This is a genomic window from Hymenobacter plasmatis (genome assembly GCF_020711255.1).
GTDB lineage: Bacteria > Bacteroidota > Bacteroidia > Cytophagales > Hymenobacteraceae > Hymenobacter.
This window is the reverse complement of sequence record NZ_JAJFAW010000011.1, coordinates 55,241-159,780: the sequence shown is the minus strand read 5'-3', so window position 1 is coordinate 159,780 and position 104,540 is coordinate 55,241. Positions and strand designations below refer to the sequence as shown.

The 104,540-nt window shown below is 60.8% G+C and carries 88 protein-coding genes (1 of these 88 cut by a window edge); 57 read left to right on the top strand and 31 right to left on the bottom strand.

Features of this window, described 5'->3' with window-relative positions:
* Positions 1-198 (top strand): S8 family serine peptidase (locus LJ738_RS10310; protein ID WP_227786234.1); only part of this gene is annotated, 198 nt, incomplete at its 5' end.
* Between the two features lie 87 nt (positions 199-285).
* On the opposite strand, the gene LJ738_RS10305 is transcribed toward LJ738_RS10310, so the two are convergent.
* The 5 genes from LJ738_RS10305 to LJ738_RS10285 all read right to left on the bottom strand — a co-directional run bounded on the left by LJ738_RS10305 (position 286) and on the right by LJ738_RS10285 (position 8,099).
* The gene (locus LJ738_RS10305; protein WP_227786233.1) at positions 286-1,371 is read right to left on the bottom strand and encodes a proline iminopeptidase-family hydrolase; all 1,086 of its coding nucleotides are present in this window, start codon (positions 1,369-1,371) and stop codon (positions 286-288) included.
* Positions 1,372-1,397: 26 nt separating this feature from the next.
* Positions 1,398-3,572, bottom strand: coding sequence for a S9 family peptidase (locus LJ738_RS10300; protein ID WP_227786232.1), 2,175 nt, complete (start codon positions 3,570-3,572; stop codon positions 1,398-1,400).
* Positions 3,573-3,783: 211 nt separating this feature from the next.
* Positions 3,784-5,064, bottom strand: a complete 1,281-nt coding sequence (locus LJ738_RS10295; RefSeq protein ID WP_227786231.1) for a dipeptidase — start codon at positions 5,062-5,064, stop codon at positions 3,784-3,786.
* Between the two features lie 41 nt (positions 5,065-5,105).
* Entirely contained in the window at positions 5,106-7,376 is a 2,271-nt protein-coding gene (locus LJ738_RS10290) for a transferrin receptor-like dimerization domain-containing protein (protein WP_227786230.1), read from the bottom strand.
* A 342-nt stretch (positions 7,377-7,718) separates the two neighbouring features.
* Complete coding sequence (locus LJ738_RS10285) at positions 7,719-8,099, bottom strand: dodecin family protein (protein WP_071885820.1); 381 nt, start codon at positions 8,097-8,099, stop codon at positions 7,719-7,721.
* A 212-nt stretch (positions 8,100-8,311) separates the two neighbouring features.
* Between LJ738_RS10285 and fumC the strand changes: the two genes are divergently transcribed.
* From fumC to LJ738_RS10255, 6 genes are all read left to right on the top strand, one after another.
* A complete protein-coding gene (gene fumC, locus LJ738_RS10280; protein WP_227786229.1) occupies positions 8,312-9,706 on the top strand; it encodes a class II fumarate hydratase in 1,395 nt (464 codons plus the stop codon).
* Between the two features lie 203 nt (positions 9,707-9,909).
* Positions 9,910-10,503 carry a GNAT family N-acetyltransferase gene (locus tag LJ738_RS10275; RefSeq protein ID WP_227786228.1) on the top strand — a complete coding sequence of 198 codons (594 nt, stop codon included), beginning with the start codon at positions 9,910-9,912 and terminating at the stop codon, positions 10,501-10,503.
* Positions 10,496-10,903: a diacylglycerol kinase family protein gene (locus LJ738_RS10270; RefSeq protein ID WP_227786227.1), complete on the top strand. Its 408-nt coding sequence runs from the start codon at positions 10,496-10,498 to the stop codon at positions 10,901-10,903. Before LJ738_RS10275 ends, LJ738_RS10270 begins: the two co-directional genes overlap by 8 nt.
* Before the next feature lie 94 nt (positions 10,904-10,997).
* Positions 10,998-11,456, top strand: a complete 459-nt coding sequence (locus LJ738_RS10265) for a DUF6970 domain-containing protein (protein ID WP_227786226.1) — start codon at positions 10,998-11,000, stop codon at positions 11,454-11,456.
* A 103-nt stretch (positions 11,457-11,559) separates the two neighbouring features.
* A complete protein-coding gene (locus LJ738_RS10260; protein WP_227786225.1) occupies positions 11,560-12,057 on the top strand; it encodes a DinB family protein in 498 nt (165 codons plus the stop codon).
* A gap of 85 nt (positions 12,058-12,142) precedes the next feature.
* Positions 12,143-12,763, top strand: a complete 621-nt coding sequence (locus LJ738_RS10255) for a thioredoxin family protein (RefSeq protein WP_227786224.1) — start codon at positions 12,143-12,145, stop codon at positions 12,761-12,763.
* Between the two features lie 89 nt (positions 12,764-12,852).
* On the opposite strand, the gene LJ738_RS10250 is transcribed toward LJ738_RS10255, so the two are convergent.
* Positions 12,853-13,692 carry a DUF4382 domain-containing protein gene (locus LJ738_RS10250; protein ID WP_227786223.1) on the bottom strand — a complete coding sequence of 280 codons (840 nt, stop codon included), beginning with the start codon at positions 13,690-13,692 and terminating at the stop codon, positions 12,853-12,855.
* Positions 13,693-13,801: 109 nt separating this feature from the next.
* Positions 13,802-16,861, bottom strand: coding sequence for an AsmA family protein (locus LJ738_RS10245; protein WP_227786222.1), 3,060 nt, complete (start codon positions 16,859-16,861; stop codon positions 13,802-13,804).
* Between the two features lie 401 nt (positions 16,862-17,262).
* Between LJ738_RS10245 and LJ738_RS10240 the strand changes: the two genes are divergently transcribed.
* Both LJ738_RS10240 and gldJ read left to right on the top strand, forming a co-directional pair.
* Positions 17,263-18,288: a PorP/SprF family type IX secretion system membrane protein gene (locus tag LJ738_RS10240; protein ID WP_227786221.1), complete on the top strand. Its 1,026-nt coding sequence runs from the start codon at positions 17,263-17,265 to the stop codon at positions 18,286-18,288.
* 69 nt (positions 18,289-18,357) lie between these two features.
* Positions 18,358-19,617 carry a gliding motility lipoprotein GldJ gene (gene gldJ / locus LJ738_RS10235; RefSeq protein WP_227786220.1) on the top strand — a complete coding sequence of 420 codons (1,260 nt, stop codon included), beginning with the start codon at positions 18,358-18,360 and terminating at the stop codon, positions 19,615-19,617.
* Positions 19,618-19,702: 85 nt separating this feature from the next.
* Here the strand turns inward: gldJ and LJ738_RS10230 are convergent, their stop codons facing one another.
* Positions 19,703-20,404, bottom strand: a complete 702-nt coding sequence (locus LJ738_RS10230) for a ComF family protein (protein ID WP_227786219.1) — start codon at positions 20,402-20,404, stop codon at positions 19,703-19,705.
* Between the two features lie 182 nt (positions 20,405-20,586).
* On the opposite strand from LJ738_RS10230, the gene LJ738_RS10225 reads away from it, so the two are divergent.
* From LJ738_RS10225 to LJ738_RS10170, 12 genes are all read left to right on the top strand, one after another.
* Entirely contained in the window at positions 20,587-20,967 is a 381-nt protein-coding gene (locus LJ738_RS10225) for a carboxymuconolactone decarboxylase family protein (RefSeq protein WP_227786218.1), read from the top strand.
* Positions 20,964-21,347, top strand: coding sequence for a hypothetical protein (locus tag LJ738_RS10220; protein ID WP_068190493.1), 384 nt, complete (start codon positions 20,964-20,966; stop codon positions 21,345-21,347). Before LJ738_RS10225 ends, LJ738_RS10220 begins: the two co-directional genes overlap by 4 nt.
* Before the next feature lie 124 nt (positions 21,348-21,471).
* A complete protein-coding gene (locus LJ738_RS10215; RefSeq protein ID WP_227786217.1) occupies positions 21,472-22,239 on the top strand; it encodes an exodeoxyribonuclease III in 768 nt (255 codons plus the stop codon).
* A gap of 136 nt (positions 22,240-22,375) precedes the next feature.
* Positions 22,376-25,894, top strand: a complete 3,519-nt coding sequence (locus tag LJ738_RS10210; RefSeq protein ID WP_227786216.1) for a DUF4175 family protein — start codon at positions 22,376-22,378, stop codon at positions 25,892-25,894.
* 158 nt (positions 25,895-26,052) lie between these two features.
* Positions 26,053-26,499 (top strand): ATP-binding protein, encoded by a 447-nt coding sequence (locus tag LJ738_RS10205; RefSeq protein WP_068190488.1) that lies wholly within the window; start codon positions 26,053-26,055, stop codon positions 26,497-26,499.
* A gap of 6 nt (positions 26,500-26,505) precedes the next feature.
* Positions 26,506-27,003, top strand: a complete 498-nt coding sequence (gene ybeY, locus LJ738_RS10200) for an rRNA maturation RNase YbeY (RefSeq protein ID WP_227786215.1) — start codon at positions 26,506-26,508, stop codon at positions 27,001-27,003.
* Positions 27,004-27,112: 109 nt separating this feature from the next.
* Positions 27,113-27,859: an arginine-tRNA-protein transferase gene (locus tag LJ738_RS10195; RefSeq protein WP_227786214.1), complete on the top strand. Its 747-nt coding sequence runs from the start codon at positions 27,113-27,115 to the stop codon at positions 27,857-27,859.
* Between the two features lie 219 nt (positions 27,860-28,078).
* Positions 28,079-29,947 (top strand): tRNA uridine-5-carboxymethylaminomethyl(34) synthesis enzyme MnmG, encoded by a 1,869-nt coding sequence (gene mnmG / locus LJ738_RS10190; protein WP_227786213.1) that lies wholly within the window; start codon positions 28,079-28,081, stop codon positions 29,945-29,947.
* 286 nt (positions 29,948-30,233) lie between these two features.
* On the top strand, positions 30,234-31,139 hold the full coding sequence (locus tag LJ738_RS10185) for a methyltransferase domain-containing protein (RefSeq protein ID WP_227786212.1): 906 nt from the start codon (positions 30,234-30,236) through the stop codon (positions 31,137-31,139).
* Between the two features lie 264 nt (positions 31,140-31,403).
* On the top strand, positions 31,404-33,038 hold the full coding sequence (locus LJ738_RS10180) for an Ig-like domain-containing protein (protein WP_227786211.1): 1,635 nt from the start codon (positions 31,404-31,406) through the stop codon (positions 33,036-33,038).
* Positions 33,039-34,152: 1,114 nt separating this feature from the next.
* Positions 34,153-34,647 carry a DUF4385 domain-containing protein gene (locus LJ738_RS10175; protein WP_227786210.1) on the top strand — a complete coding sequence of 165 codons (495 nt, stop codon included), beginning with the start codon at positions 34,153-34,155 and terminating at the stop codon, positions 34,645-34,647.
* A gap of 101 nt (positions 34,648-34,748) precedes the next feature.
* Positions 34,749-35,261: a hypothetical protein gene (locus LJ738_RS10170; protein ID WP_227786209.1), complete on the top strand. Its 513-nt coding sequence runs from the start codon at positions 34,749-34,751 to the stop codon at positions 35,259-35,261.
* Between the two features lie 185 nt (positions 35,262-35,446).
* On the opposite strand, the gene LJ738_RS10165 is transcribed toward LJ738_RS10170, so the two are convergent.
* Positions 35,447-36,850, bottom strand: coding sequence for an inorganic phosphate transporter (locus LJ738_RS10165; protein WP_227786208.1), 1,404 nt, complete (start codon positions 36,848-36,850; stop codon positions 35,447-35,449).
* A gap of 174 nt (positions 36,851-37,024) precedes the next feature.
* Here LJ738_RS10165 and LJ738_RS10160 point away from each other — a divergent pair, with 174 nt between their 5' ends.
* The 11 genes from LJ738_RS10160 to LJ738_RS10110 all read left to right on the top strand — a co-directional run bounded on the left by LJ738_RS10160 (position 37,025) and on the right by LJ738_RS10110 (position 54,860).
* Positions 37,025-38,527, top strand: coding sequence for a glycine--tRNA ligase (locus tag LJ738_RS10160; RefSeq protein ID WP_227786207.1), 1,503 nt, complete (start codon positions 37,025-37,027; stop codon positions 38,525-38,527).
* A gap of 11 nt (positions 38,528-38,538) precedes the next feature.
* Complete coding sequence (locus LJ738_RS10155) at positions 38,539-39,966, top strand: PQQ-like beta-propeller repeat protein (protein WP_227786206.1); 1,428 nt, start codon at positions 38,539-38,541, stop codon at positions 39,964-39,966.
* A 328-nt stretch (positions 39,967-40,294) separates the two neighbouring features.
* Positions 40,295-42,730, top strand: a complete 2,436-nt coding sequence (locus tag LJ738_RS10150; protein WP_227786205.1) for an efflux RND transporter permease subunit — start codon at positions 40,295-40,297, stop codon at positions 42,728-42,730.
* 158 nt (positions 42,731-42,888) lie between these two features.
* Positions 42,889-46,287 carry an isoleucine--tRNA ligase gene (gene ileS / locus LJ738_RS10145; protein ID WP_227786204.1) on the top strand — a complete coding sequence of 1,133 codons (3,399 nt, stop codon included), beginning with the start codon at positions 42,889-42,891 and terminating at the stop codon, positions 46,285-46,287.
* A gap of 167 nt (positions 46,288-46,454) precedes the next feature.
* Positions 46,455-47,126, top strand: coding sequence for a lipoprotein signal peptidase (locus tag LJ738_RS10140; RefSeq protein WP_227786203.1), 672 nt, complete (start codon positions 46,455-46,457; stop codon positions 47,124-47,126).
* 481 nt (positions 47,127-47,607) lie between these two features.
* Positions 47,608-47,919 (top strand): GIY-YIG nuclease family protein, encoded by a 312-nt coding sequence (locus LJ738_RS10135; RefSeq protein ID WP_317206796.1) that lies wholly within the window; start codon positions 47,608-47,610, stop codon positions 47,917-47,919.
* Positions 47,920-48,008: 89 nt separating this feature from the next.
* Positions 48,009-49,913: an ABC transporter ATP-binding protein gene (locus tag LJ738_RS10130; RefSeq protein ID WP_227786202.1), complete on the top strand. Its 1,905-nt coding sequence runs from the start codon at positions 48,009-48,011 to the stop codon at positions 49,911-49,913.
* 240 nt (positions 49,914-50,153) lie between these two features.
* A complete protein-coding gene (rnr, locus tag LJ738_RS10125; RefSeq protein ID WP_227786201.1) occupies positions 50,154-52,628 on the top strand; it encodes a ribonuclease R in 2,475 nt (824 codons plus the stop codon).
* A gap of 212 nt (positions 52,629-52,840) precedes the next feature.
* Entirely contained in the window at positions 52,841-53,812 is a 972-nt protein-coding gene (locus LJ738_RS10120; RefSeq protein WP_227786200.1) for a polyprenyl synthetase family protein, read from the top strand.
* A gap of 6 nt (positions 53,813-53,818) precedes the next feature.
* Entirely contained in the window at positions 53,819-54,469 is a 651-nt protein-coding gene (locus LJ738_RS10115; RefSeq protein WP_227786199.1) for a rhomboid family intramembrane serine protease, read from the top strand.
* Between the two features lie 100 nt (positions 54,470-54,569).
* Positions 54,570-54,860, top strand: a complete 291-nt coding sequence (locus LJ738_RS10110) for a PLD nuclease N-terminal domain-containing protein (RefSeq protein ID WP_227786198.1) — start codon at positions 54,570-54,572, stop codon at positions 54,858-54,860.
* 96 nt (positions 54,861-54,956) lie between these two features.
* On the opposite strand, the gene LJ738_RS10105 is transcribed toward LJ738_RS10110, so the two are convergent.
* Complete coding sequence (locus tag LJ738_RS10105) at positions 54,957-55,580, bottom strand: hypothetical protein (RefSeq protein ID WP_227786197.1); 624 nt, start codon at positions 55,578-55,580, stop codon at positions 54,957-54,959.
* 104 nt (positions 55,581-55,684) lie between these two features.
* Here LJ738_RS10105 and LJ738_RS10100 point away from each other — a divergent pair, with 104 nt between their 5' ends.
* Both LJ738_RS10100 and LJ738_RS10095 read left to right on the top strand, forming a co-directional pair.
* Positions 55,685-56,620, top strand: a complete 936-nt coding sequence (locus tag LJ738_RS10100; RefSeq protein ID WP_317206795.1) for a glycerophosphodiester phosphodiesterase family protein — start codon at positions 55,685-55,687, stop codon at positions 56,618-56,620.
* Between the two features lie 265 nt (positions 56,621-56,885).
* Positions 56,886-57,272: a helix-turn-helix domain-containing protein gene (locus tag LJ738_RS10095; RefSeq protein WP_227786195.1), complete on the top strand. Its 387-nt coding sequence runs from the start codon at positions 56,886-56,888 to the stop codon at positions 57,270-57,272.
* Between the two features lie 366 nt (positions 57,273-57,638).
* Here the strand turns inward: LJ738_RS10095 and LJ738_RS10090 are convergent, their stop codons facing one another.
* Both LJ738_RS10090 and recF read right to left on the bottom strand, forming a co-directional pair.
* A complete protein-coding gene (locus LJ738_RS10090; RefSeq protein ID WP_227786194.1) occupies positions 57,639-57,947 on the bottom strand; it encodes a DciA family protein in 309 nt (102 codons plus the stop codon).
* A gap of 74 nt (positions 57,948-58,021) precedes the next feature.
* Complete coding sequence (gene recF, locus LJ738_RS10085) at positions 58,022-59,137, bottom strand: DNA replication/repair protein RecF (protein ID WP_227786193.1); 1,116 nt, start codon at positions 59,135-59,137, stop codon at positions 58,022-58,024.
* 203 nt (positions 59,138-59,340) lie between these two features.
* Here recF and pdhA point away from each other — a divergent pair, with 203 nt between their 5' ends.
* The 12 genes from pdhA (at position 59,341) to recJ (ending at position 74,196) form a co-directional block, all read left to right on the top strand.
* Positions 59,341-60,372, top strand: coding sequence for a pyruvate dehydrogenase (acetyl-transferring) E1 component subunit alpha (gene pdhA, locus LJ738_RS10080; RefSeq protein ID WP_227786237.1), 1,032 nt, complete (start codon positions 59,341-59,343; stop codon positions 60,370-60,372).
* 63 nt (positions 60,373-60,435) lie between these two features.
* Positions 60,436-61,203, top strand: coding sequence for a tetratricopeptide repeat protein (locus LJ738_RS10075; protein WP_227786192.1), 768 nt, complete (start codon positions 60,436-60,438; stop codon positions 61,201-61,203).
* A gap of 164 nt (positions 61,204-61,367) precedes the next feature.
* Positions 61,368-61,844 carry a 6,7-dimethyl-8-ribityllumazine synthase gene (ribH, locus tag LJ738_RS10070; protein ID WP_068190439.1) on the top strand — a complete coding sequence of 159 codons (477 nt, stop codon included), beginning with the start codon at positions 61,368-61,370 and terminating at the stop codon, positions 61,842-61,844.
* A gap of 188 nt (positions 61,845-62,032) precedes the next feature.
* Positions 62,033-62,416, top strand: coding sequence for a TraR/DksA family transcriptional regulator (locus tag LJ738_RS10065; RefSeq protein WP_068190433.1), 384 nt, complete (start codon positions 62,033-62,035; stop codon positions 62,414-62,416).
* A gap of 193 nt (positions 62,417-62,609) precedes the next feature.
* Positions 62,610-64,622: a pseudouridine synthase gene (locus tag LJ738_RS10060; RefSeq protein ID WP_227786191.1), complete on the top strand. Its 2,013-nt coding sequence runs from the start codon at positions 62,610-62,612 to the stop codon at positions 64,620-64,622.
* A gap of 150 nt (positions 64,623-64,772) precedes the next feature.
* Positions 64,773-65,513 (top strand): type III pantothenate kinase, encoded by a 741-nt coding sequence (locus tag LJ738_RS10055; protein ID WP_227786190.1) that lies wholly within the window; start codon positions 64,773-64,775, stop codon positions 65,511-65,513.
* Positions 65,500-66,837 (top strand): BamG family beta-barrel-assembly machinery protein, encoded by a 1,338-nt coding sequence (bamG, locus tag LJ738_RS10050; protein WP_227786189.1) that lies wholly within the window; start codon positions 65,500-65,502, stop codon positions 66,835-66,837. Before LJ738_RS10055 ends, bamG begins: the two co-directional genes overlap by 14 nt.
* A 63-nt stretch (positions 66,838-66,900) precedes the next feature.
* Positions 66,901-67,470 (top strand): LPS export ABC transporter periplasmic protein LptC, encoded by a 570-nt coding sequence (gene lptC, locus LJ738_RS10045; RefSeq protein WP_227786188.1) that lies wholly within the window; start codon positions 66,901-66,903, stop codon positions 67,468-67,470.
* A gap of 69 nt (positions 67,471-67,539) precedes the next feature.
* A complete protein-coding gene (locus tag LJ738_RS10040) occupies positions 67,540-67,803 on the top strand; it encodes a hypothetical protein (protein WP_068190423.1) in 264 nt (87 codons plus the stop codon).
* A gap of 177 nt (positions 67,804-67,980) precedes the next feature.
* Complete coding sequence (locus tag LJ738_RS10035) at positions 67,981-70,107, top strand: peptidylprolyl isomerase (protein WP_227786187.1); 2,127 nt, start codon at positions 67,981-67,983, stop codon at positions 70,105-70,107.
* Positions 70,108-70,283: 176 nt separating this feature from the next.
* Positions 70,284-72,110, top strand: coding sequence for a tetratricopeptide repeat protein (locus LJ738_RS10030; protein WP_227786186.1), 1,827 nt, complete (start codon positions 70,284-70,286; stop codon positions 72,108-72,110).
* Positions 72,111-72,456: 346 nt separating this feature from the next.
* Positions 72,457-74,196, top strand: coding sequence for a single-stranded-DNA-specific exonuclease RecJ (gene recJ, locus LJ738_RS10025; protein ID WP_227786185.1), 1,740 nt, complete (start codon positions 72,457-72,459; stop codon positions 74,194-74,196).
* Positions 74,197-74,216: 20 nt separating this feature from the next.
* Here the strand turns inward: recJ and LJ738_RS10020 are convergent, their stop codons facing one another.
* Both LJ738_RS10020 and LJ738_RS10015 read right to left on the bottom strand, forming a co-directional pair.
* Positions 74,217-74,825: a hypothetical protein gene (locus tag LJ738_RS10020; RefSeq protein ID WP_227786184.1), complete on the bottom strand. Its 609-nt coding sequence runs from the start codon at positions 74,823-74,825 to the stop codon at positions 74,217-74,219.
* A gap of 45 nt (positions 74,826-74,870) precedes the next feature.
* The gene (locus tag LJ738_RS10015; protein WP_227786183.1) at positions 74,871-75,233 is read right to left on the bottom strand and encodes a DoxX family protein; all 363 of its coding nucleotides are present in this window, start codon (positions 75,231-75,233) and stop codon (positions 74,871-74,873) included.
* A 220-nt stretch (positions 75,234-75,453) separates the two neighbouring features.
* Between LJ738_RS10015 and LJ738_RS10010 the strand changes: the two genes are divergently transcribed.
* A complete protein-coding gene (locus LJ738_RS10010) occupies positions 75,454-76,614 on the top strand; it encodes an acyl-CoA dehydrogenase (protein WP_227786182.1) in 1,161 nt (386 codons plus the stop codon).
* 159 nt (positions 76,615-76,773) lie between these two features.
* Entirely contained in the window at positions 76,774-77,700 is a 927-nt protein-coding gene (locus tag LJ738_RS10005; RefSeq protein ID WP_068190402.1) for a helix-turn-helix domain-containing protein, read from the top strand.
* An 81-nt stretch (positions 77,701-77,781) separates the two neighbouring features.
* Here LJ738_RS10005 and LJ738_RS10000 read toward each other — a convergent pair whose 3' ends face one another.
* Both LJ738_RS10000 and LJ738_RS09995 read right to left on the bottom strand, forming a co-directional pair.
* A complete protein-coding gene (locus LJ738_RS10000; RefSeq protein WP_227786181.1) occupies positions 77,782-78,675 on the bottom strand; it encodes a hypothetical protein in 894 nt (297 codons plus the stop codon).
* A gap of 368 nt (positions 78,676-79,043) precedes the next feature.
* Positions 79,044-79,406, bottom strand: coding sequence for an eCIS core domain-containing protein (locus LJ738_RS09995; protein ID WP_227786180.1), 363 nt, complete (start codon positions 79,404-79,406; stop codon positions 79,044-79,046).
* Between the two features lie 335 nt (positions 79,407-79,741).
* Between LJ738_RS09995 and LJ738_RS09990 the strand changes: the two genes are divergently transcribed.
* The 4 genes from LJ738_RS09990 (at position 79,742) to LJ738_RS09975 (ending at position 84,526) form a co-directional block, all read left to right on the top strand.
* Positions 79,742-80,437 (top strand): C40 family peptidase, encoded by a 696-nt coding sequence (locus tag LJ738_RS09990; protein ID WP_227786179.1) that lies wholly within the window; start codon positions 79,742-79,744, stop codon positions 80,435-80,437.
* Between the two features lie 217 nt (positions 80,438-80,654).
* The gene (locus tag LJ738_RS09985) at positions 80,655-82,391 is read left to right on the top strand and encodes a DUF1800 domain-containing protein (protein ID WP_227786178.1); all 1,737 of its coding nucleotides are present in this window, start codon (positions 80,655-80,657) and stop codon (positions 82,389-82,391) included.
* Between the two features lie 103 nt (positions 82,392-82,494).
* Entirely contained in the window at positions 82,495-84,069 is a 1,575-nt protein-coding gene (locus LJ738_RS09980) for a DUF1501 domain-containing protein (protein ID WP_227786177.1), read from the top strand.
* 121 nt (positions 84,070-84,190) lie between these two features.
* Positions 84,191-84,526, top strand: coding sequence for a hypothetical protein (locus LJ738_RS09975; RefSeq protein ID WP_227786176.1), 336 nt, complete (start codon positions 84,191-84,193; stop codon positions 84,524-84,526).
* 106 nt (positions 84,527-84,632) lie between these two features.
* Here LJ738_RS09975 and LJ738_RS09970 read toward each other — a convergent pair whose 3' ends face one another.
* The 3 genes from LJ738_RS09970 to LJ738_RS09960 all read right to left on the bottom strand — a co-directional run bounded on the left by LJ738_RS09970 (position 84,633) and on the right by LJ738_RS09960 (position 88,644).
* Entirely contained in the window at positions 84,633-85,109 is a 477-nt protein-coding gene (locus LJ738_RS09970; RefSeq protein ID WP_227786175.1) for an energy transducer TonB, read from the bottom strand.
* A gap of 112 nt (positions 85,110-85,221) precedes the next feature.
* Positions 85,222-87,666 (bottom strand): penicillin acylase family protein, encoded by a 2,445-nt coding sequence (locus tag LJ738_RS09965; RefSeq protein WP_227786174.1) that lies wholly within the window; start codon positions 87,664-87,666, stop codon positions 85,222-85,224.
* A gap of 168 nt (positions 87,667-87,834) precedes the next feature.
* A complete protein-coding gene (locus LJ738_RS09960) occupies positions 87,835-88,644 on the bottom strand; it encodes a septal ring lytic transglycosylase RlpA family protein (protein WP_227786173.1) in 810 nt (269 codons plus the stop codon).
* A gap of 406 nt (positions 88,645-89,050) precedes the next feature.
* Here LJ738_RS09960 and LJ738_RS09955 point away from each other — a divergent pair, with 406 nt between their 5' ends.
* The gene (locus tag LJ738_RS09955; protein ID WP_227786172.1) at positions 89,051-89,971 is read left to right on the top strand and encodes a DUF72 domain-containing protein; all 921 of its coding nucleotides are present in this window, start codon (positions 89,051-89,053) and stop codon (positions 89,969-89,971) included.
* Positions 89,972-89,987: 16 nt separating this feature from the next.
* On the opposite strand, the gene LJ738_RS09950 is transcribed toward LJ738_RS09955, so the two are convergent.
* From LJ738_RS09950 to LJ738_RS09935, 4 genes are all read right to left on the bottom strand, one after another.
* A complete protein-coding gene (locus tag LJ738_RS09950) occupies positions 89,988-90,578 on the bottom strand; it encodes an arylesterase (protein WP_227786171.1) in 591 nt (196 codons plus the stop codon).
* 61 nt (positions 90,579-90,639) lie between these two features.
* Positions 90,640-90,942, bottom strand: coding sequence for a DUF4286 family protein (locus LJ738_RS09945; protein ID WP_227786170.1), 303 nt, complete (start codon positions 90,940-90,942; stop codon positions 90,640-90,642).
* Between the two features lie 98 nt (positions 90,943-91,040).
* Complete coding sequence (locus LJ738_RS09940; protein WP_227786169.1) at positions 91,041-91,487, bottom strand: DUF6526 family protein; 447 nt, start codon at positions 91,485-91,487, stop codon at positions 91,041-91,043.
* 171 nt (positions 91,488-91,658) lie between these two features.
* A complete protein-coding gene (locus LJ738_RS09935; protein WP_227786168.1) occupies positions 91,659-92,084 on the bottom strand; it encodes a hypothetical protein in 426 nt (141 codons plus the stop codon).
* 138 nt (positions 92,085-92,222) lie between these two features.
* On the opposite strand from LJ738_RS09935, the gene LJ738_RS09930 reads away from it, so the two are divergent.
* Entirely contained in the window at positions 92,223-92,684 is a 462-nt protein-coding gene (locus tag LJ738_RS09930) for a GNAT family N-acetyltransferase (protein ID WP_227786167.1), read from the top strand.
* Between the two features lie 24 nt (positions 92,685-92,708).
* Here LJ738_RS09930 and LJ738_RS09925 read toward each other — a convergent pair whose 3' ends face one another.
* From LJ738_RS09925 to LJ738_RS09895, 7 genes are all read right to left on the bottom strand, one after another.
* Complete coding sequence (locus LJ738_RS09925; protein WP_227786166.1) at positions 92,709-93,947, bottom strand: MFS transporter; 1,239 nt, start codon at positions 93,945-93,947, stop codon at positions 92,709-92,711.
* Between the two features lie 46 nt (positions 93,948-93,993).
* A complete protein-coding gene (locus LJ738_RS09920) occupies positions 93,994-94,968 on the bottom strand; it encodes a cation diffusion facilitator family transporter (RefSeq protein WP_227786165.1) in 975 nt (324 codons plus the stop codon).
* Between the two features lie 81 nt (positions 94,969-95,049).
* Positions 95,050-95,748, bottom strand: a complete 699-nt coding sequence (locus tag LJ738_RS09915; RefSeq protein WP_262907641.1) for a ClpP family protease — start codon at positions 95,746-95,748, stop codon at positions 95,050-95,052.
* Between the two features lie 99 nt (positions 95,749-95,847).
* Positions 95,848-96,153 (bottom strand): hypothetical protein, encoded by a 306-nt coding sequence (locus tag LJ738_RS09910; RefSeq protein ID WP_227786164.1) that lies wholly within the window; start codon positions 96,151-96,153, stop codon positions 95,848-95,850.
* A gap of 3 nt (positions 96,154-96,156) precedes the next feature.
* Positions 96,157-96,753: an RNA polymerase sigma factor gene (locus LJ738_RS09905; RefSeq protein ID WP_227786163.1), complete on the bottom strand. Its 597-nt coding sequence runs from the start codon at positions 96,751-96,753 to the stop codon at positions 96,157-96,159.
* A gap of 108 nt (positions 96,754-96,861) precedes the next feature.
* The gene (locus tag LJ738_RS09900; RefSeq protein ID WP_227786162.1) at positions 96,862-99,345 is read right to left on the bottom strand and encodes a TonB-dependent receptor; all 2,484 of its coding nucleotides are present in this window, start codon (positions 99,343-99,345) and stop codon (positions 96,862-96,864) included.
* Positions 99,346-99,446: 101 nt separating this feature from the next.
* Positions 99,447-99,794: a hypothetical protein gene (locus tag LJ738_RS09895; protein ID WP_227786161.1), complete on the bottom strand. Its 348-nt coding sequence runs from the start codon at positions 99,792-99,794 to the stop codon at positions 99,447-99,449.
* 139 nt (positions 99,795-99,933) lie between these two features.
* On the opposite strand from LJ738_RS09895, the gene LJ738_RS09890 reads away from it, so the two are divergent.
* The 3 genes from LJ738_RS09890 (at position 99,934) to LJ738_RS09880 (ending at position 104,170) form a co-directional block, all read left to right on the top strand.
* On the top strand, positions 99,934-100,443 hold the full coding sequence (locus tag LJ738_RS09890; RefSeq protein WP_227786160.1) for a hypothetical protein: 510 nt from the start codon (positions 99,934-99,936) through the stop codon (positions 100,441-100,443).
* A gap of 136 nt (positions 100,444-100,579) precedes the next feature.
* Positions 100,580-102,403 (top strand): molecular chaperone HtpG, encoded by a 1,824-nt coding sequence (htpG, locus tag LJ738_RS09885; protein ID WP_227786159.1) that lies wholly within the window; start codon positions 100,580-100,582, stop codon positions 102,401-102,403.
* Positions 102,404-102,571: 168 nt separating this feature from the next.
* On the top strand, positions 102,572-104,170 hold the full coding sequence (locus LJ738_RS09880) for a carboxylesterase/lipase family protein (RefSeq protein WP_227786158.1): 1,599 nt from the start codon (positions 102,572-102,574) through the stop codon (positions 104,168-104,170).
* Positions 104,171-104,186: 16 nt separating this feature from the next.
* On the opposite strand, the gene LJ738_RS09875 is transcribed toward LJ738_RS09880, so the two are convergent.
* Positions 104,187-104,540, bottom strand: the final stretch of a protein-coding gene (locus LJ738_RS09875) for a class I SAM-dependent methyltransferase (protein WP_227786157.1). Its footprint extends 561 nt past the window's final position; the window shows 354 of its 915 coding nt (coding positions 562-915); its start codon lies beyond the right edge, outside the window — the gene reads right to left on this strand; it ends in the stop codon at positions 104,187-104,189.

Below are 104,540 nucleotides of genomic sequence, written 5' to 3'. Positions count from 1 at the left end.
TCGTCGGTTGACGTGTGCATGCCCGGCGTGTTCATCAACTCGACCTACCTCGGCGGTGGCTACACCACGATGAGCGGCACCTCGATGGCCACGCCCCACATGGCCGGTGTGCTGCTGATGCGCGGCACGGCGTTCCGAATCAGCGGTGCTGTGAAGAACGACCCGGACGGCAACGCCGACCCGATTGCGCACCTCTAAGCCGCTTCGGCTCTATTGCTAACAATGAAAAAGGCAGCCCCAACGGGCTGCCTTTTTTTGTGCGTCCTGTTTGGCAGGGCGGCTAGGCTAGAGCGTGGCGCCGGGCTTCAAGGAGCCATCGTCCACGGCCTTCAGAAACTTGATGAGGCCGGCGAAATAGGTTTGCTGGTCGTCGTAGAGGCTCATGTGGCTGCCGTTGGGGCAGATAAGGGCATTGCCGTTCTTCACCTGCGTCGCAATCCAGGCCATGTGCTTGGGGTCCATGGTGTCGTACTTGCCGCCGATGGAGAGCACCGGCACCGTGAGCTTGGGCAGGTCCTTGGTGCGGTCCCAGTTCACGAGCTTACCGGCTACGCCGAACTCGCTGGGCCCCTGCATGGTGACGTAAAGCGACTGGTTCATTTTGCTGAACGAGCGGTTCACGGGCTCGGGCCACTGGTCGAGCGGGATGCGGCAGATGTGCTCGCGGTAGAAATTGGGCATGAGCAGCTCCATGTAGCGCGGGTTGGCAAAGTCTTTCTTGGCTTCAATCTGCCGCACTTCGGCCAGCACTTCGGGCTTCATCTGCTTGGCCAGCACCTCCTGGGCGTAACGGCCGTAGGCGGGGCAGCTCATCATCATGTTGGAAATGATGAGGCCCTTGAGGTTCTGCTGGTACTTGAAGGCATATTCGGCGGCCAAGATGCCGCCCCAGGAATGGCCCAGCAGGTAGAAGTTGTCCTTGCCCAAGTTCAGGGCCTGCCGCACCTGCTCCACTTCTTCCACGTAGCGCGGCAGGCTCCACATGGACGTGTCCTTGGGGTTGTCGGAATTGCCGCAGCCCAGCTGGTCGTAGTAGATAAACTCGATGCCTTCCCGGGGTAGAAAGTTCTCAAAGCATTCGAAGTATTCGTGCGTAGCACCCGGCCCGCCGTTGAGTAGCAGCACCTTCACCTTGGGGTTGTTGCCGTATTGCTTGGTCCAGACGTTGAACTTGCCCTTGGGCGTGCTGATGGAAACCATGCGCACGTTGCCGTCCTGCACGCCGGTTTCGGGGTTCTCAAAATAAGAGGCCGGCACGGCGGCCGGGGAGGTGGCCGTGTCGGCGGCGGCATTGGGCTGGTTGCATGCCGGGAGCAGCGCCGCGCCGAGCAGCAGGGCCGCGGCCAGCCGCAGCGAGAAGATTTTTTTCATGAATAAACGAAAAAGGAGATGGGGCCTTAGTTGGGCAGGCTTTTGGTGTTGAGGTAGCGTTCGAAAAACTCGAAGGTGCGCAGCATCTGGTCGATGCGCTGGCGGTTGTCGCCGGAGCGGGTAAGCTCGTGGGTGCCGCCTGGGTGGCGCACGTACTCCACGGGGCGGCCCAGCACCTTGAGGCTGCGGTACATCATTTCGCCCTGCACGAAGCCAGTGCGCCGGTCGTTTTCGCCGTGAAACAGGATGTAGGGCGTGGTGATTTTATCGACGTAGCTGATGGGCGACTCGCGGGTGAGCACCGCCTTCACGGCCGGCTCCCAGGGGTAGCCGCCGAAGTAGTTGGGCACCAGCCGCCAGGCGTTGCCCTCGCCGAAAAAGGTGGCCAAATCGTACACGCCGCGCTGCGAGCAGGCGGCCTTGAAGCGCTGGTCGTGGCTGATTATCCAGGCCACGAGGTAGCCGGCGTAGGAGCCGCCCGTCACGGTGAGCTTGGCGGGGTCGGCCCAGCCTTCGGCCACGGTTTTATCGAGGGCGGTGAGCACGTCGCTGCTCGGGCCCGTGCCCCAGTCGTTGATGTTGGCGCGCAGGAAGTCCTGGCCGTAGCCGCCCGAGCCGCGCGGGTTGCTGTACACCACGCCGTAGCCCTGGGCGGCGAAGTACTGGAACTCGTGCCACATGCTGGCCTCGCCCGGGCCCCACATGGCCGTGGGCCCGCCGTGGATTTCGAGCACCACCGGGTACTTGCGGCCGGCCTGGTAGGCGGTGGGCTTCATCACCCAGTATTCCACCATCTGGCCTTTGTCGTTGACAAAGCTGTGCTTTTCCGGTAGCGAGAGCCGCTTGGTTTTCACCCAATCGTTGAAGGAGCCGGCGTGTTGCACCTTCTTCAAGCCGGCGTCGCCCACAAACAAGTCTGAAGGGTTGAGCACGCCGGTTTGGGCGTACACCAGCTTGTTTTTGGCGATGCCGTAGCTCAGAATGCCGGTGTCGGCGGCCGAGAGCTTTTCCACTTTGCGGGTCTTCACATTGGCCCGGTAGAGCGGGGCGCCGCCGTTGCTCTGGGCCGTGAAGTAGACGTATTTATCGTCGTCGCTCCAAGCCAGATTGCCCTTGCTGCGGTCGAAGGGAATGGTGATGAGGTCCTTTTCGGTGCCGTTGAGCGGCATTACGGCCAGCACGGGCACGTCCACGCCCATGGTGGGCGACATCTGGAACGCCAGCCACTTGCCCGAGGGCGATACCGTGGGGTTGGAGTAAGCCATGTTCTCCTTGCCCAGCAGCAGGCGCGGGTGGCGGCCGGCGCGGTCGGCCAGGTAGATTTCGTTTTCCAGCGAGCGGTCGGGGTGCTGCAGCGAGTCGATGTCGGCCGAGAGTAGCAGGTGCTGACCGTCGGGCGTAAACTCGGCTTGGTTGAAGCGGTAGAAGCCGCTGGTGACGGCCACCGGCTTGGCATCGGGCGCCACGGCATCAATCAGGAAAAACTGCGAAAAGCTTTGCTCGGCCGACACCTCGCGTTCGTCCTGAAAGTTGAGCTTGGTGAGGACCTTGGCCTTTTTGTCGGTTTCGTTTTTGTCGAGGTACGCCCGGATTTCGACCAGGCTACCGTCGGCGTCGGGCTTGGCCGAGCTGGCGGCCAGCTGGCCGTTTTTGTCGAAGCCGGGCTTTTCGAAGGGCCAGCGCGGCAGGGTCTTGGCCGCGTTCAGCAGCGAATCTTTCAGCAGCTCATGCAGCGGAATGGCCGACGAAAACAGCACCTGCCGGCCATCGGGCGACCATTTGGGGGCACTGGCGCCGTGCTTGTAGCGGGTGAGTTGCCGGGCCTCGCCGCCGTCGGTGGGCATCACAAACACCTGGGGCTTGTCGTCGACGGGCCGCACGAAGGCCAGCTGGCGGCCGTCGGGGCTCCAGGCGGGCTGCGTGGCGCCTTCTTTCGTGGAAGTGAGCTGCCGCGGCGTGGCCCCCGCCTCGGTGCCAAGGGAGTAGAGCTGGCTCACGTTTTTGTAGTCGGCTTTGTTCTTCTCATCCGGCTCAATGCTGAGTACGGTGAAGGCGGCTTTGCGCCCGTCGCGGGTGAGGGTAATGCTGCCAATCTGCTTGATTTTAAGCAGGTCGGTAACTTTCATCGGCTCGGGGCCTTGTTGGGCACTAGCCGAGCCGACGGCCAGGCAGCCCAGCAGGCCAAGGAGTATGGATTTCATCAAGAAAAAAGGGTCGTTAGTAAATGTCGGAATAGCGCGTGAGCGGTGATGAAGTCAGGGAAATCAGCAGCCTTTTGCAGTGAGTTGGACTTGGGCGAAGGCTAGCAGCAACAGGTAGCGACAAGGCTTTATCGTGCAGTAGGAGTGGGGGTAAGTTGAGCTATAAAGAGCGGGAGCAGCTGCATCAGCGCCACTGTTTACCGTTGCGAAGCTAGGGCTTGCCTTTGCCGCGTTCCACGGCGCGCATCACCCGAAACAGGTTGCCGCTCCAGATTTTGTTGAGGTCGCGGGCGGAGTAGCCCCGGCGCACCAGCTCCAGGGTCAGGTTGGGAAAGTCGCCCACGTTGGCCAGGCCGGTGAGGATGGTGCCGCCGTCGAAGTCGGAGCCGATGCCCACGTGGTCGATGCCGGCCACCTGCACGAGGTGGTCAAGCTGGTTGGCAGCATCCTGCACGGTGGCCGGCGGCACGGGGTACTGCTGCTGCAGCTGCGCGTATTCGGCCAGCGCCTGTTGCTTTTCAGCGGGCAGCAGGGCGTGCATGTTCAGCGAAGTCTTGATGTGATATTTGGCAAAAAGAGCTTGCTCAGCGGCCAGCCGTTCCGGCGATTTGGCTTCCGTTTTCACGTAGGGGCTGAACAAGTTGAGCTGAACCACGCCGCCCTGGCGGGCCAGCGCCCGGACCATGTCGTCGGTCAGGTTGCGGGGCATGTCTCCCAGGACCCGGCTTGCCGAGTGCGAGGCAATGACCGGCACGCGGGAAAGCCGCAGCACGTCGTAGAAAGTAGAATCCGACGTGTGCGACACGTCGACCATGATGCCCAGCCGGTTCATTTCCTGCACCGCCTGCCGGCCCAGCTGGCTCAACCCCTGGTACTCGGGCCCGGTGGGGTCGGTAGATGAGTCGCACAGGTCGTTATTAGAAGAGTGGCACAGCGTGAGGTAGCGGGCGCCCTGGTTGTAATAAGTCTGCAGCAATCCCAGGTCCTGGCCGATGGTGTAGCCATTTTCGATGCCGATAAAAACGGCCCGCTGGCCCGCTTTGCGCACGCGCTGCGCCTCGGCCGGCGTAGTAGCCAGGGCCAACTCCGTGGGGTACCTCCGGATGGTGGCTGCGATGGCATCGAACTGTGCCTGGGCTTCCTGCCGCACGGCCGCGTACCCGGCTGGTGTGCGCGGGCCCTGCCCCACGTACACTACCCAGAAGGCGGCATCCAGGCCGCCGCGCTTCATTTTGGGCAGGTCTACCTGGCTTCCCTCAGTGGCCGTGTGGTCTTTCGCCAGGTCAAACCCAGGCTTGACGAGGCTCTCGCTGGGCGTATCCTCGTGCGAATCGACCACAAAAGCCCGCTCGTGAATGGCGCGGGCTTTGGCTTGCAGCTTGGCCTCCGATTGTTGAGCGGCCGCAGGGTGCCCGGCCAGCGCGAGCACCACGCCCAGCCCGGCAGGCAGCGGAAAGGCCGTGGCCCCGCGAAAAGAAGCAAGCAATTTCATTGGCAAGCGGAAGAAGATTAAAGAATTCAGCTCACCCCAGCTTACTGAGCCGGGGGCGGGCTGGCTACCGCCGCCGCCCGATTCACTTGGGCTGAAAACCGCTCCACGGCCGCTGCGGTGCGCTTAATCTGCTCGTCGGCCTCAGCCCACTTGCGCTCTTCCACGGCTTCGCGGATGCCGGGCAGCGTTTTCACGCCGTAGCCGGTGTAGAAACCGGGCGCGTAAATCTGGTGCCGGTACCAGGGGCGGCGGGGGAGGCCCTCGGCGCTCAGGAGCTGCTGCTCGGCCTGATAAAGGAGTTGGTCGAGCTCCTTTTTACGGTCGTTGGACAGGGTGGTGTTGGCTTTGCGGGCCTGGGCGTAGGCCTGGGCGCTTTGCTCCAGTTTGACGAGGGCATTGTCCAGGGGCGCGAAGTTCAGGTAGGGCACCGCCTCGTGGGCTTTGGGCGGGAGCAGGGTTTCGGTGGGGTCGGCCACGGCTTCGTAGCGCTTCTCGGCCAGGAGCTTGGCTTGCTTGTCGGTTTCGGTGCGCATGTTGTCGGCCAGCTGCTTCACCTCGGTGCCGTACTTGGCCACGGTGTTGGAGAAGTTCTGGAACTCGAAGGGCAGCACGTCGGCATTGGCCAGGCGCAGGGCGGCGCGGCCCATGGTTTGGGCCAGCACGATGCCGTAAGCAAAGTTGGGGTCCTTGAAGCGGGTGAAATGGTCGAAGGAATCGTAGATGGAGTGGTATTCGCCACCCTCGCCTTCGCCGCCAAAGCCCACGTTCATCGACGGAATGCCCAGGTGCTGGATGTAGGGCGAGTAGTCGGAGCCGGCGCCCAGCGCGGCAATGCGCAGGTCGGCGCGGTCGCGGGCGTCTTTCTGGGCTTCGGGGCTGCCGCTCACCAAATCAAGGGCCCGGCGGCGCTCGTTGATGGACATATTTTTCTCAGGGTCCATCACGTCGCGGCCCACTTGGTTGAAGAACTTCTCCAGGGTGTGCGAGCCGGCCGCGTACAGGAAGCCGCGCTCGCTGTTGTCGGTATTCAGGTAGGCCACCACGTTCTTTTGCAGCTGCTTGGCGTTGGTCTCGGCCCATTCGGTGGAGCCCAACAGGCCGGGCTCTTCGCCGTCCCAGGCGCAATACATGAGGGTGCGTTTGGGTCGCCAGCCGGTTTTGTACAGCTCGCTCACGGCCTGGGCTTCGGCCAGCTCGGCCACCATGCCGCTGAGCGGGTCGCTGGCGCCGTTCACCCAGGCGTCGTGGTGGTTGCCGCGCATCACCCACTGGTCGGGGTACTGGCTACCTTTCAGCGTGGCAATCACGTTGTACACCGGCTCGGTTTTCCAGTTGAAGGCCAGCTGCAAGTGCACCTTGGCCGGCCCGGGCCCAAGGTGGTAGGGGATGGGCAGCGCGCCGCGCCAGGCATCGGGCGCCATGGGCCCAGCCAGCGCCGCCAGCAGCGGTTGGGCATCGCCATAGGAGATGGGCAGCACCGGGATTTGCGTCAGCGTGGGGGCTTTTTTGTAGTCGAGGCGCTTGGCATTCTTCGTTGAGCCGTAGCCGGGCGTGAGCGGGTCGCCGGGGTAGGTGGGCATGTCGAGCACCGAGCCGCGCTGAGCGCCGGTTTCGGGCTTGAAGGCGCCTTTGGGGTACACGTCGCCCTGGCCGTAGCCATCGTCTTTGGGGTCGGAGTAAATCAGACAGCCGATGGCGCCTTTTTCGGCGGCCACTTTGGGCTTGATGCCGCGCCAGGAGCCGCCGTATTTGGCAATGACGATTTTGCCCTTCACGCTGATGCCGCGGCGCTCCAGCTCGTCGTAGTCCTTGGGCACGCCGTAGTTCACAAACACCAGCTCGGCGGTCACGTCGCCGTCTTTCGAGAAGGCGTTGTAGATGGGCAGCTGCTCGCCGGTTTGGCCGGAGGTCGCGTCTTCGGTCAACGGCTTTTCCGTGAGCAGGGCCTTGTATGGAGTGGGCGCCACCAGCTCCAGCGCCCGCAGCTTGGGCGTGGGAAACAGCACGTACGACACGTCGATGCGCGTGTCGTAGCCCCAGGACTTGAACAGGCCGGCCATGAATTCGGCGTTGTCCTTGTCGTAGGGCGAGCCCACGTGGTGGGGGTGGGCGGCGAGGCGTTTCATCCAGTCGCGCAGCTTGTCGGCCTTGAGCTGGGCGTCGAACTTGGTTTCGAGCTGGTACTCGGTGGCGGCGGTGCCGGCATCAAACCCCAACAGCGGCTTGGGCTCGGCGGGGGCGGTTTGGGCCGAGGCCGGGATGCTGGCAAGCAGCCCGCCGGCCAGCAAAAGAGCGTAGCGTTTCAGCATCATGTTCTTTGCAGAATAATGGGGCCAGGCCATTCCGCCCAAGCGCCCGTGAAGTCCGCGAAAGGTAGCGCTAATCAGAGGGTTCCGGCAAGGGTCATGCTGCATCATTACGGGAACCGCACGCCGTGGAACCTCACCCCCGGCCCCTCTCCATAAGAGAGGGGAGCCACGGCACAAGTTTTAGCTCAATTCCTGAAAACAGTAAAGACCCAGCTCAATATTGAGCTGGGTCTTTTTCATTTAATTACCGTTCGGCTTCCCTCGCTTTTGGAGAGGGCCGGGGGTGAGGTTCCGCAGGGGTGAGGTTCCCCGAATCGCGCATGCATGCGAGCCAGTGAAGTTGCTCTAGCCGCTGTAGCCGCCGCCGCTGGCGGGCTCCGTGGCGCTGCCGCCGGGCTCCACTTCGCGGGGCAATTCGGGTTCGGTTTTCAGGTGGACGTGGCTGTAGTCGGGGGCGCCGTTGCCGGCCGGAATGGGGGCTTCTTCCAGGGTGCGGTCGATGTCGGTGAGGTCCAGCGGCTCGGTGGGCGAGCCGAAGCTGACCTTGGCCGTGATGCGGTATTCCACAATGCGGTTGTCGCGCACTTTGCAGCTCTGGTCTTTGATGTAGATGGAAGAAATATTGGGTACCGTCGAGCTCAGCTGCTCGACGGCGCGCTGCAGCGCATCTTCAAAGCTTTTCTCGGAAGACGCCAGGATTTCAATAACTTGTTTAATGGAACTCATGGGTTAAAAGGGTAGGGGAGTTGAGTTGAGCTAAGAAAATGAAGCCGCGTAGAGTGGCACCTCTTGCGCAGTTTATCTACTGTACGCAGCAAGCCAGGTGGCAGCTATTTTGGTTAGGGTAAAAGCTGCCGTGCGGCGCGGTGTACTTTTGCGCACGGCTTCGGCTATATCAGCTCATCCCTACGCTTCTACATCAACTTATCATCCCCCGCATGGATTTCCGCACCGAAAAGGACACCATGGGCACCGTGCAGGTGCCTGCCACCGCGTACTGGGGCGCCCAAACGCAGCGCTCCATCGAAAATTTCCCAATTGCCCAGGACATCAACAAGATGCCCAAGGAAATTATCGCCGCCTTCGCGTACCTGAAAAAAGCCGCCGCCCTTACCAACCGCGACGCCGGCGTGCTGCCTGCCGAAAAAGCCGAGCTGATTGGCAAGGTGTGCGACGAAATCCTGGCCGGCCAGCTCGCCGACTCTTTCCCGCTGGTGGTGTGGCAAACGGGCTCGGGCACGCAGAGCAACATGAACGTGAACGAGGTGATTGCCTACCGCGGCCACGTGCTGCAGGGCGGCCAGCTCGCTGACGAAAAGAAGGTGCTGGCGCCCAACGACGACGTGAACAAGAGCCAGAGCTCGAACGACACCTTCCCCACGGCCATGCACATCGCGGCCTACAAAATTCTGAAGGAAACCACCATCCCCGGCATCGAGAAGCTGCGCGACGCGCTGAAAAAGAAGTCGGAAGACTTCATGCATATCGTGAAAATCGGCCGCACCCACTTCATGGATGCCACGCCGCTCACCCTGGGCCAGGAGTTTTCGGGCTACGTTTCGCAGCTCGACCACGGCCTGCGCGCCATCAAGAACACGCTGGCCCACCTGAGCGAGCTGGCGCTGGGCGGCACCGCCGTGGGCACGGGCATCAACACCCCGCCGAACTACTCGGTGAACGTGGCCAAGCACATTGCCGACCTCACCGGCCTGCCCTTCGTGACGGCCGAAAACAAGTTTGAGGCCCTGGCCGCGCACGACGCCATCGTGGAAGCCCACGGCGCCCTCAAGACGTTGGCCGTGAGTTTGATGAAAATCGCCAACGACATCCGCATGCTCAGCTCGGGCCCGCGCGCCGGCATCGGCGAAATCGACATCCCGGACAACGAGCCCGGCTCGAGCATCATGCCCGGCAAGGTGAACCCCACGCAATGCGAAGCCATGACCATGGTGGCCGCCCAGGTAATGGGCAACGACGTGGCCATCAGCGTCGGTGGCTCGATGGGCCATTTTGAGCTGAACGTGTTCAAGCCGATGATGATTTACAACTTCCTGCACTCGGCCCGCCTTATCGGCGACGTGTGCGTGAGCTTCACCGACAAGTGCGCCGTGGGCATCGAGCCCATCAAGGCCAACATCAAAAAGCACGTCGATAGCAGCCTGATGCTCGTGACGGCCCTCAACCCGCACATCGGCTACTACAAAGCGGCCGAGATTGCCCAGACCGCTCACAAAAACGGCTCAACGCTGAAGGAAACCGCCCTGAAATTGGGCTACGTGACCGAAGCCGAGTTTGATGAGTGGTTGAAGCCCGAGGAAATGGTGGGCATGTAAGCTCGCCCTGCTTCACTGGCATGTCATTGTAGTCAATAGAACGTCATGCTGAGCGTAGCCGAAGCATCTCGCGTGCAGTAGTAAACCATCCGATTGAGTTACTACCCCACGCGAGATGCTTCGGCTGCGCTCAGCATGACGTTTTAATTAGTCAAATGGTCTGCAACGGGCGGCTTTTCTTTTTTCCCAGCATCTTTGCGGCCATGGATTTCTCTGCTCCTATCGTTCTCGAAAATAACCGCGTGCGCCTGCGGCCGCTGGAAATTAGCGATTTCGAAGCCCTCAAAGCCGTGGCCTTCGACGAAGAGCTGTGGCGCTACACCCTCACCCGCGGCGATGACGCCGTGAGCTTGGCCGCCTACGTGCGCCAGGCCCTGGAAGCCCGCGAGCAAGGCCTGCGCTACCCCTTCGCCATCGTGGACCGGCACACCGGCGCCCTTGCCGGCAGCACCAGCTACTACAACGTGAGCGAGGCCGACCAGCGCATCAGCATCGGCTACACCTGGGTGGGCCGCGAGCACCAGCGCACCGGCCTGAACCGGGGGGCCAAGCACCTGCTGCTCAGCCACGCCTTCGGCCAGTTGGGCTGCGAGCGGGTGGAGCTGGAAACCGACTCGCGCAACAGCAAGTCGCGCGAGGCCATGGCCCGCATGGGCGCTACCGAAGAAGGCACTTTGCGCAGCCACCGCATCACGCAGGGCGGCATCCGGCGCGACACGGTCATTTTCAGCATCATCAAGCCGGAATGGTCGGAGCTGCGCCTGTCGGTTTTTCAGGAATTTGAAGCCCGTGGCTGAGCCCGCACCCCCTGCTTCCGAACGGCTGCGGCCGCCCGACCGGCTCTGGCGCCGGCGCGTGGCCAGTTTCGGGCATGCCTTCCGGGGCGTGTGGGCGGCGCTGCGCTCCGAGGTGCACCTGCAGTTCCATGCCCTGGCCACGGTGGTGGTGATTGGGCTGGGCTTTTACTACGCCCTCACGCGGCTGGAATGGGCCTTGGTAACGCTGGCCATTGCGGGTGTGTGGGCGGCCGAGCTGGTAAACACGGCCATCGAAGCCCTCACGGATTTGGCCTCGCCCGACTACCACCCGCTGGCGGGCAAGGCCAAGGACGTGGCCGCCGGCGCCGTGCTCCTTGCGGCGCTGGGGGCCGTAATAGTGGGGGCGCTGGTGTTTGGGCCGAAGATTTTTAAGCCCTAATGCCGAGCTTAACCTGAACCATTGCCTGCTGCGGGCGTACCCATAACCGGCCCGCTGGCTCGCGGCGGTCTTTTCCCTTACTTATCTGGTATCCATGCGCCTGCTCTCTTTCGCTATTCCTTTGCTGCTCGCCACGGCCTGCGCCCCCAAGCAGGTAAGCGTGACCAACCCCACCACGCCGCCCAGTACCGGCCAGGTAAGCGGCCCGGCGACGCCGGCTCCCACCAGCGCCAACACCGTGGACCCCGTGCCGGCGCGCGTGCCCGAATCCGACACCACGGCCCGCCCGCAGTGGCTCAAGCAGCGCATTGCTGAAGTGCTGGCGGAGCGCAAGCGCAACCCCATCACGCGCATCCTGCGCTATACCTACGGCGGGCAGACGGTCTATTACATCTCAGCCCCGTGCTGCGACCAATATTCCAACGTCTTCGACACCAAGGGCAAGCTGATTTGCCAACCCGACGGCGGCATTACGGGCAAAGGCGACGGCAAGTGCCCCGATTTTGACAAAAACAAAACCAACGAAAAGCTGGTCTGGCAAGACCCCCGATAAGGGAATTATGAGTTTTGAGTCATGAATTATGAGTTGTCTTTATACCATACCAGTTCATACTTCTTAACTCTTAATTCATAACCCAAAACTCATAATTATCACTATGAATACTCTAGAAAAACTCGGCGCTTTCAACGTGTGGGCCAATACCACCGTGCTCAACCGCCTCGACGAAATCGCGGCCACCGGCCAGGAACTGCCGCCGGTGGTGCTGCGCTTGTTCAGCCACGTGCTCAATGCCCAGGCCATCTGGATTTCGCGCATCACCGGCACCACCAGCCCAGTGAAGGTGTGGCAGGAGCACGACCTGGCCGGCTGCCACGCCCTGCACGAACGCACCTCCGAGCCCCTGCACCAGCTGATGGTGAACGCCGACGAAACCGAGCTGCAGCGGCTTATTTCCTACACCAACTCCCTCGGCGACAGCTACGAGAGCCTAGTGCACGACATCCTGACCCACGCCGTGGTGCACGCCAGCTACCACCGCGCGCAAGTGGCCACCCGCCTGCGCGACCATGGCTTCGAGCCCGTCAATTCCGACTTCATTACCTACTGCCGCGAACTGTCGGCCGCGGCCCGCAAGGCCGTGCCCAGCCTGTAATTCAGCTCAATTTTTAGCTCAAGAAAACCCTTCCGGCACCGGAAGGGTTTTTTAATGCCTTTTCTCATGAAGGCCGCTATCCCTTATGTCCGAAATCACTTCCTCGGCGCCGGTGCTGGACGCCGACCGCCTACACAGCGCCTATACCTACGCCAGCTACCGCCACCTGCTCGACCACCTGATGGCGCACCACCGCACCACTGGCACGAACCATACCGAGCAGATTATTCAATACGCCCGGCTCAACATCCAGCGCATGCAGCGCCTGGACAAGACCATCCAGCTGCTGCCCGAGCTGCAGGCCGCTCTCCAGCAGCTCAATCAGCCCTATAAATTGCTGGTCATCACGGAAGGCTGGTGCGGCGACGCGGCCCAGATTGTGCCCGTGATTGAAGCGGTGGCCCAGGCCAGCCACGGCAAGCTCACCACGCGCTATGTGCTGCGCGACGAAAACCTCGACCTGATGGACCGCTACCTCACCAACGGCGGTCGCTCCATCCCCAAACTCGTGGTGCTGCACGCCGACACGCTTGCCGAAGTCGCCACCTGGGGCCCGCGCCCAGCGCCCGCCCAGGAGCTATTCGAGCGCCTCAAGCAGGAAGCCGTGCCTTACGAGGACTTCGTGACCCAGCTCCACGGCTGGTACGCCAAGGACCGCACCGTAAGCACGCAGCGCGAGCTGCTGGCGCTGCTGCAGAGCTTATAGCCCTGCGTCGGCAAGCCGATTATTGCCCATGAAAAAGCCCCAACCTCTCTCAAGGTTGGGGCTTTGTGATTTGACTGCTTGGAGGCCGCTTAGTTGAGCGGGGTGGTGCCCAGGTCCGTCACCTGGTCGTTGGTTACCACGATGCCGGTGCGCACTACGTTGCGGTATGCGTTCTGGCCGGTAGGGGCCGTGGTGCTCGGGAAGAACTCCACGCGGTACGTGCCGGACGGCAGGGCACCCAGCTGGAAGGCGCCGGAAGCATCAGCCGAGGTGCTCACCGTATCGGGGCCGAGGATGGTGCTGCGGATGGCCAACACCTGGGGCAGGGCCGCGGCGGGCGTCACGGTGCCGCGCAGGCCGCCGCGCAGGTCCTGGGCCACTACCCGAATCACGGGCTTGAGCAGGTAGCGCTCTTTCTTGTCGTTGCCGGGCTTCCAGTTGCCGCGCTCCACGATGGACTTGGCCACGTCGAAGTCCAGCAGCAGCTGGAAGGTTTCGCGCTGGCGCAGGCTGGCTTTGTCGAGCTTCAGCTTCACGCCCGAGGTCTGGCCGCTGGGGGTTTTGAGGTCGTAGCGCTGCTCGTCGCGGCCGATTACGTAGCTGTCGGGGCCCAGAATCAGGCGGATTTCCTTGATGTCGCCGGGGGCGAAGTCCTCCTTCACCAGCAGCGCCGATTTCCCATTCACATAATTCAGGATGTCGATGGCCTGGGGCGTAAAGCCCAGCGTCTTCCAGCCATCGGCCTCTTTTTCGTCCTTGAGGTGCACTTCAATCTGCCGCACGTCGAGCACCACGCGGTGGAAGTCGCCGGGGGCGTCGGTCATGCGAACTTCGAGCTGGGCCGAATCGGCGTTCTCGGTGTCTTTGGAGCAGCCGGCGAGGGTGAAGGCGGCCGCGCACGCCAAGGGGAATAGACGGGTAACGTTCATATGGAAATGGATGAGTGGGATAATTTGGTCGTGAAACGGCCCGGCTAACTGTTGAGTTGCCGGGCCGTCGCCTCTACCAAAAATACTGCCAAGCTTATATTGGCTTGTCCTACTTTCCTTTTTTAGCGGTGTCGGCCGGCGCCGTGTCCTCGGGCTGCGGCTCCACGGGCTTGGGCTTGGCTTTGGGCTTGCCAAACAGCGAGTTCAGGCCCTGGCCCACTTGGTTGCGCAGGCGGGCCTGGGCTTCCAGCTTGGCCTTCTCGGTGGCGAGGCGAGCCTTTTCTTCGGCTGTTTGGTCGGCGGCGGCATCGGTGCGCTTGGTGCTGTCTTGCTGGGCCTGCTTCTTCTGGGTCAGGCCGATGAGGGCGTCGGTGAGCTTGGTTTTCACCACATTGGCCACAATAGCCTTGCCCTGGTCTTTCACGCTGCCGCTGGTGAGCTTCACCACCGGGCTGGCCACGGTGCCGCCAATGTTCAGGCCCAGCGTCACGCGCTCGGTGCCCTGAATGTTTTTCACGCCGGTGAGCTGCGTGAGCTTGCTATTGAGGGCCGAGCCCAAGCGGCCGGTAGGCACGTTCAGGGCCGTGACGTAGGCCAAGGCGCCGGCCAGGCTGTTGGAGCCGCCAAAGGTCATCTTCACGTCGCCCACCGTCAGCTCGAAGGGCTGCACCACCAGGTTGCCGTTCACGATGTTGGCCTGGATTTTTTTGTCGACCACCACCAGGGTCTTTAGCTCCGGCAGGGTGGTCAGGCTCGCAATCTTGCTCATTACTTCCGACTGGTTGATGGCCGCCTTCACCACGTCCACCACGCCCTTGCCGGTGAGGGTGGCCAAGTTGGGCAGCATGTCGGCCCCCATCTCGCCGCTCACGCTGAAATTGGTGCCGAACACGCCCTCTACCTGCCCGGCCAGCGGCACCAGCTTCTTGAGGGTGGTAAACGCCGAGAAGGCATTCTGAATATTGAGGTCGTTGATGTTCAGCCCAAAGTCGAATTTGGGGTGGGCCAGGTTCTTGCTGCTATAGCTGCCGGTGGTGCCAAAGGTGGCGCCCAGCGAGTTGAAGGTCATGTTTTTGAGCGTGGCCGTCTGGTCACGCACCGTCACGGCGCCCTGGGCGTTGGTCAGCTTCAGGTTGTCGTAGGTCACGTTGTCGACGTGGCTGTTCAGTACCAGGTCAAAGTATTTGGGAATCTGCAGCACGCCCTGGGCCTTGGCCGGGGGCCGGCCTCCGGTGGCCACGGGCTTGGCCGATACCTCGTCCACCATCCACTCGTTCACGTTGAAGTTGCGTGAGTTCACTGTCAGGTTGCCGCGCAGGGGCTGGCCCGGCGTGAAGAGGTAGCCCAGGTAGTTGCTGATGGTGCCGGAGGCGGTAAAGTCGGAACTGCCGGCCATGCCGTTCACGCCTTGCAGCGCAATCTGGTTGTTGTTGAAGGTGGCCGTGCCGCTGCTGATTTTCACGCCCTGGGGCAGGTCTTTACTCTTGTAGGTTACGTTATTGGCGCGCACCGTGCCGCTGGCCACCACGTTCTGGTAACGGCCGGCTTCCACGTCGGCCATGTTGCCCTTGGCGGCGATGTTGCCGGCCACGCGGCCGGTCACGGTCATGCCCTGCAGTGGGAAAATCTTGGTGATTTTGGTCAGGTCCACCGTCCCGCGCACGTTGGTGTCGAACACCGGCTTGTCAATGTTGTGGGCCGTGAGGCGGCCTTCCAGCGGCTCGCCCTCCAGCACCATCTTAAACTGCGGCAGGTTGATTTGCGTGTCGTTGACCTGGCCCGTGGTGTTCACCACGGTGCCGCTCAGGTTGATGTTCTCAATCGGGGCCGGGAACTTGGCCGACTTCACAAAGCCGTTGGTGAGCCGGATGGCCGCGTTCACCACCGGCATCTGGGTTTTGGAGTAAATGCCCCGGGCCGTGCCGTCCACGTACAGCTGCCCGCGCATGGCCAAGTCCTTCACCGGGTACACCTTCAGGGCTTCGGCCAGGTTCACGTTGGCCTTCACGCGGCCGTCCACCCGCATCGGTGCCAGCCCGTCGATGGTCACGTTGCCGTCCACGGGGTTGGGCCCCAGGTCCAGGTGAAACTGCGGCACGTTCACTTTCACGTTGTTGGTGAAGCCCGAGGGGTTGTCGACCTGCATTTTCAGGTTAATGTTTCGGGCGGCCTGGGGTAGGTCGGGGTACTTGAACTGCCCGTTGATCACGGCCAGGTTCACGCCGTAGCCGGGCATGTGCAGGTCGTTTTGGGTGCCCTTGTAGTAGCCATCGAAGGCCACCTTGCCGCTGGTTTCGATGTTCTTGAATTTGTCGGTGTACGCGCCCGGCACCAGGCTCAGCAAGGTTTTGAAATCCGTTTCCAGCGCCTTGAAGGTCAGGTCGTAGGTAATATCCTTGTTGTTGGGCAGCCCAATGGCGCCGGCAAAGCTGAATGGGAAGTCGTTGAGCTTGATTTTGTTGTCCTTGAACGTGTAGAGGTTTTTGTTCAAGTCCATGTTCATCGTCACATCGGCGTTGAGCTGCTTGTCGGTCACGTAGGCCACGCCGTTGTAGGTCATGTCGAGGTCGGTGGCCGTGGTCTGCGACTTCATGTCGAACACGTTGCTCGCAAAATCGCCGCTGCCGCTGTGGTTCACGCCCCGGGCCTGCATCGAGAAGGGCAGGCCGAGGTCTTCGTAGCGCAGACGCCCGTCAGTCACCGCCCAGCCTTTAATAGCCAGGTGCACTTGGCTGGTATCCTGGCCCTTGGCCGCGGCGGCCGAATCCGAAATAATGACGTCCCAGTTGGCCAGGCCGCTTTTCAGGCGGCGTAAGCTCAGGTCGGGCCGGTCCATTTCAATGGATTTGATGTCGACCTGGCCGCCGCGCACCACGCTCATCACGTCGAGGCCCACGCGCAGGTTGGGCAGGTAGGCCAGGGTGTCGCGGCTGAACGAATCCAGCCCAATTACCCGCAAGTCGCGGATATTGACCGTCATGTCCGGGAACGAATGGAGCAGGGTCACGTCGATGTTGGCGGGGTCGTACTGCACGTTGGCCCGCACACGCTGGGCAATTTGCTTGTCGGCCAGCGCCCGCAGTTTGCCCTTAAAGAGCACCGGCGCCAGGGCCGCCGCGGCCACCAGCACCACCAGAAACACAGCAATACCTATCAGAATCTTCCGCATAGCAGGGGGTAATAAGATAATCGAAACAAAGTAAACCGACCGGGCAGCCGCGTTTGTCTAGCATCCCGGTCAAAATCAGGCCAAAAACCATTCTCCCAAAACCAATGCCCTGGGAGTTCAGCCCAAGTAAACGCGGGCAGCACGGTACAGATTATGGCATATATGCAATATTACGCTGCCCCAGCGCCCGGGGCAGTGGCCAGCTACGGTTCCGGTAATGCACCCACCACTCCAGCGGTGGGCTCGCTTATGAACCGCGGCCGGCACCCGAAGGTGCTGGAAACCCAAGGAACTGTTTGTCTTAGCCTCGTTGTATGTGGCCGTACATTCGCGTGCCCGGCCGTACCAATCCGCGAATCGGCCGCGTTATGCCGCTCACTATGCCAGCGTTTTACTTCCCGTTGCTCCTGAGAATTCGGCTCGGCCTCGCGGCTGCGGTCCTGCTCGGCGCCGCGGGTGGGGTACGGGGGCAAGACGTTTTTTTCTCGCAGTCGTTCGCCACGCGCCTGCACACCAATCCGGCATTCACGGGCCTGGTCGACGACTACAGCGTCACATTAAGCTACCGCAATCAGTTCCCCACGCTGGCCGGCTCCTTTGTGAGTGCCCAGGCAGGGGCCGATTGGCGCCTCGACACGCCCGGCCAGCACCACGCGCTGGGCCTGCTCATAAACCAGGACCGCACCGGTTCGGTGGGCTACACCCGCCTGGAAATCGGCGGGCTCTACGCCTACCACACCCGGCTCAACGAGCACCTGGCCCTCAGCGGCGGGGTGCGGGCCAGCTACGGCCGCCAGCGCGTCGGATATGACAATTTCGTGTTCGGCGACCAGATTACGGAAGATGGCACGGTAGTAGGGCCCTCGGCCGAAGCGTTGAATTTTTTCCCCGTCAACTACCTGAGCCTGGGCACCGGAGCGGTGCTGTATACCGAGCAGGGCTGGCTCAGCTTGGCCGGCCAGCACCTCAATCAGCCCAACCTGGGTTTCCAGAAGCAAAGCCAGCTCCCCATCCTGCTCAGCGTTTCGGGCGGGTATAAATTCTTCATCGTCAAGCCGGCTACCGGCGTGGCCGTGCGCGAAGTGAGCTACACGCCCGTGGCCGCCTACAGCCGGCAGGGCGGGTCGCAGCGCACCGAAACCGGCGTGTACCTCACTGCTTCGCCCGTGACACTGGGGGCGGTGTACCGCAATATTTTTTCAGCTAGCAACGTTGGTACTCAGCACGTCCTCGCCATTGTCGCAGGCATCCAAGCGGGAGAGCTGCGCGTGGGCTACAGCTACGACGTGGGACTGAGCCGGCTGAGCGCCGATTTGGGCGGCGCCCACGAAATAACGGTGGCCTTGCGGGCGTTTGACCGACTAGAAAACGCGCATCGTCGCCTAAAAAGACGCGTTTACCCGATAGCCCCTTGCCCCGCATTCTAATTTTTTGTACTATTGTGTCCTAATTGCCCTTGCTAAACCTTCCTCCCTCATACCCATTTTAACTTTGTTATGAAATTAACCAATTATCTACGCTTGGCCGTAGTGGGCCTTGTGACCTTAGCCAGCTGTGGCAAAGGTGGGCCGCCCACTGCCTCAAAGCCAGGTAAATATTCCTCTACTACGGGTATTGAATACAACACCGAGAAGGGAATGGCGGTGGCCAACTTCAAGAAAATTCCCGAAGGTCCGGGCCTAATTTTTATCGAAGGGGGTCGTACGGTGCTGGGCTCGCAGTCGGAAGACGTGACCATGACGCACGACAACATCGAGCGCACGGTGACCATTGCTTCGTTCTACATGGACGAAGCCGAGGTGGCCAACATTCACTGGCTTGAATATTTGCACTTCATCCGCACCGACTCAGCGGAAGAGTTTTATCGTTCGGCCCTGCCCGATACCACCGTGTGGGCCCGGGACCTGTCATTCAACGACCCCTACGTAACCTACTACCTGCGTTACCCCGGCTTCCGCTACTTCCCCGTGGTGGGCGTGAGCTGGCTGCAGGCCGACGACTACTGCACCTGGCGCACGGCCCAGGTAAACCAGCGCCTGGCTGGTGAAGGCGACGACGGCAAGCCCGCCAAGAAAAAAGGTGGTTTGTTCAGCCGCAAGAAGGACAAGGCTGCCGAAGGTGCTGAAGGCACCGCCGGCGCTACGGCCACCAACAACGTATCCATCGAGAAAGGCAACGTATTGCCCAACTACCGCCTCCCCACCGAGGCCGAGTGGGAGTACGCCGCTCAGGCCCTCATCGGCACCCAGGAAACTGGCAACGAAAACCAGGAGGAGAAGCGCATTTACCCCTGGGATGGCAAAACCACCCGCAACGCTTACGGCAAGAAGATGGGCCAGTTTCTGGCTAACTTCAAGCGGGGCCGCGGCGACTACGCCGGCATCGCCGGCAGCCTGAACGACGGCGCCATGATTACCGAGTACATCTACTCGTACCCGCCCAACGACTACGGCCTCTACAACATGGCCGGCAACGTGAACGAGTGGGTGCAGGACGTGTACCGCCCCCTCTCGTACCAGGACGTGGAAGACCTGAACCCCTTCCGCCGCAACGGCGTGGCTGACCCCGCCGACAAGTACGACAAGAAAGGCTACCAGTCGCTGATTGACGACCACGTGCGTGTCTACAAAGGCGGTTCGTGGCGCGATGTAGCCTACTGGCTCTCGCCCGGCACCCGTCGCTTCATGGCCGAAGATTCGGCCACGGCAACTATCGGTTTCCGTTGCGCAATGATTAACGCCGGCTCGAACAAGTAATTCGACGAGCTCAATTCAAAAAAAAGCCGTTCCTGAATTAGGAACGGCTTTTTTTGTGGCTCTTCGTTACTGTGCTTCGATGCGGCTACCGGTCGGCGTAGGCAATGGTGGCAACGCTGACATCGGCGGCTCCGGCCGCCAGTAGCGCCGCCCCGCAGGCTTCGAGCGTAGCCCCGGTGGTCAGCACATCGTCGACGACCAGGACGCGCTGCCCTACGATAGCCAACGGGCTTTCGACCTCGAAAACGGTGGCCACGTTTTCCCAGCGCTCGGCACGATTCTTTCGGGTCTGGGTGCTGGTGTGGGTGGTGCGGCGCAGGGCCGTGGCGCTCCAAGGTAGTTGCAGACCCTCCGAGAGGCCGCTGGCAAACGCCGCGGCTTGGTTATAGCCGCGCTTGGCCAGCTTGCGCGGGTGCAGCGGCACGGGCACGATGAGGTCGAAGTCGGCCGCAAGACCGGCATCGTGCAGTTCGGCGCCGTAGAGCTGGCCCAAGGCGGTGCCCACGTCGCGCTGGCCTTGGTACTTGAGCTCGTGCAGCAGGCTTTGGACCCGGCCGTGGCGCACGAAGCGCAGGTAGCTCAACGCATGGCGCACGGGCAGCTTGCCCCAGAACCGCCGCCCAATCGGGTTTTGCTCCGGGGGCAGCAGGTGGAAATCGGTGTAGGGCAACTCCGCCCGGCAGCCAGTGCAGAGGTGGTTTTCACCGGACACCAAGGGCTCACGGCAGGCCAGGCAGAGGCGCGGGAAAATGAGCCCGACAAAATCGCCCCAGAAGGAATGCAGCATGGTAGAAGGGAAGGGCGAAGTTTTGGGAAGTAATTTTGAAGGAGCAATGTAACCAAAAGCGCTTGTCATGCTGAGCGCAGCCGAAGCATCTCGCTCGCTTCGTTGAGCTAGTTTTATTAGTTATGCACGCGAGATGCTTCGGCTGCGCTCAGCATGGCGCTCTGCTTTACCTACTTCAATCCATGTCCCAAGTAACCGAATTCAACGAATACCGCCAGCGGATGAACGAAACCATCATGGCGGCCGATAACAAGGTCATCAAGCGGTTTTTCAACCTCGACACCAACACCTACGCGCCCGGCGCCATCGACGTTAAAACCAAGGAAATGCTGGGCCTGGCCTGCTCTATGGTACTGCGCTGCGACGACTGCATCAAGTACCACCTCGGCAAGTGCTTCGAGGAAAAACTCACCGACGAGGAGATTTACGAGGTATTCGCCATTGCCAACATCATCGGCGGCAGCATCGTGATTCCGCACTTCCGCCGCGCGGTGGAGTACTGGGAAATCCTGAAAACGGAGGCTGTGATGCCAGCGCCACCCCACGCCGAGCACGCCGCATGAGCGAGGACCTGAACCCCGCCGAACACCCCGAAGCCGAAGCCGATTTTGAGGCGCGCTGGGAAACCCTGATGCACGAAATGGAGGCCCGCTTCGGCAAGCGGCCCGACCTGAACGCCCTACTGCTGCTCATCGGCATCCAGGAGCTGAACCAGGGCATCACCACGTTCACCAAAGAGCAAAAGCAGGACCTGATGCACATCGCCACCTGCCGGCTCTTCAGCCTGAGCGGCCACTACGAGCTCGAGCGCGTGGACGAGGACGGCTGGCCCCACTACAAGCTGCTGCGCCCGGTGCCCTTCGCTAACCTGAAGGAGCAGGAACGCATGCTGAAGTGGCACGTGCTGGAGTATTTCATGCTGGACCCCGGCGATAGTCTGTGAGGCAATTAGGCCGTCATGCTGAGCTTGTCGAAGCATCTCTACCGCGCTACTAATTAAGTATAGTAGCGCGGTAGAGATGCTTCGACAAGCTCAGCATGACGTTCTTTTTTAGAATAACCAACCCATGAAAGTTATTTCTTACAACGTCAATGGCCTGCGCTCGGCCCTGAGCAAGGGCTTGCTGGACTGGGTAGCCGATGCCGCACCCGACGTGCTGTGCCTGCAGGAAATAAAGGCCGGCCGCGAGCCCATGGACGTCTCAGGTTTCGAAGCATTGGGCTACCGCGCCTACTTGCACCCGGCCCAAAAGCCCGGCTACAGCGGCGTGGCCACGTTCACGAAAATTGAGCCAACCGCCGTGGTGCACGGCTGCGGCCAAAGCTGCTACGACGACGAAGGCCGCGTGCTGCGGCTGGACTTCGGCAATGTGTCGGTGCTGAACACCTACATGCCATCGGGCACCAGCGGGCCGGAGCGGCAGGCCTTTAAGGTGGAGTGGCTGCATTTCTTTCGAAAGTATGTGGAAGGATTGCGTGCTGAACAGGTGCCGCCGCTGCTCATTGGCGGCGACTTCAACTGCTGTCAGACGGCCATCGACCTGCACAACCCCAAGGCCAACCAGAACAGCCCCGGCTACACGCCCGAGGAGCGGCAGTGGTTCAAGGATTTCCTGGCCGACGGGTATGTGGATACCTTCCGGCACCACCACGGCGAGGCCGTGGGCCACTACTCCTGGTGGAGCTACCGGGCCGGCTCGCGCCAGCGCAACGTGGGCTGGCGCCTCGACCACTGGCTGGCCGACGGCGCCCTGCAACCCCGCCTGACCGGCGCGGGTCTGTTGCCCGACGTGGTGCATTCCGACCACTGTCCAGCTTGGGTGGAAGTGGAGTAGCGTGGACTTTGTAGTCCGCGTCCCTGACTGACGCCTGAACGGCACAGGACGCGGACTACAAAGTCCGCGCTACTTCGCGCAGCCACAGAACCAAGCACCCCATCTTGATGTATCTTTCCTGAATAAGACCTTATTTATGGCGATGCTGATGGAGCGCGGCGCTGTAGCGGCCGAGTACCCCGCCCTGGCGCGGGTGCGAACGGAGCTGGAAGCTTTCAAGCGCAAGTTTTACCTCAACCTGCTGGTGCGCGGCCTGCTGGTGGCCGGTGGGCTGCTGCTCACGCTGTTTGTCGTATTCAACGTGCTCGAATACTTCCTCTACCTGCCCACGGTGGTGCGGGCGGGGCTGCTGTTCGGATTCCTGGCTTTGGTGGGCTACAGCTTCGTGCGCTGGATATGGCAGCCGCTGGCGGCCCTCACCCACCTGCGCCGGATGCTAAGCGACGAGCAAGCCGCCCGCAGGGTAGGGGAGCTGTTCCCGGAGGTGCAGGACCGGCTGCTAAATGCGCTACAGCTGCAGGGCCAGGCCCGCGACAATGCCCTGATTGCGGCCAGCCTCGAGCAGCGGGCGGCGCAGCTGGGCCAGTTTTCCTTTGCCGAAGGCATCGACATCAAGCAACAGACCCGGTCGCTGTGGAAGTACGCCGCCGTGCCGGTAGCGGTACTGCTGGCGCTGCTGGCTTTTTACCCCAGCTTTTTGGTGCAGAGCACGGAGCGCATCTGGCACTACAAGCGGGCATATTCGCCGCCGGCGCCGTTTCAGTTTGTGATTAAAAATCCCAAGCTGACGGCTTTTCGGGGCGAAGATTTTACGCTGGACGTGGGCGTGGCGGGCGCCGCCCTGCCGGCCGAGGTGAGCATTAACTACAACGATGGCGAGCGGCGCCTGAGCAAGGTAGCCGGCCACAGTGACCAGTTCCGCTACACGTTTGAGCAGCCGCAGGGCGACGTTACGTTTCAGCTCAAGGGAGCTGGCTTCAACTCGCCCGAATACCAGCTTACGGTACTGGAACGGCCCAACCTGCGCGATTTCAAGGTCAACATCACGTACCCAGACTACACCGGCAAAGCGCCCGAAACCATCGAGAATGGCGGCAACCTGACGGTGCCCGAGGGCAGCACGGTGCGCTGGGAATTTGCCACGGCCGCTACCGATGAGCTGGCCCTGATATTCCAAAACCCGGACGAAACGCTGATGGCCAGCGGCGACGATGGCACCTTCGTAGCCACCCGGCGGGTACTGCGCTCGCAGCCTTACTTGCTGCGCCTGAAAAATCCGGCCAGCCTCAACCGCGACCCCATTTCTTACCAGCTCACGGCCGTGCCCGACCAAGCGCCCACGCTCACGCTGGAGGCCTTTCCCGACACCGTGACGCGCCGCTACCTGGCGCTGGGCGGCACCGTGCGCGACGACTATGGCCTGACGCGGCTGGAGCTGCACTACCGGCTGCTGCGCGGGGGCAATGCCCGGGCAGCCGGCACCTACGCCTCGCGCCCGCTGAGCCTGCCCACCGGCAGCGCCGGCACCTACACCTACACCTGGAACCTGAATCCGCTGAACCTGCAGCCCGGCGACCGCCTCGAATACTACGTGGAAGCCTGGGACAACGACGGCGTGCACGGCCCCAAGGCCACGCGCACCCGCCCGGCCGAGTTCCGCCTGCCGGGCCGGCGCGAAATGCGCCAGGAGCTCACCGCCCAGGCCCAATCGGTGGCCAGCCAAATGAGCCAGGCTGCCAAGCAGAGCGAGAAGCTGGAGCGCGAGCTGGCCAAAGCCCAGGACAAGCTCAAGACCAAGCGCGACATGAGCTTCCAGGACCGCAAGCAGCTGGAAAACATGCTCGACCAGAAGCAGCAGATGAACCAGCAGATGGAGCAGATGCAGAAGATGTTTGACCAGTTGCAGCAGAAGCAGGACCAGCTCAACCCCAAGAGCGAGGAGCTGGCCAAGAAGGCCGAGGAGCTGAAAAAGCTGATGGCCGACCTGCTCGACCCCGAAACCAAGAAGCTCTACGACCAGCTCAAGAAGCTACTCGAGCAGCAAAAGCAGCCCGACGCCGAGATGCAAAAGCTGCTGCAGCAGCTCGAAAACAAGGAAGACACCCTGCAGAAAGAGCTGGACCGCGCCCTCGAGATGTTCAAGCAGATGCAGCTGGAGCAGAAGGCCGAGGAAACCGCCAACAAGCTGGACGAGCTGGCCAAGCAGGAAGAAAAGCTGGCCGAAAAAACCCAGCAGAACGACAAGGACAACCCCGACAACAAAGCCTCGACCCAGGAGCAAAAGGCCAAGCAGGAACAGCTCAAGCAGGAGCAGGCCCAGAACCAGCAGGAGTTTGAAGACCTGAAAAAGGAACTGCAGGAGCTCAAGCAGATGGACAAGGAGCTCGGCGACCAGAACGGCATGGACGAGCAGAAGCCCGAGCAGGAGCAGACAGACCAGGACATGCAGGAAAGCCAGCAGCAGCTCGGCAAAAACCAGAACCAGAAGGCCGCCGCCAAGCAGAAAAGCGCCGCCCAGCGCATGAAGCAGATGGCCAAAAAGATGCGCGACCAGATGAGCGAGGAAGAGAGCGACCAGGCCCAGCAGAACATCGACGACCTGCGCGACATCCTCGAAAACCTGCTCACGCTGAGCTTCGACCAGGAAAACCTGATGAAGGACTTCCGCAAGGTGGACCAGAGCGACCCGCGCTTTGTGCAGCTCGGCCAGACCCAGCGCAAGCTGCGCGACGACGCCAAGGTTATCCAGGACTCCCTTTATGCGCTGGCCAAGAAAGAGCCCAAGATTCAGAGCTTCGTGACCCGTGAGGTGGGCGAGATGAACGGCCGCATGGACGAGTCGCTCACACATATTCAGCAGCGCGACCCCGCCCGCGCCACCGCCACCCAGCAGCAGGCCATGACCAGCATGAACAACCTGGCCCTGATGCTGCAAGGCTCCCTCGACCAGATGCAGCAGGAGCAGCAGGCCGGCAAAGGCCAGCCCCAGGACGGCCAGGGCAAGCCCGGCAAGAAAAAGGGCAAGGGCAAAGGGCAGGGCCAGGGCAGCAAGCCCGGCCCCGGCAGCATGGGCAAAATGCAGCAGCAGCTCAACGAGCAGATTCAGAAGCTCTCGCAGAGCGGCAAGAGCGGCCGGCAGATGTCGGAAGAGCTGGCCAAGCTAGCCGGGCAGCAGCAGATGCTGCGCCAGGCCATGCAGCAGCTCGATAAGATGCAGCAGGGCGGCAAGCCCGGCGGCTCGCAAGCCGGCGAAGGCAAAGACGGCAAAGAGGGCGGCAAGGAGGGAAAAGAAGGCGGTGCCAATGGCAAAGACGGCAAGGGCGACCAGGGCGGAGGCGGCACCGGCGACATCAAGAAAATGATGGAGCAAACCGAAACCGACCTCGTAAACAAGCGCCTGACCGAAGAAACCATCATGCGCCAGCAGCAAATCCTGACCCGCCTGCTCGAAGTCGAGAAATCGGCCCGCGAGCGCGACCAGGATACCAAGCGCGAAGCCCAAGCCGCACAGGCCAAGCCGCCGGTTTTTCCACCGGCCTTCGACAAATACAAGGCGAATAAGGAACGCCAAACCGAATTGCTACGTAGTACTCCTCCGAACCTCACTCCGTATTACCAACGCGAGGTGGGCGAGTATTTTCAGAAAATCAAATAATGGTGGCTCCTAGCAAGCCGATGGTCGTTTCGTTAACCAGTTGGTGTTCTGCCGAAACTGAGCTTCGGCCGGCGATATAAATTGTTGTGGCGCTTTGCCGTTAAAAGACTATTTTTGCCGCCCCGAACTCGCTGCCGCTCTTCCTATCAAACCGCCTTATGAAGCAGGTAAAAATTCAGATTCCGTCGCTCGTCGAAAACATCCGCGTGGTGGAGAGTTTTATCGATAATTCCAAGGATACCTTTCAGATTGAGGACGATATCTACGGCAACATCATGGTGGCCGTGACCGAAGCGGTGAATAACGCCATCCGCCACGGCAACAAATTCGATAAAGACAAAAACGTCTATTTATCGCTGTTTGTAGAGCCCCAGCTGCTCAAATTCGAAATCGAAGACGAGGGCGCCGGCTTTAATTACGACAACCTCGACGACCCCACCGCCCCCGAAAACCTGGAAAACCCAGGTGGCCGCGGCATCTTCCTCATCCGCCACCTGGCCGATGAAGTGGAGTTTAGCAAAGAAGGGCGCCGCGTGCAGCTCACGTTTCAGCTCACGTCGGCGCCCGTCGACGAAACCCCCACTGCCGACCATCTCGCCGCCTAAAACCGCATGATGAGCACCCCGCCGGTGGGCCCGCCCCACCACGAAAACTTCCCGCCCGGCGAGCTGCACCACGAAGCCCCGGGCATCGAATTCATGGTGGAAGACGTGCCTGAGTTTGAACTCTCGGACGCCGAAAGCCTCGTGGAGTGGATTGAGCGCGTGGCGGCTGTGCACGAGCACCGCATCGTGCAGCTCACCTACATCTTCTGCTCCGACGACTACCTGCATCAGCTCAACGTTGAGTACCTGGACCACGACACCCTCACCGACGTCATCACGTTCGACAACTCCGACGATGCCGACATCATTGAGGGCGACATCTTCATCAGTGTAGAGCGGGTGCGCGAAAATGCCCAGGACCTGGGCGTGAGCTTCCGCGACGAGCTGCACCGCGTGATGATTCACGGCGTGCTGCACCTGCTCGGCTACCACGACAAAGACCTGCTGAGCCAAACGGCCATGCGGGCCAAGGAAGACCACTGCTTGTCGTTGCGAACTTTCTAGGTCCTGCTCTGCTTATTCTGAAACTACTCGACGCCCGCTTTTAGTGGGCGTTGGCATATCCAGGCCCGGCTGGCCGCGGTACCTGCTTCCCCGTTTTTCGCCCCGTTTTATGTCCGCCTCTTCTTCTGGTTTGCCCGTCATTCGGGGCGAAGCCTTGGATTATTACCTAGGCCTGGGCTACTACCGCATGCAGCAGGACTTGTTTACCTGCCAGTTTGTGCCTTTTAATGGGCGCATCTACACCGCCCACTGGCTGCGGGTGGTGCTGCCCCGCGTGGAGTGGGGCGCCGAGCCACGCCGGCTGATTCGGCGCAATGCCCGGTTTGCGGCCAGTATCCAGCCGTTTCGGCTCACCGCGGAGCACGAAGAACTGTACGCCCGCTACCGCAGCGCCATCACCTTCGATGCCTCGTCCACCGTGGAGGCCGTGCTGCTGGGTGGGGCCGAGCACAACGTGTTCAACACGTACATTATTGAGCTGCGCGACGGCCACCGTCTCGTGGCCGCCGGCATCTTCGACCGCGGCGACCGCAGCGTGGCCGGCATCCTGAATTTCTACGACCCCGCGTATCGGCAGCACAGCCTGGGCAAGTACCTGCTTCTGCTAAAAACCGACTATGCCCGCCGCCTGGACCTGGACTATTATTACCCCGGCTACGTGGTGCACGACTACCCGAAATTCGACTACAAGCTGTCGCTGAGCGCGGCGGCCACCGAAGTATTCGACAGCGTCAGGGGCCGGTGGCAAACGTACTCCCGCGCAGCCGTAACTGCCCACTCAGTTGAGCTGCTGGCCGACTGGCTCCCCGAGGGCTTGCGCGAACTCGCCGAAAAGCTAACGGGCCTGACCGAGTAACTACGGCTGTGCTTTAACCCGAATTTTTGAACCCGCAACTCGTTTCACGTGAAACTGGCTGCGGGTTTTTGATTTCGTAATTTTGCAACTCGCAACGCCGGGCTGGCTTTTTTCGCGCTAAGCTCCGCAAAGTTGCAATCAAGTTGCGCAAAGCTTGGTTACAGCCTTTATCGCCTTGGCGAGCCTTCCATTTAAAACTTCGCGAGACCTCGCGCGCCTATGTTTCAGCAAGAAGATTACGACGTCATTGTAGTGGGTGCGGGCCATGCCGGCTGCGAAGCCGCGGCCGCGGCCGCCAACCTCGGCTCGAAAGTGCTGCTGGTGACGATGAACATGAACACTATCGCCCAGATGTCGTGCAACCCGGCCATGGGCGGCGTGGCCAAGGGCCAGATTGTGCGCGAAATCGACGCGCTGGGCGGCCAGTCGGGCATCATCACCGACCAGACCATGATTCAGTTCCGGATGCTGAACCGCTCCAAGGGCCCCGCCATGTGGAGCCCGCGCGCCCAGAGCGACCGGATGCGCTTTGCCGAAGCTTGGCGCCTGACGCTGGAAGGTATCAAAAACGTGGACTTCTGGCAGGAAGCCGTGACCGGCCTCGTGGTGGAAAACGACGCCGTGGTGGGCGTGAAAACCCAGCTCGGCATCGAGTTCCGGGGCAAGTCGGTGGTGCTCACCAATGGCACCTTCCTGAACGGCCTCATCCACATCGGCGAGAAGAATTTTGGGGGCGGTCGGGCCGCCGAGAAAGGCAGCCGCGGCATCACCGAGCAGTTACTTGAGCTGGGTTTTGAAGCCGGCCGCATGAAAACCGGCACCCCGCCCCGCGTGGACGGCCGCAGCCTCGACTACTCCAAAATGGAGGTGCAGGGCGGCGACGACGTGCCCAGCAAATTCTCCTACCTCGACACGCCGCGCCTCACGCAGCAGCGGCCCTGCTACATCACCTACACCAACGAGCGGGTGCACAACATCCTGCGCGAGGGCTTCGAGAAGTCGCCCATGTTCCAGGGCCGCATCAAGGGCCTGGGGCCGCGCTACTGCCCGAGCGTGGAAGACAAAATCAACCGCTTTGCCGACAAAGACCGGCACCAAATTTTTGTGGAGCCCGAGGGCTGGAGCACGGTGGAGTGCTACATCAACGGCTTTTCGAGCTCGCTGCCCGAAGATGTGCAGTACCGCGCCCTGCGCGAAATCGCGGGCTTCGAGAATGCCAAGATGTTCCGCCCGGGCTACGCCATCGAGTACGACTTCTTCCCACCCACCCAGCTTGGGCTGACCTTGGAAACCAAGCGCGTGCAGAACCTGTATTTCGCGGGCCAAATCAACGGCACCACGGGCTACGAAGAAGCCGCCTGCCAGGGCCTGATGGCCGGCATCAACGCTCACAACAAGGTGCACGGCAAGGCCCCCTTCGTCCTGAAAAGGAGCGAGGCTTATATAGGTGTGCTCATCGACGACTTGGTAAACAAAGGCACCGACGAGCCCTACCGCATGTTCACGAGCCGGGCCGAGCACCGCATCTTGTTGCGCCAGGACAACGCCGACCTGCGCCTCACCCCACTGGGCCACGAGTTGGGCCTAGCCTCGGACGAGCGGCTGGAAAGAGTACGGATGAAGCAAGCGCAGACCGCTGAAGTAGCCGAGTTGCTGCAGAAGTTCGGCATCGAAGCGGCTGAGGCGAACCCCATGCTGGTTGAGCTAGGCTCGGCCGAAATCCACGAAAAAACCCGCGCGGTGAACCTGTTGCGCCGGCCCAACGTGGAGCTGGCTGACCTGCGCCGCTCCCTGCCCGCGCTGGATGCGGCCCTCGCGGCGTTTGATGACGAAGCCCTGGAGCAGGCCATCATCAACATCAAATACGAAACTTACCTGGCCAAAGAGCACCAGCAGGCCGCCCGCCAGCAGGAGCTGGAAAACTTCGTGATTCAGGGCCGGCTCGACTACCGGGCCATGCCGGCGCTCAGCCACGAGGCCCGCGAAAAGCTGCTCAAGATTCAGCCCGAAACCATTGGGCAGGCCTCGCGCATCAGCGGCATTTCGCCGGCCGATGTGTCGGTGCTGATGGTGTATCTGGGGCGGTAAAGGGCGTTAACCAGATATAATCGGCTGTCCTGCATACTGACGAAGGAAGCATCTTATCACGTTCGAACGAGTCGTTCAGCGGCGATAAGATGCTTCCTTCGTCAGTATGCAGGACAGCCGATTGGTTTACTTGTACAAACGGGATGCGTGGCTGCGCTCGCATGACCGACTTTTTGGCTAAAAAAGCGCCTGTTCCATTGCCGCCAAAATCTTGCGAACTTTGCTGGGCTATAAAAGTTGCTGCGCCGTACTATAACCGGCCAGGTTTTGCCCTTTAGAAGTATCCGTGTCCTACGAACGATTAGAAAGCTGCCCGGTGTGCGGCAAAACCGAGTTTCGCAACAAGCTGGTGGTGGAAGACCGCACGGTGAGCCACGAAAGCTTCGCCATTGTGCAGTGCGAGGGTTGCGGCTTCCAGTTTACCAATCCCCGGCCCAACGAGGCGGATATTGGCCGGTACTACGAGTCCGACGACTACGTTTCGCACAACAGCGGCGCGGCCGGCCTCGTGAACCAAGCCTACAAGGTGGCCCGGTTTTTCACGATGCGCCGCAAGGTGGGCCTGCTCAACAAGTTTGCGCCCCGCCGCGGCAAGCTGCTCGATTACGGTTGCGGCACGGGTCATTTTTTGGCCGCGGCCAAGGCGGCCGGCTGGAAAGTAGCGGGCCTGGAGCCCAATGCCCGCGCCCGGGAAGAAGCAAGCCAGCGCCTCGGCCAGCCCATCGGCCAAGGCGGCCTGGGCGCGCTCGAGCCCGGCACGTTCGATGCCATTACCCTTTGGCACGTGCTCGAACACGTGCATACCCTCAACGAAACTTTGGCTCAACTCACCGCCCTGCTCAAGCCCGATGGCGTGCTGCTGATAGCCGTGCCCAACGTGGAGAGCCTCGACGCCCAGCACTACCGCGAGCTGTGGGCGGCCTACGACGTGCCCCGGCACCTGTACCATTTCGCGCCCAAAACCATGGCCCAGCTGCTCAAAAAGCACAAGCTGGCCATCCGCGAAACGCTGCCCATGCCGCTCGACGCCTACTACGTGAGCATGCTCAGCGAGAAGCATAAGGAAGAGCGCGCCGGGGGCATCCTCACGGTGCTAAAGGCGGGTTACAAGTCGAACCAATACGCCGAGCAGCACGAAGGGCAATACTCCAGCTTGCTGTACGTGGCCGGGCGGCGCACCCCGGCGGCCTAAAGCACCCTGTCGATGGGGGAGATGCGCGGCCGAAGTCGACTGTTAGGGGCTGCTGGCCCGGGTTTATTGGTACTGCTGCCGTCCGTGCCACCCATCCCTTGGCTTGGGCTGGATTCGGTTTAAACTCCTTCGCCCACCTTTGTACCGGATACCGTTCGGCGCGTTGCCGTCGTTAATGCCGAGTCTGGCGCTGCCGCGCTGGTTTCTTCTGTGCGGCATAGCGGGCGGCTATTGTTGTGCTTACTCTCACCACGTTGTTGTATAATGTCCGTTCGCGCTGAACTGCTGGCTTTGCTGGCAATGGTTGCCTTGCTCGAAAGCTGCGCCGCCGTAGCCCCGCCCCAGGGCGGCCCGCGCGACCGCACCCCGCCGCGCCGCATCAGCAGTTCGCCGGATAGCGCCGCCCGCAACGTGAAGCAGCAGTTCGTGCGCCTGGTCTTTTCGGAGCCCGTCGTCACCAAAGACTTGAGCAAAAACCTGCTCATCACCCCGCAGCTGCCCCCCGACAACCCCTACAAGCTGCGCGAGGAGCGGAACTCCATCACCCTGCTTTTTGACAAGCCGCTCGACGCCAACACCACTTACAGCTTCAATTTCCGGAGCGGCGTGGTCGACATCACCGAGGGCCTGCCCGCCACCAACGCGGCCCTCAACTTCAGCACGGGCGCCGTGCTGGATTCGGGCAAAGTGAGCGGCACCGTCACCGACGTACTGACGGCCAAACCCATCGCCGAGGCCAGCGTGGGCCTCTACCGCCTGGCCGATACCGCCGGCGTGAAGCGCGGCCGGCCCTATTACACCGTGCTCACCGATAAGGAAGGCAAGTTCAACCTGAGCTTCCTCAAAGCCGGGCCCTACAAAATCTACGCCCTGGTGGACAAAAACACCAACGGCCGCTACGACGAAGGCGAGAAAATTGCCTACCTGCCCGCGCCTATCACCATTGCCGGCAGCACGGGTGCGCCGGTGGCGCTCGTCCTCACCCAGCCCGACCGGCGCCCGCCGCTGCTCACCACCCGGCAGGCCAGCCCCACGCAACTGCGCCTGAGCTTCAGCGAAGGCCTGCGGTCGGCAGCCCTGGCCCCGGTTGGCTCAACTCAGGCCCTGCCTGCCGTGGCCGAGGCGCTGCTACTCACCGACCGGGGCCGCACGGTGGTGCTCTTCAAAACCCCGGAGGTAGGGGATGGGCGCTACCTACTCACCACGGCCGACAGCACCGGCAACGTGGGACACGACACGCTGCAGGTGAAGTTTCCGGCCGCCCCCACCAATGGCAAAAAAACCCCGCCCCCGAGCTTGTACTCAGTGGATGGCAGCCCGCGCACGGTATTCCCCAAGGGCCAGGTCAAGTTCCTGTTTGCCGTACCGGTGCGCGTGGCCACGGGCCGGCCGTTCGGCACGCTGGTCGAGGATTCAGCGAAGCGCCGGCCCCTGCGCCTGCCGGCCGACGGCACCCTCAGCCCCGACCGCACGGCCCTTATCGTGCGGTTCAATAGCAGGGCCCACGCGCGGCTCGACATCGTACTCGACAGCACGGCCATCACCGCCATTACGGGGCAGGCCTTGCGGTTGCGGCCGTTGCGCCTCGGCATCAGCGAGCAGGACGTGTCGAATAGCCTGTCGGGCCCGATTACCACCAAGGAGAAAAACTTTGAGCTGCAGCTGCTCGACGACAAGCTGCAGGTGGTGGCCAGCCTGGCCTCGCCCAAGGGCAGTTACCTTTTTACGGACGTGCCCCCCGGCGTTTACCACTTGCGCGTGCTGATTGACAGCGACGGCGATGGCCACTGGCGCAACGGCGACCCCAACCTGCTGCTCCCGCCCGAGCCGGTATACCTGGACCCCAACCCCCAGCAGGTACGGTCCGGCTTCGACATGGTGGAGCCCCTCAAGTTTTAGGCTTTGCCACCGGCAGAGGGCTTTCTATGCCATAGGGACTACATTGCTAAAGTGGAGTATTCGGATTCTGTTGTTCGGAATGCCACGGGACCCAGCTCGGCAAGCCCGTCTACCCGATGAATAGTGCTGCCCGACAGAGGGTGGCCCTGCCCCGAATTTTCACATTTCAGCCCTACTGGGGCTAGCCTTCGTGGCACTTGGCTTGGGTTCGACTTGGGACGGCGCAATGCGCCTAAAGAGCCCCTTTTATCCACATTCGTGGATAACTATTCGCTTATTCCAGTTACTGAGGGGCTTTTTGAAGGGTATTCCACCGCTTTTCCACCGGCTTTTCCACATTCATTTCGCTCTGGGGGTAATTTCGGGGATAACCTCGGGGATAGTGGAAAGCTGAACGGGGATAAGTAGGGTACAAGTTTTTTTGGTGGTTTGCACCCCTGCACAGGGCGGAAGGAGCGGGGATAACCGTGGATAACTTTTCCACGCCAGACGGGCTTCCCACATGCCCATTTTCGTGGGGACAGGAAAAATGTGGAAAGCACTGGCCGATGTTGAAAAAGGAAATAATAGCCTGATTAGCAGCCGTTTGTTTTCCACAATGGCGGTGGATAGTGCGTGGATAAGGCCCTGCTTACCCCCACGTTTTCCACGCTGGGGATAACCGCTCGAGCTTATCCACTTATCAACCGACCTAATGAGTGGAAACAAAGAAGGTTTTTTAGAAAAAAGATTTAACAAAAAATTAAGATTGGGGAAAACCCGACTGAAGGGTTTGGGCCCGATTTGAGAAGTTTGCTTTTCAGCTCAAGAATTTTGTTTCACAAAGCGGCTCGTTGGGCTGAGGCGTTTGCCCGGCTCAAGCGCGCCGAAAAGGCCAGGCCCGAAAAGTGGCGCCGCCCTTCGCCCACAAGCGCTGCGCACTTCCTGGGAAAAGACGCAGCTTCCGCTACTAGCTTCTGTGGGAAGCGGCTTGCCTAGCGCATTCAGAAGTTGAGTTGAACTTATCCACCTATCCACCCAGGTATTCCACATTGCGCTAGGGTGCCCACTCGAGTTGGGCTGAATGGAAAGCCCGGGTGTATCCCGCGGCGGCTCGGTTTGCGTATAGCGCCGGATGCCGTTCGATTACACCCTCGATTTCCACACTGTTGATTTTCGGCAGCACCCCGAGCTGTACCGCGTGGGCCGGGGCGAGCAGGGCGTGCTGCTGGTACAGCCCTACAAAGGCGAAATCCTGCCCTACTGGCGCTTCAAAGACGCGGCGGCAGCCACCGAGTCGTCGGAGACCATTTACGGGCTATTTGAAGCTTATTTGAAAGCGCACGATTTTGTGGGGGCCGACATGGCCCGGAAATTCATTCAGATGGGCTTTACGCGGGCCCGGCGCTACGCCAACCACCGAGGCGGCAAGAAGTACGCCGGCCCCGTGCCCGACGACAAGAAGGGCCAGAGCGGCGCCCACGGCCGTGCCGAGCTGCCCCGCACCACCCACCCCGACGAAGACAAAGTGGAAGCCGCCGCCATTTTCAAGCGCAAGTGGGACCAGGCCAAAGTGCACCCCGAGTACCTGCGGCAGAAAGAAGCCTTCATTGAGAAATACGGCAAGTAGGGCCGTTGCCAGTTGTTCGTAGCCAAGTACCAAGTGAGGCAACAGCCCCCGCTACCGACAACGGACCACGAATAACTGACAACTAGCCCCGCTGCCTACCTTTGTTTACTACCCTTCACCCCAATCCCATGAACACCAACCAACCCTCCAGCATCGAGGAAAACGAAATTATTCTGGGCACCGGCATGGGCCCCCTGCGCTTTGGTGCCACCATGGACGAGGTGCGTACCCTGGTGGGCGAGCCGGAAGAAATCGAAGAATCGGACGACGACGACGACTTCGAGCACCAAGCCTGGAACTACCACGAAGACGACTACCTGCTGTCCTTGTACTTCGACCGCGAAGACGACTTCCGCCTGAGCTGCATCGAAACCGACAACCCCAACATGCGCCTCTTCGGCGAGGCCATCTACGGCCAAAGCGTCGACCAGATAAAGGCGCTGATGCAGTCGCACAACCAGCCCACGCCCGAGCTCGAAACCATGGAAGAAGGAGCGGTGCGCCTGTCCTACGAGAAGTCCATGATTGACTTATATTTTGAGGAAGGCGAGCTGCAATTCGTGAATTTCGGCGTCTTCATCAATGACGACATGGAGGTGCAGTGGCCCAAATAAATTCGACTTATCCACATTTTGACGGTATTTCGATGTGGATAAGTGGACAAACCAGTGAAAACAGCCGGGTTATCCCCCTTTTTGGTCGTTTCACTAGCAACCGCAGATTTTGCTAATAACCCGAGCATGAAAAAAGGCTGCCTCCTAAGGGGCAGCCTTTTTTGTGTTTTTATCGGCCGAGCTTCTTAGCCCAACAAGGCGCGGAACAGCAGGAACAGTACCCCCGAAAGCACCATGGTTACGGGCAAGGTGAGCACCCAGGCCAGGGCAATGTTGCGCACCATGCCGGGGTTAATATTCTTCACACCGCGGCTGGCCACCATGGAGCCCGCGATGGACGAAGTGAGCACGTGCGTGGTGGAAGCCGGCAAGCCAAACTGCGTGCTCACCCCAATCATAGCTGCCGCTACCAACTCGGAAGAGGCGCCCTGGGCATAGCTCAAGTGCTCCTTGCCGATGCGCTCGCCGATGGTTTTCACAATGCGCTGCCAGCCTATCATGGTGCCCACGGCCAGCGAGAGGCTCACCATGAGCAGCACCCACCAGGGGGCGTAGTCCGTGAACGTTTTCATTTCCTTGGTGGCCGCGTCGTAGATGTCGCGGTCCTGGGTGCTGAGGCTAATGCTAGGCGAAGCCAGCAACTTTTTGGCACGGTTGGCCAGCAGCAGCACGTCTCGGCGGATTTCGAAGCGCGTCTTCTGAGGCAAGTCCTTGACGTGGGTTATGCCGGCAAAGATGCGGTCGAGGTCGGCGGTTTGGGCCTGCATTTCGCTCAGGCTCTTTTGGTCGTTGGGGCTCAATTCCTGCCGGTTCACGCGGTTTATCACGTACTCCACTTTGCCAAGGGACTCGCGCAGGTCCAGGGGGTTCTTGGATTCGTCGAGGGCAAAGCGGAAGGGCACGATGCCGATGAGAATCAGCATGATGAGGCCCACGCCTTTCTGGCCGTCGTTGGAGCCGTGGAAAAAGCTCACCAGTGTACACGTCACAATCAACAGCAGGCGAATCCACAGGGGTGGGGGCTTGCGCTTGTGTGGTTCCTTAAAAATGGCCTTGCTGGGCACAAAGCGCTTGAACAAGAACATCATGCCGATGGTGAGCGCGAAGCCCAGCAAGGGACCTGCCAGCAGGGCAATGCCCGTTTCACCGGCTTTGGCCCAGTTCACGGCAGTTCCCCGCGACTCGGGCAGCAGCGAATAAGCAATGCCCACGCCCAGAATAGAGCCAATGAGGGCGTGTGAACTAGAGGCCGGGATGCCGTAGTACCAAGTGCCCACATTCCAAATAATGGCGCCTAGAATAAGGGCCCCAACCATGGCAATGCCGTGGTACACGTTGGCGTCTACCAAGCTCTCGACTGGCAGTAGGTACACAATGCCCATGGCCACGCCAATGCCACCGGCAAACACGCCGATGAAGTTCCAGAACGCCGACCACACGACGGCCACCCAGGGCCGGAGCGTGTTGGTATAAATAACGGTGGCCACGGCGTTGGCCGTGTCGTGAAAACCGTTGACGAACTCGAACGCGCAGGCGGCCAGCAGGCACACGCCGAGAAGCAGCAGCACGTGGGGTTCTAAACCAAACATAAACAGAGAATTAGTGGGAATTTAGGTTGAATCACGCGCCAAAGGTAGGGAGGAGGCTTGTCCCGGCTATGTTACCGAATTGTGACGCGAAGTAGGGAGTAAGCGTTAACTGAATATTTCGTGCCTTCTACGCAGTAGTTTCAGCTTCTGCCACATCGGCCTACTTTTGTAAGCATGAACCCAGCACTCGAAACCACCCAGCTCAAGGATATTGTGGCCCACGCCAAGGAATACGGCTTCGTATTTCAGTCCTCCGAAATCTATGATGGCCTAGCCGCCGTGTACGACTACGGCCCCAACGGCGTGGAGCTGAAAAACAACCTCAAGCGCCTGTGGTGGGAGGCCATGACCCAGCTGCACCACGACGTGGTGGGCATCGACGCGGCCATTTTTATGGCGCCCCAGACTTGGAAAGCCTCGGGCCACATCGACGGCTTCAACGACCCCATGGTGGATAACCTCGACAGTAAGAAGCGCTACCGCGCCGACGTGCTGCTCGAAGAAAAAGCTGCCGAGTACGAAAATGCCGGCGACCCCGCCCGCGGCGCGGCCCTCACGGCCGAAATGGGCCGCCTGCTCACCGAAAACGACCTGGCTGGCGTGCGCCAACTTATTATCGACGAGAAAATTCTCTGCCCCGTTTCCAAAACCGGCAACTGGACCGAAGTGCGCCAGTTCAACCTGATGTTCTCGACTCAGGGCTCGGCCGTGGATTCGGATGCGCCGCCCGTGTACCTGCGCCCCGAAACCGCCCAGGGCATCTTCGTGAACTTCCTGAACGTGCAGAAGTCGGCCCGCATGAAGATTCCCTTCGGCATTGCCCAAATCGGCAAAGCTTTCCGGAACGAGATTGTGGCCCGGCAGTTCATCTTCCGGATGCGGGAGTTTGAGCAGATGGAGATGCAATTCTTCGTGCGTCCCGGCACCGAAGGCGAGTGGTACGACACCTGGAAGGCCGCCCGCCGCCGCTTCCACGAGGCGCTGGGCCTGCCGGCTGAGAAGCTGCGCTTCCACGACCACGACAAACTAGCCCACTACGCTAAGGCCGCAGTGGATATTGAGTATGAATTCCCCTTCGGCTTCAAGGAAATCGAAGGCATTCACTCCCGCTCCGACTTCGACCTGACACAGCACCAGGCCCTGAGCCGCAAAAAGCAGCAGTACTTCGACAACGACGTGGACCCCGCCACCGGCAAGCCCTACGGCAACTACGTGCCCTACGTGGTGGAAACATCTGTGGGCGCCGACCGCCTGTTCTTGGCCACGATGTGCCAGGCTTTCGCCGAAGAAACCATCACCGAAGGAGAGGGCGACGCCCAGCAAACCAAAACCCGTACCTTCCTGAAGCTGCACCCGGCGGTGGCCCCGGTGAAAGCCGCCATCTTCCCGCTCGTCCGCAAAGACGGCCTGCCCGAGAAAGCCCAGGCCATTTTCGACGACCTGCGGTTTGACTTCCGCCTGGTGCTCGAAGAGCGCGACGCCATCGGCAAGCGCTACACCCGCCAGGACCTCATCGGCACGCCCTTCTGCATCGCCGTCGACCACCAGACCCTTGAAGACGACACCGTGACCGTGCGCCACCGCGACTCCCGCGAGCAAACCCGCATGCCGATTTCGGAGCTGCGCAGCTACATCGGCGAGGCCGTGAGCTTCCGCCGCGTGTTTGAGAAGCTGTAGGTAAATCAGGAATGAAATCACACCACAATGGCAAGCGCAGGATGAAAACAGAAATTTTTATTGTGCTTGCCATTGCGGTTATGACCGGGTGTAAGTCGACCCATGAACCTGATTTGCCATCACCAGTCGTGACGGTCCCGACGGGGCCGGCTTTGCCGCAGCCGTTGGGCCACAGTAGTATGATTACTGTCCCCAAGGTCCTTAACGAACTAGTGAATCTGTATCCTGGACGCAGCAATAGCGAACCCTTTTGGGCTCAGTTTGTGAGTGCAGCCGACGTGTCGTTCAGCACGGGCTATTTCGCTGCGACTACTGTAGTGCGAATTGATACAGCGGGCCGTCCGGTATGGGCCAAAACATACAGTATGCCATCAGTGACCGGTTCTGGGGCTTTTGCTCCTTGCCCAAGTGGAGGTGGTCTTGTGGTGGTGCGTAGTCCAGGTACGCTCACTACGGGTAGCACTTCCTTTGTCGTGGCCCGGCTAAATGACCAAGGTGTGGTGCAATGGAGCAACGAATACAGCACCACGCCTACCAGCCAAATAAATGCGGTGAGCTATGGCGTATTGCCTCTGGCCGACGGGGGAAGTGTAGTGTATACTGCCGAGCGGGAAGCACTGATATTGTTTGGGCTTGACCCTGTTGGGAATTTACGGTGGGAGCGTAAAACTGCTTTTTCTTCCACTCAAGTAGAAGGACCTCAACTGGTAGAGTTGCCTACAGGTAAGTTGGTAATGGTAGCCCGGGCTTTGCGCGGGGCGTTTTTTACTCGTTTTTCCGCGGTAGGAGTAGCAGAACAAGCGGTGAGCTATGTCAATTCGCAAGTAGAAACGAAACCGGAGGGAGGGCAACTGCGAGCACTGGCCGATGGCACAGTACTAGTAGCCTTACAAGACCCGGGAAGTAATTGTCTGCTACAATTGAGCTCTTCAGGCCGCCGGATGAAAGCCACGTATTATTTCACCAGTTCGGCAATGACAGATTTTGATTTGCTACCTACTGGAGAAGGTGCTTTACTAATGCGCAATCAAAATCAGCAATATTTTTACCACGTTGCTGTAGATGGTGAGGCAGATGGTGTAGGACAACGCTTAGGTAGCAACAGCACGGTGCTGATTCCCTTTTTGTCAAAGAGCCCCATGCAAGTGGTTTGCACAACAGAAGGGAGTTGCTACAGTCTCGGGCGACAGGCGATGGATGCTGATATATTGTATGGTCAGTTTCAATTTCACAAAACAAATCGCAGAGGTAATAACTTTTGCCCAACAACTTCGCTCCAAGCTGTGATAACCGGCCGGGAAACATTCGCAGGTTTGGCAGCGCTGAATGAACAGCCTTTTACAGGTATTCAAGATGTGGCTGCTCCTACAATAACGGTAGTTCCCCGAGCTGTACAGGCTAAGACTTTACCAGTTACTGTAGTGCGTGGTTGTCAGTAAGTTCGACGCTACGCCAGTACATCAGTGAGGCTGTGAGCTTCCGCCGCGTGTTTGAGAAGCTGTAAGTAACGGTCATTGCGAGAAAGTTCGTTAAACAAAAAGCCCCAATTCTAGAGAGGAATCGGGGCTTTTTGCGCGTAGGGGCGGGGCTCGCCCCGCCCGTCGTTGAACGGAATCGTGGAAACGGCGCGAACGGCGGGCGGGGGCAAGCCCCGCCCCTACGTCCGTCCGGCTCCCCTCTCCGCAGGAGAGGGGCCGTGCCCGTGCCCGGCAGGGGTGAGGTTCCCCGCGCCCGCGCTTATGTAACTTTGCCTTTTTGCAGGATTTTATGTGGGCCTCCCTCGCCTTGTTCATCATCCGGTTCCGGCGCACGCTCATTGCGGTGCTGGCCGTCATCACCGTGTTTATGGCCTGGAAAGCCAAGGACGTGGAGATGACCTACGACTTTGCCCAGGTAGTCAGTCCGCAGGACCCGGACATGCTGTACTTCCAGCAGTTCAAAAAGACCTTCGGCGAAGATGCTAACGTGCTGGTGCTGGGCTTGCAAGACAGCGCCGTATACAAGCTGGGCAACTTCAACGAGCTGCGCACCCTCACCGACACGCTGGCCAAAGTGCCCGGCGTGAGCGGCGTGCTGAGTGTGACCAAGCTGCTGGCCATCCGCAAAGACACGGTCACGAACCAGTTCAAGACCGAGCCAATATTCAAGACGTTTCCGCGCACCCAGGCCGAGCTCGACAGCCTGATGCGCGAGGTCAACAAGGTCGAATTCTACAAGGGGCAGCTCATCAGCCCAACGACGGGGGCCACGCTGCTGGCCCTGACCATGGACCCGAAGTACCTCAACTCGTCGCGCCGCCAGGCCGTGATGAAGAACATTCTGGGCTACGCCAAGGCCTTCGAGAAGAAGACCAACATCCGCCTGCACTACGCCGGCCTGCCCTACGTGCGCTACACCATGACCAGCAAGGTGGGGTCGGAAATGACCTTCTTTACCATTCTAGCGATGATTGTGACCGGTATCACGCTGCTGGCCTTTTTCCGGACTTGGGCCGCGGTGGTGTTTCCGCTGCTGGTGGTAGGCGTTACGGCGGTGTGGGCCATTGGCTCCATTGTGCTGTTGGGCTACAAAATCAACCTGCTCACCGGCCTGATTCCCAGTCTCATCATTGTCATTGGTATTCCGAACTGCACCTACCTGCTTTCGCGCTACCATTACGACTACCGCAAATCGGGCAACCAGATGCTAGCCATGACGCGGGTAATCCGCAAAATCGGCCTCGTGACCCTGATGAACAACACGACCACCGCCGTGGGCTTTTTCGTGTTTTGCTTCACCGACATCGCCATTCTGTTCCAGTTTGGGCTGGTGGCCACGGTCAATATTTTCGTGGCCTTCATCATCAGCTTCCTGCTGATTCCGGCCGTGTTTACCTACCTGCCGCCCCCCACGCCCAAGCAGCTCGAGCACCTCGACGCCAAGCCCCTCACCAAGCTGCTGGAGTTTTTCGACTACCTGGTGATGGACCGCCGCCCCACGGTGTACGTGCTGGCGCTGGTGCTCGTGCTGGGGGCCGCCATTGGCATTCGGCGCATCGAGGCCGTGTCGTTTATGGTCGACGACCTGCCCAAAGGCAGCTCCGTCAACTCCGACCTGACCTTTTTTGAGCGCCACTTCAACGGCGTGATGCCGCTCGAATTTGTGGTGGATACCCACAAAAAGCGCGGCCTGCTCAAGCTCAAGAACCTGGAAAAAATCAACCAGTTCGAAAACTTCCTGCGTACCCAGCCCGAAGTAACCTCGCCCATCAGCATCGTTACCTTCCTGAAGGCGGCCACCCAGGCCTACTATAACGGCGACCCCCAATTCTACCGCCTGCCGGATAACTCCGATAAAAACTTCATTCTCAGCAGCCTGGCCAATTCCAAAGGAACCGGCGCGGGCATGGACAGCAAGCTGATTCGCTCGTTTGTGGACAGCACAGGCCAGAAGGCCCGCATCAGCCTTAAGATTGCCGACATCGGCTCGCGCAATCTCGACACCCTGATGAATAACAAAATCCTGCCCGAGATGCATCGCATTTTCAACGGCACGGGTATGGATGTGCGTCCCACCGGCACCACTATCCTGTTCACAAAGGGCAATGAGTACATCATCAACACCCTGCAGGAAAGCCTGTTGCTGGCGTTTGGGCTGGTTGGGCTGGTGGTGCTGATTCTGTTCCGCTCGGCCCGCACGGTGCTGTTTGCCCTAGTGCCCAACGCCGTAACGCTGATACTCACCGCCGGCATCATGGGCTATTTCAACATTCCGCTCAAGCCCGGCACGGCCCTGATTTTCGTTATCGCCCTGGGCATCGACGGCGACAACTCCATTCACCTGCTGGCCAAATTCCGGCAGGAAATGGCTCTGAATGGCCAGCGCGTGCGCGAAGCCGTATCGGTAACGCTAAGCGAGGCTGGAACCAGCATGATTTACACCAGCATTGTGCTGTTTGTGGGCTTCAGCATTTTTGCCTTCAGCGAGTTTGGCGGCACCAAGGCCCTGGGCCTACTGATGTCGGCTTCGCTGCTGATTACGAATTTTTCCAACCTGATTTTGTTGCCTTGCCTATTGGTCACCTTTGAGCACGGCAAAGGCAACTTCATTGACGACAATGCGCTGGTGCGGCACTATGACGAGTCGTACCACGAAGAAGACGACGATTTGGAGCTAAACCTTGATAAAATGACGGTGCAGCGCCGGGGCGAACTGGGCGAATAGCCGGTCACTCCTAGGCGTTGAATTAGAAGAACGTCATGCTGAGCGCAGCCGAAGCATCTTTACCGCTTCGTTGAGCTAGCATTGATTACTTCCGAGGCAGAGATGCTTCGGCTGCGCTCAGCATGACGAGCTGAATGATTGATAGACACACTCACTACATGAAATACCCCGAATACAAGCAGCCGCTCAATTATGGCCAGGTGGGCGAGGACATCCTCGCCTGGTGGAAGGAGCACGGCATCTTTGAAAAGAGCGTGAGCAGCCGCGAAGGCCAGCCCACGTTCGTGTTTTACGAAGGCCCGCCCTCGGCCAACGGCGCGCCCGGCATCCACCACGTCATGGCCCGCACGGTGAAGGATATCTTCTGCCGCTACCAGACGCTGCAGGGCAAGCAAGTGCCCCGCAAAGGCGGCTGGGACACCCATGGCCTGCCCATTGAGCTGCAGGTGGAGAAGGAGCTCGGCATCACGAAGGAGGATATCGGCAAGAAAATCAGCGTGGAGGAGTACAACCAGCGCTGCAAGGAAACCGTCATGCGCTTCAAGGCGCAGTGGGACGACCTGACCGAGAAAATGGGCTACTGGGTCGACCTCGACGACCCTTATGTGACCTTCGAGCCGGAGTACATCGAAAGCTGCTGGGCGCTGCTCAAGAAGCTTTACGACAAGGGCTTGCTGTACAAGGGCTATACCATTCAGCCGTATTCGCCGGCCGCCGGTACCGGCCTCAGCTCGCACGAGCTGAACCAGCCCGGTACCTACCGCGACGTGAAAGACACGACCGTGGTGGCGCAGTTCAAGGTGAAGCCGGGCCCGGTTGCGGAGAAGCTGTTTGCTCTGGCTGGCAACGACGCCAAGGTGTTCATCCTAGCCTGGACGACTACGCCCTGGACCCTGCCCGCCAACACTGGTCTGGCCGTGGGCAAGAACATCCCGTACCAGCTGATTCGCACCTTCAACCCCTACACCTACGAGCCCATCCACGTGGTGCTGGCCAAGGCGTTGGTGAGCCGTTATTTCAACGAAAAAGGCGCCGCCGCGCCGCTGGAAGGCTATGCCGAAAGCGACCACAAGGTGCTGCCCTGGCGTGTACTAGGCGAGTTTACCGGTGCGGACCTTATCGACATCAAGTACGAGCGCCTGTTCGATTTCACGCCGTTTGAAGGCGAGGAGCGGGCTTTCCGCGTCATCAACGGCGACTTCGTGACCACGGAGGATGGCACGGGCATCGTGCACATCTCGCCTACGTTTGGCGCCGATGACTTCCGGGCCGCGCAGCTGGCCGACATCCCGGCGCTGATGGTGCCGGATGCCGAAGGCACGCTCGGCCCCATCGTGGACCGGACGGGCCGCTACGTGCCCCAAATGGGCGAGTTTGCGGGCCGCTGGGTGAAGAACTACGACGGACACGACGAATCCGGCGCCGACTATAAAACGCTGGATGAGAGCATCGTCATCAAGATGAAGGGCGACGGCACGGCCTTCAAAGTGGAGAAGTACGAGCACACCTACCCGCACTGCTGGCGCACCGACAAGCCCGTGCTCTACTACCCGCTCGATTCCTGGTTCATCAAGACCACGGCGGTGAAAGACCGGCTCATTGAGCTCAACAAAACCATCAACTGGAAGCCCGAAAGCACCGGCACCGGCCGCTTCGGCAACTGGCTCGAAAACCTAGTGGACTGGAACCTGAGCCGCTCGCGCTACTGGGGAACGCCGCTGCCCATCTGGCGCACGCAGGACGGCACCGAGGAGCTGTGCATCGGCAGCATAGCGCAGCTGAAAACGGAGATTGACAAGGCCGTTGCGGCCGAAGTCATGACCCACAATCCCTACGCCAACGGCGAAAAAGTGGACCTGCACCGGCCCTACGTGGACGATATATTCCTCGTGAGCCCCACCGGCCAGCCCATGTACCGCGAGCCCGACCTTATCGACGTGTGGTTCGACTCCGGGGCCATGCCCTACGCGCAGTGGCACTACCCCATCGAAAACGCCGAGAAATTCCAGAAGAACTTCCCCGCCGATTTCATTGCCGAAGGTGTGGACCAAACCCGCGGCTGGTTCTTCACGCTGCACGCCCTGGCCGTGATGCTGGAAGACTCCGTGGCCTTCAAAAACGTGATTGCCAACGGCCTCGTGCTGGCCAAGGACGGCCAGAAGATGAGCAAGCGCCTCGGCAACGCCGTCGACCCCTTTGCCACCATAAAGCAGTTCGGCCCGGATGCCACCCGCTGGTACCTCATCGCTAACGCGCCACCGTGGGACAACCTCAAGTTCGACCCCGCCGGCGTGACCGAGGTGCAGCGCCGTTTCTTCGGCACGCTGTTCAATACGTACTCGTTCTATGCGCTTTACGCGAATCTGGACGAGTTTCAAACCAGCGAATTCAACCGCATTCCGCTCTCGGAACTGAGCGAGCTGGACCGCTGGATTCTGAGCAAGTTGCAGTCGCTGATTGTGGAAGTGCGCGGCCATCTGGACAGCTACGACCCCACGAAGGCCGCCCGCGCCATCCAGGATTTCGTGACCGACCAGCTCTCGAACTGGTACGTGCGCCTCTCGCGCCGCCGTTTCTGGAAAGGCGAACTGACCGCCGACAAGCGCGCCGCCTACGAAACCCTGCAGGAATGCCTGGTTGTCGTAGCTCAACTCATGTCGCCCATCGCGCCGTTTTTCGGTGAGTGGCTGTACAAGAACATGACCGACGGCATGCGCGCCGAGGCCGTGGCCAAAAACACGCCCCTGGCCCCGGAATCGGTGCATTTGACGCTGTTGGTGGAAGCCGACACTGCCCGCATCGACCCGAGGCTGGAGGAGCGTATGGAGCTGGCCCAACGCATCAGCTCGCTGGCCCACTCGCTGCGCAAAAAGTCGGTGCTGAAGGTGCGCCAGCCCCTGCAGCGCATCCTGGTGCCGGTGCTGAACGACTCGACCAAGGAGCAGGTCGGCCTCGTGGAGGACCTGATTTGCGCCGAAATCAACGTGAAGCACATCGAGTTCCTCGACGACGAAAGCGGCGTGCTGGTGAAGTCGGTGAAGCCCAATTTCAAGCGCCTCGGCCAGCAATACGGCCCGCGCCTGAAGGCCGTGGGTGCCCGCATTCAGCAGATGACGGCGGCGGAAATCAGCAAGCTGGAGAAGGAGGGAAGCCTCGCCGTGGAAGTAGATGGCCAGCCCATCACGCTAGCCCCCGACGATGTGGAAATCCGCACCGACGACTTGCCCGGCTGGCTCGTGGCCACCGACGGCCCCCTCACCGTGGCCCTCGACGTGACCCTGACCGACGAGCTGCGCCAGGAAGGCCTCGCCCGCGAGCTGGTGAACCGCCTGCAGAACCTGCGCAAAGACTCGGGCCTGGAAGTGCAGGACAAAATCCGCGTCACTTTGGCAGACCAGCAGCCCGAGCTTACGGCTGCTGTGGCCGCGTTCGGCGACTACATCCGCACCGAAACGCAGGCCCTGGCCCTGACGTTTGCGGCCAACGTGAACGGCGGTTCCGTGCTCGAATTTGATGACTACTCCGTGCCCGTGCATTTGGAGGTTGCAACTGCTTGATGCTGAACGACTCGACGGGGCCGCAAAACCCCGGCGAGTCCTCGGTCGCACAAACGTTAAATAAACTCGTCTTTATCGGCCCAAAAGCCCAGACAGTCAGTTATAAAAGGTACAAAAAGACGGTAATAAAACAGGCCGTCGCTCTCGCCACTTTTGGCACCGTCTGAATGCACCCAACCCTCACCAATCGCCAGCAATCCGCCGCTAAGTTCTTCCTGCTGGCCCTGCTCATTATTGCCATCGACCAGCTCTCGAAGTGGGCCGTGCACACCTACATGCAGCCCGGCATGGCGGGGGAAATTCCCTTGCTCGGCAACTGGTTTAAGCTCCATTACACGCTGAATCCGGGCATGGCCTTCGGGGCCGAATTGCCAGCGCCCTACGGCAAGCTGGCTCTGACGGCTTTTCGCTTGCTAGCTGTCTTCGGCCTGAGCTACTACATTGTCCGCCTCTGCCGCCAGCGGGCTTCGGCCGGCTACATCGCCTGCATGGCCCTGATTTTAGGCGGCGCCGTCGGCAACCTCATCGACTCAGTTTTCTACGGCATCATCTACAACAACGCCCCCTTTGCCTCGCCCACGCGCTGGTTCTACGGCCAAGTGGTCGACATGCTGTACGTAGACATTTACGAAGGCTTTTTGCCCCAAAACTGGCCGCTGCTAGGAGGGAAGTACGTGTCGCTCTGGCCCATCTTCAACATCGCTGATTCCTCCATTTTCGTAGGCGTGGCCTTGATTCTGCTCAACCAGAGCCGCTTTTTCCATCAGCAAGAGGAGAATCAAGCCGTTGCTCCGGAGCGTGCTCCCTTAGTAGCTCCTGACACTGAGAACCTGGCGTAGCTGTAGTTTTAGTAGCAATAGGCCAGCCAACTAGACCGTCATGCTGAGCGCAGTCGAAGCATCTCTACCGCTTCGTTGACAGTGCTTTAACCAAAAATAGCTGATAGCATCAATCCTTTGCCAAATTCAAAATGAAAGTATTGAGCTTGTCAGTTCTGCTGTTATTGCCTTCTCGTAAGCATGTTATAGAGAAATATGAGGGAGGAAGTCCGTACCATTCTCATCTTATTGTGACGCTGTTCAGCGATTCTACTTTCGCATATTCAACTTGGTATCATAGCAGTCCTCGAAAGACAAATACGTACAAAGGCATCTGGCATAAGACTCCAGGGAAATTGGTGTTAGACTCTCAAAAACATAGTGGTGTGTTTCATAATGAGAGCTATAATCTAAAAGGGGACACATTGCAGCTGTACACGAAGGAAGATTCCGTGAAGATTTATAGGTTTTATAAAGAGTATTTCACTCTTATTCGCAAGCCATAAATTTTCAACGTGTACGTCTACATCCTGACATCCTGACGAATCAAACCCAAACCGTTCTTTACATTGGCGTTACCAACGACCTGACGCGACGGCTTTATGAGCACAGCCGCGGCCGGGGCGATGCAGGAAAATTTACCGGGCGGTATCAGGCTGATTTGTTGGTTTACTTTGAAACGTCGCCTGATGCTACGCAAGCCATAGCGCGGGAAAAGCAGTTGAAAGGCTGGACACGTCGAAAAAAAGACGCGCTGATTACTGCATTTAATCCGACTTGGCAGGCCATTGATTTAGAAAGTTGGGGCGGCTAACCTCAACGAAGCAGTAGAGATGCTTCGGCAAGCTCAGCATGACGTTCTTGCATGTCTAAATCGCTCAAAAACCGCCATTACTTCCCTCCGTGCCCAACCCGCTGCTCACCGTTTCCAACCTCACCATTGACTTCTCCAGCCACCGCGGCGACGTGCGGGCCGTGGACAACGTGTCGTTTGAGCTGAACCGGGGCGAGACGCTGGCCATTGTGGGCGAGTCGGGCTCGGGCAAATCGGTGACGTCTCTGGCCCTGCTTGGGCTGATTCCGATGCCGCCCGGCCGCATTGCCAGCGGCAGCACCGTATTCCTCTCCGAAAAGCTCGGCAATACCGACCTGCTGAAACTCTCCGAAACCGACCTGCGCCAGGTGCGCGGCAACGACATCGGGATGATTTTTCAGGAGCCGATGACCTCGCTCAACCCCGTGTATACCTGCGGCAGCCAGGTGGTGGAAGCCCTGCTGCTGCACACCGACTGCACGCCCAAGGCCGCCAAGCAGCGCACCATTGAGCTATTTGCCGAAGCCCAACTGCCGCGCCCCGAAGCCATTTTCAACAGCTACCCGCACGAGATTTCGGGTGGTCAAAAGCAGCGCGTGATGATTGCCATGGCCATGGCCTGCCGCCCGGCCCTGCTCATCGCCGACGAGCCCACCACCGCCCTCGACGTGACGGTGCAGGCCCGCATGCTGCGCCTGATTGACGACCTGCGCCGGCAGCACAACACCGCCGTGCTTTTCATCACCCACGACCTGGGCGTGGTGGCCGAAATCGCCGACCGCATTCTGGTGATGTACCGGGGCAAGGTTGTGGAACAGGGGAGGGTGCTGGATATTTTTTCAAATCCGCAACATCCGTACACAAAAGGCCTTTTGGCGTGCCGTCCGCGCCTCTCGGTGGGCAAAAAACGCCTGCCCGTGGTGGCCGATTTCATGCGGGAAGATGCCAGCGGGCAGCTTTTGGCCCAGCCCGCGCCCGTGCTTCCGCTGCCAGATGAGGCACTTGCGGAATCCTGGCCGGCCGTGGAGGAACAGCAGTTACGGGATAAAATTGAAACCGCCAAAACGTTCCCCGTGGAACATAGCCCAATTGGGGGTGTTCCACGCCCCGTTGAGCTTACTTCGGCGCCTGTCAGCGAGCCGCTCGTGGCCGAAAAGCCCAGCTCAACTGAACCGCTTCTCCAGGTTCAAAACCTCCAGGTCTACTTCCCGCTTCGCAAGGGCTTCTTCCGGCGGGCTACCGACTACGTGCGGGCCGTGGACGATGTCAGCTTCACGCTCTACCCCGGCGAGACCATTGGGCTGGTAGGGGAGTCGGGCTGCGGCAAAACCACGCTGGGCCGGGCGCTGCTCCGCCTCACGGAACCAACGGCGGGCAGCATCCTGTTCGAAGGAACCGATTTGGCCAAACTGTCCAGTGGGGACTTGCGCCGCCGTCGGCGCGATTTGCAGCTGGTGTTCCAGGACCCCTACGCGGCCCTCAACCCCATGCTGACGGTGGGCGAGGCCATTTGGGAGCCGATGCGCGTGCACAACGTGGGCGGCACCCGCCAGCAGCAAAAAGCGAAAGTGATGGAGCTGCTGCGCACCGTGGGCCTGCGCGACGAGCATTTCCAGCGCTACCCGCACGAGTTCAGCGGCGGGCAGCGGCAGCGCATCTGCATAGCCCGGGCGCTGGCCTTGCAGCCCAAGCTGATTGTCTGCGACGAGTCGGTTTCGGCCCTCGACGTCTCGGTGCAGGCGCAGGTCCTCAACCTGCTTAACGACCTCAAACGCGAGTTCGGCATCACTTATTTATTCATCACGCACGACCTGTCCGTGGCCCGGTTTATGAGTGACCGGCTGCTGGTCATGCACCAGGGCCGCATCGTGGAAAGCGGCCCGGCGGAGGGCATCTACGCCGCTCCCCAACACGAATACACCCAGGGCTTGCTGGCTGCCATCCCGAAGGATAGCTTGGCCGACATCGAAGCCGCCGTAGCCAGTCGAGCGTAATTGTAGCGCGGACTTTTAGTCCGCGCCCGACCAAATTCCTTGCGGCGACACACCACAGAGTCTGCTGTAGGCAGTTCGTGTTCAAACGACGCGTTGCGATAACCTGCGCGGACTAAAAGTCCGCGCTACAACCTAGCGGCGCCGGCCGCGTTTTACTTACCGTGCCGGTAATTCGGCCAACCATTTTTTCCGCTCTCGCCGCCTGCGACCAATCAACTTTTCGGCGGCCAACTCTTTTACATGAACACCCCCGAAACTCCCCGGGCTCCCCGCGCCAAGCGCGAAAAGCCCGAACCCGCGCCCATCACGCAAGCCCAAGTGCTGAGCGCCTTTACCGACAACCCCACCAAAGTCCTTGCCTACCGGCAGCTGTCGCGCCGCCTCGGCGTCACGACCAAGGGCCAGCGCGAGGAGATATTTGCCCACATCAAGGTGCTGCGCAAAAACGGACTCATTACGCTGCTTCAGAACGACGAATACCGCTTGGCCGATACAGAAGCCGTGGCCGCCGCACTGATGCCGTATAATGCCCGCAAATCGACTAAAAAAGCCCAGCCGCCGACAGGCCCGGACGTGGAGCGTTTTGCCGCCGCCGAGTTTGGCCAGGACCCCGTGGTGCACCGCCGCCGCGGGGCTGGCTTCGACTACGTGGGCGACGACTCCCGTCCGAAGCGCGATACCAACACGGTCATCGGCACGGTGGATTTGGCTACGCCCAACTTCGCCTTTGTGGTGCCCGAAGGCACCGGCAATGCCGACGACATCCGCGTGTTCACCGACCAGCTCAAGTTTGCGCTGCAGGGCGACGTGGTGCGGGTGCGCCTGCGCAGCTCCCGCGACGGCCGCCCGGTGGGCGACGTGGTGGAAGTGCTCAAGCGCGTGCGCCCCGAAATCGTCGGGCGCCTGCAGGTGCAGGGCACGCTCGGCTTCGTGAAGGCCGACAACCGCAAGGTGTACTTCGACGTGTTTGTGCCCCCGCACTTGCTGCACGATGCCCGCAACGGCGACAAGGTGCTGGTGCGCATCAACGAGTTTCCGGAAGACAGCGGCCGTCAGCCGGTGGGCGAGGTTGTCCGCAACTTCGGCGCGGCCGGCGGCAACGAAGCTGAGATTAACGCCATCATGGCCGAGTTCGGCTTGCCCTTCGAATTCCCCGAGGAGGTGGAAACCGAATCGGAAGGCATCAGCGAGGTTATTTCTGATGAGGAAATTGCCCGCCGCCGCGACTTCCGCAACATTACCACCTTCACCATCGACCCGGCCGACGCCAAGGACTTCGACGATGCCCTGAGCATTCAGAAGCTGGAGAACGGCCACTGGGAAGTAGGCGTGCACATCGCCGACGTGACCCACTACGTGCGCCCCGGCACCGAGCTGGAGCGCGAGGGCAAGCACCGCGCCACCTCGGTGTACCTGGTGGACCGCGTGATTCCCATGCTGCCCGAGCGCCTGAGCAACGGCCTCTGCTCGCTGCGCCCGCACGAAGACAAGCTGACGTTCTCAGCCGTGTTTGAGCTGGACGAAAACGGCAAGCTCTACGAGTCGTGGTTCGGCAAAACCATCATTCACTCCGACCGCCGCTTCTCCTATGAGGAGGCCCAGGAGCGCATCGAGAGCAAGGCCGGCGACCACGCCGAGGAGATAAATGTGCTCAACGACATGGCGCATAAAATCTGCGCCCAGCGCTTCAAACAAGGCGCCATCACCTTCGAAACCCAGGAAGTGAAGTTCCGCCTCGACGAGCAAGGCAAGCCCCTCGGCGTGTATGTGAAGGAGCGCAAGGACGCGCACAAGATGATTGAGGAGTTCATGCTGCTGGCCAACCGCAAGGTGGCCGAGTTCGTGTTCAACCTCAAAAAGACCAAGCCACGCTTCACCATGGTGTACCGCACCCACGACGCGCCCGAGCCCGAACGCCTGCAAACCTTCGCCCTCTTCGCCCAGAAGTTCGGCTACCAGCTCAAGCTCGATAACCCCAAAAAGGTGAGCACCGAGCTCAACAACCTGAGCTCGGAAGTGGTGGGCAAGCCCGAGCAGAACGTGCTCCAGGGCCTCGCCATCCGGACCATGGCCAAGGCCATCTACAGCACCGAGCCGCTGGGCCACTTCGGCCTGGCCTTCGACCACTACTCGCACTTCACCTCGCCCATCCGCCGCTACCCCGACATGATGGCCCACCGCCTGCTCGAGCACTACCTGCTCGGCGGCAAGAACGTGCCCGTCGACCCCGTGGAAGAAGAATGCAAGCACTCCTCGGCCCGCGAAAAACTGGCGGCCAATGCCGAGCGAGCCAGCATTAAGTTCAAGCAGGTGGAGTTCATGGCCGACGAAATCGGCAACACCTTCAAGGGCGTCGTATCTGGCCTCACCGAGCGCGGCATGTACATCGAAATCGAGGAGAACAAGTGCGAGGGCATGGTGCGCCTGAGCGACATTCCCGGCGACTTCTTTGAGCTTGATAAGGACAACTACCGCATCGTAGGTCAGAAGACCAAGCGCATCATCCAATTCGGCGACGTGATGGAAGTGGTGGTGAAATCTGCCAACCTGCTCGACCGCACCATCGACTTTGAACTAGTCGATAACCGCCCCGACCACGTGAAAAAGCGTGAAGCCGAAGACCGCCGCACCCGTGGCGGCGGAGCCCCTCGTGGCTACCGCGACCACAGCAGCGGCGGCATGGCGAAGGGCGCCCACAAAGGCAAGCGCCGGTAGAACCTTAAAGCATACCCACGCCTGTCATCCTGAACGCAGCGAAGCGGAGTGAAGGACCTTTTGGAAGCTGAACGGTTAGCAGTATTCATCTACTGCCAGCTGTTCTTCTCTTCTTAGGTCCTTCACTCCGCTTCGCTGCGTTCAGGATGACAGGTAGGGGCAGATGCCAATGACCAATAAGATGCCAGCCGCCCCCGTTCTTTGCACGCAATATGACCCCTGCTGACTTCCCCGCTCAAATCACCGCTGCTCTCGCTCAGCTCAATTATGGCGAGCAGCCCGATACGTTGTACGCCCCCATCCGATACATCATGGGTTTGGGCGGCAAGCGCATTCGGCCGCTGCTCACGCTGCTCGGTGCCCACCTCTTCACCGACGAGCTGACGCCCATTCTCAAGCCCGCGCTGGCCACCGAAGTCTTCCACAACTTCACCTTGCTCCACGACGACCTCATGGACCAGGCGCCCCTACGCCGCGGCCAGGCCACGGTGCACGAAAAATGGAACCCGAACGTGGCCATCCTCTCCGGCGACGTGATGCTGGTGCGGGCTTACGAGCTGTTCCTGGACGTGCCCGCCGAGCTGCTTCCCACCATTCTGCGCCGTTTCGGCCAGACGGCCGCCGAGGTCTGCGAAGGCCAGCAGTGGGACATGAATTTCGAGACCGAGCCGCAGGTTAGCATTGCCCAATACCTGGACATGATTCGGCTGAAAACGGCCGTGCTCCTGGGCTTCTGCCTGGAGCTGGGCGCCCGCCTCAGCGGTGCCACCGAGGAAGACGCCGACCACCTCCGCCAGTTCGGCACCGACATTGGGCTGGCCTTCCAGCTCCGCGACGACCTGCTCGACGTTTACGGCGACGCCGCCACCTTTGGCAAGCGCGTGGGCGGCGACATCGTTTCCGACAAAAAGACCTTTCTGCTGCTTACCGCCCTGGCCCAGGCCAACGATTCCCAGCAAACCATCCTGCGCCAGCTAATCGCCCAGCCCGTGACCGACGCCGATGCCAAGGTGCTGGCCGTGCGCAGCATCTACGATGAGCTCGAAATTCGTCCCCAGACGGAAGCACTCATCAATACCTACTTCCAGGATGCTCTTCAGCATTTGGAGCGCGTGGCGGCCCCCGCTGTGCGCAAGGAGCCCCTGCATCACCTCGCGCTCCAGCTCATGGACCGCGAAAACTAACCCACCGTGTTCAATCCCATTCTGATTCTCATCGGCCTCACGGTCGCCATCTCCGCCTACGCCTGGTCCAAGGACGAACTGATGAACGCCTGGATAATGGAGCCGTACCGCATGGCCCGCTCCGGCGGGCAGTGGTACCGCCTGCTCACCTCCGGCTTTCTGCACGCCGACTGGGCCCACCTACTGTTCAACATGTTTGCCTTCTACTCCTTCGGCCCGGTGGTGCTGCGGGCCTTGGCTGAGGGCTATGGCGAGGTCTTTGGGCTGGGGTTGTTCCTGCTGCTCTACCTCGGCGGCATCATCCTGTCCGATTTGCCTACGTACTTCCAGCACCGCGATAACCCGGGCTACCGCAGCCTGGGTGCCTCGGGCGGGGTGTCGTCGGTGCTGTTCGCCAGCATCCTGCTTTTTCCGGTCAATAACAACGGAGGCGGCATCATCATTTTCCCCATTCCTTTCCCCATTCAGCCTTTCGTCTTCGGCGTCCTTTACCTGGCTTACTCCTGGTACATGGGCCGGCGCCGGGCCGACAACATCAACCACGACGCCCACTTCTATGGCGCGCTCTACGGCGTGGTACTCCTGCTTGCCCTGATGCCATTCGCGGGGCCGGCTTTCATTAATCAGATAAGCTTGTTTGTTCAATCAAAATTTTGATAATCAATAACTTAAGGTTGAAAGTAAATTTGGTATAATCTATTTAGCAAGCATTGCGTAAAGGGAGCATAGTTCATTCTTTCACTTTCCTTTCTTTTCCATGCAGACCCTTCGCCATTTCGCTTCCCGTTTGCCTTTTGCGGCCTTAGCGCTTCCCCTGATGATGCTTGCCACCTCGTGCAGCCGCTTCGATGCTAATGGCAGCTTGAGCACCTGGGGCTACGTCCTTCTTGCGCTCGACCTTTTTGCCATGTTTGATGTGTTCCGCCAGCCCTGGACCATCGGCAAGAAGCTTCTGTGGGCCGCGGTGATTTTCTTTTTCCCCTTCATCGGCCTCATCATCTACTTCATGTTTGCCGGTCGTGGCAAGTCCAATACCGGGGTGGTATAGCCTCCCCCAATGGACCATCTAACGGAAAAGGCCCGTCGCAAATCTGCGACGGGCCTTTTCTTTTTTAACGTTATCAACCCTTATTGGCGAGGGAACCTATGGGTTCAGCAGCCGCTTCTTTTCCAACTGCGCCGCGCCGCGTAGCAACTCCCCGCTGTTCGTGATTTGCGTCATCTGCCAGTGGTCGCCCTGGCGGCGCAGCTTCACTTCTACCACCATGGTGGTATCGTACCTGGGCTGCGTCACCTCCAGCCCAACGAAGGCATTGTCGCCTTCTTCGCGGGTGTACTTGATGCCTTTGAACTCACTATCCGGGCTCACAACCCTACTGGCCAATCCGGTTAATGACAGGTTCACCAAGCGCTTGGGAGTAGCTGCAGCGGCCGCTTCCAGCGAGCCCGTCTCCACATAGCGCTGCACTTCCTGATGCGCCGCGCTGGCTAAGGCCGGCTTAATCATGCGCAAGGCGCCGCCCATGAGCAAACCCCCGCCGGGTACCAGCGAAGCCAATGTAGAGCCTTGTTGGGCTACATCATCCACCAGGTGGGTGGTCACGCTGTTCACGTCTACGTACTTCTCGAATGTTGCCATGTCGTGGGTCTGTACGGCAGCTGCAGCGGATACCAATGCTCCCTTGGGGCCATTCTTAAGGCTCCGATAGTAATAGTACCCGCCAGCGCCCAGTGCCAGCAGCAATACAAGTAACAGCAGTTTTTTCATGAAGCGTAAGCAATAGTGATGAGCCGCAAAAGTACCCTAAACCTGCCGTTCAGCTTTGGCCTGAGGGACGAGGCTTCTACGCCCTGCTCACTAGCAATCTTTGAATGGAGCCACTATCATCCAGTTCAACCTTCTTTTCCATTCACCTCATTCGCATCTGCTGGCCTATGCCTACTCCACTTTCAACGCATCCTTTCACCGCTCGCCGCCCAGAGGTACACGGGCATCGGGGCTGCCGTGGCCTGCGGCCCGAGAACACACTGGACGCCTTTCTGCACGCGTTGTCGCTGGGTGTCGACGTTATCGAGCTGGACGTTGTCATCTCCGCCGATAGGCAGGTAGTGGTATCGCACGAGCCCTGGCTCAACTCCCAGATTTGCCTCGGCCCTAACGGCCAGCGTATAGGCTCAAACGATAGGGAGCGGTTCAACCTGTATCGAATGCCCTATGCCGAAATCCGCCGTTGCGACTGCGGCCAGCATCGGCACCCGGGCTTTCCTGAGCAAGTTTCGGCGCCCGCATACAAGCCCCTGCTAAGCGAAGCGCTTGCCACTCTGGAAGCCGCTACCCAGCGGCTAGGGCGCCCGCCGCTTGGCTACTCCGTTGAAATCAAAAGCAGCCCCGAGGGAGACAATATCTTTCATCCCGGGCCATCAGAATTCCTGTCCCTAGTCATGTCTGAGCTGAGCGCGGCGCAGGTGTTGGCACGCACTACGCTGCTCAGCTTTGACGTGCGCATTCTCCAATTGGCCCACCAACTTCAGCCCAATTTGGCTACCTGCCTTTTGGTTGAGGACAACCTACCGTGGCCTTTCAGTATCGCCAACCTAGGGTTTACACCTTCCACGTTTGGACCGGATTTTCATTCTGTCATGGAAGAATCTGTCCGGGCCTTGCGAACAGATTTCCCCAGCCTCCGCTTGGTGCCTTGGACTGTAAATGAACCGGCAGACATGCAACGCCTCCTTGCCCTCGGCGTCGACGGCATGACCACAGACTATCCCGACCGGCTGCTCTCGATTCTTTCACGGGAGGGCTAGTAGTACAAGCGGTATGCGGGCAAGGCAATATGTGGGCTAGGCAACGTCATGGCCACTTTTATGTCGGGTGCCATTGTGTTACATCTGTGTTACAGTAAACGTTTGTAACACGTTGTTGATACAGTGTTTAATTGTAAATGATACAAAATGTGTACCTGTATATCATGTATTGTGACACATAAATTGTAATTTTATTGTTCGAACATATTTGTATTATCCACCTCCGTATAACATATTTGCATAAGCGTTACGTAACACTCTAATTATGCCACATCAAGGCGAAATCCTGCAAGAAGCTATCAAAAACAGCGGTATTTCCATCACGCGTATCGTGGACGAACTGGGTATTACACGTCCTACTATTTACCGTAAATTCAAAGAAGATACTATTGATTACAACTTCGTAAAGAAAGTGGGGGAGATTATTAATCATGATTTTTCAAACGACTTTACAGCTGTACAACAATCGTCTTTGCCATTTGTAACATCTTCGCCGCGTCCTGTTGTTACACCTGTTGTTACAAGTCGTGTAACACAGTCGCAATCCCCTGACCTTGACCCTTCCCGGCAGCTTTTAATACTCCAGTCTAAGTACATCGCCCTTCTGGAGGCCTACAATGAGCTATTGCTAAAAGTGTATGGGCCGAAGTAACAGAAATGTTCCACGTGAAACATTTTTGTCCGCACAGGGGTAGGGGAGCGGCTGTAACAGACTGCTGACATGGGCCCGCTTTAATGAAAGGCCGGGCGTGATTTACAGGCGGAGGCTGGCCTTGTTTGGAGCCAAGAGTAAGCGTAGCGCCAGACCCGATATGCCTGCCCCGCCTTACTGTTGAATGCATAAATAGCTTGCCGATTATCAAGGCATGCGCAGCACCATAGCTCCTGCTAAGTCCCAGAAATCAACTGTCGATGTTGGGCCATAGAGACACCCTCAGCAGAGACAAACTGTGAGCTTTAGCCAGACTTAAATCTGGCAAAGGGTATCGGTGGCCGAAAAGAGGGCCGAGAAGAATGGCTACAGGAAAATGACTTCCGTGACGACGGTTTCTCCCACTTCGGCATTGATGAGCTCGGCAACCCGGGTCTTGGCCATGAGCAGCTCATGCTTGAGGGGAGCAGAGCTAAGACGGACAAAGAGCCGGCCTTTGTTGACGTACACTTCCTGGGTCTTCAGCGCTACGGCTTTCCCCATGACCCGCTCCCAGCTCGATACCACCGTTACCTCGTTGAGCTTGCCCTGGAGGCGGTACGCCCGAACCAATGCCTCGAGGCCTTCCTTGAGGGAGATGTCACCGGAGCGAGAAGGGGAGAAGGGCTTTTTCACAAGGCAAGGCAGGCAAACAAAAAGGGCAAAGCTGCTCCTGTTTTGGGGGCCACAAAGGTAGCGCTTAACCGGCTCTAAACGGGCGCTACTGTACCGTCCTGCACCCGAAACCGGAGGATGGGAATGGAGACCCGGGCAAGGGCCTGGTCGGTCCGTTCCAGGTTGGTATCGGTCAGAAAAACCTGGCCAAAGGTCTCGTCGGCTACCAGCTCAAGCAGGCGGGCAATGCGTTTGTCGTCGAGGCGGTCGAAGATGTCGTCGAGCAAAAGCAGGGGTTTGTGGTGCTGCTTGGCCGCGAGCATTTCAAACTGAGCCAGCTTAAGGGCAATGGCAAAGGACTTCTGCTGCCCTTGCGAGGCGTGGCTTTTCACCGGCAGTTCGTCCATAAGAAAGACGAAGTCGTCGCGGTGCGAGCCGGTGGTGCTGCGTTGCAGGGCAAAGTCGCGCCGCTCATTGCTCCGCAGCAATTGGGCAAAGTCAGCGCCGAGCAATTGGCTCTTATAGGTTAGGGTCACAAACTCGCGGCCATCGGCAAGCAGCCGGTAATGGCGCTGAAAGATGGGGACGTACTCGGCGAGAAACGCCTCCCGGAGTGAGGTGAGCTGCTGCCCAATCGGAGCCAGCTGTTCATCCAATGCCAGTAGGTAGTCGCGGTCGAAACCGTGCGAGGGGCGGTCGCCGCCTTGCTTGAGCACCGCATTGCGTTGGCGGAGCAAGGCATTGTAAGCAATGAGTAGCTCCAGAAACTCGTGGTCGAGTTGAGCCATCAAGCTATCGAAATACTTGCGGCGGTCTTCGCTGCCCTGCCGAATGAGGTCGGTGTCGTAAGGGGAGATAAGCACCGCGGGGTACCGACCGATGTGGTCGGCCATGCGTTCATAGGGCTGCTTGTTATGGGTGAGGGTCTTTTTTTGACCTGCCCGCAGGCTAACCTGGATGGTTTCGTGTTCGGGAGCCGTTTCGGAAGAAAAATTTCCCTTAACTACAAAGAAATCAGCACCTTGCTTAATGCAAAGGGCGTCAGAAGCGGTGATAGCGCTCTTGGTGAGCGACAAATAGTGAATGGCATCCAGCAGATTGGTTTTTCCACTGCCGTTATCGCCAATAAAGCAGTTGAGGCCGGGGGATAAACGCAGGGAAGCGTCGTCGTAATTTTTAAAAAAAAGCAGCTGGAGGGAGTCGAGGGTCATAAGGTTCGGTATTGCCAGCACTTTTACGTAATTTCGCCCTCCCAACGCGAAATTTTCCTTAAACTGCTATGGCGGATACGAAAGTAAAAGCTGCTTCTAATAAATCGACGGCAACCAATGGCTCAGTAGCCAAAGGAAAAGGCAAAGCCGCGTCCACCAGTGTCCAACCAGACCCCGTAATGCCTGGTACCGATGCGCCCACCATGGCCGCCTCCGGGACGGACCTTTCCAGAGAAGCAAACGCTTCGACTTCCTTCCCCAAGGAGACGTACCTGCGCTGGTACGAGCAAATGCAGCTCATGCGCAAGTTTGAGGACAAGGCCGGGCAGCTGTACGGCCAGCAAAAGATTAAAGGGTTCTGCCACCTCTACATTGGCCAGGAGGCTTGCGTAGCCGGGGCAGTATCGGCGTTGGAGGTAGGCGATAAGTACATCACGGCCTACCGTGACCACGCCCACCCCTTGGCACTGGGCACCTCGCCCAATGCCATCATGGCCGAGCTATTTGCCAAAGCCACCGGTTGCTCAAAAGGCAAGGGCGGCTCGATGCACATGTTCGACAAAGCGGTTGGTTTCATGGGCGGCCACGGCATCGTGGGCGGGCAGGTACCGATGGGCGCGGGCATTGCCTTTGCCGAGAAGTACAACAAGACGGGCAAGCTTTGCATCTGCTACATGGGCGACGGCGCCGTGCGCCAGGGCGCCCTGCACGAGGCCTTCAACATGGCCATGCTGTGGAAGCTGCCGGTCATCTTCGTGATTGAGAACAACGGCTACGCCATGGGTACCTCGGTGGCCCGGACGTCGAACGTGACCGACCTCTACAAGATTGGCCTGAGCTACGACATGCCGTCGGAGCCGGTGAACGGCATGCGCGTGGAGGATATTCACGAAGCCGTAGCCCGCGCCGCCGAGCGCGCCCGCAAAGGCGATGGCCCCACCTTGCTGGAGTTTAAAACCTACCGCTACAAAGGCCACTCCATGAGTGACCCCGCCAAGTACCGCACCAAAGAGGAACTGGAAGACTACCGCCACCGCGACGCCATCGAAAGCGTGCGCCACACCATCCTCACCAACAACATGGCAACGGAGGCCGACCTCGAAGCCATTGACGAGCGCATCAAGGCCCAGGTGGCCGAGTCGGTAGAATTTGCCGAGACCTCGCCTTACCCCACGCCCGACGAATTGTACAAGGACGTGTACGTACAGGCCGACTACCCCTATATTCACGACTAATCAAACCGGCCCACCCGGCCATCCGGCTTGCTTGCAGGCCTTGTTGTTGAAACTCTCTCCGTAATGTCGAAGATTCCTTACACTGGCAAGAGCCAGCAGGCCCGTCAGGGGCAAACCACCCAGAACGTTCCGGCCGACCCGTTGGCGCCCGCCGAAAACCTGCCGTCTGAGAATCCGCTGCTGGAAGACCCGGACGCGTTGGCCGCCCGACTGGTAGAGTCGGAGAATTTCGTGCGCAACAACCGCAACCTGTTGTTGGGCTTGCTGGCGCTGGTGGTGCTGGCCGTGGTAGGAGCTTTTGGCTTTTACACCTGGCGCAATTCGCAGGATGCAAAGGCCCAGGCCAGCATGTTCCGCGCCGTGAACTACTGGGAGGCTGACTCGCTGAACAAAGCCGTGAAGGGCGACGGCAAAGCCCCCGGCCTGACCACTGTGGCCAATGAGTATGGCAACACCAAAGCCGGCAACCTCGCCAACTTCTACGCCGGCGTAGCAGCCCTGAAGCAAGGCAAGTACAAGGAAGCCCTCGACTATCTGGAGGACTTCAGCTCGGACGACTACCTGGTGCAGAGCCGCGCCTACGCGCTGATGGGCGATGCCCAGATGGAGATGAACAAGCCCAAGGAAGCGGCCGACCTCTACGCCAAAGCCGCCGACCACAACGCCAACGAGTACTTCTCGCCCGGCTACCTACTGAAGGAAGCCACGGCCCGCGAAGTAGCCGGCGATACCGAAGGCGCCATCAAGGCCTACGACCGCATCATCAGCGAGTACCCCACGGCCCAGGAAGTAGCCGAAGCCCGCCAGTACAAAGCCAAGCTGGAGAAGTAATCCGCAAGGCGCTTTGACCGAATGTTGTTGCGCTTCCTCAGCAGTGGGGAAGCGCAATTTTTTTACCTCGCGGCGCAAACCTTCTTCCCGGCTGCTTCTTAAGAAAGCTGCCCACCGTGGGCCCATCTCAAATTTAATTCTTAACCCTGACTGCCCCCTCTGACATGGCTACTGCTCTGCAAAACCTCAGCGACTACGACGCTTCCAATTTTACCGATATCAGCGAAAAGCGCTTTGGGCTGGTGGTGGCCGAGTGGAATCGGGAGATAACCGACGTGCTCAGCGCCGGGGCGTACGATACCTTGCTCAAGCACGGGGCCAAGGCAGAGAACATCTACCGCAATACCGTGCCGGGCAGCTTCGAGCTCACGCTGGGCGCGCAGTTTCTGGCCCAACACGACGAGATGGACGCCGTCATTTGCCTGGGGGTGGTAATTCGGGGCGAAACCAAGCACGACGACTACATCTGCCATGCCGTAGCCCAGGGCATTACCCAGGTAGGCCTGAAGTTCAACAAGCCGGTCATTTTTGGCCTGGTGACGACCAATACGCTGGAGCAAGCCTGGGACCGGGCCAGCGGCAAGCACGGCAATAAGGGCGTGGAAGCCGCTGTGGCTGCTATCCAAATGTTAGGTTTTTAGCAGAACAAGAGGAAAGCGCGCCGCGCTACGTAACTTTGAGCCCGCAAAATCAAGCATTCAACCGCTTCAGCTTGTGGCAATAAGTCCACTTAGACTCGGGCAAACCATTTAGTATCCGGTGGTGTTGCCGGAGAGTTGCCTAGCGGTGACGACCCAACCTCTCCCATATTTCTTTTTTACCACCTTCGATGAACGACGACAACATTCGCTATTCCCGGGAAGACTTGAATGAGTTCGACCAGATTATTCAGGAAAAACTGACGGCGGCCCGTAAGGAGTTGTCATTCATTAAAGAAACCCTGAACCGGAGCAACGACACCGGGACCGACACCACCGCATCTTCGGCCAAAGTGCTGGAGGACGGCGCCGAAACGGCCGAGAAAGAAAGCATGAACCAGCTGGCTTCGCGCCAGATGAAGTTCATTCAACAGCTCGAAAACGCCCAGGTTCGTATCAAAAACGGCACCTACGGCGTGTGCATTGGCACGGGCAAACTGATTCCTAAGGAGCGTCTGCGGGCCGTACCGCACACCCAGCACTCCATCGAAGCCAAAATGGCGCGTCGCGACTAGTTTGCGTCTTGGCCCGAGGCCCGAACCTGTGGGCCGGCGCTGCGGCGGCCGGCTGGCAGGTTCGGGCTTTTGCTTTTACCTTAAGTGAATCATTTTGGCAGCCGGGCGCTTTAGCAGGTCGGTAGCCAGGAATTGAGCACTGACCACCACGTTTTTTATCATACCGTAGCGATACGGCAAGCAACTTTTCCCCATGGGCAAGAAACATTTTTCAGACGATAAAGCGGACCGTCGCGGCGGCCGCAATGCAGGCGGCCCGGGCGGCTTCGGCGGTGGCAAGAGCGAGCGTTCGAACGCCGGTGGCCCAGCAGGCCGCGGCGGCGACCGTGACCGTGGCGGCGACCGCGGCGGATACTCTTCGGCCCGGCCCGGCAATGGCCGTCCGGCTACCAACGGTGCTTTCGGGCGCCCGGCTACTAACGGCGCCTTTGGCCGCCCGTCCAACGGGGCCTTTGGTGGCGGCCGGAGCTTTGGCGATGGCGAGAAGCGCACCTACGGCGGAGCCGGTGGGGGCAACCGCGAAGGCGGCTTTAACAAAGGCTTTGGCGGCAAGAGCTTCGGCAACAAAGAATACGGCCAGCGCGAGCAAGGTGGCTTCCGCCCCGGCGGCGACCGGCCCGAGCGCAGTGAGCGTCCGCGCTTAGGTAAAGAGCAGCGCACCGGCACCAGCTACGGCCGTACCGCCGAGCCGCGCCCCGAGCGCAGTGAGCGCGGCAGCTTCGGCAGTGACCGCGGCGAGCAGCGCGGCCCGGCTTCGGCCCCGGCGCGTCCCATCCGCGAGTATCAGCCCAAGGAGAACTGGAACGGCCAGCCTTACCGTCGCGAAGGCGAGAAGGCCGTGCCCCGTGGCTTGCCCGGCGAGCGCAACCGCAAGTTCCAAAAGCAAAACCCCAACGAGCCCAGCGAAACCAGCGCCCCCCGCAGCGGCGGCAGCTTTGGCCGCAGCACGCCCCGCGAGCCGGAAGATTTCCAGCGCAGCGAGGAGCGCGGGCCCAACCGCCCCATCCGTTCGGCACGTCCGTTCGAAGCCAATCCGCCGCAGGCCCGCGAAGAGCGTGGCCCGCGGGGTGACTTCGCCGGCGGCAGCGATGCCGACCGTCGGGGTGATGAAGCTGCCTTCGGCCGGAAGTTCACGCCCGGTGCTTTTGGCAAGCGCGAGAACGCCACCTTCGGCGCCAGCCGCAGCACTGGGGAGCGCCCCGGAGGTTACGAGAAGCGCAGCACCGAGAAGTGGACGCCCGCGCCCGGCAGCTTTGCCGAGCGCCGCGAGGCCCTGAAAGCGCAGGAGCGTAGCGTGCGCCGCTCGGGTACCGGCTACGGTGCCAGCGTCGACAAGCCCCGCGCCGCCCGCCCGGTAGTGCAGGACAACCGCGCCGACAAGCCCCGCTACGGCGAGCGGCCCGGCGAGGCGCCCGACTACAAGAACCTCAAGCACTACGAAAACGACAAAACCCGCGGCAACAAGCGCCGCCGGGAGGAGGACGAAGACTTCGGCACCGACGAGCTGCGCCTGAACCGCTACATCGCCAACGCCGGCATCTGCTCGCGCCGCGAAGCCGACGCACTGATTGCCGCCGGCGAAATCAAGGTGAACGGCGAAGTGGTGACGGAAATGGGCTACAAAGTGCAGCCCACCGACACCGTGCAGTACGGCAAGACCAACCTCAACCGCGAGAAGTCGGTGTATGTGCTGCTCAACAAGCCCAAGGACTTCATCACGACCACGGAAGACCCCGAAGGCCGCCGTACGGTGATGGAGCTGGTGGCCAGCGCCTCGAAAGAGCGGATTTTCCCGGTGGGCCGGCTCGACCGCAACACCACGGGCCTGCTGCTGTTCACCAACGATGGCGAAGTAGCCCAGAAGCTGTCGCACCCCTCGCACAAAAACAAGAAAATCTACCAGGTTGAGCTGAGCCAGCCCCTGTCCGAAGACGACCTGCGCAAGATTGCCGAAGGCGTGGAGCTGGAAGACGGCAAAGCCGTAGTGGACGACGTGGCCGTAGTGGCCGGCAACCCGCACTTTGTAGGCATCGAAATCCACATTGGGCGGAATCGCATTGTGCGCCGCATCTTCGAGCACCTCGGCTACGAAGTGGTAGCTCTGGACCGCGTGCAGTACGCCGGCCTCACCAAGAAGGACCTGCCCCGTGGCAAGTGGCGCTTCTTGAGCGAGCAGGAAGTTATTCGCTTGAAGTATTTCTTGTAATCAACGAGCAGGCTTTCTGACTAGAATTAGAACGTCATGTTGAGCTGGCCGAGGCATCTTTACCGGGGAAGTAATTTGATTACTACCGCGAGCAAGATGCTTCGGCCAGCTCAACATGACGTTCTGTTTTGTAGTAGCTCAATTTATTAAATGCATACCCTCGCGCTCGACATTGGCAATACCGCGGTGAAAGCCGGCTGCTTTGATGGCTCAACTTTGCGGGAAATGGCTACTGGTCTCACGGCGGGGCAGGTGCGGGAAATGGTAACGCAGTGGCAGCCGCAGCACGTCATTGTCGCCTCTGTAGCCGAAGATGCCGCGCTGCGGGCCGACGAGCTGCGGGCGCTGGTGCCGGGCGAGCTGCTGACTTTTTCGCCGGCCACCACGGCCATTCCGTTGCGGAACGCTTACGCCACCCCGCACACGCTGGGCGCCGACCGGCTGGCCGCGGCAGTGGGCGCGGCTGGGCTGCGGCCGGGGCAGCCCACGCTTATCGTCGATGCGGGCACGGCCCTGAAATGCGACCTGGTAACGGCTGACGGCACCTACCACGGCGGCAGCATTGGGCCGGGCTTGGGCATGCGGTTTCGGGCCTTGCACGCATTCACGGGGCGGCTGCCGCTGTTGGAGCTGCCGGCGCCCGATGCAACGATTCCGCTCACGGGCGACTCCACTACGGGGAGCCTGTTGAGTGGCGTGGTGAACGGCACCGTGGCCGAAATCATGGGCTTCGTGGCTCAGTATCAGCAGCGCTACCCGGGGCTGGGTGTGCTGCTCACGGGGGGCGACGCGGCTTTTCTGGCGGCCCGGCTCCCGGCTCGTATCTTTGTTGTGCCTGAGCTGGTGCTGCTCGGCCTTAATCGGATTTTAGCTTATCATGTTGTCAAATAAAGAGATGGTGCGCCTGCGTTTGGGTCTGGTGCTGGCGGGCGTGGCGGTGTTGGGAGTGGGAAGCGCGCAGGCGCAGGGCCTGGGCAACTCGCCGTACTCCCGCATTGGGCTGGGCGAGTTCAACGCCAACACCGGCGGCGTGCGCCAGATGGGCATGGGCGGAGCGGGTCTGGCTGCGCCTAACGCGGTCAATGTGAACGAATTGAATCCGGCCTTGCTGTACTACACGGGCCGCACCACGTTTGAGGCAGGCTACAACGGGCAGTACAAGACCGTGAAAAACGCCAGCTCCTCCAGCCGCAGCGGCAGCGCCAACCTGGGCTACTTTGCCTTGTCGGTGCCCCTGAGCAGCAAGTGGGGCGCGGCCGTAGGCCTGAAGCCGGTGAGCGCCGTCGATTACGAGTCGAACACCATCCAGGAAGTTGCGGGCACGCCGGTGCTTACTCAGGTACTGAAGCAGTACAAGGGCACGGGCGGCGTCTCGGAGGCCTATTTTGGCCAGGGTTTCCGCATCACCAAAGCGTTTACGGTGGGCCTCACGGCTTCCTACATGTTTGGCGTGGTGGACGAGACCACCGGCACCACCATCCAGATTGCCAATAGCACCGACCAGTTGGTGAATTCGGTGAACCGGACGCACACCCGCTATTCGGACTTCGCTTTCCGGGCCGGGGCGCACTACCGCCAGAAGGTGGGCAAAGACCTGAGCATGAACCTGGCCGGCGTGTACAGCTTCGGGCACAACCTGAACGGGCAACAAGTGAAAACCCAGGAGCAGGAAAACCTCGACGGAACGCTCATCGGCACGGCAACGCCCGTAAGCGACGTGCGCGGCAGCACCTACGTGCCCACACTGGCCCAGGTCGGCATCAGCTTCGACAACGACAAGAACTGGAGCATCAACGCCGATGCGTCGCAACAGCAGTGGTCGAAGTTCACCAGCTTTGGCGACAAAGGCACGCCCCTGAACAACACGGTGCGCGTGGCCCTCGGCGGTGAGCTGACGCCGGAGCCGGCGTCGGTCGACCATTACTTCCGCCGCGTGACGTACCGCGCCGGCCTGAGCATGGCGCAGCTTCCGTATCAGCCGGGCGGCAAGATGCTGTATGACCGCGCCGTGAGCTGGGGTTTTGCGTTCCCGCTGCCCACGGCCACGCCGCTGGAAGCCACTACGTTCAGCCTGGGCTTTACGTACGGCGTGCGCGGCAACACCGACATTCTCAACGCGAGCACCGGCACCAGCAACGTGCAGGAAAGCTACATCCGCGGGCAGCTGGGCATCACGCTCAACAACCGCTGGTTTATCAAGCGGCGCTTGCAATAACTCACGGCTTTTAACGGCTTCATCGAATTGTACGGACTCAGGCACGCGGCGGGAAGCGCAGTATTGCTCGCCCTGTTGGGCCTAGCGGGCTGCGACAAGAAAGCTGCCACGGGCCCCCGGCTGGTGTACACCGGCCCGCTGATGGAAACCACCAACGTGCTGACACTGGTCAGCGACTCGGCCAAGCTCAAGTTTCAGCTCACCGCGCCGCTGGAGCAGCAGTTTGAGAATGGCGACATTCTCTACCCCAAGGGAGCGGTGGTCACGTTTTATTCGGCCGATGGCCTGAAGCACGTGATAAACACGCTGACGGCCAAGTACGCCAAATTCGAAAAGGCCAAGAACCTGTATACCATGCGCGGCGCCGTGGAGGTGGTAAACGTGCCGCAAGAACAGCGCATGAACACCGAGGAGCTGTTTTATGATAAGAATAAGGCGTTGATTTACACCGATTCCGCCATGTTTGTGAAGGTGACCACGCCCACGGAATACCTGACCGGCTACGGCCTGACGGCGAACCAGAACTTCTCGCGGTACCGGATTCTTCGCCCGGAAGGCGTGTTTGCGGCGCCCGCGGTGGCGCCGGCTCCGGCCGCTACGGCGCCCTCACAAGCCACTCCGGCTCCGAAGTAGGGCCACCGCGTCGGCACCCAAGGCCCAGGATTTGGGTTTGCCAGGTAGCCCACCCTTACCATTACTCCTATGACTTTCGACAAATCCCTTCTGCGCACCGTCCTTTTCGCCGTGGGCGTGGTGGCGCTGGTTATCGGCATCTATCAGACAATACTGTTCAACGACCTGGCGGCCAACTACTGGATTTTCATGGTGTCGATGCTCTGCTGGATGCCCCTGCTCTATTGGCGGCAGCAGGAGCGGGTGGCCGCTAAAGTAGCCGAGGAAGAGGCCCGGCTGGCCAAGCAGGCCCGCGCCAAAACCCCCGCTAAATCGACCAAGAAACGCCGCTAGCTCCGGCTTGCCCATGCCACTGGCTGCGGCCCTAGCGTTGGGCTAATTCACAACCGGGAGGTTTTAACCGCGGCGCTTCGGGACTTAAAATCAGTTAAAACTTTGATAGCCGGCCAAATTCTGGTTATTTTGCGCCTCTTTTGACCCACTCAAGACTTCGATTCCTTTGACAAGTAAATGGCTTTAATTAACACGATTCGAGAAAAATCAGGCGTAGCGGTAGGCCTTGTGGCCGTCGGCATGCTGCTCTTTATTGTGGGCGGCGACCTGGTAGGCGGCAAAAACCGGCTTTTCAACCGCAACGACCAAGTAGTAGGCGAGGTGGCTGGCCAAAAAGTGGAGCTGGCCGATTACAACAACGCCCTCGAGCAAGCCAAGCAAGCGTTTATCGCCCAGCAGCAGCGCCAGCCCGACGAGCAAGCCCTCGGTTACCTGCGCGACCAGGCCTGGAACCAGACCATCTACCGCCTGGCTTTTCAGCCCGAGTGGGAGAAACTGGGCCTGACCGTATCGGACGACGAGTTGGTGGACATGGTGCAGGGCGACAACATCAACAGCGGCATCAAGCAGGCCTTTACCGACCAGAAGACGGGCCAGTTCGACAAGGCCCGGCTGATTGAGTACCTGAAAAACCTCGACAAGCTGCCTCCCGAAAACCAAGCCGCCTGGCACAACTTCGAAGCCAACCTCCCCGCCGAGCGCCTGGCCAACAAGTACAACGCCCTGCTGAAAAACTCGGTGTACGTGACCACTGCCGAAGCCAAGCGCTACGACACTTCGCAAGGCACCAAGGCCACGGTGAAGTACCTGTTCGTGCCCTACGCCAGCATTTCCGACTCGGCCGTGAAAGTGACCGACGCCCAGCTGCAGGCTTACCTCGACAAGAACCAGAGCAAGTACAAAGTAGAAGACGGCCGCTCGGTGGAGTACATCACCATCCCGGTAGTGCCCTCGAAAGAGGACAGCGCTTCCGTAAAGACTTCCATTGCGGAGTTGGCCACGCAGTTTGCCTCGGCCCCGGTCGACTCGTTGTTTGTGATGCAGAATTCGGAGCAGCCCTACAACAAGGCGTTCCGCAGCCCCGCCGACCTGCCCGAGCAACTGCGCAAGCAGCTGCCCCTGGCTCAAGGCAAAGTGTACGGCCCTTACGCTGAAAACGGCACGTATTCGCTGTATAAGGTAACCGGGGTGAGCACCGGCAAGCAGGCCGCAGCCCGCGCCAGCCACATCCTCATCAAGCCCGAAGGCACCACGCCCGAAGCCAAAGCCGCCGCGAAAGCCAAGGCCCAGGACATCCTCAACAAAATCAAAGCCGGCGCCGACTTCGCCGCCTTGGCCCGTCAGTTCGGTACCGACGGCACCAAGGAACAGGGCGGCGACTTGGGCTGGTTTGGCCAAGGCCGCATGGTGCCCGAGTTCGAAAAAGCTATTTTCGGCGCCACCGCTCCCGGCCTGCTCCCCAACGTGGTGGAAACCTCGTTTGGCTACCACGTTATCAAAATCACGGCAGCTCCTACCAAGCAAACCTATCAGGTGGCCGAGGTGAAGAAGAGCATTACCCCCAGCGATGCTACCCGCGAAGCTGCTTATGCCAAGGCGCAGCAGCTGAAAGGTGAAGCCACCGACCTGGAGAGCTTCCGCAAGCTGGTGACCAAGGACAAGACCCTGGTAAAGCAGGAGGCCAAAAACCTGGACCGCAGCGCTCGCACCGTCAACAACCTGCAGAACGCGCGTGAGCTGGTGCGTTGGGCCTTCGGCTTTAACCAGAACGGTGCCGAAACCAAAGTGGGCGACATCTCGGAAGTATACGAGATGGGCGACCAGTACGTGATTGCCGCCCTCACCGACGAGCGCGCCAAAGGCACCGCCACGGTAACCAACCTGAAGCCCGAGCTGTCGGCGCTGGTGCGCAACGAGGAGAAGGCCAAGCAAATCATGGCCAAGCTGCCGAAGGCGGGTACGCTGGAGGAAATGGCCTCCAAGTACGGCCCCACGGCCCAGGTTGGCACCGCCGCCGACGTAGTGATGGGCCAGGGCAACCTTACCAACGTGGGTTTCGAGCCCTTGGCGGTGGGCAAAGCGTTTGCCTTGAAGCCCGGCCAGAAGTCGGCCCCCATTCAGGGCGAGCAAGGCGTGCTGGTGGTTGAGCCGGTGAGCGTGACCCCGCCCGCCACGCCCAACACCAACCTGAAAGCCGTGCAGCAGCAGCTAGCGCAGCAGCGCGCCCAGCAGCAGGACGGCAAGATTTACGAGGCCATCAAGGCCCACGCCAACGTGAAAGACAGCCGCACGAAGTTTTTCTAGGACGTCAATCCACAAATTTGAAAAGGGCCGTACCTTCGGGAGCGGCCCTTTTTGTTTTTTGGGGCCTGCTGCAAATGCCCTGAAATCAAACGCACCATCCCCTGAGGTTTTGCGTTGACACGAAGCGCCCCAAACCGGGCCTTCTGCCACTTCTGCGTGAAACTGCTCCTGAACTCATGCGTCCGCATTCTCTCGTTGTAGCCGCCGCTTTCCTTCTGGCCATTCCGGCGCTGGCCCAAGAGCCCTCCAAGCCGTGGGCGCCGGTGAGCGGGGCCGCGCTAGCCGAGGACTACGCCCGCCGTGGCGAGCACGAAAAGGTGGTGTTTCTGTATGAGAAGCTCTCGGCTGAGGAGCAAACCAGCCCCGCCGTATTCCCAGTGTACCTGGCCTCTTTGCAGGCCCTGAAACGCTACAAGGACGCCGAAAAACTGGCCCGCAAAGCCGTGAAGTTGCACCCCGAAGATGCCACTACGGGCGTAGCGCTCGGGGCGGTGTACGCCGCGGCTGGCGATGCGCCCGCGGCCGAGAAGCAGTGGCAAAAGGTGCTTAGCCAGCTCACGCCGGCGCAGGTGCTGGCCGTGGCCACGGAGTTTGGCCGCCGGGAGCTGCCCGAGTGGGCCGAGCGTACCTACCTGCGCGGCCGGGCGCTGGCCAAAAACGACACCGAATACGCCCCGCAGCTTATTCAGCTGTATACTCAAAGCCAGAACCAGCCCCAGGTGCTGGCCGAGACGCTGCGCCTGGTAGCCCAGGACGAAAAGCAGCTGCCCTTTGTGCGCAACATGCTGCAAAACGCCCTGCACGAAGAAAAAGACTTTGATGCGTTGGAGAAGCTCCTGCTGGCGGCCACGCAGGAGCACCCCGAGCAGGCGGCCTACAGCGAGCTGCTGCTGTGGCTGCAGGTGCAGCGCCACGATTTCACGGGGGCGCTGGTGCAGGCCCGGGCCCTCGACCGGCGCGCCCGCACCGAAGGCAGCCGCGTGATGGAGCTGGCGGCCATTGCCCAGCAAAACAAGGACTACGAAAGCGCCATCGACGGCTACGCCTACGTGGCCAAGGAGTACCGTAGCGGCCCGTATGGCAACGTGGCCCGGCAGAGGCTGCTGCAGGCCCGGGAGGCGCAGGTGCGCGACACCTACCCCGTGGATGAGGCCAAGGTGCGCGCCCTCGTCGGCGACTATGAGCAACTGCTGGCCGAATTGGGCCGCACGCCCGATACGGCTCCTGTGCTGCGCAACCTGGCCAACCTTTATGCCTTTCAGCTCAACGACCGCGCCAAGGCCATGAGCCTGCTGCAGGAGGTGATAGACATGCCCCGCGCCAGCGACGAGGTGGTAGACGAAGCCAAAGTGACCCAAGGCGACTTGTATTTGCTGAAGGGCGAGCCCTGGGAAGCCACGCTGCTGTATTCGCAGGTGGAGAAATCGCACAAGGACTCGCCGTTGGGCTACGAAGCCAAGCTGCGCAATGCCCGCCTGAGCTACTACGCCGGCGACTTTAAGCTCGCGCAAAGCCACCTTGATATTCTGAAGGAAGCCACGACCCGCGAAATTGCCAACGACGCCATGCAGCTCTCGCTGCTGATTCAGGACAACACCGTGGAGGACACGCTGGGCCTGGGGCTGAAGGCCTACGCCGCGGTGGAGCAGCTGGTGTTCCAGAACAAGCTGAAGGAGGCCATTGCGGGCCTGGATATGCTGCTGGAAAAATTCCCCGGCCACTCCCTTTCCGACGACACCTATTATCTGAAGGCCCAGCTGCAGCGCCGCACCGGCGACTTTGCTGGGGCCATTGCCACGCTGGAGCGCATCACCAACAATCCCAAGTACGACGTGCTCAGCGACGATGCGCTGTTCCTGCTGGCCCGCATTCAGGAGGAAGACGTGAAGGACAAAGCCAAGGCCCAGGAGCTGTACAACCAGGTTATCACCAAATACCCCGGCAGCATCTATGTGGCCGAAGCCCGCAAGCGGTTCCGCAAGCTCCGGGGTGATGGGGTGTAGTTAAATAAGAACGTCTGTCATGCTGACGCAGGAAGCACCTTCTCACGGCTCAACGACTCGTTCAGCGGGGATAAGATGCTTCCCGTGTCAGCATGACAGACGGCGTGTTCTAGGCCATTAAAGGCTCCGCGTACTTTACCCGAAAAACACGAACATTAGCGCCAGCGCCAGAATAAATACCACGTACATCAGCCCATCGGAGAGGATGTACTGGCGGTATTTGCGGTAAAAATCTTGCAGCTTACGCATAGGGCACGGCAGTAGCAAAGCCGGGTGCCAAAGATAAGCCGGCGGGCGCGGGGAGGGGTTTGGTCGTACTTTTGAGGCCATTTCTACGACGTATCAGATGCCCATATCCGCTAGTAAGCGCTGGAATTATATCCCCGAACCGGACCGCTATAAGGCCCACAGCCTCACCGAGGCCTTATTTATTGCCCCCGAAGTAGCGGCCCTCCTGGTGCAGCGGGGCCTTGATACGCCCGAGGCCGCCGCGGCCTTTTTCCACCCCGACCTGCGCCAGCTGCCCAACCCGCTGCTGATGCGCGACATGGACCGCGCCGTAGCCCGCCTCACGCAGGCTTACCACGCCGGCGAAAAGGTGCTGGTATTGGGCGACTACGACGTGGACGGCATTACCTCCGTGGCCACGGTGGTGAGCTACCTCACGCCGCTCTTCGGCGCGGAGCGGCTGCGCGACTACATCCCGGACCGCTACACCGAAGGCTACGGCATCTCCGAGAAGGCCATTGATTTTGCCGCGGCCAATGGCTTCCAGCTCATTGTTGCGCTGGACTGCGGCATCAAAGCCGTGGCACAGGTGGCCTACGCCACCAGCCAGGGCGTTGACTTTATCATTTGCGACCACCACCTGCCCGGCGAAGAGTTGCCCGCTGCCGTGGCAGTACTCGACCCCAAGCGGGCCGAATGCGAGTATCCGTACAAAGAGCTGTCGGGCTGCGGGGTGGGCTTCAAGCTGATGCAGGCGTTGGGCGAACGCCTGGGCCTGCCCGAGGCGCGGCTGCACGATCTGCTGGATTTGGTGACGGTGAGCATTGCGGCCGACATCGTGCCCATCACCGGCGAAAACCGCATCCTAGCCGCCCACGGCCTGCGGCGCTTCAACGAAGATGCCCACTTGCTGCGGCCGGGCCTGGCGGCCCTGCGCGAGCTGGCCACGCTGCGCGAGGGCCCGCTGGGCATCAGCAGCCTGATATTCGGCTTTGCGCCGCGTATTAATGCCGCTGGGCGCATGGGCGATGCCCGCCGCGCCGTGGCCATGCTGCTCGCGCCCGACCAGCAGGAGGCCCGCTACACTGCCGAAGTGGTGGACCAGATGAACCAGCAGCGTCGCGGCTCCGACCAGCACACTACCCAAGAGGCGCTGGACATGATTGCCGGCAGCCCCACGCTGCAAAACGCCCGCGCCACCGTGCTCTACAAGTCCGACTGGCACCAGGGCGTGTTGGGCATCGTGGCCTCGCGCTGCCTGGACCAATATTACCGTCCCACCGTCATCCTGACCCAGCGCGATGGCAAGGCCACGGGCTCGGCCCGCTCCGTGGCGGGGTTCGACGTGCACGAAGCGCTGGAAGCCTGTGCCCCGCTGCTCGACCAGTTTGGCGGGCACCGCGCCGCGGCCGGCCTCACCTTGAAGGTAGAAAACGTGCCGGCTTTCCAGCGGCGGTTTGAAGAAGTGGTGGCCGATACCCTTACCACCGAGCACCTCGTGCGGCCGGTAGAAGTGGCCGCGGCGCTGCCCCTGAGCCGCATCAACGAAGAGTTTTTTGCGGAGCTACGCCGCATGGAGCCGTTCGGGCCCGGTAACCCTAATCCCGTGTTTGCGTCGCGGCGGTTGGTGGCCGTGCCCAATAGCGCCCGGGTGGTAGGGCAGGGGCACCTCAAGCTGCGCCTGGCCTCGGCCGATACGTCGGGGCCGGCCGTGGACGCCATCGGGTTTGGCCTGGCCGACTACCTGACGGAAATTGAGCTAGGCCAGCCGTTCAGTGCGTGCTATACAGTTGAGCTAAACGAGTACCGCGGCCAGCGCAGCGTGCAGCTGCGGCTATTGGACGTGCGCTGGGAGTAGGTCCAGCTCAACTGCCCTTCCTACTCCGCATTGGGGCGGTAGCTGAAATAGTAGCTGATTTTCTTTGGGGTTTTAGTGATGGAATCGGGGTTGGAAGTGCGCATGATATAGTCGCCGCGCACCAAGAGCCATGTGGTAGTGGGGACGTTCAACAACTCGGGGTACTCCAGTAGCTCAAGCTGGGTGAGGCGATGCCCCTCGTACTGCTCCGAGAGTACCAAGCGGCCTTTCGGGTCATAATACCGCACTTTCTCCAGTTCGATGCCGTCGCGCTGCTTGGTAAGCTGGGATTTGACCAGGTGAGTGGTGGCGCTCCGAACCCCGGTGTCGCTGATAAAAGGGGCGGTGGTGGCATCGTAGCTCCTGACCCGGCGATGCAGCCCCCCGAATGAGCCGCGCGTGCTCTTGAAAGAAGCCATCCGAAGCTCGGCCTGGGCATGGACCCTATCCACCCGCCGCATCAACGAATCGCGCACGGCGGTGTAACGCGTGAGCGGTGACGCAGCCTCAGCGCCTGCCGCACGAACGACAGTAGACTGAACGGTTACGGATTGGGACTGCGCTTGAGCTGATAGGCAGCTCAGCACCAGCAGGACTAGGACACTGCCAGTCGAACGGATGGAAATCATAAAAGCGGTAAGGCGGTAGAAAAGTGGCTACAAGGTAATGTCCAGCTACCGTTGGCGGCTTACCCGCCATACCCACCACATCAGCGGAAGCTGCAGGGGCAGCCGGCCCCAGGCCACCCACCCCGGAACGCCGAGCTTTTCGTGAATCAGGGCCATGTACAGATTGGCCGGAAACACGGCTACCAGCAGCGCCAGCAGTCCCCAGCCCGCCAGGCGACGGGTGCGGTGGAGCAGCAGGCCTACCCCGCCCAGGACTTCGAAAACCCCGCTCACGTACACCAGCGCCAGGGGCTGCGGCAGTTGCGGCAGCATAATGGCCAGATAAGTGCCCGGGTGCACAAAATGCCAAGTGCCGGCCAGCACAAAAAGCAAGGCCAGCGCGTAGCGACTGAGGAGGCGTAGCGTCATAAAGGAATAAAAGTCGTGCTTGGCGCGGCATTGTTGAGCTGAAGCAACAGCGCCGCCGCGGCGTGCCGGCAGGTTTTTTCTGGCCGAATGGAGTGGCGGCGCGTAAAACTTTTGGATTTCAGATTGTTGGGTAATGCCACAATGCCGGAATGGTGCACCTTGCCCGCCCCGCGCGATGGGCGTACTTTTGTCCTTTCAACGCCCTATTCCCACCCTGTACATGCAAACCGCCACTTCCACCAACATTTACCAGCTGACCGAAGAGCAGCTGGCCGTGCGCGACGCCGCCCGTGACTTTGCCCAGAGCGAGTTGTGGGCCGGGGTCATCGAGCGCGACGAGCACCAGAAATTCCCCACCGAGCAAGTCAAGAAAATGGGCGAGCTGGGTTTTATGGGCATGATGGTAAGCCCCGACTACGGCGGCAGCGGCCTCGATACCGTGAGCTACGTGCTGGCCATGGAAGAAATCAGCAAGGTGGATGCTTCCTGCTCGGTTATCATGAGCGTGAACAACTCGCTGGTGTGCTGGGGCCTGGAAAAGTACGGCACCGAGGAGCAGAAGCAGAAATACCTGCCGCGCCTGTGCTCAGGCGAAATCATCGGCGCCTTCGCGCTGAGCGAGCCCGAAGCCGGCTCCGACGCCACCAGCCAGCGTACCACAGCCGAAGACAAAGGCGACCACTATCTGCTCAACGGCACCAAGAACTGGATTACCAACGGCACCACCGCTTCGGTATACCTCGTAATCGCCCAAACCAACCCCGAGCTGAAGTCGCGCGGCATCAACGTGCTGATTGTCGACAAGGACATGCCCGGCTTCATCCAGGGCCCCAAAGAGAACAAACTCGGCATCCGGGGCTCCGACACCTGCTCGCTGATGTTCACCGACGTGAAGGTGCCCAAGGAGAACCGCATCGGCGCCGACGGCTTCGGCTTTAAGTTTGCCATGCAGGTGCTGGCCGGTGGCCGCATTGGTATTGCGGCGCAGGCCCTGGGCATTGCCTCCGGCTCGCTGGAGCTCAGCCTGAAGTACGCCAAGGAGCGCAAAGCCTTTGGAGTCGAAATTGCCAAGCACCAGGCCATTCAGTTTAAGCTGGCCGATATGGCCACCAACATCGACGCGGCGCGCCTGCTGTGCCTGCAGGCCGCGGCCGACAAGGACAACGGCGCCGACTACGCCAAGTCTGGTGCCATGGCCAAGCTGTTTGCTTCTAAGGTGGCGATGGACTCGGCAGTAGAAGCCGTGCAGATTCATGGTGGCTACGGCTTTGTGAAAGAATACCACGTGGAACGCTTTATGCGCGACGCCAAGATTACCCAGATTTACGAGGGGACTTCCGAAATTCAGAAAATTGTGATTTCGCGGGAAATCCTCAAGTAAGGGCCGAATTGCCTAAAATTCAGATTCATTGCACAAAACCCAGCCACTATTTGGCTGGGTTTTTAGTTTTTGTGAATTTCAACCTGTTATATTGCACTGCGGTAGCCACCCAGTTACCCAACCCGCACCCTCCAACAGGCCATTTCGGCAGTTCGAATTATGGAAGATTACAATAAAGTCATTGAGTCGCTAGGCGTCCGGTACATCAAAGCCAAGAACCTGGTTTTGCACCAGCCCTTCACGGTTAAGAATTCCTACGACGTCGGCAACAACCTTATTCTCTTGCACAAGGGCCATATCACCTTTGGCGACGAGGAAACGGTAGTGGAGGAAGGCGAAATGCTCTTCATCCCCGGCGGCCGGCCCACCCGCGTGAGCTACGGCGTAGACCAGAAGAATCGGGTTATCACCAACGACGACCTCATCACCAACAAGGATAAGTTCTTTCATTCCAACGACAACCTCGACCTGATTGGCGACGCCGACGAAAGCCACAGCTTCGTGAGCTTCGAGGCCAAAGTGTTTGACTCGGTGAACTTTTTCGCCTCGCTCGACGTGCCCGCCTTCCTCATCAGCGGGCAGCCCAAGCTCGCCAACCTGGTGATTAAGGTGGTAGAAGAAAGCATGCAGGACCTGCCCGGCCGCGAGCGCCTCATCAACATCTACACCGAGAACATCGTGGTGGAAGTGGTGCGCTACGTGCTGCGCAACAACATGTTTGTGGAGCAGCTGGCCACCAACAGCACCTACTTCAAGGACCCGCGCCTCATCGACCTGTTCAACTACATCAAGGAGAACCTGGGCGGCGACCTCAGCAACAAGGTGCTGAGCGGCGTGGCCAACGTGAGCGAAGACTACGTGGGCCAGTACTTCAAGATGCTGACCAACATCAACCCGCAGGATTACATCGAATACCAGCGCATGGAGCGCGCCGTGTTCCTGCTGCGCACGACGAAGAAAAGCATCCGCGACATCGGCAAGGAAGTGGGCTACAAAGACACCGCGTACTTCTGCCGCCGCTTTAAGATGATGTTCGGCATTCCGGCCGGCAAGATGCGCCGCCGCGAGTCAGCCATGAACATCTAGCAGGCCACTGCTGCATAAAAAAAGCCCCGCTTCAAGCTGAAGCGGGGCTTTTTGTTGGCACTCATGCCTTAGGCAATAAGCCTATTCGATGCTGCGGAAATCTTCGTGTTTAGAACGGTAGCTGCTCTCCTCCGATGTGCGCGAGCCAAAGTCGCCGCCCGAAGACGGGGAGCCAAAGCCGGAGCCGCTGCTTGAGCCACTGCCGCCCGTGGTGCTGCCACTGGAGCTGTAGTTGCCGCGGTCGCTATTAGAGCCGAAGTTACCGCCGCGGTCGCTGTTGGAGCCGTAGCTGCTGCTACCGCGGTCGCTGCTGCTGGAGCCGGCACCCGAACCGTAGCTGCTGCCACTGTTGTAGTTGCCGCTGCTGCCATAGCCAGAGCCGCTGTTGCCATAGGCCGAGCCGCTATCGGAACGGCCGCTGCCTACCGTGGTACGGCGGCTGTTAGATGCATCGGGCGCCTGGTAGCCGTAGCTGGAACGGCGGCCGTAGCTACCGCTGCTCTGGCGGTCGTAGCGCGACTCCGACGTGCCTGATTTGCCCTTGCGCGTGGCCAGATACCCAAGGCCAACGGCCAACAGGGCACCGCCCACAATTTTCTGGGTCGTGGTCAGGTCGCCGACGCGGGTAGCGGCCCGCGAGCCCCATTCTTTTACGCTCTGAGGAAGCTGGTTCACGCTGTTGAGCACGCCAGAGTCCTCAATCCATTTTTTGCCGCTTTCCAGCACCGAATTGAGCATCTTATCGCCCGGCTGGCCTTCACCCTGGGCGCCGCCTTCCTGGTTGCGCTGGTCGCCAGCCTGGCCTCCCGTGCTGCCTTGGGCCGAGGCGCCGCGGGCCGAACTCGATTTGCGCGAACCGCTGGCGCCGGTACCGGATGCATCGGCGCTTGTGCTACCTGTCGTATTACCTGCGTTTTGGTTGCGAACGTCGTCACCAGGCATTGGGGAGCCCGATTGGTTTTGTTGGTTATCCATAGTGAAAGTAACTAAATGATAGGTGAAAAGGAAGGAGAAAACGGGTGCGCAGCAGAAGGGCTGCGCGGGCTTTTATTCGTAAGTTTTATAGCATATGTTGCACTAGTACTCAATAATTTAAAACTTAACCATAATTCTATACCTGGCTGCTTAGCAGGAAGAAGCTCGTTGCTTCTTGGGCTTAACGCGCTTGCCGTCATAGCCCCGTTGGCCCGCGCTGGCGGCTGTTTTGGGCAGGAGTAGGGCCGCGGCGAGCAGCTTCCTGGCTCCCCTTCTGAGGCAGCATAAGTGCTCTGAAATTTGGGGTGCTATAAGCAAGCGGCCCACCTCTGTAGAGAGGAGGGCCGTCTTTAGGACAGGGCACTTGGCTAGCTCTGGGCGGGCCTGGGCTGCGAATGCTTGGGCAGCGGGCGAAGGGTATGGTTTGGGTCGGCCAGCACCACGCGCCGGGCTTCATCACGGGCTTCCACCTCATACTTATTGTGGTAGTAGCCCACGCGGGCCGACTCGACGAGGTATTTCCAAAGAAAGCGTACCAGGCCATGTTCCTGGTATTGGCGCACGTGCACCAGCTCGTGGGCGACCCATTCGGCGTCGGCGAGGAACTGTTCGCGGTTGGCGCCGCTCAGGTGTACCGTCTGGCCAATGACCATGGCCACGCGCTGGCTGCGCAGCACGGCGCGGGCAATCCGGGCAAGGGGGGAGTTAGTCCAGGTTCTGATGGGCTGCATGGGAGCAAGGTATAGAAATATTGCGGGCAAGCTGATACGAGGGTTGGGGCAACACAGTTGTTATATAATAAGCTATTTTACTATGATTAAATTGGTTTTAAAGAAGAATATTTGACTTTTTCCGCGTGAAAATGCCGAGTTTACCAGAAGTTAGGGCTAGCTTTACCCAACGTCGGAATTCATAAGGAATATGAATTACTAGATACAAAGTCTTTTCTCTCACCTCATCACTCGGCTACACCAAGCCTTGCCTATCGCCTAAGAAACCCCTTAGCCCGGCTTTTCCTCCCCTGAACAGGAACCCGGAATTTTTGCCCAACCACTAACGACGGACAATGAAAAATAGCATTCTGTATTGCCTCGCCGCTGGCTCGCTAGCTCTCTCCTTCTTCTTCGAACGCGCCCCCGATGCTTCGATTACGGTTCGTGCCACTGCGGCACCCGCCGTAGCCGAAGCATCGCTGTTTCCGGACCTGATGATGAACGAGCGGGTTTCGGAAGTTTCCGAGCCAGCCGCCGCACCGGCCAATACGCCCGCTACCAAGCCCGCCACTGCCGCCGAACTGGCGGCCTCGCGCGACTCGCTGGCCTACCACTACTACGCGCAGACCCTGGGCCTGCGCCTGGCCTTCGACGAAAACAAGGACCTGCTGCGCACCGTGACCGACTGGATAGGGACGCCCTACCGCTACGGCAACAACACGCGCCGCGGCACCGATTGCTCGGGCTTTGTGACCCGCGTCTTCCGCGAGGTGTATGGCGTGACGCTGCAGCGCTCGTCGCGCTCCATGTTCACCACCACCAAGCACGTGGCCAAAAGCGAGATGAAAACCGGCGACTTGGTGTTTTTCCGCCGGGGCCGTGGGCCCATCTACCACGTAGGTATTTACTTGAAAGACGGCAAGTTTGCGCATTCGGCCTGCAACGGCGGTGTGATGGTAAGCTCCTTGAACCAGCCCTATTACCACCGCAATTTCTACGCAGCCGGCCGCGTGCGCGCCGCCGAAGAGGCCAACGAGACGGCCGACTAAGCCCAGTAGCGCAATAGAAACAGGCAAAGCGCCCGGCCCCAGCGGTCGGGCGCTTTTTTCTTGCCCGAAACCAGCGGGCTGGGTCCAACAATATTTGGCCTTGCCTTAAACCCTTGCCAGAGTTAGGAGTCATTGCTAAGAGGTTGACGTTTAGGGCAGGAGATGGTTGGTTTCTGGTATATTTAGAGTCGCTCGGGGTCTTTTTTCGTGCTTGTTTATGAACCGTAGACTTTTCATCCAACGAAACACGGCTGCCGTTCGGTCTTCGGTCAGGGCCGGTGCCGCGCAGCTTGGTGCGGCTGCTACAATGCCCGCCGAAACGGGGCCTCCCGAAACCATTAGCCGCTACGCCAATAAGGTGCTGCCCACTGGGCTGGCGCGGAGCACGAGTGCGCTCACAACTTATACTGGGCCGTGGGGCTATGCCCAGGCCGCCCACCTGCTACGCCGTTGCCTGTTTGGCCCCACCCGCTCCGAGGTTCTGGCAGCGGCTGGTTCCAACCTCACGGCCGTGCTCAATGGGCTGCTCACGGCCCCGAGCGCGCCGGCGCCGCCCCTAAACGTTTCGGCCACCGACACCAGCGTGCCCATTGGCCAGACCTGGACCACGCAGGCGTTCGACCAGAATTTTGAGGGCGTCCGCCGGGCTTCGCTGCGCGATTGGTGGCTGGGGCAGGTACTGGGCCAGGGTACGTCGCTGGCAGAGAAGATGACGCTGTTCTGGCACAACCACTTCGTGGTGGAGTTCGGCGACATCAACGACGCCCGCATGGGCTACGAATACTGCCGGCTGCTGCGCCAGCACGCCTTGGGCAACCTAAAGCAGCTGGCCAAAGACGTGACCGTGACGCCCGCCATGCTGCGCTACCTCAACGGCAACCAGAGCACGGCCGGCAACCCCAATGAGAACTACGGCCGCGAGCTGCTGGAGCTCTTCACCGTGGGCAAGGGCCCGCTCATTGGGCCGGGCAACTACACCAACTACACCGAGGCCGACGTGCAAGCCGCCGCCCGCGTGCTCACCGGCTGGCGCGACCAAGGCACGCCGGTGGGCAGCTACTTCACGGCCAGCCGGCACGACGCCACCACCAAAGTCTTTTCGGCCGCTTTTGGCAACGCCCGCATCGCGGCCAATGGCGCGGCCGAGTACCAGGACCTCATCAACCTCATTTTTCAGCAGGCCGAAACGGCGCGCTTCGTGGTGCGCAAGCTGTACCGCTGGTTTGTGTACTATGTAATTGATGCGCAGACGGAAACGGACATCATTCAGCCGTTGGCTACGCTGTTGGTGCAAAGCAACTTTGAGGTGGCGCCGGTGCTACGGACGCTGCTCAGTTCCGAACATTTCTTTGACACAGCCAATCTGGGCTGCCTTATCAAAAGCCCCCTGGATTTCTCGGTGGGCCTGTGCCGGCAGATGCAGGTGGCGTTCCCGCCCGCTACCAACGTGGTGGCTCAATACGGGATGTGGAACTACCTCAACGGGGTGGTCAGCCTGCAGCAGCAAACCCTCGGCGACCCGCCGAACGTGGCGGGCTGGGCCGCCTACTACCAGACGCCGCAGTACCACGAGCTGTGGATAAACGCCGTGACCCTGCCGCGCCGCAACCAGGTAACAGACCTGTTAATTGCCAACGGCTACACGCGTAATAGCACCAAAATCGTGATTGACCCGGTGACGCTGGTGCAGTCGTTTCCGGCAGCCACGGCGTCGGACTGCAACCTGCTCATTGCCGAGTTTGTGGCGCTGATGGTACCCATTCCGCTCACGGCCAGCCAGGTGGCCTTCTTGAAGTCGGCGCTGCTGCCGGGCCTGCCCGATTTTGAGTGGACCGTGGAGTGGCAGCAGTTCCTGGCTGCACCCACCAACACGGCCAAAAAAGCCGCGGTGAGTACCAAGCTGCAGGCCATGCTGCGCGCCCTGATGGGGCTGGCCGAGTACCATTTGTCTTAATGTAAAGCGGTTAGCCATCGGCTGCTCACGCCTTGCCCCTTGGGCTGAAGCCGGCGGTACTCATGGACGCTAACAACAGTAGCTCACAGCCAACAGCTCAATTATGAAACGTCGCGAATTTCTACAAACTACGGCGGCTGCCACGGCGGGTGCTGCGCTGCTGAGCGGGCTGCCCATTGGCGCCTACGGGTACTCGCCAGAGCTGGCCGCGCTCACCAATGCCACCACTCAGTCGGACAAGGTTCTGGTCATCATTCAGCTGCAGGGCGGCAACGATGGCCTGAACATGATTATCCCCCTCGACCAATACCCGGCCCTGATGGCGGCGCGGCCCAATATTGCCCTGGCCCAGAACGCCGTGCTGCCGCTCACGGCGGCCACCGGCATTCACCCGGCCATGGCGGCGTTGCACAACCTCTACCAGAACGGCCAGGTGGGCGTGGTGCAAAGCGTGGGCTACCCCAACCCGAACTTCTCGCACTTCCGGGCCACCGACATCTGGACGTCGGGTTCGGATTCGAACGTGACCCTGACCACGGGCTGGGCCGGGCGCTACCTCGACGACGAGTTTCCCGGCTACCCCACGGGCTACCCGAGCACCCAGAGCCCCGACCCGCTGGCCATCAGCATCGGCTCGGTGGTGAGCAACTGCGTGCAGGGGCCCACCGTGAACATGGGCATGGCCATTGCCAATACCTCGTCGTTCTACCAGCTGCTGAGCGGCGGCGTGGATGCCGCTCCCAACACCCCGGCCGGGCACGAGCTCACGTTTATCCGCCAGGTAGTGAGCCAGACGCAGGTATACACCACCACCATTCAGGCGGCGGCCCGGCGCGCCCAGAACCTCTCGCCGCTGTACCCCACGGCGGGCCAAAACACGCTGGCCGACCAGCTCAAGATTGTGGCACAGCTGGTGGCCGGCGGCCTGAGCACCCGCATTTACGTGTGCACGCTTGGGGGCTTCGATACCCACACGCTGCAAGTGCCGGCCACGGGCAGTACCAGCACCGGCACCCACGCCGCGCTGCTGGGCAAAATTGCGGAGGCCGTGAATGCGTTCCAGGATGACTTGCGCCGCCTATCGGTGCAAGACCGGGTGGTGGGGATGACGTTCTCGGAGTTCGGCCGCCGCATACGGGCCAATTCCGGCTACGGCACCGACCACGGCGCCGCGGCCCCACTGCTGGTGTTCGGCACCAAGGTGAACCCCATCGTGCACGGGCCCAACCCCACGCTGCCGGCCAATGCCGGCGTGAACGACAACATTGCCATGCAGTACGACTTTCGCAGCGTCTACACCAGCATCCTGCAAGATTGGTTTCAAGTAGCGCCGGCCACCCTCACGCAGCTGTTTGGCCAGAGTTTCCCCTACGTGCCGGTGCTACGGGCGGGCGCCCTGGCCACCACTCCGGCCACGGAAGCCGCCAATTTTACCGTCTTCCCCAACCCCGCCGCGCGTGATGGCATAGCCACCGTGGCTTACGAGAGCACCGGCGCCCACGTGCAAGTTGTGCTGCTCGATACGCTGGGCCGGGAGGTGCGCCGCGCCGTGGACCGCGTGCTGCCCCGGGGCCCCCAGCAGCTTCCCGTGGACCTGAGCGGGCTGGCGGCCGGTGCCTACTACTGCCAGGTGCGCGAAGCGGTGCGCAGTGGCTCGCGAATACTCGTCATTCAGTAGCGCAGCGCTATTTCCAACGAAAGTGAGCTGAAAAGGCAGCCCGCCCGCGAACTTTTGCGTACAGCAGTTTTCGAGGCCAACGCCTTGTCTCCTTTCACCTCCTACTTTCAATACCTTCTTTATGGAATCCCAAATCGAACAGCAGCTCGAAAAAATCATGCCCGAGGACCTCGCGCGTACTTTCGAAAGTGCTTACTATGTACTGTTCCAGGGCCAGCACGAGCACATGGATGACCTGCTAAAGCACGGCGGCACGTTGCTGCGCAAGGCCGCTCAACGATTCACTCCTACTCAAATGGTGTTGGGCATTGCCGCGCTGGCCACGGTGGCGGTCGTTATCATCAGCCGCACTATGGACGATGACCACGAGGGCGAAGCCCACGACGTGAGCCCGCGGGGCGAAAAGCGCCAGCTGGCCGCCAGCAAAGACGATAACAAGGACAAGGGCAATAAATAGCCTGCAACTACACTCATAAAAAAAGCCGCTTCCTTGGGAGCGGCTTTTTTGCGTTTAAGTGTGTGCTAGTAACTGATGCAGTAACCAGTAACGAAGGCTCGAAGGGTTATTCTCCCTTCGAAACCGTGGCTGCTGGCAATGGAAAGGGCACAGGCAGCGAAAGGGCCACGGATACGGGCTGCCCCGCTTGCCGGCCGGGCACGAGGCGGGGCAGCTTCTTCACGGCAGCCAGCACGGCCTCATCCGTGCCGCCCCCGAGGGCTTTCACGATGCGGGCATCGCGCAGCTGCCCGTCCGACCCCACGGTGACGGTGGCGTACACCGTACCCTTAGCCGTTTTGTCGAACCGCATCCCGGACTTAGCCGCGCTGCTTTGGATGGTCTGAATGATGGCCTCGTTGCCACCCCCGGTGGGCAGCTGTGGCATCTGCTCTACCGAGATGTACACCCGGCCAATGGTTTTTAGAGGGATTTCCTGCGGGGAAGTGGTTTGAGCGGCGGCCGGGCTGGCGAGCGCAGCGGCCGCCAGCAGTGCAGCCAGAATGGCCCGCTTGGGGAAACGAACGGACAGGGAGCTTTTCATTTTCATAAGAAAGGAAAGATTCTACGGGAAGCGCTATACCTGTAGCAAATTAACCAATCAACGAATAGAAGGCTAGATATTATAAGTAGCCGAAATTGAGCTGAAATCCCGGCTATTTGCCTTGCAGTGTCCAGGCCGTGGGCACCCGCGGGTGCTGCTCCTGGGCCGAGCGCAGAAACACCAGCTCGTCGAGCTGGCCCACGCGCCACGTTTCCAGCAGGTTGTTATAGTAAGGCGAGCCGGGGTTGCCGCTTTGGCCGCCGGGGTACACGCCGTAAGCCCGCACCTGCGGGCCCAGCGCCACCACCATGCGCCAGGAGGGGCCGTTGCGCTCGGAGGTGGCATTCACGATGCCGGCGCCTCCGCCGCAGTCCACGTCCATCTGCCCGAAGCCCGGGAGCTGCAGCAGGTGCAGCACATCGGTGCTTTTCTGGTTGGCCCAGCGCCATTTGGGGCCCAGGGGGCCAAACTTGCGGGTGAGCGAATCGGTGGCGAAGCGCAGGCTTCGCAGGGCCAGCTGGGGCAGGGTTTCGTGGGTGGCGGTGCGGCGGTCGTCTATCCACGGCGAGTTGGGCTCGTTTAGAATCAAGTTGTTGGTGCGGTCGCGGGCCGGGTAGCGCATTTCCAGGCCGGTGGCCTTGGGTCCGAAGTCATCATCCCAGAGGCGCTTCACCAGGTCGGTGTACCAGAGGTTGAATACGCTGGGGCCAATGGCATCGGCGGTGTACTGGTAAGGCCAGCGGCGCATTTCGGCCAGCACCTTGCCCTCGGGGGAATCGACAGGTGGGCTGGTGCCCGCATTGGTTACCAAGGCCAGCATTCGGGGCAGCATGAGCTGGGCGTTGAGGTCCAGCACATCATTTTGCAGCTGGCGCAGGCTGTCGGGCGTGACCTGGCGCATGGCGGCGAGGCGCTGGTTGATGCGGTGGCCGCGCTCGTAGTTGGCGAAGGTCCAGTTCAGGTAATACGGGTAGTCGGGGCCGGCCGAAAACTGGTTGGCCGAGCTCACGAAGCCGCGGGCCGGGTTCTTCACGTGCGGGTTCTGGGCCTGCGGAATCCAGCCCTGCCAGTCGTAGGCAGGGTTGGTGCCGTCGAGAATGAACTTGCCCTGGTCGTGCCACTTCAGCGGGTAGCGGCCGTTGGGCCAGATGGCAATGTCCTTCTCGTTGTCGGCGAAGATAAAATTCTGAGCCGGCGAGCCCCAGGAGGCGAGGGCGGCGGTGTAGTCGGCGTAGCTGCGGGCGCGGTTGAGCCGGTACAAGGTCATTATCTCGTCGGCACCGTCGTGGGCGGTCCAGCGCATGGCGTGGCCGATGGGCGTCTGGGGCAGGAAAGGCTTCTCGGGCTTGTCGTACACCACGGGGCCGTGGTGGGTGTAGAGCACGGTATCGAGCCGGTCGGGCCGGCCGCGCACCTTGATGCGCTCCACCACCCGGCGCACGGGCTTCAAGCGGCCGTCGTGCCAATACTCGCGGCGGGTGGCGTCCCTGAACTTGAGCTGGTAGAAGTCGAGCACGTCGGCGGCCACATTGGTCACGCCCCAGGCTGCGTTCTCGTTGAAGCCGATGATGACCATGGGCGCCCCGGGAATGGTGACGCCGTACACGTTCACACCCGGCGCGTTGAGCTGAATCTGGTACCAGATGCTGGGCAAATTGAGCTGCAGGTGCGGGTCGTTGGCCAGCAGCGGGTAACCCGAGGCCGACTTGGCCCCACTCACCGCGAAGTTGTTGGAGCCCAGCTCGGCATCGGGCTCAGTGCGCAGCGGGTTGGCCGCGTAGGCCGCCTCAAACGACCGGGGTACGGGGGGCGCGGCCAGGGGTTTGAAGTCCAGCGGCGTGCCCACCGGCACGATGGGGTCTTCGCGGGTGGGATAGTCCGGAAACAGGTCTTTGGTGACGGCCGGGCCGTACTTGCGCAGGATGTTGCTCATGCGCAGGTCGTCGGTGCGGCCGCTCAGGTCCCAGGCCATGAACTTGAGCAGCAGCGCGCATTTCAGCGGCTGCCAGGGCTCGGGGCGGTAGTCGAGTAGCTTGTACTCGAAGGGCAAGGTGGCGGGCGTTAGCTGGCCAATGTAGGCATTCACCCCAGCCGAATACGACTCCAGCACGGTGCGCGTGGTGGGGTTGGCCATCATCACTTTCAGGGAGTTGGCGGCGCCGAAGGGCAGGCCCATGCGCCGGAAAAACCGGTCGGTTTCCAGCCGGGCGGGGCCCACGATTTCGGCCAGGCGGCCGGCGGCTACGTGCGTCTGGAACTCCATCTGCCAGAGCCGGTCGCGGGCCGTGAGGTAGCCCTGGGCAAAGTACAGGTCGTGGTCGTTCTGGGCAAACACGTGCGGCACCCGGCGGTCGTCGTAGCGCACCGTCACGGGCTGCTGCAGCCCGGCCAACGCCAGGGTTTGCTGGGCCGGGAAGTCGTGCGCGGCCTCCCCGTTTTGCCAGAAGCCGCGGTAGGGGCTCAGCAGCTTGCCAAACGGCGGAATGTCCCCTTGTTTTGAATTCAGCGTCCACACCAAAGTGAGGCCGACGGCCAGGGCCAACAGGGCTTTAATCATTATAGTTGACCGTTGATAGTTTTTCGTTGTCAGGCCTCCGCGCAAAAGCAAAGGCCAAATAACGTCAACGACGTCAATTGGCCTTCAAGGAAACCATTGCTATCAATGGAGAGGCTGTTTAATCAGGACGCAGCCTAATAACAAACAACTAAAAACGAGCCACTACACTCACCGCAGGGCCACCTCGCGCACGAGCCCGCCAATGCCCCATACCATGAGCTGCTGGCGCACGGCTTCGGCCTCGGGGCGTTCGCCGAAGTTGCCCACGAGCACGCGGCTGCGCTGGCGGCCGTCGAGCAAGTACTGCGACACTTCCACTTTCACCTCCGGCAACAGTGACTTGATGCGGGCCTGCACGCTGCGGGCATTAGCCACGTCGGTGAAGGAGCCGGCCTGAATGAGGAAGCCGGCGGGGCAGTTAACCGATTCGGTGGTGGTGATTACCTCGGTCTTGGTCACCGTCGAGGCCGCAATCAGCGACGCCGGGGTTTCGGTGGCGGCGGGGTCGGCAGCCGTGGGCACCGAGTAGGTGGTGAAGGCCGCGTCGGGGTTGGGGTCGGCGGCGTACAGCGCGGCCAGGTTGTCGGGGGTGCTGGCCGGGCCCAGGGGCGTATCGGCGGCTACTACTTCGGCCACTACCGTGGCGGCGCCGCATTCGGTGATGCCCAGGGGGCGGGCCGCAATTTCCGAAAGGTCCAGAATCCGCTCGTGGCGGAACGGGCCGCGGTCGCTCACGCGTACCACCACAGCTTTGCCGTTTTTCACGTTCGTAACGCGCAAGCGGGTGCCGAAAGGCAGGGTTTTGTGTGCGCAGGTGTACTTGAACCGGTTGTACCGCTCGCCGCTGGTGGTCCGTTTGCCCTGAAAATAACTGCCGTACCAGGAAGCCCGGCCCCGCAACACGGTAGTGGCGGCAGTGCTCGGGGCAGACGCTGATTTGGTGGTGCCAGTGGTGGCGTGCGCCGGAGCGCTCAACAAAGTCAGCAGGAAGAAAAGAAAGCTGGAGAGGACAGGTAATCTCGAGGGACGGAATAAAATCATGCGTTTTGCAGATGGTGAGCAAAACAAACATAGGCCTACCGCCGGCCCAATGCTAAAAATCTACTGCCATCTGCTAACGCGCTTAGGCTAAAAATTGTCCTTTATCCAGAAAACTTGCATTTAATTAATTCAAGAAGCTTCTGAAAAAGTAGCCGTGAGGCGCCGCAAACTATATTTTGCGGTTTGGACCCAAAGTCATTGTGCGGGTGCAAAAATTAGATTATATGGCCCGTATAAAATTCGGGCATTGGCTCCCCAACTACCTCCGAAGCAGGGTTGCAGAAGTCGGGCATTTTTCGTAAGCAAGGTAGAGCTCGCCCCGCTGGGGCCCTACCTTTGCCCCATGGATTTCGGCCGCCTGCCCGACCTGCGCTACGTTGATTTTCGGCTGCCGCCCGACCACCCCGAAACGGCCCGGGTGCTGGCCCGGGCCCGCCCGGCCCAGCCCTCGCCGGCCGGCCTGCACGTGGGCTGCCCCATCTGGACCAACAAGGAGTGGCTGGGCACGTACTTCCCAGCCGGCATCAAAGAGCCCGACTACCTGCACTACTACGCGCAGCAGTTCAATAGCATTGAGCTGAATACCACGCACTACCGCATTCCCGATGCGGGCACCGTGCGGCGTTGGCGCGAGGCCGTGGGGCCGGGTTTCAAGTTCTGCCCCAAGCTGCCGCGCAGCATCAGCCACGAGCGGGAGCTGTTTCAGGCCGACGACCTGGTGGTGCCCATGGCGCGGGCCTTCGAAAGCCTGGAGGACAACCTGGGCTGGGCGTTTCTGCAGCTGCCGCCGCATTTCGGCCCCGAGCACCTGCCGCGCCTCGAACGGTTTCTGCTCGACTTTCCGGAGACGGTGCCGTTGGCCGTGGAGCTGCGCCACCCCCGCTGGTTTGCCGACAAGGGCCTAGCCGATGCCGTGTTTGCCACCTTCGAAGCCCTTAACAAGACACTGGTGATAACTGACGTGGCCGGCCGGCGCGACGTGCTGGCCATGCGCCTGACCACGCCGGTGGCCTTCATCCGCTTCAACGGCCACGGCTTACACAGCACCGACTACCAGCGCGCCGATGCCTGGGCCGACCGCCTGGCCGCCTGGGTGGCCCAGGGCGTACACGACATCTACTTCTTTATCCACCAGAAAGACGTGCGGCACGCGCCAATACTAGCCACGTACTTTCTGGAGAAAATGCGCGCGCTCACCGGCATCGCCGTGCCCCCGCCGTTCATCATTCCGCAGCCGGTACAGGGAAATCTGTTCGACTTCTAGCACTGGGCTAGTTGGGCTAAAAGCTGACCGTGACGCCGAGCAGGGGCGCCAGCACCTGCCACACGTTCTCGGCCAGGATTTTCTGGCCCGCCGCGTTGGGGTGCACGCCGTCGGCGAGGTTTAGGTCGTGGCGGCCCAGCACACCCTGTAGTAGAAACGGCACGAAGGGGAGGCTGTTTTTCTCGGCCAGGGTCCGGAACAGGGCTTTGAACTCGGTGGCGTAGTGGGCCAGACGGTGGCCGCCCAGCGGGCCTAGGTCGAACGGGAATTCGAGCCCGGCCAGCACCAGCTGCGCCTCGGGGTAGTGCAGCTTCACGGCGTCGATGATGAACTGGAGGTTGTGAGTGGTTTCGCGCACCGGAATGCCCCGGATGCCGTCGTTGGCCCCCAGGGCCAGTACAAACACATCGACCGGGTGCCGGGCCAGCACCGCCGCCAGGCGCTGCCGCCCGCCGGCACTGGTATCGCCGCTCACGCCGTAGTTGTAAGCTCTATAAGGAAGCGGGTGCTCGTCGAGTCGCCGCTGAATAAGGGCGGGAAAGCTGGCGGCAGCCGGCAGGCCGTGGCCTGCCGTCAGGCTGTCGCCGAAGAAAATAATGTTTTTCATAGGGTGCTTTTTCAACAGCACCAAGGCCGTTTTCGTGCCCCGCCGGGGCGGCAGAGCCAGCTTATTCTACCACCTCCAGCACCGTGCGGAAAGAAACATACTGGCCCGCGAAGTGGGCTTCCATGTCGGCGCGCAGGGCGGGGGCGCACAGGCGCTGGTATTCCTCCAGCTGCTCCACGCTGAGGCAGTAGTATTGGGCGGCATAGGTGATGCCGTCATCTTCTTCGTTGAGCAGGCGGCAGAGCTGGCTTTTCAGGAAAAAGCCGGTTTCCATCACCTCGGGCATGTGGGTGGTGCGCATGTAGTCCAGCCACTTGTCGGCCACGGCCGGCTCTATGCTGCTGGTAACGTTGTAGAGAATCATAAAAAGAGAAGCTGAGTGCGAAGGTGACGGGGTAAATGAGGCGCCGGAAAAGAAAGAATGACGGTTCACGCCCTCGTTCCTTGGCTCAATTCTCCTGGTCAGACGCGCATGGAATCAAACTGGAAATTGGTAATACGGCCCTGAATGGCTTTTGGCGAAAGTCGTTCGGCTACGGCGGCCTGGGCCAGGGGGGCCAGCTCGGCGTCGCCGGCCAGGCGGAGGCTCAGGATTTGGCTGACGCTGAGCTGCTCTTCGAGGGGAGCGAAGCGCTGACCGCTCAGCTCAAAATAGCGTTGGCGCACTTCGAGGCGGCAGATTCGGTCCTGCAGCTGTAGCGCGTAGTGTTGGCGCAGCATCAAGAGCACGCCCAGGCCAATGACCGCCAGCGCCGCCACGCTAAACCAGAGCCGGGCTATCTGGTCATCGTCGCCCGCTACTTTGGTATAGCGCAGCACGGTGTAGCCAGCCAGGAGTAGGGCCAGGGGCAGCAGCACGAAATGGTGCCACGGGTAGTACATGGGAGTGTTTTTGGTGGGCGCCGACATGAAGGGAGTAATGAGGAAGAAGAACGAAGGTAGAGGGGGGCGCTAAGTTGAGCCGAAAGCACGACGGCTTTTACGGGCCAGAGTAATGAGGCCTAATTGCTTGGCGTTTTTCAAGGGGCAACAAAAAAGCCCCGGCCTTGGCCGGAGCTTTCAGTTGGGAGCATCCCGGAATTACTTGTTCGCGCCCATTTCCTTGGCGCGGCGCTTTTCGGCTTTGGCCTGGTCGCGGGCCGCCCGCTCTTGCTTTTTGGCGGCGTCGGCGGTGTGGCGCTGCTCCTTGAGCTGGGCCTTCTGGGCCTTTTGCTGGTCGTGCTGCTCGCGGAGCTGCTTTTTTAGGTCTTTCTCGTTGTTGGCCTGCTCTTTCAGCCGGTTTTTGCTTTCGCGCACCGACTGGTCAGAGGCGTTGGATTGCTGCTTCTGCGTTTCGTAAGCGGCTTTGGCTTCGTCGGCGCGCTGCTTCTGCTGCTCGGGGGTGAGCGGCACGGCGGTGGGGTCAGTAGTGGTCGTGGGGGTGGGGCTCGGCGTGGTTTGGGCCGAAGCAGCGGTGGCGGTGAACAAGGCGACCAAGAGGGCGCCGCTGAGGATGAGGGTTTTCATGATGGGATTTAAAAATCAATCAACTAAGGATTACCTCCTCAAACGGGGCCGGGGACCGGAAGTTGGCCGGGGGTAAGTCTGCGGCCGGCAGCAGGTCGTATTTTGCTTGCTCATCCGCTCCTTATTCCACTGTGCTTTATGGCCGAGGTCCGCATTCGCCCCGCTACGCTCAACGACCTGGAAACCCTGCTGCGCTTTGAGCAAGGGGTTGTCGAGGCCGAAAGACCGTTTGACCCCACGCTCCGCGAAGAAACTATCCACTATTATCAGCTGCCGGAGCTGATTGCCAGCTCCCAGGCGCTGGTGCTGGTAGCCGAAGTAGAGCAGCAGGTGGTGGGCTCCGGCTACGCCCGGATACTAGCGGCCAAGCCGTACTTAAAACACGAACAGTACGCCTACCTGGGCTTCATGTACGTAGCGCCGGCCTACCGCGGGCAAGGCCTAAACGGCCTTATTCTACAGCACCTTACGCAGTGGGCGGCCGCGCAGGGGCTAACCGAAATGCGCCTCGAAGTATACGCCCACAACCAGCCCGCGGTGCGGGCTTATGAGAAGGCCGGCTTTGCGGCGCATATGCTCGAAATGCGCCGGGCTATCTAAGAAAGTCCCTGGAAACCAGGGGGACTACTCCTCCACGTAGTCCAGGTCTTTGCCGTAGCTCTCGGGCAGGGTGCTCACGGCCCAGAAGGCCACCAGCAGCGACACGCCGCCCAGCACCGCCGCGCCCGGGATGAAGCCCAGCGCCCCGCTCAGGTACTTAAACGCCGGCACCAGCAGCACCACCGAGCCGCGGGCAAAGTTGGGCGCCGTGGTGGCCACCGTGGCCCGCAGGTTGGTGCCAAACTGCTCGGCGGCCACCGTTACAAACAGCGCCCAAAAGCCCACCGATACGCCCAGCACAAAGCACACGGCGTAAAACATGGTGGGGGTAGCGCCCTTTATCCCAAACAGGTAAACGGCCACCAGCGCCACGCAAAAGCCTAGGAACACTTTCAACGCCTTGTTGCGGCTGTGCCACAGCTGGCTGAGCGCCCCGCTGATAAAGTCGCCGAACACCAGCCCGAAGTAGCACCAGAACACCGCCAGTCCGGCCGTGACCTCGCCGGTGAGGCCGAGCACCCGCCCAAACTCCGGCGCCAGCGTGATGAGAATGCCGATAACAAACCACAGCGGCACCCCAATCAGAAGCACCCGCAGGTACTTGCCCAGGCGCTCGGGGTGGGTGAATAAACTCAGGAAGTTGCCGCGCACCACCTCGGTCTGGGCCTGCACCTGCTGAAACATGCCCGACTCGAACACGCTCACGCGCAGCACCAGCAGCGCCAGGCCCAGCCCGCCGCCCACGAAGTAGGCATTGCGCCAGCCCAACTGCTCGCCCACCCAGTAGCCCAGCATGGCGCCGCTCACGCCCACGGTGGCCACTATCATGGTGCCGTAGCCGCGCTTTTCCTTGGGCAGGCTCTCGCTCACCAGGGTGATGCCTGCGCCTAGCTCGCCGGCCAGCCCCACGCCGGCAATAAGCCGCAGCCAGGCGTACTGGTCGATGCTCGTAACGAAGCCGTTGGCGATGTTGGCTAGGGAATAAAGCAGAATGGAGCCAAACAGCACCGACAGCCGCCCGCGCTTATCGCCCAGGATGCCCCACAAAATGCCCCCGAGCAGCATGCCGCCCATCTGCATGTTGATGAGGAACAGGCCTTGGTTGGTGACCTGGGTTTTGTCGATGATGCCCAGCTCGTTAAGGCTTTTGACCCGCACGATGCTGAACAATATTAGGTCGTAGATATCAACGAAGTAGCCCAGCGCCGCCACAATGACAGCGGCCGTGAAGACGGTGGTTTTGGTGGATTGAGTGGCTTGCATGGCGAAATGTAGCACCAACTTTTGCCTCCACCGTTATCTGTGCTTCTCAGTGGCTGGCCGCGGCCGCGGCGGCTTCCACCGGGTGGTCGGAAGTCGAGCAGCCGCTGGCGCAGCCGCCGGGCGTGGGGCCGTCTTCTACCTGCACGGTGCTGTGGTGGATGTGGAACTCGGTTTCCAGCCCCTTGGCCAAGCGGGCCAGCCAAGCGGCATCGGCGCCGCCGGGGCGCACGAGGTGGGCCGTGAGGGCGGTGTCGTGGTCGCCGCTGCTCAGGCTCCAGATGTGCAGGTCGTGTACGCTCAGCACGTCGGGTTGCTGGAGCAAGAAGCTGCGCACGGCCGCCAGGTCAATGCCTTCGGGCACGGCCTGCAGGCCCAGGCGCACGGTGTCGCGCAGCAGCCCCCAGGAACTCACCGCAATCATGGCCAGGATGCCGAAGCTGATGATGGGGTCCAGCCAGGTCCAGCCGGTCCACATCACCAGCCCACCGCCCAGCACCACGCCCGCGCTCACCAGCGCATCGGTGAGCATGTGCAGGTAGGCACCGCGCACGTTCACGTCGCTCTTCTGCCCGTGGCGAAACAGCCAGGCCGTGAAGCCGTTGATGACGATGCCCAGGCCCGCCAGCAGCATCACCGTCTGGCCATTCACGGGAGCGGGGTGGCGCAGGTGGTCAATGGTTTCCCACAGTATAAAGCCCAGCGCTGCGTACAGCAGCGCCGCGTTCAGCAGCGCCGCCTGAATGGTGGCACCCTTGTAGCCGTACGTGAACCGGGTCGACGACCGGCGCCCGCCCAGCCAGGCCGCGCCCCATGCCAGCGCCAAACTCAGCACGTCGCTCAGGTTGTGGCCGGCATCGGCGAGCAGCGCGGCCGAGTGGGCCGCGAGTCCGCCAATGGTTTCGGCGATAACAAAGGCGATGTTGAGGGCAATGCCGGTGGCAAAGGCCGCGCTGAAGGCCCCGCCGGGGGGCGGCGCGGCGTGCACGTGTCCGGCGTGGCCGTGCGAATGGTCGTGGGGCATGGAATAAAGCAAAGGCTTGTGCGAATAACGTAAAGGCCGCGCATTGGGTGCAATCGACGCCGTCCAGTGCCCGCCAAAGCCTTAGTTCGGCGGGCGCATCAGCACTTCGTCAATCAAGCCGTATTCCCGGGCTTCGTCGGCGCGCATCCAGTAGTCGCGGTCCGAGTCGTCGTGGATCTGCTGGTAGGTCTTGCCGGTGCGCTCGGCGTAGATGCCGTACAGCTCCTGGCGCAGCTTCACCACTTCGCGGGCCGTGATTTCAATGTCGGCCGACGGTCCTTGCACCCCGCCCGAGGGCTGGTGAATCATCACGCGGGCGTGCGGCAGGGCCGAGCGCTTGCCCAGCGCGCCACCGGCCAGCAGGAAGGCGCCCATCGACGCGGCGAGGCCCGTGCAAATGGTAGCCACGTCGGGGCGCACGTATTGCATGGTGTCGTACATGCCCAGGCCGGCATACACCGAGCCGCCGGGCGAGTTGATGTAGAGCAGAATGTCTTTCGTGGTGTCGGCCGACTCCAGAAACAGCAGCTGGGCGTTGATGATGTTGGCGATGTTGTCGTCGACGGCCTGCCCCAGGAACACAATCCGGTCCATGATAAGGCGCGAAAACACGTCGATTTCGGCGAAGCGCGTGGGGCGCTCCTCAATTACTGAGCGGGTCATGTTGTGCACGTAGGGCCGGGCCAGGCCTTCGAGGTGCGTGAAGTACTGGTCCACGCCCAGGCCGTTTAGTCCCTGGCCGTGCACGGCGAACTTGCGAAACTCTTGTTTATTCAGCATCGGAGTAACGTGGGTTGAGGTGGTGGAGAATCGTCGGGCAGGGCAAGCCCAATAGTGCTCGGGAAGCACCGGGCAAGCAGCCCCGTAAAGGCAATAAAATCAGCTCGTCAGATGGCTGGCCGGCACCCACCACGCCCGAACCCAGGCGAGAAAGTGGCGTCCCCACGCACGCCAGGAGCGCGGCCGCTGGTGGTGCAGCTGGGCATGAATGGCGGCCAGCTCGCGCCGCAGCTGGCGGCGCCCGGCCCGACGCAGCCCCTGGTAAAGGCGCTGCTGGGCTGCCGCATCGGCTTCCAGGTCGGCATCCAGGAGCCGGCGCAGGTTCCACTCGGCCGGCGGGAGGGCCTCCGGGGTGTTCAGCAGCTGTTGCTCAATCAGAAACAAGCGTTCGAGCTCGGGGCGCATGGCTTAAAAAGTAATGGTTTCCGACGATGCCACGGCCCGCACGGCTTGGCGTAGCCGCTCCAGGCACTTAAACTTCTGCACCGTGGCCGAGCGCACCGAGCGGTACTGGTGGGCCGCCGCAATCTGCTCCAGGGGCTGTCCGAAGTAGTAGAAGGACAGCAAAATGCTCTTGCATTTTTCGCCCAGGCGCTCCACGTAATCGAGCACCCCCGCGGCGGTTTCTGCCGTGGCGTCGGGCGCATCGGCCACAAGTTGGGCTGTTTCCGCCTCCAGGGGCGCCAGGGGGTGCCGGGCCCGGCGCCGCAGCTCGTGGTGCCACAGGTTGCGGCTGATGCCCACCAAGTAGGTACTGGCCGAGGCCCGCAGCTCCAGCGTGCCGCCCACGGCCTGTTCGTAGAGGAGCAGCAGGGCGTCGTGGAAAACGTCCTGCGCGTCCTGCGCCGAGCCGCTGTGGCGCTGCACGTGCCGCCGCACCAGCGGAAAGGCCCGCCGGTACAGCTGGGTCAGAGCACGCTCGCGGTTGGCTAGCAGCTCCTGCCGCAGGGTGGCGGCGGGAGTGGCCGGGGGCGGAAGGAAGGAGGTTGTCATTGGAGTGGACATGGTATCAATTAATCCATTTTTGACCCAACTATCACCTCATGGATACGAAAAAAAAGCCGCCCGCTCTCCAAATCGAAAGCGGACGGCTTTTTTCATGACAAAACCAAACTACTTAAACGCCAGGGGCACCACCAGCCGCACGCTCACGTTGCGGCCCTGGTTGAACACGCCGCGGCGGCCGTTGGCGTAGTTGTAGTCGGCGTACTTGAGCCGGCTCAGGTGGCTCTGGTAGCCCACGTCGAAGAGATTGTTGGCCGTGATAAACAAGGAGAACAAGGTTTTGCCCTGCGCATTGGCCAGGTCAGTTCCCAGGCCGGCGTTAATGAGGGTGTAGCCGGGCGTGGCCGTTTCGGTATCGAACGCCGAGAAGAAGCGGTTTTGGGCGAAGGTGTGCTCCAGCTGCACCCGGGCGTAGGGGTTCGTGATGCGCTTGCCCTGGCGGCGGAAGTTGGCCCGCAGCTCCGACTGCAGCCGGTCGGCGGGGATAAACGGCAGGTACCGCTCGCTCTCGGGGCGGTTTAGCTGTTCGGCCCGCACCATGGAAAAGGAGTTTTCAAAGTGCAGCCAGTCGAGCGGGTGGGGGTGGAAGTCGAGGCTGACCTCGCCGCCGTAGAGGCGGGCGCGGCCCTGCTCGTAGCGGTACACGCCGTCGCCGTTGTTCAGCGAGTCGGCCCCGGCGGCGGTGAGCAGGCGGCGCGTGAAAATGTAGTTGTCGATGCTGTTTTCGAACGCATCGACGCTGAAGCGTACGTGGTCGGTCACGTAGCTCAGGCCGGCGTCGACCTGCAGGCTGGTTTCGGCCTGCAGCCGGTCGTTGCCGACTTCGTAGCGGATGGTGCCCTCGTGCTTGCCATTCGAGCCCAGCTCGGCAATGTTGGGCGCCCGGAAGCCGCGCGAGAGGTTGCCTTTTGCCGTCAGCCGCTCGTTTACGCTATAGGCCGCGCCCAGGCTGCCGCTGTAGTTGCTGAAGGTGCTCACAAAGCCTAGGAACTTGGTCTGGGCGCCGTAAGTACTGCCGGAAGTGGGCCGCTCGTTGGCATCCAGGTACAGCGCATCGGCCGTGATGCGGCGCACGTCGTAGCGCAGGCCCCCGCTGATGTCGAGCGCGCCGATGGTCTTTTTGGCCACGGCAAAGGCCCCGCCCTCGTTGGTGCGGTAGGCCGGAATCAGGAATTCCAGCCCCAGGTTGCGGTTTTGCTGGTGCAGGCCGCTGGTGCCCACAGTCAGGTGCCAGCCGTTTAGCTCGGGCAGGAAGTAGCGCAGCGAATAATCCACGGTGCGCAGCTGGAAGTAGAGCGAGGTTTCGGCCGGGTCGTATACGTTGCCGAATTCGCGCCGCAGGTTCTGCTGGTAGCTTACTTGCAGCGTGAGCCGGCCGCCTTTGTCGCCCATGATGATGTTGTTGTCGAGGCCGACGCGCAGGTGGTTGACCTGCTGCCGGGGCACGGCCAGGCCGTAGCCGTGCAGGTCGGCGTCGGTCACGGGCACGGCGGTGGTGCTGTCGGCGCCGGCCCGGTCGTGGCCGGCGGGCACGTCCTTCACGAAGCGGCCGTTCGCATTGCGGGTGCCTTCGGTGAGCCCCAGCCGCTGGTTGAAGGTGCTGAAGGTGAGGTGCGAATAGCCCCACACCTTATTCAGGCCCACGTAGCCGTTGGCGTCGTTTTCGCCGAAGCCGGAGTTGTACACCCGGCCATCGTAGCGGTTGCGGTAGTCGCCGGCCACCTTGTGGGTGCCGCGCACCAGCCAGTTGAAGCCGTTGAGGTTGCCGGCGTTCTGGAAGGAGTAGCCCTGCTGGTGGTTGTTGGCCTGGTAGTTGGCCGTGGCCACGCCCGTGATGCGGCCTTCCTCCACCGGGTCGGGCGCCACGAAGTTGATGACGCCGGCCATGGCATCGGAGCCGTAGAGCAGCGAGCCCGGCCCCTTGATAATCTCGGCCCGCTCGATGCTGAACTCGTCAATCTCCACGCCGTGCTCGTCGCCCCACTGCTGGCCTTCTTGCTTGGCGCCGTTGTTCAGGGTGATGACGCGGTTGTAGCCCAACCCGCGCACCACGGGCTTGCTGATGGCCGCGCCGGTGGTAATCTGGCTCACGCCGGGCGTGTGGGCTATGGCGTCGACGATGTTGCCAGCCGACGTCTGGTTGAGCCGGGTGCGGTCGACCACGGACGTGGGCACCGGCGAGCGGCGCAGCTCCGTGGCCTGCGACACCCCCGTCACCACCACCTGCCCGATTTCGGTAGCGGCCACCACCAGCTTCACTTCCAGCGGCTGGCCGCTGCCGGTGTCTACGGTCTGGGTCACGGTGTTGTAGCCCAACGAGCGAATCTGAACCGTAAAGCGCCCCCGGGGCAGGTTGTTAAAGCTGAAGCTGCCGTCGGCTCCGGTGGCGGTGCCTTGCTTGAGGTCTTCGAAAATAACGTTGGCGCCGGGCAGCCCCTCGCCGGAAGCCGCGTCGACGACGCGGCCCGTAAACGGCGGGGCCGCGGTGCGCCCGCGCGCCGCAGTTGCTGGCGGAATTTGCTGGGCTGCCAGCAGCAGCGGAGATACCGCCAATGCCACAAATAAGGGAAAGCGAGTGAAAGAAGGAAGCATGTGAAAAAAGCCAGACCCGCGCCAGCCGCCAGCTCGTGCCAGGGCACGGCCGCGGCCGCGGTAAGGGGATTATCAATTAGAAAGACTGTACGGTGCCGGTGCTAGGCGCGGCTAGGTGGCCCGCGCAGGGCCGACGACCGAAGCAGCCGCCCGGCTACCACGCGCACGGCCCCGGCCGCGCCCACCGCGGCATAGCGCGGCGCTACCCGCGGCCGGGGAAACGGAAGCGGCAGCGCGGGCTGGAAGGCGGCATTATAAAACTGCTCCACCTCGCAATGCTGGTGCTTGGCACCGACCAAGGCCTTGCCCTTGTGCTCGAAAACCGATGTTTGGGCCGGTTCTGCGGTGTGGGCGTGCGGGTGCAGCGCCAGAATCCACGCCTCGGGCAGCAGCGTCCGCGTGAGGCAGAGCAGCAGCAACAGGGCGATATGGGAACGCAGGGCGTGCATAGTGCAAAGATGGGCGGAAACCCGGAAGCTTGGAGGCTAAGCTATTGCACTTTTATCATTCGGCCCTAGCCATGCGGATGAGCTTTTACGTATCCAGCTCATTATATTTGTATCATCCGGCCTAGCCCGGCTTTTTTTTGTGATAAATAACACTATTACCGACCTTTCTCTGCAGCACGACGAAGCCTTGGGCCTGTTGCGCGTAGAATGGGCCTCGGGCGAAGACATTCGAACGTTCCGCAAGAGCGCGGAGCAATTGCTGGAGCTGGCCCGCCGGCTGGAAGTGCGGCTCATCCTGCTGGACATGAACAGCTTCCCCGACATCTCGGTGTACGACCAGGTGTGGCTGGGGATAAACTGGATGCCGGGGCTGGTGAAGCTGCCGCTCGAGCGCATGGTGCTGGCCATCAACCGCCGCCGGGTGCACAACCAATTGGCCATCGACTCGCTCATTGCCATGTCGCGCCCGTTTATCAAGTTCGACATTCAGTATTTCCTGACGGCTACTCCCGGCTTGCATTGGCTCAGCGACTTCTCGGACCGGCTCCCGGCCCTGCTCGCCGAATGGCATGCCGTGTACGGCCCCGAGATTCCCGACACGTCCCATCTGATGTCGGAGCCCGAAGCGTTGTACCTGCCCGGCTTGTAGAGCTGCAGCCCCGCCCGCTGTCAATCTGACAGCACTCTCTCCCTTGGAACGCCCTTTGAAAGCCGCTCGGACTGCGGCCCGCGGCTCTGTGCCCGGCCATTCCGTCTGCAATCAACCGTTTCCCTATCTCCTTACCATGCAAGAAACCGGCTCCATCTCCATCCACACCGAGAACATCTTCCCCATCATCAAGAAGTTCTTGTATTCCGACCACGAAATCTTCCTGCGGGAACTGGTCAGCAACGCCGTCGACGCCACCCAAAAGCTGAAGAGCCTGGCTCAACTCGGCGAATACAAGGGCGACCTGGGCGAGCTGAAGGTGCGCGTGACAGTAGACAAAGAGGCCCGCAAAATTACGATTTCCGACCACGGCCTGGGCATGACGGCCGAGGAAATCAAGAAGTACATCAACCAGATTGCCTTCTCCGGGGCCACCGAGTTTGTGGAGAAGTATAAGGACAAGGACGCCGCTACCAAAGACCAGATTATCGGTCAGTTTGGCCTAGGCTTCTACTCGGCCTTCATGGTGGCCGACAACGTGGAAATCTTCTCGAAGAGCTACAAGGAGGGCACCGAAGCCGCGCACTGGATTTGCGACGGCAGCACGTCGTTCACGCTGGAAACCACTGACAAAGCCGAGCGCGGCACCGACGTGGTGCTGCACGTAGCCGAGGACTCGGACGAGTTTCTGGAGCCGGCCCGCCTGCGTACCATCCTCACCAAGTACTGCAAGTTCCTGCCCATTCCGATTGAGTTCGAGGGCGAGGTCATCAACCAGACCACGCCCATCTGGACCAAGCAGCCCTCGGAGCTGACCGACGAGGACTACAAGAAGTTCTACCAGGAACTGTACCCGATGAGCCTGGACGAGCCCCTGTTCTGGATTCACCTGAACGTGGACTACCCATTCAACCTGACCGGCATTCTGTACTTCCCCAAGGTGAAGGACGAACTGCAGTTCCAGCGCAACAAGATTCAGCTCTACTCACGCCAGGTATTCATCACCGACGAGGTAAAGGACGTGGTGCCCGAGTTCCTGATGCTGCTGCACGGCGTGATTGACTCGCCCGACATCCCGCTGAACGTGTCGCGCAGCTTCCTGCAGGCCGACGCCGCGGTGCGCAAAATCAACACCTACATCACTAAGAAAGTCGCCGACAAGCTCAACGACCTGTTCAAGAAGGACCGCGCCGGCTACGAGGAAAAGTGGAACGACATCGGCCTGTTTGTGAAGTACGGCATGCTCTCCGATGAGAAGTTCTACGAGAAGGCCAAGGACTTCGTATTGCTCAAGAATGTGGACGGCAAGTTGTTTACACTGAATGAGTACATCGAGCATATTCAGGCCAACCAGCAGGACAAGGACGGCAACACCGTGGTGCTCTACACCAACGACGCCGAGCACCAGCACAGCTTCGTGGCCGCGGCCCAGGAGCGGGGCTACGACGTGCTCAACTTCGACCAGGTGCTCGACCCGCACTTCGTGGGCCAGCTCGAGCAAAAGCTGGAGAAAACCAGCTTTAAGCGCGTGGATGCCGACACCGTAAGCAAGCTCATCGAGAAGGACCACACCACCGAAAGCGTGCTGAGCGAAGACGACCAGAAGAAGCTGGAAGAGACCTTCAAAACGGCCATCGCCAACGACACCATGCACGTGAAAGTGGCGGCCCTCTCGCCCCAGGACGCCCCGGTTATCATCACCCAAAACGAGTTTATGCGCCGCATGAAAGACATGCAGCGCACCGGCGGCGGGGGCGGTATGCAGATGTTTGGCGCCTTCCCCGATTCCTACGACGTGACCGTGAACGCCAACCACCCCGTAGCCCAGAAAGTGCTGGCCACCGACGGCAACGGCGAGAAGCTGGCCAAGCAAGCCTTCGACCTCGCGCTGCTGGCCCAGGGCATGCTGAAAGGCGAGGCCCTGACGGCCTTCGTGAAGCGCAGCACCGAGTTGCTCTAAGCCTCGGCTAAACCGCTGCAAAAAGTCCCGTCGCCTGGTTGGCGGCGGGGCTTTTTCCATATTAGTAGATTGCTGTGTAGTTTGCCCGCCTAAGTCAATTCATTGATAGTCATTGTTCCTTCCAAACTATTGGTCATGAAATTCCTTCTCTCCATCTTAGTCTTAAGTATGTTGGCATCAGCCAACACAATGGCACAATTCGCAAGGGGAGAATCGGCTGAGCCGATGGGCATCGTAGAGGTGGCGGGTGGTAAATTATCGGCTGAAGTCATATCGGGGGGCATTCGCGCATTCAAGGGAGTTCCTTACGCGGCGCCGCCGGTAGGCGAGTTGCGTTGGCGGGCTCCGCAACCCGCTTATTCTTGGAAACACGTGCGGCCGGCCACGCGGTTTGGGCCCCGCGCCATGCAGCTGCCCATTTTCGGCGACATGAATTTCCGCTCCAAAGGCGTGAGCGAAGACTGCCTGTACCTGAACGTGTGGACTCCCGCCAAAACGGCCCAGGAGCGCCGGCCGGTGCTGGTGTATTTCTACGGCGGGGGCTTCGTGGCCGGCGACGGCTCGGAGCCGCGCTACGACGGCGAAAGCATGGCCCGCCAGGGCATTGTGGCCGTCACGGTCAACTACCGGCTGGGCGTGTTCGGCTTCCTGGCCCATCCCGAGCTCACGAAAGAATCGCCGAACCACGCGTCCGGCAACTACGGCCTGCTCGACCAAGCGGCGGCGCTGCAATGGGTGCGCGCCAACATCGCGGCGTTTGGCGGTGACCCCAAGCACATCACCATCGCCGGCGAGTCGGCCGGCTCCTACTCAGTCAGCGCCCAGATGGCTTCGCCGCTGGCGAAAGACCTGCTGGTGGGCGCCATCGGCGAAAGCGGCTCGCTGCTGGGGCTGCAGCCGATGCCCTCGCTGGCCCAGGCTGAACAAACCGGGGTAGCCTTCGCCGCTACGGTGGGAACTGCCTCGCTGGCTGCGTTGCGGGCGCTGCCGGCTCAGCAGCTGCTGGAGGCCACGGGTAAGCCGGGCGCCCCGCGCTTCTCCGCCATCGTCGACGGCTATTTTCTGCCTCGCTCCCCGGCTGAGATATACGCCGCTGGCCAGCAGGCCCGGGTGCCGCTGCTGGTGGGCTGGAACTCCCAGGAAATGAGTGCGCCGTTCCTGTTGGGAGAAGCACCGCCCACGGCCCAAAACTTCCGCAACGCCGTGCAAAAGCTCTACGGCGACCGCGCTGCGGAAATCCTGAAGCTCTACCCGGCCAACACCGACGTCGAGGCCGAGCAATCAGCCACTGACCTGGCCAGCGACCGGTTCATCGCCTACAGCACCTGGAAGTGGGCCGACCAGCATTTGCAAACCAGCGGGCAGCCCGTGTACCGCTACCTCTACGCCCGCCCGCGGCCGGCCATGACGCCCGCCATGGGCAACGCCACTTCCGGCCTGGCCGGCGGCATCACCAAGGGCAATGCGGCCGCCCCCGTGGCGCCGCCGGCCCGTGGGGCCGTGCATTCGGCCGAGATAGAGTACGCGCTGGGTAACCTAGACAGCAACAAGGTATTTGCCTGGACGCCCGAAGATTATCAGGTGTCGAAAACCATGCAGGCGTACTTCGCCAACTTCATCAAAACCGGCAACCCCAACGGACCCGGCCTGCTCGCGTGGCCGCCTGCCCGCGCTGCCACCGGTGGCCCGGTGCTGCGCCTGGACGTGAAACCGCAAGTGGAGCCGGACCAAACTCGGGCGCGCTACTTGCTGTTGGAGCCGAAGTAAGCCGGCAGCCGACCGCCTACTTCACGTTCTTGGCCACCACAAACATCCGGTCGCCAAACCGGCCGGTTAGCTTGTTGAGGTAGTACGTGGGGTACTGGCCGGCCAGCTTGCTTACTTTCTCCACCACGCTGCCGCCCAGGCGGATGTGCTTCGGGGGCTTCACCGGGTTCAGCAGCTCCACCACCTCAAAGCCTTGCTTCTTGAGCATTTTGGTGATGGTGGCCGGGGTAAACTCGAATAGGTGATAGGGCGGGATGTCCATCTTGCGCTCCTTGCCCAGCACGCCGTAGGCGGCGAAGCCCAGGCGCACGGTGGGCAGGTTGAGCGTGGCCGGCAGGGCCAACACCAGCAGCCCACCCGGCTCCAGAAT

Coding starts and splice junctions, on each gene's coding strand:
- LJ738_RS10180 (WP_227786211.1), top strand. CDS start 31,404: ATGTCCGTTCGCGCTGAACTGCTGGCTTTGCTGGCAATGGTTGCCTTG.
- pdhA (WP_227786237.1), top strand. CDS start 59,341: ATGGCCGCCTCCGGGACGGACCTTTCCAGAGAAGCAAACGCTTCGACT.
- LJ738_RS10265 (WP_227786226.1), top strand. CDS start 10,998: ATGCGCCTGCTCTCTTTCGCTATTCCTTTGCTGCTCGCCACGGCCTGC.
- LJ738_RS10015 (WP_227786183.1), bottom strand. CDS start 75,233: ATGACGCTACGCCTCCTCAGTCGCTACGCGCTGGCCTTGCTTTTTGTG.
- fumC (WP_227786229.1), top strand. CDS start 8,312: ATGGATTTCCGCACCGAAAAGGACACCATGGGCACCGTGCAGGTGCCT.
- LJ738_RS10055 (WP_227786190.1), top strand. CDS start 64,773: ATGCATACCCTCGCGCTCGACATTGGCAATACCGCGGTGAAAGCCGGC.
- LJ738_RS09930 (WP_227786167.1), top strand. CDS start 92,223: ATGGCCGAGGTCCGCATTCGCCCCGCTACGCTCAACGACCTGGAAACC.
- LJ738_RS10215 (WP_227786217.1), top strand. CDS start 21,472: ATGAAAGTTATTTCTTACAACGTCAATGGCCTGCGCTCGGCCCTGAGC.
- LJ738_RS09995 (WP_227786180.1), bottom strand. CDS start 79,406: ATGCAGCCCATCAGAACCTGGACTAACTCCCCCCTTGCCCGGATTGCC.
- LJ738_RS10290 (WP_227786230.1), bottom strand. CDS start 7,376: ATGATGCTGAAACGCTACGCTCTTTTGCTGGCCGGCGGGCTGCTTGCC.
- LJ738_RS10165 (WP_227786208.1), bottom strand. CDS start 36,850: ATGTTTGGTTTAGAACCCCACGTGCTGCTGCTTCTCGGCGTGTGCCTG.
- LJ738_RS10205 (WP_068190488.1), top strand. CDS start 26,053: ATGAAGCAGGTAAAAATTCAGATTCCGTCGCTCGTCGAAAACATCCGC.
- ileS (WP_227786204.1), top strand. CDS start 42,889: ATGAAATACCCCGAATACAAGCAGCCGCTCAATTATGGCCAGGTGGGC.
- LJ738_RS10030 (WP_227786186.1), top strand. CDS start 70,284: ATGCGTCCGCATTCTCTCGTTGTAGCCGCCGCTTTCCTTCTGGCCATT.
- LJ738_RS10175 (WP_227786210.1), top strand. CDS start 34,153: ATGCCGTTCGATTACACCCTCGATTTCCACACTGTTGATTTTCGGCAG.
- LJ738_RS09975 (WP_227786176.1), top strand. CDS start 84,191: ATGGAATCCCAAATCGAACAGCAGCTCGAAAAAATCATGCCCGAGGAC.
- LJ738_RS10285 (WP_071885820.1), bottom strand. CDS start 8,099: ATGAGTTCCATTAAACAAGTTATTGAAATCCTGGCGTCTTCCGAGAAA.
- LJ738_RS09965 (WP_227786174.1), bottom strand. CDS start 87,666: ATGATTAAAGCCCTGTTGGCCCTGGCCGTCGGCCTCACTTTGGTGTGG.
- LJ738_RS10040 (WP_068190423.1), top strand. CDS start 67,540: ATGACTTTCGACAAATCCCTTCTGCGCACCGTCCTTTTCGCCGTGGGC.
- LJ738_RS10150 (WP_227786205.1), top strand. CDS start 40,295: ATGTGGGCCTCCCTCGCCTTGTTCATCATCCGGTTCCGGCGCACGCTC.
- LJ738_RS09985 (WP_227786178.1), top strand. CDS start 80,655: ATGAACCGTAGACTTTTCATCCAACGAAACACGGCTGCCGTTCGGTCT.
- LJ738_RS09950 (WP_227786171.1), bottom strand. CDS start 90,578: ATGAAAAACATTATTTTCTTCGGCGACAGCCTGACGGCAGGCCACGGC.
- rnr (WP_227786201.1), top strand. CDS start 50,154: ATGAACACCCCCGAAACTCCCCGGGCTCCCCGCGCCAAGCGCGAAAAG.
- LJ738_RS10230 (WP_227786219.1), bottom strand. CDS start 20,404: ATGCTGCATTCCTTCTGGGGCGATTTTGTCGGGCTCATTTTCCCGCGC.
- LJ738_RS10020 (WP_227786184.1), bottom strand. CDS start 74,825: ATGATTTCCATCCGTTCGACTGGCAGTGTCCTAGTCCTGCTGGTGCTG.
- LJ738_RS10000 (WP_227786181.1), bottom strand. CDS start 78,675: ATGGATAACCAACAAAACCAATCGGGCTCCCCAATGCCTGGTGACGAC.
- LJ738_RS10160 (WP_227786207.1), top strand. CDS start 37,025: ATGAACCCAGCACTCGAAACCACCCAGCTCAAGGATATTGTGGCCCAC.
- LJ738_RS09920 (WP_227786165.1), bottom strand. CDS start 94,968: ATGCCCCACGACCATTCGCACGGCCACGCCGGACACGTGCACGCCGCG.
- LJ738_RS10305 (WP_227786233.1), bottom strand. CDS start 1,371: ATGAAAAAAATCTTCTCGCTGCGGCTGGCCGCGGCCCTGCTGCTCGGC.
- ribH (WP_068190439.1), top strand. CDS start 61,368: ATGGCTACTGCTCTGCAAAACCTCAGCGACTACGACGCTTCCAATTTT.
- LJ738_RS09880 (WP_227786158.1), top strand. CDS start 102,572: ATGTTGGCATCAGCCAACACAATGGCACAATTCGCAAGGGGAGAATCG.
- LJ738_RS10255 (WP_227786224.1), top strand. CDS start 12,143: ATGTCCGAAATCACTTCCTCGGCGCCGGTGCTGGACGCCGACCGCCTA.
- LJ738_RS10195 (WP_227786214.1), top strand. CDS start 27,113: ATGTCCGCCTCTTCTTCTGGTTTGCCCGTCATTCGGGGCGAAGCCTTG.
- LJ738_RS10110 (WP_227786198.1), top strand. CDS start 54,570: ATGCAGACCCTTCGCCATTTCGCTTCCCGTTTGCCTTTTGCGGCCTTA.
- bamG (WP_227786189.1), top strand. CDS start 65,500: ATGTTGTCAAATAAAGAGATGGTGCGCCTGCGTTTGGGTCTGGTGCTG.
- LJ738_RS09910 (WP_227786164.1), bottom strand. CDS start 96,153: ATGCGCCCCGAGCTCGAACGCTTGTTTCTGATTGAGCAACAGCTGCTG.
- LJ738_RS10010 (WP_227786182.1), top strand. CDS start 75,454: ATGCAAACCGCCACTTCCACCAACATTTACCAGCTGACCGAAGAGCAG.
- LJ738_RS09955 (WP_227786172.1), top strand. CDS start 89,051: ATGGATTTCGGCCGCCTGCCCGACCTGCGCTACGTTGATTTTCGGCTG.
- recF (WP_227786193.1), bottom strand. CDS start 59,137: ATGACCCTCGACTCCCTCCAGCTGCTTTTTTTTAAAAATTACGACGAC.
- LJ738_RS10250 (WP_227786223.1), bottom strand. CDS start 13,692: ATGAACGTTACCCGTCTATTCCCCTTGGCGTGCGCGGCCGCCTTCACC.
- LJ738_RS10210 (WP_227786216.1), top strand. CDS start 22,376: ATGGCGATGCTGATGGAGCGCGGCGCTGTAGCGGCCGAGTACCCCGCC.
- LJ738_RS10120 (WP_227786200.1), top strand. CDS start 52,841: ATGACCCCTGCTGACTTCCCCGCTCAAATCACCGCTGCTCTCGCTCAG.
- LJ738_RS10060 (WP_227786191.1), top strand. CDS start 62,610: ATGGGCAAGAAACATTTTTCAGACGATAAAGCGGACCGTCGCGGCGGC.
- htpG (WP_227786159.1), top strand. CDS start 100,580: ATGCAAGAAACCGGCTCCATCTCCATCCACACCGAGAACATCTTCCCC.
- LJ738_RS10300 (WP_227786232.1), bottom strand. CDS start 3,572: ATGAAATCCATACTCCTTGGCCTGCTGGGCTGCCTGGCCGTCGGCTCG.
- LJ738_RS10220 (WP_068190493.1), top strand. CDS start 20,964: ATGAGCGAGGACCTGAACCCCGCCGAACACCCCGAAGCCGAAGCCGAT.
- LJ738_RS09905 (WP_227786163.1), bottom strand. CDS start 96,753: ATGTCCACTCCAATGACAACCTCCTTCCTTCCGCCCCCGGCCACTCCC.
- LJ738_RS09945 (WP_227786170.1), bottom strand. CDS start 90,942: ATGATTCTCTACAACGTTACCAGCAGCATAGAGCCGGCCGTGGCCGAC.
- LJ738_RS10245 (WP_227786222.1), bottom strand. CDS start 16,861: ATGCGGAAGATTCTGATAGGTATTGCTGTGTTTCTGGTGGTGCTGGTG.
- LJ738_RS09935 (WP_227786168.1), bottom strand. CDS start 92,084: ATGAAAACCCTCATCCTCAGCGGCGCCCTCTTGGTCGCCTTGTTCACC.
- LJ738_RS10140 (WP_227786203.1), top strand. CDS start 46,455: ATGCACCCAACCCTCACCAATCGCCAGCAATCCGCCGCTAAGTTCTTC.
- LJ738_RS09990 (WP_227786179.1), top strand. CDS start 79,742: ATGAAAAATAGCATTCTGTATTGCCTCGCCGCTGGCTCGCTAGCTCTC.
- ybeY (WP_227786215.1), top strand. CDS start 26,506: ATGATGAGCACCCCGCCGGTGGGCCCGCCCCACCACGAAAACTTCCCG.
- LJ738_RS10260 (WP_227786225.1), top strand. CDS start 11,560: ATGAATACTCTAGAAAAACTCGGCGCTTTCAACGTGTGGGCCAATACC.
- LJ738_RS10225 (WP_227786218.1), top strand. CDS start 20,587: ATGTCCCAAGTAACCGAATTCAACGAATACCGCCAGCGGATGAACGAA.
- recJ (WP_227786185.1), top strand. CDS start 72,457: ATGCCCATATCCGCTAGTAAGCGCTGGAATTATATCCCCGAACCGGAC.
- LJ738_RS10035 (WP_227786187.1), top strand. CDS start 67,981: ATGGCTTTAATTAACACGATTCGAGAAAAATCAGGCGTAGCGGTAGGC.
- LJ738_RS10295 (WP_227786231.1), bottom strand. CDS start 5,064: ATGAAATTGCTTGCTTCTTTTCGCGGGGCCACGGCCTTTCCGCTGCCT.
- LJ738_RS10095 (WP_227786195.1), top strand. CDS start 56,886: ATGCCACATCAAGGCGAAATCCTGCAAGAAGCTATCAAAAACAGCGGT.
- LJ738_RS10105 (WP_227786197.1), bottom strand. CDS start 55,580: ATGAAAAAACTGCTGTTACTTGTATTGCTGCTGGCACTGGGCGCTGGC.
- LJ738_RS10275 (WP_227786228.1), top strand. CDS start 9,910: ATGGATTTCTCTGCTCCTATCGTTCTCGAAAATAACCGCGTGCGCCTG.
- mnmG (WP_227786213.1), top strand. CDS start 28,079: ATGTTTCAGCAAGAAGATTACGACGTCATTGTAGTGGGTGCGGGCCAT.
- LJ738_RS10065 (WP_068190433.1), top strand. CDS start 62,033: ATGAACGACGACAACATTCGCTATTCCCGGGAAGACTTGAATGAGTTC.
- LJ738_RS09915 (WP_262907641.1), bottom strand. CDS start 95,748: ATGCTGAATAAACAAGAGTTTCGCAAGTTCGCCGTGCACGGCCAGGGA.
- LJ738_RS10100 (WP_317206795.1), top strand. CDS start 55,685: ATGGAGCCACTATCATCCAGTTCAACCTTCTTTTCCATTCACCTCATT.
- LJ738_RS09980 (WP_227786177.1), top strand. CDS start 82,495: ATGAAACGTCGCGAATTTCTACAAACTACGGCGGCTGCCACGGCGGGT.
- LJ738_RS09940 (WP_227786169.1), bottom strand. CDS start 91,487: ATGTCGGCGCCCACCAAAAACACTCCCATGTACTACCCGTGGCACCAT.
- LJ738_RS09895 (WP_227786161.1), bottom strand. CDS start 99,794: ATGCACGCCCTGCGTTCCCATATCGCCCTGTTGCTGCTGCTCTGCCTC.
- LJ738_RS09900 (WP_227786162.1), bottom strand. CDS start 99,345: ATGCTTCCTTCTTTCACTCGCTTTCCCTTATTTGTGGCATTGGCGGTA.
- LJ738_RS09925 (WP_227786166.1), bottom strand. CDS start 93,947: ATGCAAGCCACTCAATCCACCAAAACCACCGTCTTCACGGCCGCTGTC.
- LJ738_RS09970 (WP_227786175.1), bottom strand. CDS start 85,109: ATGAAAAGCTCCCTGTCCGTTCGTTTCCCCAAGCGGGCCATTCTGGCT.
- LJ738_RS10155 (WP_227786206.1), top strand. CDS start 38,539: ATGAAATCACACCACAATGGCAAGCGCAGGATGAAAACAGAAATTTTT.
- LJ738_RS10005 (WP_068190402.1), top strand. CDS start 76,774: ATGGAAGATTACAATAAAGTCATTGAGTCGCTAGGCGTCCGGTACATC.
- gldJ (WP_227786220.1), top strand. CDS start 18,358: ATGAAATTAACCAATTATCTACGCTTGGCCGTAGTGGGCCTTGTGACC.
- LJ738_RS10075 (WP_227786192.1), top strand. CDS start 60,436: ATGTCGAAGATTCCTTACACTGGCAAGAGCCAGCAGGCCCGTCAGGGG.